Annotated in this window: 78 protein-coding genes and 1 pseudogene; 59 read left to right on the top strand and 20 right to left on the bottom strand. The window is 34.2% G+C overall.

The window, feature by feature from the left end:
• Positions 1-103: 103 nt before the first annotated feature.
• The 7 genes from EKG35_RS07030 (at position 104) to EKG35_RS07000 (ending at position 5,267) form a co-directional block, all read left to right on the top strand.
• Positions 104-1,672: an ICP22 family protein gene (locus EKG35_RS07030; protein ID WP_126293732.1), complete on the top strand. Its 1,569-nt coding sequence runs from the start codon at positions 104-106 to the stop codon at positions 1,670-1,672.
• A 52-nt stretch (positions 1,673-1,724) separates the two neighbouring features.
• Positions 1,725-2,096, top strand: a complete 372-nt coding sequence (locus EKG35_RS07025; protein ID WP_126293731.1) for a hypothetical protein — start codon at positions 1,725-1,727, stop codon at positions 2,094-2,096.
• Positions 2,096-2,758, top strand: a complete 663-nt coding sequence (locus EKG35_RS07020; RefSeq protein WP_126293730.1) for a hypothetical protein — start codon at positions 2,096-2,098, stop codon at positions 2,756-2,758. Before EKG35_RS07025 ends, EKG35_RS07020 begins: the two co-directional genes overlap by 1 nt.
• 77 nt (positions 2,759-2,835) lie before the next feature.
• Positions 2,836-3,423 (top strand): hypothetical protein, encoded by a 588-nt coding sequence (locus EKG35_RS07015; protein ID WP_126293729.1) that lies wholly within the window; start codon positions 2,836-2,838, stop codon positions 3,421-3,423.
• 187 nt (positions 3,424-3,610) lie between these two features.
• Positions 3,611-4,069, top strand: coding sequence for a DUF4234 domain-containing protein (locus tag EKG35_RS07010; protein ID WP_126293728.1), 459 nt, complete (start codon positions 3,611-3,613; stop codon positions 4,067-4,069).
• Between the two features lie 164 nt (positions 4,070-4,233).
• Positions 4,234-4,632, top strand: a complete 399-nt coding sequence (locus EKG35_RS07005; protein WP_126293727.1) for a TadE/TadG family type IV pilus assembly protein — start codon at positions 4,234-4,236, stop codon at positions 4,630-4,632.
• Positions 4,629-5,267, top strand: coding sequence for a pilus assembly protein TadG-related protein (locus EKG35_RS07000; protein WP_126293726.1), 639 nt, complete (start codon positions 4,629-4,631; stop codon positions 5,265-5,267). Before EKG35_RS07005 ends, EKG35_RS07000 begins: the two co-directional genes overlap by 4 nt.
• Positions 5,268-5,482: 215 nt before the next feature.
• Here the strand turns inward: EKG35_RS07000 and EKG35_RS06995 are convergent, their stop codons facing one another.
• Positions 5,483-7,141: a sensor histidine kinase gene (locus EKG35_RS06995; RefSeq protein WP_126293725.1), complete on the bottom strand. Its 1,659-nt coding sequence runs from the start codon at positions 7,139-7,141 to the stop codon at positions 5,483-5,485.
• A complete protein-coding gene (locus tag EKG35_RS06990) occupies positions 7,138-7,833 on the bottom strand; it encodes a response regulator transcription factor (RefSeq protein ID WP_126293724.1) in 696 nt (231 codons plus the stop codon). The genes EKG35_RS06995 and EKG35_RS06990 overlap by 4 nt, the downstream gene beginning before the upstream one ends.
• A gap of 104 nt (positions 7,834-7,937) precedes the next feature.
• Between EKG35_RS06990 and EKG35_RS06985 the strand changes: the two genes are divergently transcribed.
• Positions 7,938-9,110, top strand: a complete 1,173-nt coding sequence (locus EKG35_RS06985; protein WP_126293723.1) for a DUF418 domain-containing protein — start codon at positions 7,938-7,940, stop codon at positions 9,108-9,110.
• A gap of 174 nt (positions 9,111-9,284) precedes the next feature.
• Here the strand turns inward: EKG35_RS06985 and EKG35_RS06980 are convergent, their stop codons facing one another.
• The 3 genes from EKG35_RS06980 to EKG35_RS06970 all read right to left on the bottom strand — a co-directional run bounded on the left by EKG35_RS06980 (position 9,285) and on the right by EKG35_RS06970 (position 11,647).
• Entirely contained in the window at positions 9,285-10,190 is a 906-nt protein-coding gene (locus tag EKG35_RS06980) for a DMT family transporter (protein ID WP_126293722.1), read from the bottom strand.
• 133 nt (positions 10,191-10,323) lie between these two features.
• Positions 10,324-11,100 (bottom strand): hypothetical protein, encoded by a 777-nt coding sequence (locus tag EKG35_RS06975; RefSeq protein WP_126293721.1) that lies wholly within the window; start codon positions 11,098-11,100, stop codon positions 10,324-10,326.
• Positions 11,101-11,227: 127 nt separating this feature from the next.
• Entirely contained in the window at positions 11,228-11,647 is a 420-nt protein-coding gene (locus tag EKG35_RS06970) for a VOC family protein (protein WP_126293720.1), read from the bottom strand.
• 248 nt (positions 11,648-11,895) lie between these two features.
• Here EKG35_RS06970 and secA point away from each other — a divergent pair, with 248 nt between their 5' ends.
• The 3 genes from secA (at position 11,896) to EKG35_RS06955 (ending at position 16,839) form a co-directional block, all read left to right on the top strand.
• Complete coding sequence (gene secA / locus EKG35_RS06965) at positions 11,896-14,403, top strand: preprotein translocase subunit SecA (protein ID WP_126293719.1); 2,508 nt, start codon at positions 11,896-11,898, stop codon at positions 14,401-14,403.
• A gap of 132 nt (positions 14,404-14,535) precedes the next feature.
• Positions 14,536-15,640 (top strand): peptide chain release factor 2 gene (prfB, locus tag EKG35_RS06960; protein WP_410798868.1). Its coding sequence is split into 2 segments (ribosomal slippage): positions 14,536-14,610 and positions 14,612-15,640, totalling 1,104 coding nucleotides; the frame shifts between segments, so codons are not numbered across the junction.
• 791 nt (positions 15,641-16,431) lie between these two features.
• Positions 16,432-16,839 carry a YhjD family protein gene (locus tag EKG35_RS06955; protein ID WP_126293718.1) on the top strand — a complete coding sequence of 136 codons (408 nt, stop codon included), beginning with the start codon at positions 16,432-16,434 and terminating at the stop codon, positions 16,837-16,839.
• Between the two features lie 176 nt (positions 16,840-17,015).
• Here EKG35_RS06955 and EKG35_RS06950 read toward each other — a convergent pair whose 3' ends face one another.
• Positions 17,016-17,522 (bottom strand): competence protein ComK, encoded by a 507-nt coding sequence (locus EKG35_RS06950; RefSeq protein ID WP_185807667.1) that lies wholly within the window; start codon positions 17,520-17,522, stop codon positions 17,016-17,018.
• Positions 17,523-17,861: 339 nt separating this feature from the next.
• On the opposite strand from EKG35_RS06950, the gene EKG35_RS06945 reads away from it, so the two are divergent.
• From EKG35_RS06945 to EKG35_RS06880, 14 genes are all read left to right on the top strand, one after another.
• Positions 17,862-18,137, top strand: coding sequence for an IDEAL domain-containing protein (locus EKG35_RS06945; RefSeq protein ID WP_126293716.1), 276 nt, complete (start codon positions 17,862-17,864; stop codon positions 18,135-18,137).
• A gap of 183 nt (positions 18,138-18,320) precedes the next feature.
• On the top strand, positions 18,321-19,313 hold the full coding sequence (locus EKG35_RS06940; RefSeq protein WP_126293715.1) for a LacI family DNA-binding transcriptional regulator: 993 nt from the start codon (positions 18,321-18,323) through the stop codon (positions 19,311-19,313).
• Positions 19,314-19,612: 299 nt separating this feature from the next.
• Positions 19,613-21,043, top strand: coding sequence for a hypothetical protein (locus tag EKG35_RS21225; RefSeq protein ID WP_126293714.1), 1,431 nt, complete (start codon positions 19,613-19,615; stop codon positions 21,041-21,043).
• Positions 21,003-22,475 (top strand): aldehyde dehydrogenase family protein, encoded by a 1,473-nt coding sequence (locus tag EKG35_RS06930; RefSeq protein WP_410799041.1) that lies wholly within the window; start codon positions 21,003-21,005, stop codon positions 22,473-22,475. Before EKG35_RS21225 ends, EKG35_RS06930 begins: the two co-directional genes overlap by 41 nt.
• Before the next feature lie 6 nt (positions 22,476-22,481).
• Entirely contained in the window at positions 22,482-23,678 is a 1,197-nt protein-coding gene (locus EKG35_RS06925; RefSeq protein WP_126293713.1) for an iron-containing alcohol dehydrogenase, read from the top strand.
• A gap of 397 nt (positions 23,679-24,075) precedes the next feature.
• The gene (gene uvrB, locus EKG35_RS06920) at positions 24,076-26,058 is read left to right on the top strand and encodes an excinuclease ABC subunit UvrB (protein ID WP_126293712.1); all 1,983 of its coding nucleotides are present in this window, start codon (positions 24,076-24,078) and stop codon (positions 26,056-26,058) included.
• Between the two features lie 7 nt (positions 26,059-26,065).
• The gene (gene uvrA / locus EKG35_RS06915) at positions 26,066-28,933 is read left to right on the top strand and encodes an excinuclease ABC subunit UvrA (RefSeq protein WP_126293711.1); all 2,868 of its coding nucleotides are present in this window, start codon (positions 26,066-26,068) and stop codon (positions 28,931-28,933) included.
• Positions 28,934-29,037: 104 nt separating this feature from the next.
• Positions 29,038-30,258, top strand: coding sequence for a DUF4097 family beta strand repeat-containing protein (locus tag EKG35_RS06910; protein WP_126293710.1), 1,221 nt, complete (start codon positions 29,038-29,040; stop codon positions 30,256-30,258).
• A gap of 440 nt (positions 30,259-30,698) precedes the next feature.
• Positions 30,699-31,247, top strand: coding sequence for a GNAT family N-acetyltransferase (locus tag EKG35_RS06905; RefSeq protein ID WP_126293709.1), 549 nt, complete (start codon positions 30,699-30,701; stop codon positions 31,245-31,247).
• A 118-nt stretch (positions 31,248-31,365) separates the two neighbouring features.
• Complete coding sequence (locus tag EKG35_RS06900) at positions 31,366-32,241, top strand: aminoglycoside phosphotransferase family protein (RefSeq protein WP_246020240.1); 876 nt, start codon at positions 31,366-31,368, stop codon at positions 32,239-32,241.
• A gap of 562 nt (positions 32,242-32,803) precedes the next feature.
• The gene (locus EKG35_RS06895; RefSeq protein ID WP_126293707.1) at positions 32,804-33,124 is read left to right on the top strand and encodes a PadR family transcriptional regulator; all 321 of its coding nucleotides are present in this window, start codon (positions 32,804-32,806) and stop codon (positions 33,122-33,124) included.
• A 71-nt stretch (positions 33,125-33,195) separates the two neighbouring features.
• Positions 33,196-33,537, top strand: a complete 342-nt coding sequence (locus EKG35_RS06890; RefSeq protein WP_126293706.1) for a DUF1048 domain-containing protein — start codon at positions 33,196-33,198, stop codon at positions 33,535-33,537.
• Positions 33,538-33,710: 173 nt separating this feature from the next.
• Entirely contained in the window at positions 33,711-34,472 is a 762-nt protein-coding gene (locus EKG35_RS06885; protein ID WP_126293705.1) for an ABC transporter ATP-binding protein, read from the top strand.
• The gene (locus EKG35_RS06880; protein ID WP_126293704.1) at positions 34,473-35,222 is read left to right on the top strand and encodes an ABC transporter permease; all 750 of its coding nucleotides are present in this window, start codon (positions 34,473-34,475) and stop codon (positions 35,220-35,222) included. It begins immediately after the preceding gene.
• A 272-nt stretch (positions 35,223-35,494) separates the two neighbouring features.
• On the opposite strand, the gene EKG35_RS06875 is transcribed toward EKG35_RS06880, so the two are convergent.
• The 3 genes from EKG35_RS06875 to EKG35_RS06865 form a co-directional block, all read right to left on the bottom strand.
• Positions 35,495-35,947 carry an AraC family transcriptional regulator gene (locus tag EKG35_RS06875; protein WP_126293703.1) on the bottom strand — a complete coding sequence of 151 codons (453 nt, stop codon included), beginning with the start codon at positions 35,945-35,947 and terminating at the stop codon, positions 35,495-35,497.
• A gap of 1,076 nt (positions 35,948-37,023) precedes the next feature.
• Positions 37,024-37,935, bottom strand: coding sequence for a sigma factor regulator N-terminal domain-containing protein (locus tag EKG35_RS06870; protein ID WP_126293702.1), 912 nt, complete (start codon positions 37,933-37,935; stop codon positions 37,024-37,026).
• A complete protein-coding gene (locus tag EKG35_RS06865; RefSeq protein ID WP_126293701.1) occupies positions 37,908-38,426 on the bottom strand; it encodes an RNA polymerase sigma factor in 519 nt (172 codons plus the stop codon). The genes EKG35_RS06870 and EKG35_RS06865 overlap by 28 nt, the downstream gene beginning before the upstream one ends.
• Positions 38,427-38,794: 368 nt before the next feature.
• Between EKG35_RS06865 and EKG35_RS06860 the strand changes: the two genes are divergently transcribed.
• The 6 genes from EKG35_RS06860 to EKG35_RS06835 all read left to right on the top strand — a co-directional run bounded on the left by EKG35_RS06860 (position 38,795) and on the right by EKG35_RS06835 (position 43,766).
• Positions 38,795-39,322 carry a sigma-70 family RNA polymerase sigma factor gene (locus tag EKG35_RS06860; RefSeq protein ID WP_126293700.1) on the top strand — a complete coding sequence of 176 codons (528 nt, stop codon included), beginning with the start codon at positions 38,795-38,797 and terminating at the stop codon, positions 39,320-39,322.
• Positions 39,312-40,307 carry an LCP family protein gene (locus tag EKG35_RS06855; protein WP_126293699.1) on the top strand — a complete coding sequence of 332 codons (996 nt, stop codon included), beginning with the start codon at positions 39,312-39,314 and terminating at the stop codon, positions 40,305-40,307. Before EKG35_RS06860 ends, EKG35_RS06855 begins: the two co-directional genes overlap by 11 nt.
• A gap of 469 nt (positions 40,308-40,776) precedes the next feature.
• A complete protein-coding gene (locus EKG35_RS06850; RefSeq protein ID WP_126293698.1) occupies positions 40,777-41,091 on the top strand; it encodes a PadR family transcriptional regulator in 315 nt (104 codons plus the stop codon).
• A 12-nt stretch (positions 41,092-41,103) separates the two neighbouring features.
• Complete coding sequence (locus EKG35_RS06845; protein WP_246020242.1) at positions 41,104-41,718, top strand: DUF2812 domain-containing protein; 615 nt, start codon at positions 41,104-41,106, stop codon at positions 41,716-41,718.
• A gap of 104 nt (positions 41,719-41,822) precedes the next feature.
• Entirely contained in the window at positions 41,823-43,088 is a 1,266-nt protein-coding gene (locus EKG35_RS06840) for an erythromycin esterase family protein (protein WP_126293696.1), read from the top strand.
• A 108-nt stretch (positions 43,089-43,196) separates the two neighbouring features.
• Positions 43,197-43,766, top strand: a complete 570-nt coding sequence (locus EKG35_RS06835; RefSeq protein ID WP_126293695.1) for a DUF2812 domain-containing protein — start codon at positions 43,197-43,199, stop codon at positions 43,764-43,766.
• Positions 43,767-44,296: 530 nt separating this feature from the next.
• Here EKG35_RS06835 and EKG35_RS06830 read toward each other — a convergent pair.
• Positions 44,297-44,917: a flavin reductase family protein gene (locus EKG35_RS06830; RefSeq protein WP_126293694.1), complete on the bottom strand. Its 621-nt coding sequence runs from the start codon at positions 44,915-44,917 to the stop codon at positions 44,297-44,299.
• Between the two features lie 296 nt (positions 44,918-45,213).
• Here EKG35_RS06830 and EKG35_RS06825 point away from each other — a divergent pair, with 296 nt between their 5' ends.
• The 12 genes from EKG35_RS06825 (at position 45,214) to EKG35_RS06770 (ending at position 56,001) form a co-directional block, all read left to right on the top strand.
• Positions 45,214-45,519: a hypothetical protein gene (locus EKG35_RS06825; RefSeq protein ID WP_148103502.1), complete on the top strand. Its 306-nt coding sequence runs from the start codon at positions 45,214-45,216 to the stop codon at positions 45,517-45,519.
• 128 nt (positions 45,520-45,647) lie between these two features.
• Complete coding sequence (locus EKG35_RS06820; RefSeq protein ID WP_126293692.1) at positions 45,648-46,187, top strand: carbon monoxide dehydrogenase; 540 nt, start codon at positions 45,648-45,650, stop codon at positions 46,185-46,187.
• 174 nt (positions 46,188-46,361) lie between these two features.
• Positions 46,362-46,928: a hypothetical protein gene (locus tag EKG35_RS06815; RefSeq protein WP_126293691.1), complete on the top strand. Its 567-nt coding sequence runs from the start codon at positions 46,362-46,364 to the stop codon at positions 46,926-46,928.
• Positions 46,929-47,411: 483 nt separating this feature from the next.
• Positions 47,412-47,576, top strand: coding sequence for a DUF2197 domain-containing protein (locus tag EKG35_RS21220; protein ID WP_126293690.1), 165 nt, complete (start codon positions 47,412-47,414; stop codon positions 47,574-47,576).
• Between the two features lie 423 nt (positions 47,577-47,999).
• A complete protein-coding gene (locus tag EKG35_RS06805; protein WP_126293689.1) occupies positions 48,000-48,488 on the top strand; it encodes a DinB family protein in 489 nt (162 codons plus the stop codon).
• A 539-nt stretch (positions 48,489-49,027) separates the two neighbouring features.
• Positions 49,028-49,714 (top strand): cell division ATP-binding protein FtsE, encoded by a 687-nt coding sequence (ftsE, locus tag EKG35_RS06800; protein WP_126293688.1) that lies wholly within the window; start codon positions 49,028-49,030, stop codon positions 49,712-49,714.
• Entirely contained in the window at positions 49,704-50,600 is an 897-nt protein-coding gene (ftsX, locus tag EKG35_RS06795) for a permease-like cell division protein FtsX (protein ID WP_126293687.1), read from the top strand. The genes ftsE and ftsX overlap by 11 nt, the downstream gene beginning before the upstream one ends.
• 59 nt (positions 50,601-50,659) lie before the next feature.
• Positions 50,660-51,913: a murein hydrolase activator EnvC family protein gene (locus EKG35_RS06790; RefSeq protein ID WP_421663967.1), complete on the top strand. Its 1,254-nt coding sequence runs from the start codon at positions 50,660-50,662 to the stop codon at positions 51,911-51,913.
• Between the two features lie 260 nt (positions 51,914-52,173).
• The gene (locus EKG35_RS06785; RefSeq protein ID WP_126293686.1) at positions 52,174-52,746 is read left to right on the top strand and encodes a peroxiredoxin family protein; all 573 of its coding nucleotides are present in this window, start codon (positions 52,174-52,176) and stop codon (positions 52,744-52,746) included.
• Between the two features lie 238 nt (positions 52,747-52,984).
• The gene (locus EKG35_RS06780; RefSeq protein WP_126293685.1) at positions 52,985-54,430 is read left to right on the top strand and encodes a S41 family peptidase; all 1,446 of its coding nucleotides are present in this window, start codon (positions 52,985-52,987) and stop codon (positions 54,428-54,430) included.
• A gap of 125 nt (positions 54,431-54,555) precedes the next feature.
• Entirely contained in the window at positions 54,556-55,725 is a 1,170-nt protein-coding gene (locus EKG35_RS06775; RefSeq protein WP_126293684.1) for a PDZ domain-containing protein, read from the top strand.
• 33 nt (positions 55,726-55,758) lie between these two features.
• Positions 55,759-56,001, top strand: a complete 243-nt coding sequence (locus EKG35_RS06770) for a CsbA family protein (RefSeq protein WP_126293683.1) — start codon at positions 55,759-55,761, stop codon at positions 55,999-56,001.
• A 151-nt stretch (positions 56,002-56,152) separates the two neighbouring features.
• On the opposite strand, the gene hpaB is transcribed toward EKG35_RS06770, so the two are convergent.
• Positions 56,153-57,601, bottom strand: coding sequence for a 4-hydroxyphenylacetate 3-monooxygenase, oxygenase component (gene hpaB / locus EKG35_RS06765; protein ID WP_126293682.1), 1,449 nt, complete (start codon positions 57,599-57,601; stop codon positions 56,153-56,155).
• Positions 57,602-58,294: 693 nt separating this feature from the next.
• Here hpaB and EKG35_RS06760 point away from each other — a divergent pair.
• Positions 58,295-58,792 (top strand): YkvA family protein, encoded by a 498-nt coding sequence (locus tag EKG35_RS06760; RefSeq protein WP_126293681.1) that lies wholly within the window; start codon positions 58,295-58,297, stop codon positions 58,790-58,792.
• Positions 58,793-58,933: 141 nt separating this feature from the next.
• Here the strand turns inward: EKG35_RS06760 and EKG35_RS06755 are convergent, their stop codons facing one another.
• Positions 58,934-59,773 (bottom strand): MerR family transcriptional regulator, encoded by an 840-nt coding sequence (locus EKG35_RS06755; protein WP_126293680.1) that lies wholly within the window; start codon positions 59,771-59,773, stop codon positions 58,934-58,936.
• Between the two features lie 100 nt (positions 59,774-59,873).
• Here EKG35_RS06755 and norA point away from each other — a divergent pair, with 100 nt between their 5' ends.
• From norA to EKG35_RS06735, 4 genes and pseudogenes are all read left to right on the top strand, one after another.
• Positions 59,874-61,067: a multidrug efflux MFS transporter NorA gene (gene norA / locus EKG35_RS06750; protein WP_126293679.1), complete on the top strand. Its 1,194-nt coding sequence runs from the start codon at positions 59,874-59,876 to the stop codon at positions 61,065-61,067.
• A gap of 532 nt (positions 61,068-61,599) precedes the next feature.
• A complete protein-coding gene (locus tag EKG35_RS06745) occupies positions 61,600-61,908 on the top strand; it encodes a PadR family transcriptional regulator (protein WP_126293678.1) in 309 nt (102 codons plus the stop codon).
• A gap of 16 nt (positions 61,909-61,924) precedes the next feature.
• Positions 61,925-63,100 (top strand): chromate transporter, encoded by a 1,176-nt coding sequence (locus EKG35_RS06740; RefSeq protein ID WP_126293677.1) that lies wholly within the window; start codon positions 61,925-61,927, stop codon positions 63,098-63,100.
• A 270-nt stretch (positions 63,101-63,370) separates the two neighbouring features.
• Positions 63,371-63,888, top strand: a pseudogene (locus EKG35_RS06735) (YfiT family bacillithiol transferase).
• A gap of 306 nt (positions 63,889-64,194) precedes the next feature.
• Here the strand turns inward: EKG35_RS06735 and EKG35_RS06730 are convergent.
• Positions 64,195-65,088: a LysR family transcriptional regulator gene (locus tag EKG35_RS06730; RefSeq protein ID WP_126293676.1), complete on the bottom strand. Its 894-nt coding sequence runs from the start codon at positions 65,086-65,088 to the stop codon at positions 64,195-64,197.
• A gap of 140 nt (positions 65,089-65,228) precedes the next feature.
• Here EKG35_RS06730 and EKG35_RS06725 point away from each other — a divergent pair, with 140 nt between their 5' ends.
• The 3 genes from EKG35_RS06725 (at position 65,229) to panE (ending at position 69,130) form a co-directional block, all read left to right on the top strand.
• The gene (locus EKG35_RS06725; protein WP_126293675.1) at positions 65,229-66,626 is read left to right on the top strand and encodes a sodium:solute symporter family protein; all 1,398 of its coding nucleotides are present in this window, start codon (positions 65,229-65,231) and stop codon (positions 66,624-66,626) included.
• Between the two features lie 22 nt (positions 66,627-66,648).
• Positions 66,649-67,776 (top strand): M24 family metallopeptidase, encoded by a 1,128-nt coding sequence (locus EKG35_RS06720; RefSeq protein ID WP_246020237.1) that lies wholly within the window; start codon positions 66,649-66,651, stop codon positions 67,774-67,776.
• Positions 67,777-68,206: 430 nt separating this feature from the next.
• Complete coding sequence (gene panE / locus EKG35_RS06715) at positions 68,207-69,130, top strand: 2-dehydropantoate 2-reductase (protein WP_126293674.1); 924 nt, start codon at positions 68,207-68,209, stop codon at positions 69,128-69,130.
• A gap of 128 nt (positions 69,131-69,258) precedes the next feature.
• Here the strand turns inward: panE and EKG35_RS06710 are convergent, their stop codons facing one another.
• Both EKG35_RS06710 and EKG35_RS06705 read right to left on the bottom strand, forming a co-directional pair.
• Complete coding sequence (locus EKG35_RS06710; RefSeq protein ID WP_246020235.1) at positions 69,259-69,837, bottom strand: class D sortase; 579 nt, start codon at positions 69,835-69,837, stop codon at positions 69,259-69,261.
• A 55-nt stretch (positions 69,838-69,892) separates the two neighbouring features.
• A complete protein-coding gene (locus EKG35_RS06705; protein ID WP_126293672.1) occupies positions 69,893-71,290 on the bottom strand; it encodes a processed acidic surface protein in 1,398 nt (465 codons plus the stop codon).
• A 408-nt stretch (positions 71,291-71,698) separates the two neighbouring features.
• Here EKG35_RS06705 and EKG35_RS06700 point away from each other — a divergent pair, with 408 nt between their 5' ends.
• Together EKG35_RS06700 and EKG35_RS06695 are read left to right on the top strand one after the other, a co-directional pair.
• A complete protein-coding gene (locus EKG35_RS06700) occupies positions 71,699-72,313 on the top strand; it encodes a hypothetical protein (protein ID WP_126293671.1) in 615 nt (204 codons plus the stop codon).
• Positions 72,314-72,342: 29 nt separating this feature from the next.
• The gene (locus EKG35_RS06695) at positions 72,343-72,549 is read left to right on the top strand and encodes a hypothetical protein (protein ID WP_126293670.1); all 207 of its coding nucleotides are present in this window, start codon (positions 72,343-72,345) and stop codon (positions 72,547-72,549) included.
• A gap of 265 nt (positions 72,550-72,814) precedes the next feature.
• Here the strand turns inward: EKG35_RS06695 and EKG35_RS06690 are convergent, their stop codons facing one another.
• The 4 genes from EKG35_RS06690 to EKG35_RS06675 are packed head-to-tail and all read right to left on the bottom strand — an operon-like array spanning position 72,815 to position 76,540.
• On the bottom strand, positions 72,815-73,729 hold the full coding sequence (locus EKG35_RS06690; protein ID WP_126293669.1) for an ABC transporter substrate-binding protein: 915 nt from the start codon (positions 73,727-73,729) through the stop codon (positions 72,815-72,817).
• A 4-nt stretch (positions 73,730-73,733) separates the two neighbouring features.
• A complete protein-coding gene (locus tag EKG35_RS06685) occupies positions 73,734-74,750 on the bottom strand; it encodes a FecCD family ABC transporter permease (RefSeq protein ID WP_126293668.1) in 1,017 nt (338 codons plus the stop codon).
• A complete protein-coding gene (locus EKG35_RS06680) occupies positions 74,751-75,743 on the bottom strand; it encodes a FecCD family ABC transporter permease (protein ID WP_126293667.1) in 993 nt (330 codons plus the stop codon).
• 11 nt (positions 75,744-75,754) lie between these two features.
• Complete coding sequence (locus tag EKG35_RS06675; protein WP_126293666.1) at positions 75,755-76,540, bottom strand: ABC transporter ATP-binding protein; 786 nt, start codon at positions 76,538-76,540, stop codon at positions 75,755-75,757.
• Positions 76,541-76,788: 248 nt separating this feature from the next.
• Between EKG35_RS06675 and EKG35_RS06670 the strand changes: the two genes are divergently transcribed.
• The 4 genes from EKG35_RS06670 (at position 76,789) to EKG35_RS06655 (ending at position 81,503) form a co-directional block, all read left to right on the top strand.
• Positions 76,789-77,703, top strand: coding sequence for a tetratricopeptide repeat protein (locus EKG35_RS06670; RefSeq protein WP_126293665.1), 915 nt, complete (start codon positions 76,789-76,791; stop codon positions 77,701-77,703).
• A gap of 202 nt (positions 77,704-77,905) precedes the next feature.
• Entirely contained in the window at positions 77,906-79,294 is a 1,389-nt protein-coding gene (locus tag EKG35_RS06665) for a plasmid pRiA4b ORF-3 family protein (RefSeq protein WP_126293733.1), read from the top strand.
• 202 nt (positions 79,295-79,496) lie between these two features.
• Positions 79,497-80,204, top strand: coding sequence for a DNA alkylation repair protein (locus EKG35_RS06660; protein ID WP_126293664.1), 708 nt, complete (start codon positions 79,497-79,499; stop codon positions 80,202-80,204).
• A 234-nt stretch (positions 80,205-80,438) separates the two neighbouring features.
• The gene (locus EKG35_RS06655; protein ID WP_126293663.1) at positions 80,439-81,503 is read left to right on the top strand and encodes a site-2 protease family protein; all 1,065 of its coding nucleotides are present in this window, start codon (positions 80,439-80,441) and stop codon (positions 81,501-81,503) included.
• 253 nt (positions 81,504-81,756) lie between these two features.
• Here the strand turns inward: EKG35_RS06655 and EKG35_RS06650 are convergent, their stop codons facing one another.
• On the bottom strand, positions 81,757-82,704 hold the full coding sequence (locus EKG35_RS06650) for a helix-turn-helix transcriptional regulator (RefSeq protein WP_126293662.1): 948 nt from the start codon (positions 82,702-82,704) through the stop codon (positions 81,757-81,759).
• A gap of 110 nt (positions 82,705-82,814) precedes the next feature.
• Here EKG35_RS06650 and EKG35_RS06645 point away from each other — a divergent pair, with 110 nt between their 5' ends.
• Together EKG35_RS06645 and EKG35_RS06640 are read left to right on the top strand one after the other, a co-directional pair.
• On the top strand, positions 82,815-83,318 hold the full coding sequence (locus EKG35_RS06645; RefSeq protein ID WP_126293661.1) for a DinB family protein: 504 nt from the start codon (positions 82,815-82,817) through the stop codon (positions 83,316-83,318).
• Positions 83,319-83,580: 262 nt separating this feature from the next.
• Complete coding sequence (locus EKG35_RS06640; protein ID WP_126293660.1) at positions 83,581-83,940, top strand: cupin domain-containing protein; 360 nt, start codon at positions 83,581-83,583, stop codon at positions 83,938-83,940.
• Positions 83,941-84,200: the final 260 nt, after the last annotated feature.

The following is an 84,200-nucleotide window of genomic DNA, read 5'->3' as shown; positions in this document are numbered from 1 at the left end:
TTTTTATAATCATTATCGTTACACAAAAAAATTAAACGGCTTAAGCCCTTTAGAATTCCGAGCTCAAGCCGCTTAAAATCTTTTTATTATTTATACTGTCTACTTGACGGGGAGCAGTTCACTTTCAAGAGGAAATGGTCAGTTTATTATTCCTAATATTGCTGGCACTTTACCGATAAATCGATTAGTTACTGGGAGCCCGATTACTGCTGGCAGCAACGTGACAGGAGGTAATGCGACTGAAGGTGGCAAAGGCCCATCTGGTGGGAATGCTATAACAAATTCAACTGGAGAAGCGGTCACTGGTGGTAAAGCTACAGAAGGTGGAGAAGGTCCTTCAGGCGGCAAGGCAGCGGAAGGTGGAGAAGGTCCTTCAGGCGGCAAGGCAGCAGAAGGTGGAGAAAGTCCATCAGGCGGGAATGTCCCAACTGGCGATTCGCTAACAGGAGGCGATTCAACTAAAGGTGGAGAAGGACCAAATGGGGGCCAAAATCCAACAGGTGGAGAAGGACCAAATGAGGGCCAAAATCCAACAGGTGGAGAAGGACCAAATGGAGGTCAAAATCCATCAGGTGGAGAAGGATCAAATGGGGGTCAAAATCCAACAGGTGGAGACGGACCAAATGGGGGTCAAAATCCATCAGGTGGAGAAGGATCAAATGGGGGTCAAAATCCAACAGGTGGAGACGGACCAAATGGGGGCCAAAATCCATCAGGTGGAGAAGGATCAACCGGAGGCGAAAATCCAACTGGAGATACATCAAATGGAGAAGCTGGGGATTCAGGTGGAAATACAAAAACTCCATCGCTTTTAAACATTTTTTTAAACTCAACAACTGAAGAAAACGGAATATGGGGTACTATTTCACAAACATTAAAAGATGCCAAAACTTATGCAACCTCTTTTGTTAAACCGGTATTAGAAGGAGCTGCTGCCACTTATGCTGGATTTAAATTTGAAAAGCTGGAATCTGGTAATTATAAGGTGCGCGGGAAATCCAGCTTAAAAAATCCGGTGTTGAATCATTTTTATAACAATTATAAAAAATATAAAATTGATGGCAAAGAGCGTTATATGCCAGCAGGCAAGTCCAATCAAAAACCTTTTAAGGTATCTAGCTTTTTTGATAGTAAAAAATTAGCACAAACGAAAAAAGATATTCTAGGCACTACTTGGAAAAACTTAAAGTCCGGTTTGAACGATGGATACAATGTCTTCTCTAAAAAGTTTTGGGCGAAATCAAATTTATCTAAATTAAATGGTCCACTATCTATTGCAGCTACTTTATTTGGAAATGTCGACAAACATGGAGCTAATGCATTCAAGTCTTCTAAGTTCTACGCTGATGTTACAGTAGATCTTGCAATTGGGGCGGGAACAACCGTAGCTTCTAGTGTTATATCAAGTGCGGTTACTGGTGCAATGGCTGGTTCTGTTGTCCCAGGTGTCGGTACGATTGTAGGAGCGGGCGTAGGGTTAGCAGTAGGATTAGGATCTGCTTGGTTCATGAACGGAACCTCAACAGGTCGTAAAGCTAAAGAATGGATTAGTAACAAAGTTAGCGAAGGTTACTCTTTTGCTGCTGATTTGGTAAGTAAAGGGGCTTCTAAGCTTGCTGATAAAGCTCAAGGATTATTTAACGGTGCAAAAAAATTATTTGGATTTGGATAACGGATTGCTCTTTTTGGGGCAATCCAATCCTAAAATAGTAGGTGAGATACTGATGTTTAATATGATGAAATTTTTTCAGGCAGTTGGAGCAAGTATTTTGTTAACCGTTGCCATTTCTTTTCTATTAGGTTTTATTCCAATAGAAAGTTACGGACTTTTCTTGTTTATTCAAACAATCCTAACATATGGAAGTATGGGTTTTTTTGCTGCAAAATGGAATACAGAAACACCATATACAGCTGCATATTTAGGAGCGATTGTAATTACATTTTTTAGTTTTATCCTATCTCACTTTGTTTTTAATATTTTAGTCTTTTCCGACCCAGAGGGAATTGGAAGAAGCTTGTCATATGCAGTAATCGTGAGTCTTTTATTTGCAGTTAGTACTGTATTTATTCGTAAGAAAAGAGAAGGTGTTCTCTAATGGTTCGAGAAATTTTTGATATCTATAATCGGAATTGGAGTCAGATTCTGATTTGGTCCTTTTTCATTATCCTACCAGTAACTATCATTTCTTTTTTGAGCATGATTTATGTAAATATGTCTGAAGAAGCAATTGCACCAGAGTATTTTTCTGTTTTCTTAATAATATTAAATTTTATTATTTGTATTCCACCTTTTATGAAAATGGTCATTGCTTATAAACAAGATCACGATATTAATCCAATTGAAGGAATTATTTATTTTATTAAGCAATTTGGGATTCTCTTTATTTTTACAACAATTTTTTATTTTGTTGCGGTAATTGGGATCTATTTTTTATTTATACCTACCATCCTTGCTCTTGTTTTTTTATTAGTTTTTCCATTCTTTTCAGAAGGTCGAAATGTTAAAGAAGTGTGCATAAAAACGATTCATGCTATTGTAAGAGAAAATATTTCATTAATTGGAGAACTCGTTATTATCTTTAGTATAAATATAGGATGTTGGGTAGTTTTGACGCTCTTTCTATCCCAGTATGATAACAATATTTTGGCTTTTATTATTATCCGAGTTTTATTGAACGCTTTAGTATTTCCTTTTATTTATATTTATTTAACATTGCGGTTTCGAAAGGAATTATCAAATCCATTGATTGATAATTAATTTTGAGTTGTATGGTGGAAACACAAGAATTACAAATAACAGGAAGTTTTTGAAAAAGTATAAAGGAATGGTGATACATGAAAGCTGAAAAAGAATGGGTGCCATTTAAAGAAAACTATATTTTTATTACGTTATTTGTGCATGTAGTGATAGGGTTTCTTGTTAGCTTTATGCCGGAAGAAAATGTTGTTAAATGGCTAATTATTAATTTGAGTATTGCAATTTTGTCAGCAATTCTAAGTTATATAATTTGGATTTTCCAAAAGCATAACAGTAAACGTTATTTTTCTCTACATTCTTTCGTCATGTTGATGGTGATAGTATATTATGCAATGTCCCCAGCTTTTAAAGCACTCTACCCTACAATCTTTTTTTGGTTGTTACTTATTGTTACAATTGGACTCATTAGCTTTTTATTATTTAAACAGGATGCCATAACAAGAGCGTTAGTAAATCCTCGAGAAATGTGGTTTAAAAATTTACTGTTTATTTATATTGGGATTATTTTATTTATTGGTGGGATAATGTGGGCTTATATCATTGCTTTTGATGCAGGTCCTTTTATCGGGGTTGCAATTATTTTCTATTTTATTGGTTTGCTTATGATGATGATTGCACCAGCGATGTTATCAACTCCTGAGAGAGTAAAACAATTAGAACAATAAAAGATGTAAGGCAGTGCAGCGATTAATTTATTATGATTACTTTTCAATTATACTCGTCATTATCACAGATTTATAAATAGTATTGACTATTATGATTATTTGAGTAACGTTTGATATCCTTACTTTCTCATAAATTGCTCATCACTGTGTTAATATTATTTTTCTGTAATTTGAAGGGATGAAGTGGATGGAAAAATTAATAAGAAATGAAAATAGTTTTAGTATCGATTTTAAAAAATTAAACCTCCTTGTCATGATTGTTTTGTCATTTATTACATTAGGAGCATACATAGGAGTTTGGTTCTTAAGAAATCGACATAGTATTGAGAATTTTAATTATAAAACAGGTATTCATTTTGGATTGTGGAGATTGTTTACGATTATATCATTTATATTCTTGTTTATTCAAATCTTTGGAAATTTTGTACTGAGTGACTATGGTATTGCAAATCTTGAATCTTATGAAATAATTTTCAACTTTTTCTTTATTGGATTACTTTACTATTCTATTTTCAGATTGCGTGAAATATTAGAACAAGAAGTTGATGTACCACTTAAGAATTATTTACTTTTCATCTTCCATGTATTTTATATTCAATATAAAATGAATCAAATTCAAACTTTACAATTAAAAGTAAAGAGATGATGAAATGACTTTTTAAAATAAAGTGTTTCTAACATCCAAAATTGGATTATTAGTGGCAGTTACTATTATTATATATTTTTTGCCCTCTTTATTATCATGATACCACCAGCGATGTTTAATAATAGAGATAACATAAATAGGCAATCGCCAAGGAAGGTGAGAGGATGGAAACAAGAAAAATATTAAAAAATGAAAGAGGTTCGCTTTCAATTGAGTTTTTAGGAATTCTTCCACTATATTTCTTACTTTTTCTTCTTCTTTGGCAAGTGGTTGCATCAGGCTATGCAGTCATTAGCTTAAAAGCTGCAGCATCCGATGCGGCAAAAGTATATGCGGTATCAGAAGATTATTATGAGACTAAAGAAGTAATCGATGAATCTATCGGCGGGGCTTCTATATTACAAGATCATCAATTTGTCATTCGAAATGTACCTGGAAGCTCAGATTTGTTTGAAATTACGATAACTGCTAAGCACCCATTAGTATTTCTTCCTGATAGTATTGCAGATTCAGCACTTATTACTTTAGACTCAAAGGCGATTGGGAAGGTGCTTGTCCCATGAAGCTCCTCAAAAATGAAAAAGGAAGTGCTGCAATTTATCTTCTGTGGATGATGACAGTTATTATCGTACTTTCAATCATTATCGTTAATGTTGTTCGAGTCTATGCTGTGAAGCAACAAGCATCCACAGCCGCACAGCTAGGAGCAATTGCCGCTACGAGTGAAATTTTAATCGCAACAGAGGATGCTATTAAAGAGTTTGATGAGGCAATGATGGAAGCTCTTGAAGAAGAAGAAGATTATGAGCCGCTTTGGGATATCATTGTAGAGAAGAAAAATGATTATCTTTCACTTGGTTATGCGGAAGAGGAGGCTTTTATTAAAGCCTTAAATGAAATTTTACCAGGAAGACTAGGTGACCCTATTTTAAAAAACTTTTTTGAGGTAAAATTTCGTTTAAATCCTACATTGAGTACAAATATGTACCGTTCGGCTCAAGAAGTGATTAAAGAAAATGAAGGAAATGAAGAACATCTCGAAATTCTCATTTCTTCCGATAAATATCGTGTAGAAGTACGAACCGATGCTACATATGAAACGATAACAGATGGCACTTTAATTGATTCGTTTACAAAAGATATACCACAAGAAGGGTATGGACCACCATTGAGCTATTTAAAATATGTTCTTAATTAAGTAAAATACTTGCTATCGAATAATAGAAAAGTAGAATTAGGAGAAATGCTCCCCCTATGGCAAACAGGCATAGGGGGAGCTTTTTGTGGTTTATTCTCAAGAATTTAGTCTTGAATTTTGCGACACGAAGTTGGAAACTGTTTTCACTATGTCAGTTGTTTAACAATTTAGGCAATTGAATTAAATAATCTCAAAATTATTACCTAAATGCCGCCTTACATTTCCTTAAAGTTATTTGCTTTGCCAAATCGTATTTTAAACTCTGTTCCACCTTCATTTGATAACACATCAATTTCTGCATTGTGCATGTCTATTAACTGTTTTGTTATTGCAAGACCTAATCCAGTGCCGTTTAAATCATCAGTTGTATTGGTGCCACGATAATAACGTTCAAATAGATTATCTAAATCTTCTTGTGGTATACCTGAACCATAATCTTTAACACTTAATATGACACTAAAATTTTCTTCCCAAGCTGTAATCTTTATGGGGGTACCTGCAGGTGTATGCTTTTTGGCATTGCCAACTATGTTTTCAATTATTCGATAAAGCAGCAATTTATCTGCTTCAATTATTACATTTCCACTTGTTTGAACAGTTACTTGATCATCTTGAAACTGTGCCAGCCATTTAGCCAAATCAACTTTTTCAAGACTCAATTGGACCGCCTTATTTTTTAATTGATACGTATAAGTTAAATCTTGAATTAAGGCATCCATGTAATTTGCTTTTTCTCGCATTGTTGCGGCAAATTCGCGAGTTTCCTCGGGCGACCAGTTATAGTCGCTTGATGAAAGCATAGTAGAATATCCGTAAATTGAACTTAATGGGGTTTTTAGATCATGCGATAGCCCGGTAATCCATTCTTCCCGAAGTTGTTCTGCCCGTTTTATTTGACGTTCGTTATAAGCTAAACGATTTGTTAAATTATCAATGGAATCATCTATAGGTTGGAATAGTTTATATTTCCTTTTTAATTTACCTGTTTTCTTGTGATGAATCCGCTCATCTATTGATTTGTTGTAATCAAATTTTGCTAGTTTTCCTATTCGAGATAAAATGTAAACGATAGGTCTAACAAATCGATTAGAGATGCCAAATGATAAAAGGATAATCCCAATTAATAAAATGATATGGAACACTACAAAGAAGAAAATAAGCATTAGCATTCCTTTATTAAAGTGTTCTTCAAAAGGTTGATAATAATCATTAGGCATACGTGCTACAAGGGTTGAGCCATCCGATAGAGATTTAGCTGACAACCATTCCTTTTGCTCAAAAATATCGGAGTTGTTTTGTACGATATCAGGCAAGTGAACTAGCGGTTTGCTATCTCCAAAGAGTGTTTCGCGCTTCCATCTTTCATCGTAAAGTTCAACTGAAATATTATGCTTCTCTAACTCTTTTTGTAATGAAGATGAAAAGCTAGCTGTTGCAGTCCATTCCATATTAATTTTTTTAAATAAAGGCTCCAGTGGGGATTTCGGTACAAAAAGCAAATAGTGGTTTGAAAGTTTCCATGTATGCAACCCCTTTGTATCCAACGCCAAAATTTCTTCCTTTGTCATGTTACAAAGCTCGCAAGTTTCCCCAGTGTAATCTAATACTTTCATTGTGTTGTTTACAAGATATAGCTGACCACTATTGTCTTCCGCCTGTTCTATAAGATAATCTGATAATTTGTAACTATTCTTTTCTTTAATAATTTCATCTTCAAATTCAAATCCATCAAATAAATGAATATCGTTCCCCGTATTTCCACTAATATAAAAGAAAAATGCAACAATGCTTCCAATCGTTCCAATGATAATAAAGAGGTAAAATAAAATAAAATATAAAATAAATCGAATGGTTAATTTACTTGAAGACTTCATTTTCCATCACCGACAAGTTTATAGCCTACGCCTCGTACTGTTACGATGCATGTTGGTTTACTTGGATTCTTTTCAATTTTTTCGCGCAGTTTTCGAATATGGACCATGACAGTATTATCATCAAATAAAAAATCACCCCAGACGTGCTGGTAAATTTGTTCTTTAGATAATACCTGTCCGGCATTTTCACAAAGATATGATAGTAAATAAAAAAGTCTGCCATTGATAATTTCACGCTGACCATCCACCCACAGTTCTGCAGCCTCAGAGTCAAAGGTAAAGCGGTCAAATTGAAAGAGGGTTGGCGTTTGTTTCTTTTGTTTTAAATATCGACCTAATTGAGCTTTAATACGCGCAACCAACTCTAATGGATTAAAAGGTTTTGTAATATAATCATCTGCTCCATTCATAAATCCACGAAGTTTATCCGCATCACTGCATTTTGCCGTTAAAAAGAAAATAGGCGCATCGCTGTTTTGCCGAATTATTTCTGCAATATCCAAACCGCTCCCATCTGGAAGCATGATATCTAATAAATAAAAATCATATGTATGCCGTTCTACGAGTTCCCTGCATTTTTTAATATTTTCACAAATATGTATGTGTTGAAATCCTTCCTTTCTTAAGATAATTTCAACCATGTCTGAAATGGCTCGTTCGTCTTCCAACACTAAGATAGATGCACAATTCATAAGTTCCCACCTACTAATTTAAGGTTATTTTAAGATAGCTATTATGTTAGCATAAGATTCCAATATTACATTATATTTATAAATTATCATAAAGGAGTAAAAAGATGGAATCGAAAAGAGTTTCTTTTATAGATGGTTTAAGGGGATTTAGTCTTCTTGGCATCTTACTTGCGAATTTATTAATTTTCCAATATGGCATGTTTGGAAAAGAATATATAAATTCTTCATCTTTTTTGGATGAAGGAGCATTAAAGTTTGTGAAAATCGCAGTCGAAGGTTCTGCAATGCCAATCTTTACAGTAGTCTTTGGTTATTCTCTCATTAAATTAGTAGAGTCTATTAGGAAAAAGGGAAGAAAAAGTCGCTGGTCGATAGTTCGCCGAAGCATCGGATTAATTGTACTTGGGTTGCTACATGCCACTTATTTATGGGAGGGGGATATTTTATTATTTTACGGAGGCATTATGCTTTTGCTCATCCCGTTTATAAATAGAAAGCCGAAAACACTTTTTATCTGGGCTTTTGTACTATTTGCTTTAACAATAGCCACAGGTTATGGGCAAGTAGAAGAAACGGAAAAAGAACAGCAAGAAATGATGCAGTATGTTGAGAAATCAAATGTAATAATGGCAAATGGAAGCTACGATGAAATTTACGATTTCCGAAATAATGTTATGCCTCCTGGATTTGAAGATCCAATCCTTATCATTATGTTACTTTTCTTCGCGCCATTAATGTATGCACCAATGTTTTTATTTGGAATGGGACTTGCGAAGATTCACGCATTTGAAGATATGGATAAGGAACGAAAGTGGTATGTAATTGGCTCATTTTTCGTACCTATTGGACTAATCTTTAAGGCACTTAGTCAAATAGAAAATGATTGGTCAAGCATTTTCTTACTAGGAGGCTCAATTATACTATCAATAGGTTACATTAGCTTTTTTGCATTAATATATAGAACGGAGATTTTCACACGTGTTCGCAAGATTTTTGAAAATGTCGGGAAGTTATCGCTGTCAAACTACATTTTGCAAACGATAATCTGTACCCTTGTCTTTTATGGTTATGGGTTAGGTTTTTATGGTCAACTGGGTGTTGCTACGGGCGTTTTAATAGGACTTGTCGTGTATAGCCTCCAGTGTTTTGCAAGTACACTTTACTTAAAGAAATTAAAACGAGGCCCGCTAGAAGTAATTTTACGTATGTGGACGAATTTTTCATTGAGCGGTAAAACGAAAGTGAAGGAAGTGAAACCCATTCATGCGGGAGAATAAAGAAGAATTTACAGACACTTGGTGGTTTTATTTATTAATGATTTTCGTTGCAGGGATTATTGTGGCATTTGCTACTTATTTAAGTTAAGGTTTTATATTGAAAATTCATAGAGAAAATTAATGTACGATCAGCCCCAATTGTTATTAAGACAATTGGGGCGTTTTATACGTAGATTATTCCTTCCTAATTTCCTTCAACAAAAATTGCTTACGTTGAGCGTTTACTAAGTAAATACTGATACCTACTAATAACATTCCAAAAAATAAATTCATTGTAATACTTTCATTTAAGAACCATGCACTAATAAAAACGGAAAGAATCGGAACTAAGAATGTAAATGCCCCAACTTTACTCGCTTCACCTTCGTTCATCAACTTATAATAAATGACTTGAGCAACTGCCATTCCAGCAGTTGTTCCCCATATTAAACTTAAGATCAGCCCTTTATTCCAAACAATTTGATTTATATCTTCGGTTATCAAACCACCAATTAATAAGATGCCTCCACCAATTATAAGCTGCATGACTACTATCCAGAAGGAATTAACTTTGTCGCGATTTTTCTTTACATAAACGACACCAATTGCCCAACTTAATGCAGTTGCAAGAGCTAAAATAACCCCTATTGCAGACAGATGAATAATTAGTCCATCGACACTAACGAAGATAATTCCAATAAATCCTATAATGAGACCAACTATTTTCGAAATGGTCATCTCTTCTTTTAAAAAGTACCATGCGAGAATTCCAAGAAGCACTGGTTGAAAATAGACGAGAACGGAAAACAATCCACCAGGCAAATAAATAAGTCCAACTGTTTGTATTCCTAAATAAAAGACAATATTTAAAATGGCAGAAATAATATAGTAAACCCAATTTTTTTTGAAATTAAGTAAATGGCGATTTTTCCATGCTATCAAAAGTAGAATAATTCCCCCAAAAAAAGCTCGAACACTGGCAAATAAAAGTGGCGGCATTAAAGAGACTGCGAATTTATAGATTGGCCAGCTTGCCCCCCAAACAACAATTAATATCGCTAACAAAGAATAAGAAACAATTTTTCTGCTTTCATTCCCCATCAAACAGCCCTCCTGCCATTTATGACATATCCCCAATGTATGCGGTATATGCTTGGAATGGAACGTTTCATATAAAAGCTTTTTGCTTATATTAATAGCTGGGGGATTTTTGATAAATTTATAGGTAATGTCTTTATAGGGGTTTCTTTAGTGTGATGTTTCTTAAGTGATGGGAGTATTTACGCGGTTTTAGGTGATATTTACGTGCTTTGAAGAGATATTTACGTGCTTTTGAATAGTATTTACGCGGTTTCGTTGCTTTTTTACGCGTTTTGGAATATTTAGGCGGTTTTAGGTGATATTTACGTGTTTTGCAGAAATATTTACGTGCTTTTGAACAGTATTTACGCGGTTTCACAGCTTTTTTACGCGTTTTGGAATATTTACGCGGTTTTGGGTGATATTTACGTGTTTTGCAGAAATATTTACGTGCTTTCGAATAGTATTTACGCGGTTTCGTTGCTTTTTTACGCGTTTTGGAATATTTACGCGGTTTTGGATGATATTTAGGCGTTTTGCAGAAATATTTACGTGCTTTCGAATAGTATTTACGCGGTTTCGCAGCTTTTTTACGCGTTTTGGAATATTTACGTGGTTTTAGGTGATATTTACGTGCTTTGAAGAGATATTGTTTACGTGCTTTCGAATAGTATTTACTCGGTTTCGTTGCTTTTTTACGCGTTTTGGAATATTTACGCGGTTTCGCAGCTTTTTTACGCATTTTGGGATACTTACGCGATTTTGGATGATATTTACGTGTTTTGCAGAAATATTTACGTGCTTTTGAACAGTATTTACGCGGTTTTGCAGCTGTTTTACCCGTTTTGAAATATTTACGCGGTTTTGGATGATATTTAGGCGTTTTGCAGAAATATTTACGTGCTTTTGAACAGTATTTACGCGGTTTCACAGCTTTTTTACGCGTTTTGGAATATTTACGTCGTGATTTTAGATGCAATTCCAAAAAACCAGCCCTATATAAAAAAGCCTATAGCACCAAAAAAGTCTGCTGTAGGCTAATTTCATAATGTATTAAATTATTCTCCGCTTTCTAAACTAATTTGCCATTCAACACCAAATTTGTCCTTTACCATTCCAAAAGCTTTGCTCCAAAACGTCTCTTGAAGTTCCATTTTAACAGTGCCGCCTTCTTTTAATCCTTCAAAGGCAGAGCGAAGGAGTGCTTCATCTTCACTAACAAGAGCTACAGTTACATTGTTACCCACAACATACGGAGAGCCTGGCCAAGTATCAGAAAACATAACTCTGCTGCCTGCAATGTTTAAATTAGCATGCATAACTAAATTTTTTGCTTCTTCGGGCATTGTATAACTTGGATCTTGTGGTGAGTCTCCAAATGTCATAATGTTAGGTGCTTCAGTCTTAAATACTTTTGAATAAAACTCTACTGCCTCACGACAATTTCCATTGAAAACTAAATATACTTCAACTGCCACTTGTTCCAACACTCCTTATCCATATTATTTGCTTTTTAATATCCGGCATATTATCTTATACCCACTCTTAAACAATTTAATCTAGTAGTAAGAAATCCCTTTAAAATTTCAAAAAAAATTTTCAAAATTGTACCTGAATCGTTTTACTACTTGAAGAACGAGAATAAAAAGGGAGAAGGTCATTTGCACCTAGTATATAGGTAATGCTAAAATGAAAACTGAGACTATATGGGAAGTGAAAATAATTCATGGCAAACATATTAAATAAAATTTTTGACTTAAATAAAAAAGAAATTAAAAAATTAAATAAAATTGCTGATCAAGTTGAGGCGCTTGCTTCTCAAATGGAGCAGCTAAATGATGAAGATTTAAAAGAAAAAACGACGGAATTTAAAGAGCGTTATCAAAATGGGGAAACATTAGAGCAATTGCTTCCAGAAGCATTTGCAGTTTGTCGTGAGGCGTCGCGCCGTGTTCTAGGCATGTATCCGTTCCGTGTGCAAATTATGGGTGCTGCAACATTGAACGAAGGTAATATTGCGGAAATGAAAACAGGGGAAGGGAAAACATTAACTTCCACTATGGCGGTATACTTAAATGCCATAACAGGCAAAGGTGTACATGTTGTTACAGTAAACGAATACTTGGCAAGCCGTGATGCGAACGAAATGGGACAACTTTATAATTTCCTAGGCTTATCTGTTGGATTAAATTTAAATAGCCTTTCAAAAGAAGAAAAACGTGAAGCTTATGCTGCTGATATTACATATAGTACAAACAATGAATTAGGTTTCGACTATTTGCGTGATAACATGGTGCTTTACAAAGAAGAACGTGTTCAACGGCCTTTATACTATGCAGTTATTGACGAGGTTGACTCAATTTTAATTGACGAAGCACGTACACCACTTATTATTTCTGGGCAATCTGGAAAAACAGCGAAACTTTATGTTCAATCAAATGCGTTTGTTCGTATGTTAAAAGCAGAAGAAGATTACACATATGATGAAACAACTAAAGGTGTTACATTGACGGAAAACGGTATCGGAAAAGCAGAGAGAGCTTTCGGTATTGATAATCTTTTTGATTTAACACATGTTCGTCTGCTTCATGCAATTAATCAGTCGTTAAAAGCACATGTATCGATGCACCGAGATGTAGATTATGTTGTGCAAGATGGTGAAATTATTATCGTTGATGGCTTTACAGGTCGTTTAATGAAGGGGCGCCGTTATTCTGATGGTCTCCACCAAGCGATTGAAGCAAAAGAAGGCGTAGAAATTCAAAATGAATCGATGACAATGGCTACAATTACGTTCCAAAACTACTTCCGCATGTATGAAAAACTGTCTGGGATGACAGGTACAGCCAAAACAGAGGAAGAAGAGTTCCGTAACATTTACAATATGCAGGTTGTTGTTATTCCAACAAATAAACCAATCGCGCGTGATGATAAACCGGATTTAATTTTTGCCACAATGAACGGTAAATTTAACGCAGTTGCGGCGGATATTGCAGAGCGTCATAAGGCTGGGCAACCTGTATTAGTTGGAACAGTTGCCATTGAAACATCAGAAATTATTTCGAAATTACTTGATAAACATAAAATTCCTCACAATGTATTAAATGCGAAAAACCATGAGCGAGAAGCAGAAATTATCGCAAATGCAGGTAATAAAGGTGCTGTTACAATCGCGACAAACATGGCAGGTCGTGGTACTGATATTAAGCTTGGCGAAGGTGTATTAGAGCTTGGCGGTTTAGCCGTAATTGGTACAGAACGCCATGAATCTCGCCGTATTGATAATCAGCTGCGTGGTCGTTCTGGTCGTCAAGGGGATCCAGGGGTAACGCAATTTTATTTATCGCTTGAAGACGACTTAATGCGTCGTTTCGGTACTGATAGAATGAAAAATGCGATGACTAAACTTGGGATGGACGATTCACAACCAATTCAATCTGGTATGGTATCTAAAGCAGTTGAATCTGCACAAAAACGTGTAGAAGGAAATAACTTCGATGCACGTAAACGATTATTGCAATATGATGATGTTCTTCGTCAACAACGTGAGGTAATCTATAAAGAACGTCGCGATGTTCTTGAAACAGAAAATATGCGGGCTCTTGTTGAAAATATGATTCAAGAGTCAATCGAGACGATTGTAGGTATTCATACACAGGGCGATCAAAAAGAGTGGAACTTCAAAGCAATCGAGGACTACATTCAAGCGAATCTTTTAGAAGAGGGTGCTATTAAAGCAAGCGATCTTGAAGGAAAATCGCCAGAAGAAATGATTCAATTCATTTATTCAGAAGTCCAAAAACGCTATGATGAAAAAGAAGAGCAACTAACGCCAGAACGTATGCGTGAGTTTGAAAAGGTAATTTTACTGCGCTCTATTGATACGAAATGGATAGATCATATCGATGCAATGGATCAATTGCGCCAAGGAATTCACCTTCGAGCTTACGGTCAAACGGATCCTTTACGCGAGTATGAACAAGAAGGATTTGCGATGTTTGAAGAGATGATTGCATCGATTCGTGAAGATGTTACGAAATATGCAATGAAGGCTCAAATTCGTAATAACCTTGAACGTGAAGAAGTAGCGAAAGGTCAAGCTGTAAATCCGAAAGAAGAGGCAGCACCAAAGAAAAAACAACCTGTTCGAAAAGCCGAAGATATTGGCCGCAACGATCCATGTCCATGCGGAAGCGGCAAGAAGTATAAAAACTGTCATGGTGCAGAGCAATAAGATTTTCAAAAATAATGGCGAACTTATCAAGTTACCATAGACTATTTTTGTATAAAAACAGTTTGAACCGTAGTCATCTTTTTGATGGTGCGGTTCTCTCAATTTAATTTACAGTACGGAGGATTTATTTACATGATTGAATTAGCAGATGTAAGAAATACGTTGGAAACTACAGCCTCAAAATTGGCGGACTTCAGGGGGTCTCTTTGACTTAGAAAACAAGGAGGCACGTATTCAAGAGCTTGATGAAGTGATGTTAATGCCGGATTTTTGGAACGACCAAAATGCTGCGCAAACGGTAATTAATGAGGCAAATGGTTTAAAAGCAATTGTTAATGAATTTAACGACCTTGTAACTACACAAGAAAATTTAGAAATGACGCTTGAGCTTTTAAAGGAAGAACCAGATGACGAATTGCAAGAGGAGCTTAGCAATGAGTTGGAAGAATTTGAGCGGAAAATGGATGCTTTTGAGCTTCAAATGTTATTAAGTGAGCCTTATGATAAAAACAATGCGATTTTAGAGTTGCATCCAGGTGCTGGTGGAACGGAATCACAAGACTGGGGTTCGATGCTGCTGCGCATGTATACACGCTGGGCCGATAAACACGGTTTTAAAGTAGAAACAATGGATTACTTGCCTGGGGATGAAGCGGGGATAAAATCCGTAACATTGTTAATCCAAGGTCATAATGCTTACGGCTATTTAAAAGCGGAAAAGGGAGTACATCGTTTAGTGCGAATTTCTCCGTTCGATTCAGCTGGACGCCGTCATACTTCCTTTGTTTCATGTGAAGTTATGCCAGAGTTTAACAATGAAATCGAGATTGAAGTACGAACTGAAGATTTAAAAATTGATACGTATCGTGCAACTGGTGCTGGTGGTCAGCATATTAACACGACTGACTCTGCTGTTCGTATTACACATATTCCTACAGGTGTCGTTGTATCATGCCAGGCAGAGCGTTCACAAATTAAAAACCGTGAAAAAGCAATGAGCATGTTAAAAGCGAAATTGTATCAACTTGAAATAGAGAAGCAACAAGCAGAACTTGACGCGATTCGTGGAGAACAAAAGGAAATTGGTTGGGGTTCTCAAATTCGTTCTTATGTATTCCATCCATATTCAATGGTAAAGGATCATCGTACTAATTTTGAAACAGGCAATGTCCAAGGTGTAATGGATGGAGATTTGGATGATTTTATTAATGCCTACTTACGTTCACGCATTGGATAATATTTTTACAGACCTTTCTGGCGGGGATTTTCCCTTTGTCGGGAGGGTCTTTTATATTAATTTAATTAGATTGATAGTGTGTTACAACTTATGAAGTAAGAAGTGAACTTGAAGTTATAGGAATCGAAAAGGGCTTAATTGTGAGTCATCCTATGAAAACGATTGAGCTGGTCTATAAAGTGTCCATTTAAGATAACTTACTACTAAACTAAACTTCCCCTGAATAGCATACCTACTGCTCATTATCTTTATATTGGGTTATGTTGTTAACAAATTAGCAAAATTGTATAAAGTTTGGTTAGATTTTAAAAAAGCACCTCACCTATCGAGGTAGTTATATTGAAGAAGAGAATAGAAAGGGAGAGAACAATCTCGTTTTGCAACGTAGATTTCTTATAGTGAAGTATTTGTTTTTGGTTTAGCAATTAGTTATTTAGTATCATTATTAATAGACGGAGAAGTATCACATGAATTAACTTACGACTTTGGTATTTTCAATAAACCATTATCAGGCAATTAAAGGATAAAAGTTATTTTTTAATCTTTTAGAACGGTCCATACTAAGCTTAAAAAATTAAATTACTTCATTGTCATATTACATATTTAACGGTTTAATCCCCTAACACCCAGCCGCAGTAAGTAACCAAAACTTAATTATTATCTCATCATCATATGCCATCTTCAACTTATCCATTTCCCTTCCATAAAACACCATCATAACAAGATTGCATTTTTTCGAGTTTGATGTAATATAATAAAAGGAACAAATGTTCGATTAGGAGGGTTATTTGATGGCACATATCCCCATTGAAACTGTCCCATATTTAGAAGCGGCTATTTATTTACCAATGCTGCTAATCGTTTTAGAAAAAGATCATGCACAAATTGAGGCAGGGCAGTTTAAATTAAAGCGACCGTACATTTTTTTAATTGATGAAGCTAGAAGAAATGCTGAAGAAGACTTAAAAAAAACGAAGGCGTATTTAAAAAATCGTAGTTTAAAAGTAGTGAAAGGGCAACGTGATGAAATGTTTACAGAGTATCATTTTCATTACCATCAATTGATGGAAGTGAGAAGGTATTCAAATATACGCCTTCGAAATCATGTTGAACATTTGCTTAACTTCTACTTAAACAAAGCCTCAAACGTTATTCAAAAGGACATTCATTTTGAAAGCCAGTCCATTTTGAATCAATAAAGTGTTCGCATGGTGCTTCAAATAAATAGTTTTTTCATAAGCAAGCAAATATCTGTTTGCATAATTTACTTTGAAAACTGTTTCCATACTAAAGCAAGCTGTAAACTTTTGCGATTATCGGAACGCTTAGCTTAATAATACATTTCCTTCAACTTCAGTATGCTATATTAGTTTTTTCAAAAAGGCATTTCATTTTGGAAAATTAACCGCTCATTAGTGGCGTATTTTTGCAGCATAGATGCACTGACATATTGAGAGCAGAAGGAAGAGTAATTAACGTTAAGCAACAGTTCTTTTCCATCCTTTAATGTAATCTCTGTACAATCTTTGGAACGACGAATGTTTGTTACTGCATGCAGTCCTATCCAAACATTGCTTGGTGAAGCAGGTGAAAGCAATGGGAAGAATACACAAGGTATACCATAATCATGTGAAATAATGATTGGCAGTTTATGTTTTTCTTTACCGAAAAATCGTTTTGATACCGCACGAGCTGCTTTATAATTGTTACCCATCACCTGACAAGATTTACGAACGATGTAAATTGGTTTTCTTCCAACAATTACTTCTCCAGTTTTGTCATAAACACGCGAGAAAAGCTTGTCCTCATGTTTCACCGGTTCAATAAGGTAACTGTTAAACGAAAGATGATAATAATCGACAACATTTACGTTTTCCAACATAGGTATCCTCCTTTTCATTGTTATAAAATGGAAATAGTCGATATAAAAACATAATAGTATGTTTTTCGAGCAAATTCAACATTGATTTTACAAATTTTAGGGAACTGTCCAAATTTAAAATTTGGCCCATTATTTTGTAAGGTTAATTACTTCAAAATAATAATCGAATGCCTAAAACTTCTATTAAAAAATAAATAAAGTATAAAAGTATGAAACTTCAGCCGTAAATCTACAGCTAATAGAAAGCAAAGTAGTAAAAAATTCACCTATTTTTCAGAATATATTGCAAATTGAAATTTGATTTTTTATAATAGAAAAAAGGGAATCGGGGTGATATCGATGGATAAATATTATTCATATACAGATTTTATTAAGGCAGTAGGAAGCTACCAACATGTAAATGAATCTGAAAAATTATTGAATGACATTTATTTGGACTTGTTTTTAAACCGGATGCAAAGATTGCAAAGAATTGAACAGTTAAAAGATCTCATCGATAATGCATTAGATGAACGAAATAAAGATGCTTTTTATTCTTACACTAAAGAGTTAAATGAATTGCAGGAAACACAGGAAATGGAAGAAAGCCAAGAAACACAAGAGTCGATAAATTAAAATGAATATAAAATGAAAAATCAAAAAGTCGCTGAACAGAAGAATGTCTTGCTAGTAATTGGACAAATTCGGTTTTAGCGACTTTTTATTTGATTTTTTTACAAAAAATTGATGATAGTCACTTGATTAAATTCAATGTATAGTTACATTAGTAGAGAAAGTAGCAAAAGGAGGGTCCTGTCTTTGGTATCTTCAAAAGACGTTGCAAAACATGCAGGAGTATCTCAAACAACAGTTTCACGTGTTTTAAACACTCCAGAACTAGTTAAAAAGCCTACAATTGACAAAGTAATGAAGGCAATCCAGGAATTAAACTATATTCCAAATGCCCATGCTCGATCCCTCGTCCAAAATAAGACTTACACGATTGCTCTTTTATCAGGGCCATTACATAATCCGTTTTTCGTCGATACAACTACAGCCATTGTGAATTATGCAAATTCAAAGGGGTATCGTGTTAATGTACAGTTTGTAAACGATAAGAAGCTAACGGAAGCCTATGCAACAGCATTTGAGCAAAAGGTGGACGGGATTATTTTATCGTGTATTTTAATAGATGATCCAATTTTTGAGAAGTTAGAAAAAATGGACATTCCTTTCATTACATATAATCGCAAGCATAAAAATAATCGTCAGTTTGTAGAAATAGATAACTTTGAAGCAGGTTATTTGTCAGCAAAGCATCTAATTGAACTTGGTCATACAAATATTGCTTGGGTTGGCGGTCCATTAACAATGAGTACATTTAATAACCGATATCATGGGTTTTTAAAAGCGATAAAAGAGTACCAACATTCCGTTTCAGCAGAATATATAATTCATACAGATACTTCAAAAATGGATGTTTCAAGAGCGTTTCAAAAACTAATACATTCGAAAAATAGGCCAACAGGAATATGTGCAGGTTCGGATTCACTTGCATTATATTTAATGGATGATGCCATTTATGCTAATTTAAGCGTACCTGAAGACATTAGTATTATAGGTATAGACAATGTAGACATTAGTCAACATGCATCCATTCAATTAACAACTGTAGGGAGTATATCTAAAGAAAATTTAGGCTTTTTGGCTATTAATAAATTAATAGAATTGATTGAAAATAAAAAAAACTCTTGCGTTAAAATTACGGAGTCTGTTAGAATTTATTCTAGAAAAACGACTCGTAAAATATAAAACAAACTTTTTTAAAAGTTTGTTTTATATTCAAAAATGAATACGTAACCATTATAATCCTAATTTGATAATTGTTGATTTTAGTAAATAATGATTGCGGCAAAAGTTGAACATTATCTTAATCCAATAACAAAGTAGCTAAAAGCATATCTGCTATATCGAAAATCAATAGAGTAACAAATTTTTTTAAAACCAAAAATGGTTACGTATTCATTTTGTTAAGTCGACATCAATAAATATAGGAGGGAAACTTTTTTATTTAATGTAAGGGGTTACAAAAAGGGGAGGAGTAATACATTATGTTATGGAAAAATAGGAAATTTGGTGAAGAGTCACCACATATACCAGCAGGGCCTTTTAAAATTCGATTGCCATTTATTCATTATCGCTTTGAGTGGCCTGATTATGTTCAAGGTTTATTAATGTGTGCGGTGGATTTGTCGGCCATTCCAATATTAGTCGAATTGTTGGGAATGCCATTTGAAGTAGCTTTGGCTATTGTCGTCTTAAATGGACTTTTCTACTTACTGCATCATTTACTAGGAGATCCAACTGTGCCAGGGTGGATTACACCAGCCATACCGTTGATTACTTTATATTGTTCACAGTTTCCAGAAGGGCCAGAGCGAGTACACTCCTTAATTGCCTTTCAGATGACACTAGGGATTCTTTCATTAGTTTTGGGAGCAACAGGTTTAGCAGCGAAAGTAGTAGGATTAATTCCGTCTGCTATGAAGTCAGGGATTATTCTTGGTGCAGGGCTGGCAGCAGTAATTTCAGTGTTCCAGATTGGAGGAAGATTTGAATCTTTCCCATGGACTATTACTATTGCGATAGGAATTGCTTTTTATCTATTATTCTCTAAACATTTTTCAAAATTCCAGCACAAAAATCGCTTTTGGGGGCTTATAGGAAAGCTTGGGATTTTCCCAGTTATTCTTCTAGCGGTAATTATTGCACCTATATTTGGGGAAGCAGCATGGCCATCTATAGAGTGGGGCTTTTCTGCACCTGACTTTGTAACATTGTGGAATGAATATACGATTTTTGGCTTAGGTTTCCCACCAATTATGATGTTTATTACCGCATTACCAACAGTATTGGCAGCGTATATTGTGCTATTTGGTGATGTGTTACAAACAAAAGCATTGGTTGAGGACGGTGCTGCTGTACGAGTAGATGAAAAAGTAGATTACAGCCCAAGCCGTGCACATTTAATTTTTGGAATTCGTAACAGTGCCATGAGTATTTTAGGTCCTGACGTAACAATGTGTGGTCCAATTTGGTCTGCAATGCAAGTTGTTATGGTGGAACGATTCAAAAAAGGTAGAAAGGCGATGGATTCCTTCTTTGGGGGTATTGGATCATTCCGTTGGGGAACAAACACAGGGCTATTCTTGTTGCCAATTGTAAGCTTAGTAGAGCCAATTTTAGGGGTAGCACTTGCTTCAACGATGTTAATCCAAGGCTATGTAAGTGTGAAGGTTGGAATATTAGAAGCGCGAAGTCAAACTGATCTAGGGGTTGCTGGAATCATTGGTGCCATACTCTGTATTAAAGGCGCAGCATGGGCTTTCGCTGCAGGAATTATCCTTTGTTTATTAATTTACGGAAAGAATTTCTTTAAAGGAGAAGTCGATAATACATTTACAAAAGACCAACAAAATGGAAAAGGAGACTTAAACGTAGATGGAAAGAATGATGAAGAACGAGAGCTTCTTAATGTTTAATTCAAAGGAAAAAAAGTACTACGTTAACGGTGAATGGAAATCTTCTGAAAAATATGCAGAGCTTGTTTCACCATATACAAAAGAAACAATTGCTTTAATTCCACAAGCAACACGTGAAGAAGTAGAGGAAGTCATTGATGTTGCATACGAAACGAGACAGCAAATGGCGGAATTAACTGCTTATAAACGAGCTGCTATTTTAGAGCATATTGCCCAACTTTTTATTGAGAATAGACAACAAGCAGCTGAAATCATTTCTTTAGAATCAGCTAAGCCGATAAAGTTTGCATTAGCTGAAATCGACCGTACAATTGAAACTTACAAATTTGCGGCGGAGGAAGCAAAACGCTTAACTGGTGAAATGATTCCGATGGATGCCGCTAAAAATGGGGCAAATCGCTTCGGTTATACAATAGAAGAGCCTCTCGGGGTTATCGGTGCTATTACGCCGTTTAATTTCCCACAAAACTTAGTAGCACATAAAGTAGGGCCTGCTATTGCAGCGGGAAATACAATCGTATTAAAGCCAGCTTCGCAAACACCTTTATCAGCACTTTTTCTAGCAGAATTGATAGATCAAACGGAGTTGCCAAAAGGAGCTTATAATGTAGTAACAGGTAGTGGCGGCACGGTTGGAGATGCATTGGTAGAAAGCGATAAAGTAAAAATGATTACATTCACAGGTAGTCCAGCAGTAGGGATTAGTATTCGAAATAAAGCTGGATTAAAGAAGGTCGCACTAGAACTCGGTTCGAATGCAGGCGTTATTATCGACAAAGGTGTGGACTTATCTAAAATTGTATCGAAATGTGTAACAGGTGCTTTTTCAAACCAAGGACAAGTGTGTATTTCATTGCAGCGCACATATGTAATGGACGAGTTATTCGATGAATTTATTCAACAATTTGAGGCTGGAACAAAAAAGTTAGTTATTGGGAGTCCTTTAGAGGAATCAACTGATATTTCAGCTATGATTCATCCAAAAGAGCAAGAGAGAGCACTTTCTTGGATTCAAGAAGCAGTTCAAAATGGAGCAAAAATTATTACGGGCGGCACGATTGACAATGGTGTCTTGATGCCTACGATTTTAACTGATGTACCGTCCGATGCTAAAGTATCGTGCCAGGAAGTGTTTGCACCGATAGTTGTCGTTTCTCGAATTTCTAGTATTGAAGAAGGCATTGAAGCAATTAATGATTCCAACTACGGGTTACAAGCTGGGATCTTTACAAATAACATTCAAACAGCTTTTAAAGCTTCAAAATTATTTGAAGTTGGCGGCGTAATGATAAATGATATTCCAACATACCGTGTTGACCAGATGCCATATGGTGGTGTAAAGGAAAGTGGGACAGGTAAAGAAGGTTTAAAATATGCCATACATGAAATGACGGAAACAAAGCTAATTGTTTGGAACCAAAGTGAGGAGTGATTGGACATGTCTGAAAAAATTACATTTCCACCGGTCAGTTTTACAGGATGGGATTCGTTATCTCACTTAGTAGATGAAGTAAATCGTTTCGAAGTGAAAAAAATCCTTGTCATCACTGATCCATTTTTAAAAAATATTGGATTAACTAATAAAATCGTTGAACCATTGGAAAAAGTGGGCTATATAACTGAAGTTTATACAGAGGTCGTACCTGAACCACCGCTTGCGATTGGAGAAAAGTTAGTTGCTTACACACGAGAGCATCAATTCGATATGGTGATTGGCGTCGGAGGAGGTAGTGCGCTTGATTTAGCAAAGCTTGCAGGCGTTTTAGCTTCACATGAAGGCTCTGTTGCTGATTACCTAAACTTAACAGGAACAAAGGAAATTACACATAAAGGACTTCCTAAAATATTAATCCCTACTACTTCGGGAACAGGTTCGGAAGTTACGAATATTTCTGTATTATCGCTTGAAACAACAAAAGATGTCGTGACACATGATTATTTAATAGCGGATGTTGCGATTGTTGATCCTGCTTTAACTATTTCTTTACCACCTAAAGTGACGGCCGCAACGGGGGTAGATGCACTGACTCATGCAGTTGAAGCTTACATTTCTAAAAATGCAAGCCCCGTATCAGATGCACTTGCATTACAGGCGATTCGTTTAATCAGTAATTCTATTCGTACTGCTGTTTCTAATGGTGAAGACAAACAAGCTCGTACAGATATGAGCTACGGAAGTTATCTTGCTGGGCTGGCCTTCTTTAATGCAGGTGTAGCTGGTGTCCATGCCTTAGCTTATCCTATTGGAGGACAGTTCCATATTGCCCATGGAGATTCCAATGCCGTTTTACTTCCATATGTCATGGGGTACATCCGTCAAAGCTGTGAGAAACGAATGAAAGATATATATGAAGCGATGGGCTTTAGCGCAGTAAACTTATCCCAAGAAGAAGCATCTTACAAATGTGTAGACGAATTAAAAAGGTTAGTAGAGGATGTAAATATTCCATCTACTTTACAAGGATTCAATATTACTGAGGATGCGCTTGAAAGTTTAACAAAGGATGCTATTGAACAAAAGCGGATTTTAGCACGGAGCCCAATGCCATTATTACGAGAAGATATTTTGTCGATTTATAAAGCAGCGTTTGAAGGGAAAATTGCTGAAAAAAATAGTTTAGAAAAAATTCATTAAAAACAAGCTTGTGTTGTCCGAAAAACAAAAAAGTGCACTTCAGAACCAAAACTGAAGTGTACTTTTTTCTTTTAAGAAAATAAAAATTTAGATTTACAGATAACTTTATGTTGAAGCATATTTCTTTTTTAGCAGGGGACAAGTAGACTTTGTACACAAGTCATAGAGCTGTGGTGTAAGACTCTATAATCGTCTAAGTGCTTTGTATAATGCACTCTCAGATTTAGTAAATTACTTCTTATCTTTATATCTCACTGCTGGTTTGTAATAATAGGTTGTTTCCTTACAAATGGGGAGAAGTAAAAAGTTGAGGAATATATGTTCGCTTTTTGTTCGAAATTTCTAAATGGTTATGCTAAAATAAAATACAAGAATTGGGTGAAAGGACGATCTACGAATGGCCGAAACTTTTGAATTGTATTCTGCCTATGAACCAAGCGGCGATCAGCCGAATGCCATTGCGGAGCTTGTTAAAGGCATAAAGGATGGCAAAAGGCATCAAACTTTGCTTGGGGCAACAGGTACGGGGAAAACATTTACCATTTCCAATGTAATAAAAGAAGTAAAGAAGCCAACGCTGGTGATTGCACATAATAAAACACTGGCAGGACAGCTATACAGCGAATTTAAACAATTTTTCCCAAACAATGCGGTTGAATATTTTGTCAGCTACTACGATTATTATCAGCCGGAAGCTTATGTTCCACAAACGGATACCTATATCGAAAAAGATTCAAGCATTAATGATGAAATCGACAAGCTGCGACACTCCGCTACATCAGCATTGTTTGAACGACAAGATGTCATCATTATAGCTTCTGTGTCTTGTATATATGGTTTAGGGAATCCAGAGGAATATCGTGAAATGGTTGTATCTGTCCGAACTGGGATGGAAATTGAACGCAATCAATTGTTGAGAAAACTCGTAGACATACAATATGAACGGAACGATGTAAACTTTACACGGGGTACATTTAGAGTTCGAGGAGATGTAGTCGAAATTTTCCCAGCATCTAGAGATGAAAAATGTATTCGTGTTGAATTTTTTGGCGATGAAATTGATCGAATTCGGGAAGTGGATGCTTTAACTGGTGAAATTATGGGTGACCGCGATCATGTAGCTATTTTCCCAGCTTCCCACTTCGTTACACGAGAAGAGAAAATGTTAAAGGCTATTGAAAATATTGAGGCTGAGCTTGAAGAGCAGCTTGCAAAATTCCGAGCAGAAGATAAACTGCTTGAAGCGCAGCGTTTAGAGCAAAGAACAAACTATGATTTAGAAATGATGCGTGAGATGGGCTTCTGTTCAGGAATCGAAAACTATTCCCGTCATTTAACGTTGAGAGAAGCGGGAGTAACACCTTATACATTGCTAGATTATTTCCCCAAAGATTTTTTATTAGTTGTGGATGAAAGTCACGTAACTTTGCCGCAAATACGCGGAATGTATAATGGGGACCAAGCTCGTAAGAATGTATTAGTAGAACACGGTTTCCGCTTACCATCAGCACTTGATAATAGACCATTAAAATTCGAAGAGTTTGAACAGCATATACATCAAGCCATTTACGTTTCAGCAACTCCTGGCCCCTATGAAATCGAACATACACCAGAGATGGTTGAGCAAATTATACGTCCAACTGGACTGCTCGACCCAACAATTGATGTTCGTCCAATTGAAGGACAAATTGACGATTTAATCGATGAAATAAATGAACGGGTTCGACAAAATGAACGTGTTTTAATTACAACGTTAACGAAGAAAATGTCAGAAGATTTAACAGACTATCTGAAGGAAATCGGCATCAAAGTCGAGTATCTTCACTCTGAAGTTAAGACGTTGGAACGAATTGAAATCATACGCGAGCTTCGAAAAGGAACATATGATGTTCTCGTAGGAATCAATTTATTGCGTGAAGGACTAGATATTCCAGAAGTATCTCTTGTTGCAATCCTTGATGCTGATAAAGAAGGATTTTTACGTTCAGAACGTTCACTTATTCAAACGATTGGACGAGCTGCCCGAAATGCGAATGGACATGTAATTTTATACGCAGATAACATGACTGATTCAATGAAAAAAGCAATCGATGAAACAAAACGTCGTCGTACAATTCAAGAGGCATACAACAAGGAACACGGTATAACACCAAAAACAATTCAGAAGAAAATTCCAGATTTAATTCGCGCAACGCAGGCTGCAGAAGAAGAAGAGACATATGCAACAAAAGTGACGAAGGGCAAAAAGCTGTCAAAAGCAGAAATCGAGAAATTGATTGCATCGCTTGAAAATGAAATGAAGGAAGCCGCCAAAGCACTTGATTTTGAACGTGCAGCAGAATTAAGAGATACGATATTTGAACTGAAGGTAGAAGGGTGACCAAAACGTGAAAAATACAGAAATAGTTGTGCAAGGTGCACGTTCGAATAATTTGAAAAATATTAACGTAACAATACCACGAGATAAGCTTGTCGTATTAACAGGCTTATCTGGTTCTGGTAAATCATCACTAGCATTTGACACAATTTATGCGGAAGGACAACGACGATATGTCGAGTCTCTTTCTGCATATGCACGTCAATTTTTAGGACAAATGGATAAACCGGATGTTGATTCAATCGAAGGGCTATCGCCTGCGATTTCTATTGATCAAAAAACTACGAGCAGAAATCCACGTTCAACAGTCGGTACTGTAACAGAAATTTATGATTATTTACGTCTGTTATTTGCACGTATAGGGAAACCAATTTGCCCAAATCATGGCATTGAAATTACATCCCAAACGATTGAACAAATGGTGGACCGACTATTAGAATATCCTGAACGTACAAAAATGCAATTGTTGGCACCAATGGTTTCAGGACGAAAAGGAACACATGTGAAACTATTGGAAGATTTAAAGAAGCAAGGTTATGTCCGAGTAAGAATCGATGGAGAGATGCGTGATTTAGATGATTCAATTGAGCTGGACAAAAATAAAAAACATAATATTGAGGTTGTCATAGACCGTGTAGTTATAAAAGATGGTGTTGCAGCACGGCTGAGTGATTCTCTTGAAACGGCATGTAAATTGGCAGATGGCAGAGTATTAGTAGATGTAATGGAACATGAGGAATTGCTGTTTAGTGAACACCATGCATGCCCACTTTGTGGTTTTTCAATTGGAGAATTAGAACCACGTATGTTTTCTTTCAACAGTCCATTTGGTGCTTGTCCTTCCTGCGATGGGCTTGGGACTAAACAAGAAGTAGACCTAGATTTATTAATTCCTGATTGGGATAAAACTTTAGAAGAACACGCGATTGCTGCATGGGAGCCAACTAGCTCACAATACTATCCTCAGTTATTAAAGGCAGTATGCGAGCATTATGGCATCCCGATGGACGTACCCGTGTCACAAATTCCAAAAGGTCAAATGGATAAAATTTTGTATGGCTCAGGTAATGAACTCATCCATTTCCACTATGAAAATGAATATGGTAGCGTTCATGATAAAGATATTGAATTTGAAGGTGTAGTCCGTAACATTGAACGCCGTTTCCGAGATTCCACTTCGGATTGGGTACGTGAACAAATGGAAAAATATATGGCAGAGCAGCCTTGTCCAGCATGTAAAGGCTATCGATTAAAGCCGGAAACATTAGCGATAAAAGTAGAAGGTCTACACATTGCGGAAGCAACCCAGCATTCTATTGCTGAAATGTATGGATTTTTCTCTTCTTTATCTTTAACAGAAAAAGAGATGCAAATTGCAAGGTTGATTATCCGTGAAATTACTGAACGATTAAGCTTTTTAATAAATGTAGGATTAGACTATTTAACACTTTCTCGTTCAGCGGGAACATTATCAGGCGGGGAAGCACAACGTATCCGACTTGCCACTCAAATTGGATCTCGGCTGACAGGTGTTCTCTATATTTTGGATGAGCCATCGATTGGTTTGCATCAACGTGATAATGATCGACTTATTGCAACGCTAGAAAATATGCGTGATTTGGGCAATACGTTAATCGTCGTTGAACATGATGAGGATACAATGATGGCTGCCGATTATTTAATCGATGTTGGACCAGGTGCAGGTGTCCATGGCGGTGAAATAGTCGCTGTCGGTACACCAGAAGAAGTGATGCAAAATGATGCATCGATTACAGGCAAATATTTGAGCGGGAAAAAATTCATTCCTCTTCCAATTGAACGTCGACAATCGGATGGACGAAAACTAACAATTAAAGGTGCATCAGAAAACAATTTAAAAAATGTCAAAGTTGATATTCCTCTTGGACAATTTATTGCTGTAACAGGTGTTTCAGGTTCAGGAAAGTCAACGCTTATTAATGAGATTTTATATAAATCTCTAGCACAAAAATTAAATCGTGCACGTACAAAACCTGGTGCACATAAAGAAATAACAGGCATTGAGCATTTAGATAAAGTGATTGATATAGATCAATCACCAATCGGCCGTACGCCTCGTTCAAATCCAGCAACATATACTGGGGTTTTTGATGATATTCGTGATTTATTTTCTGCAACGAATGAAGCGAAAGTACGGGGATATAAAAAAGGACGATTTAGCTTTAATGTTAAAGGCGGCCGCTGTGAAGCTTGTCGTGGAGATGGCATAATCAAAATCGAAATGCACTTCTTACCTGATGTTTATGTTCCGTGCGAAGTATGTCATGGAAAACGATATAATCGTGAAACATTAGAAGTTCGCTACAAAGAAAAAAATATTGCAGAGCTATTAGATATGACGATTGAAGATGCAGTTGTTTTCTTTGAAAATGTCCCTAAAATTCAAAGGAAGCTTCAAACGATAGTAGATGTAGGATTAGGTTATATGAAGCTTGGTCAGCCTGCTACCACTTTATCAGGTGGAGAGGCACAACGTGTAAAACTTGCATCGGAACTGCATCGACGCTCAACAGGGAAATCCTTCTACATTTTAGATGAACCAACAACAGGACTTCATGCAGAAGATATTGCTCGACTGTTGAAAGTTTTACAAAGACTTGTCGATAATGGTGATACTGTCTTAGTTATCGAACATAATTTAGATGTTATTAAAACGGCAGACCATATTATTGATTTAGGTCCAGAAGGCGGCGATAAGGGCGGAACTATTATTGCAACAGGTACACCTGAAGAGGTTGCAGCAAATGAAAATTCTTATACTGGCCGTTACTTAAAACCAATTTTAGAACGTGACCGAAAACGAATGCAAGAGTTGCTAGCCGAAGCTTCTAATAAATGATATAAGAGCTAGTAGTAAAAATAAATAGTTAAAACCAATAAATGAAACTTTTCTGCCTTCCTCTGCGTATAATTGTATATACAATAGAGGGAGGCTTTTTATTTATGGAAAACGAGCGTAAACGAATTTTAAAATTAGTCGAGAACGGAACAATCTCAGCAGAAGAGGCCATTGTTTTACTTGAGGCGTTAACAAAAGAAAAAGAATCCACTCAATCGAGCAAAACTTCTCTATCATCAAAAGAAGAGGAACAACAAACATCACAAGAGAATAATGCATCTCAGCAAACAGAAAATGCAGAAGAAGAAACAACATCTAAAACATCCGGTTTTGAAGATATATTTGGTAAAACATTTAACAATAAAGAAGCAAATAAAAAAATGGATGAGTTTATGAATGACTTAAAAGAAGACTTATCTAATTTTAGTAATCGTGTTATGGGAGTAATGAACACAACCTTCTCAAAAATTAAAGATTTTGATTTAGAGTTTCCTTTTGGCGAAAAAGTTCAATTTACTAAAACCTATGCATTCGATGCAGAGGATATAAGAGGCCTTGAACTTGAAATTCCAAACGGCAAGGTAGAGGTAGCAAAAGCAGAAGATAATCAATTTTTAGTGGAAGCAAAAATAAAAGCACCTCTTAATGACCATGATGAAGAAAAAACAAAGGCTCAATTTGAGGAAGAGTTTTTACAATTACAAGATGGAAAATTAACTATTGCAGTTCCTTCGAAAATGTCACAAGTATCTGTTCAGTTCACTGTACCAGAGAAGCAGTATGATGTTTTTATCCTACGTTTATTAAATGGAGGGATAACAATACAAGAACTGAATACTAAGCTTTTAAAAGTGAAGACATATAATGGAGCTGTTAAATTGGATCAGTCTTCATTCCAAAATGCAAATATTGAAACAGGCAACGGAGCAATTGAAGTTCGAAATGTACATGGTGAAGACCTTGAAGTAGAAACAGTTAATGGTCGAATTTATATTGATGGACATATACAAGAAGTAGAGGCTGAATCAGTAAACGGTGCTGTCGTTGTCACAACGCATGCAGAAAATGCGCGGAAAATAAAAGCACATACCGTTGCTGGAGCAGTTGAATTATATATTCCGAAAACATTATCATTAGACGGACAAGTTACAACGAACTTTGGGAAGGCAGATGTTGGTTTAGCCGATGCTGTCACACGTATTGAAGGAGATCAGTTTTTACTTAAAACATTACATTTCGATAAAATAATAGAAAATGCAAATATGTTAAAATTAACTGGAGAATCCCGTACAGGAAGTATTATTGTAAGATATAATGCTGAATAATGGTTGGGAAAAACGAATCGTGGAATGCGATTCGTTTTTTTATTAGGAAACTATTGTCCTTAAATTTTTATCCCTTATTCAACTTCTGGGAAATTCACCAAATTCTAAATTTTAATAATCTGCTTGAATGTTTCATAACTAATTCAATAAGGGTATATAGCAAAATAACTAGGGAACTATTTTTACAGCTTTCGTGTTTTTCAAATTTCCACAATCATTCGCGATTCTTCAAAAGTGAAGGATCGCTTTTTTAATTCAGGCAAACGATAGTAATACCGCCACAGTAACTAATAAAAACTGAAATCCATCACGATGAATATGCAGTAAAATTTTAATTATCAATATTATAATAAAATTAATAGCAGTTATTTAGGAGGATAAAAAGGAGTATTTTAATTTATAAACTAATTCGTGTTAAGTGGAGAATTGGGAGGTTTGGGATGCTTAAAGTGGAGATAAGAAGGCCAAGAACTGGGGACATAAAAGAGTTAAATTCATTTTTTAAATTAGTGATTACTGATACTTTTATTAAAGAAGGTTTAGGTGAGAAGTTAGACGATATTTATGATGAAATTAAAGTTAAGGAAAAATACTTAAAAAGTGATTTTGAAAGCAATGGCGAAAAACGATATTTCTTGATTGCTTTAGATGGTGATAAAATTATCGGTTCAATTGAATATGGTCCAGCAAGTGATCTTATATGTAATTGTACAAACAACGCCTTCAAAGAGCTAATTGAAATAGGTACAGTATTCGTTCATCCTTATTACCAGAAAATGGGGATAGGGAATTTACTTTTGAATAAGATGTATTATACTTTGCAGAGTAGAGGCATAGAAGAATTTTGCTTAGATTGTGGATATATAAGCTCACAAAAAATTTGGAAAAAGAAATTTGGAGAGCCTAATTATTTATTACAGGACTATTGGGGCAAAGGATATGATCATATGATTTGGAGAATCAAGATTAGCGATTTGGTATTAGGTTGAGCTGTAAGAAAAACTAATGGTTGGAGTCTATTGGAAATGGCACTACCCATACTATTAAAGGAGACTGAGTAAAATGGATAGCAGTTTCAAAAATGCTAAGTTTGAGTGGGTTAAGGAAATGATTACAAGTAATTTTGAAAACATGAAAATTAATCACATTATGCAACTTGGTGAGGGTTGGATGAATACTGCCTATCTGATCAATCATGAGCTCGTATTTAGATTTCCAAAAGATAAAGACGGGGCCATTGATATAAAGAAAGAAATAAAGGCGTTACTTTACCTAAAAAAACATATTTCTTTAAACATACCGGAATTTATTTATTGTGGGAAACAAGATAATGGATACCCTTTTGTCGGCTACAGATTATTAACAGGAGAACCAATGAATGAACAACTATTTTGCTCATTGCCATCAGAAACTAAAGAAAAAATCTCCTATCAAATTGCTGAATTTATAGATCAAGTCTGTTCATTCAGTATTGAACAGGCAAAAAGCCTAAATATTCCTGAAAAGAACTTCTATCAATATTATTTAGATATTTTCAATGAGGTGAAGGAAAAAGCCTTTAATAAAATCAATCAAGATATGCAAACTTATATTTCTTTTCGATTTGAAAAATACCTCAAAAATAAAAACCATTTCAGATATTCACCTAAGGTTCTTTATGCTGATTTATCGATGGACCATTTACTATTTGATCAAAAGAGGCAAGAATTAACTGGAATCATTGATTTTGGTGACATGAAAATTGGTGACCCTGATTATGAATATTTATACTTGTTGGAGGAATTTGGAGAATTATTTACGAAAAATGTGATGGAACATAGAAAGGAAGAAAATATTCAACATAAGTTTGAAAAGCTCTATTTTTTCCTGACAGCTGACAATGTTGTACTGTTATTGGAAGGCATAAAAAGAAATAATAGAGAGATGTTAGAAGAAGCTGTAAATATCATTCAGTGTGAAATGAAGATAAATCATATTAAATGATAGCAAAAGAGGAATAGAGGTATAGGGTTTCTACACAAATGATGATACTGGAGATTTATGATGCCTATAGGGTTTGGCTCGAACACAGTAGTAAAGCTTAAAACTAATTGATTTTAGGATTCGAATTATGTTCTGGTTATTCCGTAAAAGTGCGCAATTTCAGAGGAGAAATTACAATCTTTCTTTATTTATCCGTTCAGTTACCTTTAATAAGAATTGTTGTAACTAAATTGGAACAAACTGAATTAAATATAATTAGGGTGATTAATTTAATAAAAGTGTTTCTCATCCAATGGGCATAGCTACTTAAAAATTTTTAGAAATCCAGTTGACAGTCTATCTACTACGTGTTACTATATACCTGTAGTAAGTAATACTGAATACAGATGATATATAATAACAGGTTGCAATTAAAATAAATGACACCTCTACTACTAAATGCAATATACTTGTAATAAGCAATACTTAATAGCATGTTTACCCAAATGCTATTAAGTTAAAATTTTCTTTGGTACTAAGTAATACTGAATATAAGTCAGACAGAATAGGGGAGGAACTGAACATGGAAAATTTAACTGAAATGCTAAAGGGTTCGCTTGAAGGCTGTGTGCTGGAAATCATCAGCCGCCATGAAACCTATGGCTACGAGATTACCCGGCGCCTAAACCAGCTCGGGTTTACCGAAGTCGTGGAAGGGACTGTCTACACCATCCTCGTTCGACTAGAAAAGAAAAAGCTGGTAAACGTAGAAAAGAAACCGTCAGATATGGGTCCACCACGTAAGTTTTACTCACTTAATGAGGCCGGTCGTCAAGAACTTGAATTGTTTTGGAAAAAATGGGATTTTGTATCTTCAAAAATCAACATTTTGAAATCAACGTAGCTGCATAAGATATTCCATCCAATATTTTTAGAAAATCTTGTTCAGCTTTATAAAAAAGGAGGATAAATAAAATGATGGAAATGTTCAAAAAAATGATAGGTGATAAAAAAGAGTACAAAATGATGATGGCGCGGGTTGAAGACTTGCCTGAGGAATACCAGTTTGTATTTAAGAAAATTCAAAACTACATGTGGAATTTCGCAGCGGGCAACGGTATGGATATGCTTAAAATTCAATATGAATTAATCGAGTTGTTCGAAGCCGGTGCTGCAGATGGCAGAAAAGTGCTGGAAATCACTGGTGACGACGTGGCATCCTTTGCCGATGAACTAGTAGCAAATGCTAAAACATATGTCGCTAAGTATCGTGAAGATTTGAACGAGAGTATCAAGAACCGATTAGGAAAAAAATAATTTCTATAGATCATACCGACTGAATAGATGTTACAAATGTGAATTGCCACCTTCTCTATTCAGTTACTTTTTTCAACCTGGTAGTAAGTAATACTAGTTATCAGTGATGCTAAGTAGATAGGTAGGGAATCTAGCTCCGCTAAGCAAGGCACTAATTATAAGGAGGAAAAAATATGAGAAATGCAGTGATTTCTGTAAAAGGGTTAAAAAAATCCTTTAAAGACAAGGAAGTCTTAAAGGGGGTGGAATTTGAAGTTCGACGTGGCGAAATTTTCGCACTGCTGGGCTCAAATGGAGCGGGTAAAACGACGATGGTCAATATCCTCTCGACGCTAATGAAGCTTGATGACGGTGAAATAAATATTTTCGACTTTGATGTCCAGCGTCAACCGGATTATGTTCGACAAAGCATCAGCCTGACAGGGCAGTTCGCAGCTTTAGACGGCATGCTAACCGGGCGAGAAAATCTGATAATGATCGCCAAGTTGCGAGGAGTTTCCAATCCTGCTCAAGTTGCCGATGATCTGCTAGCTAAATTCAGTCTGACCGATGCGGCCAACCGCCGAGCGGACCAGTATTCCGGTGGGATGAAGCGCCGGCTTGACATCACCATGAGCCTGATAGGGACACCAGCAGTCATTTTTCTCGATGAACCGACGACAGGGCTTGACCCCGAAGCACGGATTGAAGTCTGGGATACCGTCAAGGAGCTTGCCGGTGATGGTACGACCATTTTGCTGACGACCCAGTACCTGGAGGAAGTTGAACAACTTGCAGACCGTATCGCCATCCTACACGATGGAAAAATTATTACGAGCGGTACACTTACCGAACTTAAAAAGATGTTCCCACCAGCAAAAGTGGAATACATCGAGAAGCAGCCGACATTGGAGGATATTTTCCTTGCGATTATCTGCAAAAAGGAGGAAATATAAATGAAAAGCGAAACAGGGGTATTATTGGGGCGTTTAATACGTAACATAATGCGCAGCCCGGATACAATTATCACGGTGGCAATTACGCCGATTATGATGATGTTGTTGTTTGTTTATGTATTTGGAGGCGCCATAGATACAGGCACGGACAACTACGTCAATTATTTATTGCCAGGAATTTTGCTGATTACTATCGCATCCGGCGTCGCTTACACTTCCGTACGGCTGTTTACAGATGTAAATAGTGGGCTGATGGCACGATTGTTTACCATGCCAATCAAGCGCTCATCGGTATTATGGGCTCACGTATTGACATCGCTTGTCTCCAATGCGCTGACTCTCATGCTGGTGTTCCTGGTCGCGTTATTGATGGGCTTCCGTTCCAGCGCTAATCTCCTGGATTGGTTCGCGGTAGTTGGGATAATCGGTCTGTTTACACTGGCGCTGACATGGTTAGCGGTCATTCCAGGATTGACAGCGAAGTCTATGGAAGGAGCGACAGCCTACTCGTACCCGCTGATTTTCCTACCATTTATCAGTTCGGCTTTTGTCCCTACTGAAACCATGCCTAAAATTGTCCGTCTGTTTGCTGAGAACCAGCCCGTAACTTCAATCGTGAATGCTATTCGTGCCCTATTATATGAAGGGGCTATTGGTAAAGATATCTGGATCGCGCTCTCCTGGTGCGTCGGCATCATGATTATCGTTTACTTTTTCGCCAGTAAAGCATTTAAACGCCAGTTTGGGTAAGGAAACTATCGGTTGTCTCGTGGCAACTAAACCTTACAAATAAAAATATGTTTGGGAAAGCATGGGGAAATTTCAGTTCTTTAATTAATTTCTTAAATTCTAAGGTAAACTATTGTTAATATAATAATTTTTTGTTATTCAACAAAACAGCTAATAGTTCTCAACCGTCTAAAGAGGAAAGTTTATAAGAGAAGAACAAGAAGTTAAATATAATAATAACTAACTTTTCTTCTCTTATTTTTCCAATGTTATATAAAACAATATTATTATTATTATTGTTTTATAGGTATACATATTTCGCAATAATGATTATTACTCATATCACCAATGTATCTTTCGAAAATTGGTTTATTTTCTATTTGATATCCGCTTTTTTGTATAGATGGAAAAATACTAGAATATGCATTTTGAATATCTTCTCTTGTATGTTTTACTTCATATATCATGTATTTTCCACCAGGAAGTTCATTCTCGCTGATTGAATCATCTATTTGATAATCCTCAGATATCACAATACATGCGTCAAATCTACAATTTTCAGGTAGTGTTGTTTCAGGGTTATCCTGCTGAACTGCAAGTAGTATAGTATTTGATTTAAGAAGGTTTTTCTCCTTAGCCCATTTTTTAAAATTCTCCCACACTTCAATGTTTCCATTCCCATACGGGCCGACTCGTCGCATATAAGCAACACGATAGTTCGGAATTGTTTCAATTTTAAAATTCATAATTTCTTCTTCCTTTCTTGATTCATATTTGTATGATACAGGTTGAATGTAACATGCTTTAAAATCAAATTCAGTGTAATTTTTAAACTTTTTTAAATATTTTTATTTTGATTGTTTTTAGCAACGGGAGTTTAGTTAAAGTAAAGGGAGAATTTTCTCAAACGCTTATTTTTTTTGTTGAGAAGGAGGTATGTAGGTAAGTAATATAGAGAAATGCATTTATAGATTAATATCTAGCGGCACTAATTACCATTATCATCTTAAAACATGTTAGGTAAAATAAGGATAAATATCTTCTCAAGATGAGTTAACCTTACTATGGAAAAATTCATTAAGTATTTTATTCTTATATCTATAATCTGTATTATTTCAATAGGATATATCGTGTTTGAACAACATCAATTGATTGAAAAATAGCAGAGAGAAATATATAAAGAGTAAATTGCAACTTATTATCGAGCTGCAATGACTTTGGATAATCGAAACTTAAATGATATTAAACCTCAAACTCTTTATAGTTTGGCATTAGAGTTTGAAAAGAACCGTTCATACTAATCAATGTCAATAGTCGAATTTCCAAGGAATTTTACGGAATTTAATTGGAATTCTATGAACTTATTGTATAGGCTGGGGCAGGAATCGTATAAAGGAAATTTAAGTGACAAAGAGAGAATAGAACTAAGAAAACTCATCATTGATTTGCAGTTAATTGTTAATACATTTGGGAAAGACTTTTTTGGAAAAATATCAATGGGGAGATCCTCAGAGATATTTAGAGAAAGAATTAGAGATTGCTTCTAAAAAGTTGGATGAATAATGTAATCAAAAATATTTAATGATACGATACTATTTTTTACGCGGTTTCACTCACTTTTCACTCACTTTTTAGTGGTTTTTATGTGATTTCATATAATATTTACGAACTTTTACCGCTTTTTTAAGCACTTTCTTCCAAGTGCGCTGCGAATAAGAAATAGTTTAGTGCCAATCCTAATCTGGGTTGGCACTATTACTATAACTATCATACCTAGATTGAGATATTTAACAAATTACAATTTGCAATATATATCAAATTACTATTTTATAGGTTGAATATACGGAACAATTGGTGCAGTTACTCCTACTGAAGCTCCTCGAATAAAGTCTTTCCCTACCAGTTCTTTAAAGTTTTCAGTACGGCCTGTTACCATAACACCTAGTACTGTAACTTCGTTAAACGGTTTGTTTTCGTTTTCTTCAATATATTTTTGGATTTCCTCGATTGATTGATTATTGTCATATTGTTTTAGATTATTGATAAATTCAGCGAATGCCTCTTTTGAAAGGTCAGGATCTGAATAACCGTAAACCGGTAAACTCGATGGCCCAGAATCTTCATCTACAATTTCTGACGTCATATAAAGCCAAGCTATATTTAAATTTTCAGGTATGTTTTGTCGAATTTGTTTGATTGTTAACGGCTCTTTGAATGAGATAGCCACCTCAGCGACGTAATTATTCATTTGAATAACTTCCTCGAGTTCATTTTGAACCCCGTCATAATATTGTTCGATTGCCGGATGATAAAAGGTTGCAACTTTTTGCTTCGTTTGTTTATCGTATTCATAACTATTGGTGCCATTTAATTGAATTCCAGGGATTAATTCGTTGTGGTCAATATCAACTCCAAACCACGAATAAGAGCTAGTTAAAGTACTCCAAGGAACTAGATAACCATTTATATTTTTTGATCGGTTTGTAATAATATTGCCGCCAAACATTGATGAATTAGCCGTTACTTGGGAGTCAATGGTTACATTAGGTTGAGAAATAGCGTGTTGTAAAAAGAGACTGTCATGTAATCGAGCTGTATTTTGGGCAGACAAATAGTTTCCGAGTCGATTAAATGTAAATAATAAGATAACACAAACGACCATCGAAATTAGCGTAATTATAATCCATTGTTTTCTTTTTGCTTTTTTTAATGCATTTTGAATCGATGGATCCATGCTTTAATCCCTCCAACTTCTGTACGAATTGTTTTTCTTGCGCGGTATAGCTTTTGCTTAACATTATCCATATGTAAATGAAGTAATTGTGAGATTTCCTCGTAAGAAAATTCGTAATAATATTTCAAAACAAAAATCTCCCTATATTCTTTTTTTACATTTTTCAACAAATACATTATTTCATCTTGATTAAAAAGTTGTTCAAAGTCGGCATTCCCACTTGCTAATTTTGATTGGATTTCATCAGAAAGTGGAGCATTATGCTGAAACTTTTTCCTCTTTAAATCAATAAACTCATTGAGAGCTACCCGATAAAACCATTGACGAATTATTTTTTCGTCTAGGTCAGTTAACATTGAATAGATTTTATAAAATGTATTTTGAATAATGTCTTCTGCATCTTCTTTTGATGCTCCTTTTGAGCGTAAAAGTAGAAACACTTCCTCTCCAATTTGAATTAGATAGGAGGTGAACGTGTCTTTTTGATTCATATTTTTCCTCCTCATTTATACAACGATTGAAGAATAGAAAAAGTAGACAAATAAAAAATAATTTATTCTCAATATTTAGCGATTATATACTAACTGCGAAAGGATGTTTTCTGAAAAAAGGTTATTTATAGAGTGAAATTTCCCACATCGAGCAGATTGGTGGCTCTGTACATATTTTTTTATGAAGAATTGGAAAGTGAAGTAATTTTATGTAAATCCGTATAAATAACTTGGCATATTTGGTTCGAGTTGTGTTTATCTACTATATAAAAGAAGTCTTATTAATTTTTTTATAAAATTGAACCGAATATTATTTGGTAATCGTCTAATAGCAGAATTTGAAATAGGTTGAAAGGGAGGGTAGTAGATTGGACAAAGAAGAAAAAGATTTCATATTAGAAAAGATAATGATTGAATATGGCGACGAGTTGGTAAGATTGGCATTTTCATATGTGAAAGATATAGGGATTGCTAAGGATATGGTTCAAAATACTTTTATCAAATGCTATAAAAACTTGGATTCGTTTCGATTTGATGCACAAATAAAAACATGGCTTTATCGTATAACAATTAACGAATGTAAAGATTATTTAAAAAGTTGGAATTACAAAAAGGTACAAGTAAGAAGTATTTTAAGTGAAACGACAAGGTCAATACTACCATCAACAGAAAAAGCAGTTATCGATAAATATACTAACGAAGAAATCAAAGATAATATCTTTTCTCTTCCGAAAATGTATAGGGAAGTAATTTATCTGTACTACTATGATTCATTAAAAACAGAGGAGATTGCGGACGTTTTAGATATTCCAGTTAATACAGTGAAAACTCGATTAAGAAGAGCGAAGCAAAAATTAGAATCGATGATAAAGGAGGCTGAATTTAATGGAAGATAAACGAATAAAATATAACTTTAATAATGTGTCTGATCAAGAATTAAGATTTACGAAAGAAGACCGTAATAAAGTGTTTGAACAAATTAAAATGGATAATGAACATACACAAAAGAAATCTCTTATATCTATTTCAAAAAAATTCGCTCCACTGACTGTATCTTTGTTAGCGGTAGGTTTGTGTATATTTTTCTTTATTCCTTCAATCCTTCAAGGAAATATTAATAACGAAAATAACGGAACGGATTCAATTGGAGTAGTAGCTCCAGAAGACAAAGATTTTACTGCATTATTTACGGTGAAAGATGAGAATAATAGAATACCTATTAACCTTTTATTTACTTATAGTAAAGATAAAAAAATGATGAAAGTTGTATCTATCCCTCGAGATGCTTATGCTCCTATATTAGATAATGATGGAACTACTTTATATGATAAATTGACCCATGCTTATGTTTACGGTTCAGGAGGGGCTGAAAATGTAAGAACAACAGTGTCTAAGCTATTTAATTTAACAATTGATTATTATGCGGTTATGGATTTAGAAACCTTTTCATCAATGATAGATTTAATGAATGGTATAGAGTACGACTTGCAAGAAGATATTCAAGTAAGAGCTATATCTCAAGTGGCATTTGAATTCGAAAAGGGGACGCATCATTTAAATGGAGAAGAGGTTGTGGCATTAATGGTAGATGCTACAACGGAAAGAAGCTTGGGTGAAGAAGACCTAGTCAACCTCATTAGTGCTGTTATTCATAAAACAAAAAACGAACTTCCAAAATCACAATTAAAAGAACTAACTACTACGATAGAAGGTAATATGCCATTTGATCATTTGGTAGAGAATAAAATGGAACTTCCATCGATTCAATTAGTATCATTAATCGATGGAATGAAAGATACGCAGATAAATGGGGCTTACTATATTAAATTTGAAAAAGATTTTTTAAATTCGGTTTCAGAAGAATTAACAACATTTAATTAAGCGGTTATATTAAACATTAAACTGATAGGTTTTAATTATCTTACTAATAAATGTAATAGCTACAGATTGATAAATGAGTAAATGAATAGCACAAGAATGTGAAATAACTTCTTTAAATGGAAACCATCAACATTTCACAACTTTAGCACGCTAAGTGCGTTAAACCGAAAAAGTCGATTCCTCCTGTACATTGAGGAATCGGCTATTTTATTTAGTTCTCAGAACGTTACCATAGCTTCTGCTAGGTTCGTATACAAACAAAGGGTCTGGTATTGAGTCAGTATCTAATTTTGCTAAGTAATCATCCTCTACAAAGTAAGTAGGCGCTCCCATTCGGAAACTGAATGACGGTGAAAATTTTAAAGTAATTTTTGTTGAAATATACAGTTTGACTGTATATAATCAAACTATACAGTTCAACTGTATATTTAAGCTGTATAGTTGAACTTAATCGATGCTGGAGGAAATTATGAATAGAAATAAACATTTACCATTAACAGAGACCACATACTATGTACTTTTATCCTTGTTAGAGCCTGCTCATGGGTACGTTATCATGCAAAAGGTTGAAGAATTAAGTAACCAGCAAGTAAGAATAGCTGCTGGAACCCTTTATGGAGCTATTGAAAATTTACTAAAACATGATTTAATCCAATCTGTTAAAGGTGAAGATAAACGTCGAAAAACTTATGTAATTACGGAAAAAGGGTTAGAAGTTTTGAAATTGGATTTTGAAAGAATGCAGCATTTAATTCGTGTGACAGAAAGATTATTGAACAAATAATTTGGAGGGGAAATTATGAGAAAGTTTAAATACTTTATTGATTATGATAAAGAAGAAAAATGGTTAAAAGAAATGGCGAATAAGGGATATCAATTAGAAAGTGTCTCTTTCGGGTATAAATTTCGTCAGGCAGAACCTAAGGATACAGTAATTAAGATCGATTATAGAATATTTAAAAAGCAAGAGGATTTCATCGAATATTGTACTTTATTTGAAGATAGTGGCTGGCAGCATATCATAGGAACGAAAAGCTCAGGCGCACAGTATTTCAAAAAAATGGATCACAATAGTGATGATGATATTTTCTCAGATAAAAAATCAAGAGCTGGGAAATATAAAAGATTATCTAATATGTTCATGCAGATGGCGATATGCTATTTACCAATTTTCGTTGCATTGCAAACTACAGGAGCTATTGATATAGAAGCAATAGTTGATCCTAAATCATTGTATTATACACAGGGATTGTGGGAAATGCACGGATTATCATTTTGGAGAGCCTTTTTGTTTGAAACACCCTTTGCATTTTTCAGAGGTTTAGTATGGCTAGTTATTCCAATTTCGTTAATTTCATTTTTATTCTTTAGTTACAAAGCAAATAGATTGTATGAAAAGACTTTGAATTAGTCTTAATGCGTTAGTTTTAATGGAAAAAGATGTTGGTAACAACCTGAACTTTTAATAACTAGCGCTAGGAGTATCGAAAAATATGAGAATAAGAGGGACATAAAATGAATTTTAATAAAAAGATCTCTTTATTAGTAGTAGTTATCTATCTTTCAGTTTTATTATCCGGCTGCGGGAGCGCTGCGGCAGTAAATAATGCAGATCAATACATTACAACCATTAATCAAATTGATATTCCAGATGATGTCAAGGTGATTGGTTTGGGGGAGGCTACACATGGAAATGTTGAATTTCAAGAGTTGAAAAAAGACGTTTTTGAAGTGTTAGTAAAAAATGAAAATGTGAGTGTTTTTGTCTTAGAAGGTGATTTTGGTGGCGGACAGACAATTAATCAATTTATTTTAAATGGAAAAGGTACAGCAGAAGAGGTAGTCAATAACCTTGATTATAGTATTTATAAAACGGAACAAATGGTTAATCTTGTTCAATGGATGCATGATTATAATTTAACGGCAAGCCAGGACGAGAAAGTTTATTTTTATGGAAATGATATGCAACGCTATGACTTAAGTAAAAAAGGTGTACTTGATTTTTATAAAGTTATAAACGCAGATGCAGCAAAAAAATATGCAACACAGCTAGAACACGTTTCAAATGATACAATGCGTGATTTAACGACGGAGCAGTTGAAAGAAATAGATGAAATAATAAACAATATCATTCTAGATTTGCAATCAAATAAAGCGACTTACGTGGAAAAATCCTCCGTTGAATCTTATGCATTTGCTTTACAATATGCACAAATAATGAAACAGCGTACACAGTTGTTTTTAAATGAAGAAGATTATATGAAACTACGTGATCAATATTTGGCAGACAATTTACAATGGATTGCTGAATTTGAAGCAGCGAAAGGTCACGATAAAGTATTTGTAACCGGACATAATGGGCATATTGAAAAAACGTCTGCCTCATTAGCTGGCTACAAATCAATGGGAAATTATTTAGACGAGCTATATGGAGAAGGATATTTTGCAATTGGTACTGATTTTATTAGCAGCGAGTTTCAGGCGAAAAATGGCAGCTCTGGTGAACGACAAATTCATACAGTGGAAAATCACAATGATTTAGTTGATGCATTCAGTGAAGTGGAGTTAAATGAATTCTTTGTTGATTTTGAAAAAGCGAGTGAGTCAGAAGAGTTATTGGATATCATTTCGAGAGAGCAAAAGATGTCAAATATTGGAGATGATTTCCGTTCTTGGTACAAGTTTTTAAAGACATTTTACACGATTGAAATGACACCCAACGAAGCATATAACGGGATTATTATCGTAAAGAAAGCAACACCAACAAATGTAGTAGAATAGTAAGGTTTTATTAGATTAGCCTTTGAATAACACAATCTTCTTAATTTCTTAGGTTTCCAACAAAACTTTTGTTTAATATTTTATCCCTGTACGAAGGAAGTGAATCAAATGAAGAAATTTAAGATGTTTTTTGATATTGAAAAAGAGGAGCAATGGCTGAACGAGCTATTGCAAAAAGGTTATTGTTGTACAAATATTAGTGGATTAGGAATATACACCTTCAAAAAAACTGACAAGAGATATGTGATACGACTGGATTATCAAGACTATTTATCAAAGAAAAAGTTTGAAGATTACAAAGGGATATATGAAGATTTTGGTTGGAATTATATAAATAGCTCATGGCTTGGAGGGATTCGATATTGGCAAAAAGAAGATGATAATCAAAATGAAATCTTTTCGGATCGCCAATCAACGAGTAATTATTATAGAAGATTAATGGGCTATTCATCTGGATTAGGTATACTGTTTTTGTTATTTTCTTATATGCTGTACAAGGATTCAGGTTTATATTTAGCTGAAGGCCTTTGGAGCATGGAAGGTGCATTATTTTGGAAAGCTTTTTTATTTGAAACTCCATTTGCTCTTTTGAGGTCGCTTCCCGCCCTTATGGTTGTTTTCTATTGCAGCAGTTTCTATAAAGCTTATCGAAAGTATTCAATGTTAAAAGAAAACTAAGATGCTAGCAAGTTAAGTATTTTTTAATCCAAAGAAGAAGTAATTGAAGATAATGTATTTGTTAATCGGGAGACTCTAACGGAAAAAAGAAGCGCCCTAAAAGTCATTAAAGGGACAGAATGTGGAATAACACTTTCATGGATCTACATAGCATAAGGACTAGACTAGACATAAACAAATGACGAAGTTAGTTGAAGATGAAATGTTAAGATATATAGATGATAAACTAAGGAATGATTAGGTTGGTACATTCAAAAGTTGCAGATATTTTAAGATAGCAACATAAAATGGGTTACTTTTTTTCAAGCGCTTTTCCAAAGTATCGGAACTGCGCTTTTTTAAATAAAACTTATAAAAGTTTCCGAAATAGTATAAAAATAAGAATTCCTTATTGTTTGATAAAAGGGTGTAGTATAAAAGAATCTGTAACGAATGTGAATGACAGAAGATTATTACTCTGTCATTCACTATGGCAACGATAAATAGTTTAATAGATAAGAAAGAGAAAGGTATTATAAAAACATTAATCATTAAGTTTCAGAACGGAATGTTTTTCCTAACTCTCTTCCCAATTCAAAATAATGTCTAAAGTTATATATTAAAGGACTCCATTTTGATGGATCGATATAATTTTCATTTTGAACTATACTTTCTTCAGCATGGAAATGTAATACTTGTGTTTCAACAATCGCAAACGATGAATAATTAGGGATGCGAATATTTTTAACTACCGCTTCAATTTGTATAGGACATTCTTTAATTCGTGTAGGTAAAACCGATTTTGAATTTAAAGGTGTTAACTCTGCTGCCTCGTACTTTTCTTTTTTATAAGTGAATCCAATCGCTTTCTTCAAAGGTGGTATATTCTCTTTACCAGTTAATGATGATATTTTTTCTACGTTTTCCCAAAGGTTTGGACTGGGTAAATTTAAGACACACTCTTTATGCCTTTCTAAGTTTTCTATAGCTTTCCCTCCTAGCCCTATTCCGAGAACAATGCAGTCACCTAAAGCCCATGACGAAGAGATTGGGCTAATATTAGTTGTGCCATCTTCATTTAAAGTGTTAAGAAGTAGTATCGGTGTCCCATAATACAAAATTTTTGGTTTAATTTCTACAAAGCTATTAGTATCCTTTTTATCAATAAGCAATTGTTTCTTCCTCCTTTAAAAACCAAAGTACATTTATATTATAATAGGATAACATTTCCACTCCCATCGAAATATGGATGTAAGGAGGGAAAGGTGAATCTAGATACTTCCTCCATAAATTTCTAATTCACTCGATCTTCTATGCTACTTAGATCTATGGATAGCCGAATAGGTTTATACTGAAAATTCGATGTGCAAAGGTATGCAGAGTTTGTATTCCAACAATGCAAGATAGTGGAAGGGGAATTTGTAACTTTATCCCACTTAATTCGTTTTATTTATGTGGGGTGAGAGTGATGAGAAAAATGAATGCTATAATATTTGGAAGTTTAATTTTAGCAACTATATTTGGAATATTTGGTCAAGGAATGGCTTATTCTTTGAATGAAAATTTAGCTAAAATACCTCCAATATACTATTTAACTGTCCTAACGATAATTAGCGTTTTATTATATTTAATTTCTTTTGTTATGACTTTTCTTCAATATAAGAAACACGGAAGTGAAGAAGTTAATTTGGTGTTATATTTTTCTATAATTGGTTGCATCGGTCTACTAACTACTTGTTGGTCTTTGTTTGTTTTAGCTATGTGGTGGGGTTAAAATGGATATTATTTTTCAATTATAGGGCGCAATTCATTGCGTTCTTTTTTTATAAATTGGTCCATTTATTTGAATAAGGATTTATATAACTGAATTGGACAAACTATACCCAAATATAATTTAGGGTGATGAATTTGAAGAAAAGTGTTTCTTTTTTATTACTTTTACTAGGCTTTTTTATATTAAAGGGGAATAGTGGAACAGTCTATGCAAACCCTAACGATACTCCTCCTTCTTTTGAGGAACAATTTAGGGAAATGGGATATAAAACTGTATCCGAGGCAGTAAAGGAATTTGAAAAGCATTGCAACTGTAGTGTAAAGCTACCTACAATGATACCTTCGATTCCATTTACACATGAATTTGGTAAATTCTATGAAGATAAAGAATATGAAATCAATGATTCTCTACAAATTAGATTTGTTCATAGTAAAATAGGACATAATATATTTAAAATTGATATATGTCCACTAAAAAATAAGTTGGATTTTGAAGGTAGGAAATATACACTTCAAGATGGTACAAAGGGGATACATTTTGAATCGGATTTATTTAACTTTTTTGTCTTTGAAAAAAATAATTTGCAATATTTAATTGGAATTCATAACAAAGCTACCAACATTGAAATACCTGAAGTATTAGTTGATATTGCAAATTCAATCAATTAACTAATGAAAGTATTTAATAAAATAAGTGTCTTTGCTTTAATAAGGCCTATGAAATGATCCTTCAAATCGGCGTATTTATTCAGAAATACGTCTTTTTCTTTTAAAGGGATATATTTTTAATATGGTTGAACTGTCTTGGGAAAAATATTTCTAAATATAAATTAGGGTGATTGGATGAAAAAAAGTGTATCGCTTATATTATTATTACTAATTTTTAGTAGTTATTTTATTTTAAGATTGGATACTAAAGGTGATAACAGTTTTGCCAGTGAAATAGAAACATCGGAACCTTATGAAAAAATTTATTCCGATATTGGATATAAGACAGTTGAAGAAGCTGCAAGGGAATTTGAGCAGCATTTTAATCAAGAACTTAAACTACCCCTAAGAGTTCCACCGATTAGCTTTACTCACCATTTTGGCAGGTTTAGCAATTTAGAAGGTGATATGAATGATACTTTTGAAATTACACTTATAAGTGAGCAAGAACCACAAAACCATTTCAAAATTGATGTCCGACCAATTAAGCATAAAATTCAATTTAGTGACAAGAACGTTTCGGAAGTTTTTAAACTAAATAACGGAAGTAATGCGAAGTATATGGAAAAATTAAGCCAAGGGTTTAATCATTTATTATTTGAAAAGGATAATTGGCAATATATGTTGAGTATTGATAAAGATGTTTCGAATATAGTAACACCCGAAATCCTAGTTCAGATAGCCAATTCTATTGATTACTAAAGATATACTTTTCAACATTCGGACGCTTTCCTTAAGGATTGCGTCTATTTTTACGTTGTTGAGTAAAATTAGCAATATTCATATCTAAATGTGATTCTGGTTGTGTAGAATTACACTTAAACTAAAGGGACAGTTAAATTGTATAAAGTGATTCAAGAACTATTTAGTACTCTTTAATTAAACGTTTTTTGATTTTTTTGTACCACTATCCTAAAATAAAAAAGAGTGAAAAGTAAACCAAATAATTAATAAACAAATGTCATTTATCGAGAAACCATTTGTAAATTAAAATCTGCAGCATTTTTTCCCTGTTGTAGAAAGTTTTAAGAGAATTAACCAAATTGTCAGCAAGGTGATGGCGTTAATATTAAGAAATTTCATTGACTGGTTTAATTAATAAGAAATCCCCAGTTAGATGTTCGGAATATACTAAATAACTGGGCATAGATCAACAAAAAGTAATATGTCACTAGGAGGAGAACAATGTATTACTATGAGGTACTTTGTTATAGTTGTAGACAAAAATTTAGAGTATATGAAGGTTCACTAAAATATAAGCTATTAAAGGAAAGAACTAATAAGATTTTTCGCTGCGAAGAATGTGACCATAAAGTACGCATAGATGCGATAAAAAACTTCTTTAAATAGTTTTTGGAAGAGTTCTACTAATGGATTGTAAAATTAACATGTGCTTTTATTCAGAAATGATACTTTGTAGTCGAACTTATTGGTACTTAATCAGTTAATAATTTCCCCTCTGTTACTCAAAAAACGGGCTCGATGTGGAACAATAAATTAGAAATAAGAATCCATTTTGATTAATCATTTTTCAAAATGGATTTTTTAATTAAAACTAACACTAGATAATGCTTCAATTATTCCCTCTGAATTTTTCCAACTTTATTTTAATTTATAGCTAAATTGAACCCGCTATTAATAAGAATTGTATTTCCAACATCTTTTGTAGTAAAAAGACTATTCATTAATACTAAGTTAAATTTGGCCTTTAAAAGTTAGTGTACATTCACGTATAATGAAAAGAATATTCTGGCAATTAGGAAGTGATTAGTTATGGATAGACACGAATATGAGTGGGTTAAACAAACAAGACAGATTTTACTAGATCAATGTAAAGAACTAAGTGATAATGATTTTACAAAAGAATTAGGATTTGGATTTCAAAGTATTAGAGAGTCATTAATTCATGTTGCAGGTTGTTATCATGCATGGCTGGGGTCTTTTGTGCTTTCACAAACAACAACCCATCTTTTAACAAGGGAAGTAATCAATGATATGCAAATAGAGGATATTCACAGTTATTTTCAACAAGCTGATATATATGTAGAAACTGTATTTGAACAATTCGCAGATAAGTTTGATGAAGTTATCGAAAAAGAACTTTCATGGAAGGAAGATAGTTTAGTTGTAAGAAAAACCCCACATCAGTTGCTGATTCATTCGATTACGCATGAATTTCATCATAAAGGGCAAATTGTAGCAATGCTACGCCTACTTGGGTACATACCAAAAAATACAGATATATTGGGGCTAGCTGAATAGTGGACGAATGGAATTTCTCTAGTGTTATTAACTAAGGGGCTAAAATCGGTATATGATGCAGGATTCTTGATGCAAAAATACATAAAAACAAAAAAGAAGAAATAATCATATTCGACTTAAGGGCGCGTTTCTTTTGGAAATGCGTCTATTTTCATTTAAGGACAAATTGTTGTTCAGGCACTTAGATATCTAGGTTAAGCTTTTAAGTCATCTGAGGCTTGGTGCATGACATTTAGAAGTACATTTATTTTTAATTTAATATATGCTATTTTTGTATTTTTTTAGAAATTAATGAAAAATAGAAGGGATTCTTGCCCCTTTATGGAATAATTTACAATGCAACTGTTAAATTTTATAGAAAAAAATAGAATAACAAAATATTAATAGTGCATATTTCACAAGTAATATGACAGCTTCCATAAATCTTTGAGTAATACCCATAATAATGAAAAGAAAATGTAATAAAAATAGATTAAATGAGTGCTATAATGGTTGGTGAGTGAAAAAATTTATTTAATAGAACTTAGGTGGTTTAGTTAATGATCCAAATGAATAATGTGGTCAAAAAGTACCCTAACGGAGTAGTAGCAGTAAACGGTATTACCGTTGATATAAAAAAAGGTGAATTTGTTTACGTAGTAGGTCCAAGCGGTGCTGGGAAATCTACTTTTATTAAATTAATGTATCGCGAAGAAAAACCGTCTTCAGGTGATGTAATTATCGCTGGAACGAATATATCGACGCTTAAGAATAATCGTGTACCATATTTTAGACGTCAGCTGGGAGTTGTATTCCAAGACTTTAAATTACTTCCTCGTCTAAATGTTTACGAAAATGTAGCATATGCTCTAGAAGTTATAGAAGAGCAGCCGAAAGCAATTCGCAAACGTGTAATGGAAGTTTTAGAATTAGTTGGCTTAAAGCATAAAGTCCGGATGTTGCCAAGTGAGCTTTCTGGTGGAGAGCAGCAACGGGTATCAATAGCGCGTTCAATTGTGAACATGCCTAAAGTTGTTATTGCGGACGAGCCTACAGGAAACCTTGATCCTGAAACTTCATGGGAAATTATGAACATATTTGAAGAAATAAATGCACGTGGCACGACAATTGTAATGGCGACACATAATCGCGAAATTGTTAATACAATCCGTAAACGCGTTATCGCCATTGAGGGTGGCATGATTGTCCGTGATGTATACGGAGGTGACTATGGCTATGAAGGGTAGAACAATACGTCGTCATTTCCGAGAAAGTCTTAAATCGTTAAATCGTAATGGGTGGATGACATTCGCTTCCATAAGTGCTGTAACAGTTACCCTTTTATTAGTTGGTGTTTTTACAGTAATTATGATGAATTTAAACAAATTAGCAGACGATATTGAAAATGATGTAGAAATTCGTGTGCTTATTGAAATTATTGAAGACCCTACCGAAGCGAAAGCAGCTGAAGAAAAGCTGATGAAAGAAATTAAAAGCTTGCCTGATGTTGAAGAAGTTGTTTACTCATCTAAAGAACAGGAGCTAAACAATTTAATTGAAGACTTCGGTGATGATTTAAGTCTTTTTGAACAAAGCAACCCTTTACGGAACGTTCTTTATGTTAAAGCAGCAGATCCTCAACAAACTGCGGCTGTCGCGAAAAAAATAGAGAAATTCGATAATACATATGACGTTGTATACGGAGAAGGTAAAGTAGAAAAATTATTTAGTGTTTTAAACACAAGTAGAAATGTCGGCTTAGTGTTAATTTTAGGTCTGCTTTTTACAGCAATATTCTTAATCTCAAATACGATTCGTATTACGATTATTGCTCGTAAGGATGAAATTGAAATTATGAAATTAGTAGGGGCAACAAATTCATTTGTTCGCATCCCATTTGTGCTGGAAGGAATGTGGTTGGGAGTTTTAGGTGCAATCATACCAATGGTTGTGGTATCCATTGTTTACTACAATGTGTACAACATTTTAGAACCGAGACTACACGGAGAACTGCTGCAAATGCTTAATGTGACACCATTACTATATCAAGTTAACGCATTGTTGCTAATACTTGGGATATTGATTGGTATTTGGGGAAGTTTTATGTCTGTTCGAAAGTTTTTAAAAATTTAACAGTATTTCATCGCGAAAAAGTAGAATTGTAGATTAAAAATGGAAAGGAGTCTTTAATGTTGAAACTCATGAAAAAAAAGCCATTCCAAATTTTCATGGCAGCTTTAGCAATGTTGCTTTTTATACAAATGCCTATTACATATGCTGCAAGTTTGTCAGATTTAAAGGATCAAAAATCACAAGTTGAACAGAAAAAAGATGAACTTAATAGTCAAATTAAAAATAAAACGAATCAACTTAAAATAGTTGAAAATAAACAAGACCAACTGCTTGCTCAAATTAAGAAGCTTGGCGAAAAAATCACTAAAACAAATGAAGACATCGCGGAAGTATCTAAGGAAATCAAAACTGCAGAGGCAGAGATTGAAGCATTACAGGAAGAAATTGCAAAGCTTCAGGAAAAAATTGAACAACGTGATGAACTTCTTCAAGAGCGAGCAAGAGCGATTCAAGCTAATGGTTCTGTTAGTTATTTAGACGTATTATTAGGAGCTAATAGCTTTGTAGATTTTATTGACCGATTCTCAGCGGTTAATACATTAATGGAAGCGGATCGCCAAATTATGCGCGATCAAAAAAATGACAAAGAAAAATTAGAAGAACAAAAGCTTGAATTAGAGAATACGAAGAAAAAGCTTGAATCTGACAAGGCCAAGCTAGAAGAATTAAAGTCTTCACTTAATTCACAGAAAGAAGAAAAGAATAAATTAATTGATGAGCTAGAGGCAGAGCAAGAAAAACTTGCAAGCGAGAAAAAATTATTAGAAGAAGAATATTCAGAAGCATTAGAAGTAAGTGATGAACTTCAAGAGCAAATTATGAAAGAACAGCAGCGTCAAATTGAATTGGCGCGCCAACGTGAACAACAACAAAGTGGTGGCGGTTCTTTACCAGCTGTTTCGGATGGTTCTTGGACAAAACCTACAAATGGTCGCCTAACAAGCGGTTATGGCTGGCGAAATTTAGGTTATGGACCTGAATTCCACTACGGAATTGACCTAGCGAACTCTATCGGTACACCAATTGTAGCTGCTGCAGGCGGTTCCGTAGTTTATGCAGGACCACTTTCTACTTACGGTAATGTCGTTATTATTACCCATTCGATGGGTGGGGAAATCTATACGACAGTTTATGCACACTTAAGCTCGTATAATGTGGGTGTTGGAGATGTTGTTGACAAAGGTCAACAAATTGCACAAATGGGTAATACGGGACGATCTACAGGGTCTCATTTACATTTCGAGGTTCATATCGGTCCTTGGAAAGGTCAAAAAGCAGGCAATGTAAACCCATTACGCTATATCCCATTATAAAAAAGAAAACAACAGGCTAAGTTGTGATTATCACAACTTAGCCTGTTTTTATTTTGTGAAGGAAATTTTAAAAAAGTTAGAGATTATAATTTTCTTGAGGTAAACGGCCTAACCATACACCACAGAGCTATACTTTGCCATTTTTGACTAAACCAGATTTAAGAATACACTAGCGTTTTGTACTTTTGATGGCCAATTATGATATTCTTGTTATTAGAAAATCACCAATGATGAAAAATTTTTCTATCGGAGAGTGGAAAATGAAGAAGAAAACAATTGGTCTATTGATTGTAATGCTGCTAGTTGTCATTATGCTTGGTACTTATATAAAGAAACAAATTGAAGCGAGTGAGGCAATAAATGATAGTACGCTCGGCTATGAAATGGAACTTGGAGAAGAAGGATTAGAAAGGGGACAAATCGCCCCTGATTTTACATTAAAGACACTATCGGGAGAAAGCTACACTTTATCAGATCTAAAAGGCAAGAAGGTAATTTTAAATTTCTGGGCAACGTGGTGTCCTCCATGCAAAGAAGAAATGCCTCATTTACAGGAGTATTATGAAAAATATGCTGAAGAAGAGAATGTCGAAATTATAGGAGTTAATCTAACATATACAGATGGCTCAAGAGAGACCATCCAGCATTTTATAGATAGCTATGAGCTAACATTCCCAATTCTTTTAATGGAAGAAGATAAATTAAGTTCGACCTATCAAGTGCTGACAATTCCTTCTACCTTTATGATTGATAGTAAAGGACGGATTCAGCATCATATCGTTGGACCATTAAACCAAAAAGCTTTAAAAAAATATGCATCAAGTTTAGATTAATGACCATAGATGCGATTTCAAAAGCTAAGGTTAGGATTATACTTTATTGCTTTTCCTGCAAAGTAAATGAACCAATTGTAGCAGTAATGCTTTAAGCAAATAATCCAACAATAAGCAAGGGGGATGCTAGAATATTTAATTATCTAGGCATCCTCAATTTAAAATTATAAAATTCGGCTCTTAGTAATGTGTTATCCCCTATTGTTTTTTCATAGATTGAACGAGAGGAGGAAAAGAAATGCGAAAGAGTCGAATTTTTTTATGTGTTGCTGTAGTAACTTTAGTTATCGCTTGCTTTTTTCTATGGCAGAAGTGGTCAATGAGTAAGGGGAATGAGACAACAACTGTAAGCGATGTTACAGTAATTGATCAAGCATTTTCACTTATTAAAGAAAAATCTGTGTATGGTACAAGCGAAGATGTGATTGTAGAAGGGGCTTTGCGAGGGATGGCAAACGCCATAAAAGATCCTTATAGTACGTACTATACAGCGAAGGAAGCAGCTATTCAAAAGCAGACATTAGCTGGACAAAGAGTTGGTATAGGAATTGAAATTACAGAGAAGAATGGAAAATTTATAGTTGTGTCTCCTGTGAAATCGTCGCCAGCAGAAAAAGCTGGTATTCGTCCTTTTGACGAAATCGTTCAAGTAGATAACGAACGCCTTGAAGGAAAAACAATTGGTGAAGTAATGCAGCTTATTCAAGGAGAGAAAGGTGAAAAAGTCACGCTCGTCTTATATCGTCCAAGCACTGAACGTCATATAAAAGTAAGTGTCGTGCGTGCTGAAATTGATAATAAAACAGTTGAATCTAAAGTTTTAACAGTTGGAGAGACAGATATTGGCTACATATCTATTTCAATGTTTGGAGAAAAAACTGCTGAAGAGTGGATTAGAGAAACAAAAAAATTAATTGGCAAAGATGTAGAAGGGTTAATCGTTGATTTGCGGGATAATCCAGGTGGATATTTACATAGCGTAGCTGCTGTCGTAAGTAGTATAGAAGATAAGAATACAGTATTTGCTTATATGCAAAATGGTCAAGGTGCTATGGAAGAATTAAAAACTGAACAGATTGATGAAGAAAAACAATATTTAGATAAAATGAAAAAGCTCCCAATTATCCTAATGCAAAATGAAGGAAGTGCTTCGGCAAGTGAAGTTATGGCTGGTGCATTACAAAGCTGGGAGCGAGCATTGATAGTAGGTGTTAAGAGCTTTGGAAAAGGCACTGTTCAAGAAACTTGGGATTTAAAAAATGGAGGCGAATTAAAGCTATCTACAAATAAATGGTTAACGCCAAATAGAGAATGGATTCATGGAAAAGGAATTAAGGCTGACATTGAGGTAGAACAACACCCTTTATACTCAATGGAAATTATTCCATTAAGTGGGGAATTTGGAGAGGGCGATTTTAGTGAAGAAATTGCGTATACACAAAAAATATTAAATGGGTTAGGTTATACAATTGAAAGAACAGATGGTTTCTATGATGAAGATACTGCTCAAGCAGTGGCGTTATTCCGTGAACAAAATGATTTAAGAAAAGGACGACATATGGATGATGCCTTCTTCTCCACTATCCGTGAGCAGGTAACAGCTTATAAAGAAAATGAAGATAATGATGTTCAATTAAATATGGGCTTAAGTGTTATGTTGCATCGTTTACAAGGTGATATTTGATTTTATCTTATACCTAAATTTAATTATATTCAGAAGCTTAATAGAAAAATAGTAAGTTTTTATCTACGCAACTGTATTCTCGTTTGATACAATGACAGTATTAGTAGTAAACAGGCGGTGGAAAAATGATAACTGATATATTAAGAGAGGTTGCTATATCAATTGGTCGGATGTTTATAAATCCATTATTTTATATAGTAATTTTAATGGCAATTTTTTTAGGCTATCGTCGTGTCAAACGAGAGAGAAAATTTTTCCATATCCGTATTTTATGGGGTTGGTCTGAGGCAATTGGATTACTAAAGGAAGGGTTGCTCATCTCCCTTATTATTTCGATTGTTTCTGTTGTTTTCGGGCTAACATTGCCAACACAATTTTTATACGTAGTGACGATTGCTAGTTTCATAGCTCTTGTAGTTTATGTCTTTCATTTACTTTCGCCGATTATATTATTTGCAGCTAGCATAATCATTTTAATGGTTATGAATATGCAGAATTGGTCATTTACTTTATTTGGTCTGACAGTTAATGGAATAGAGGTAAATGAGGGGGCTTCTGTTACAGCAGCTATCCTAGCTGGACTTTTACTTGTAGCAGAGGGCTTGTTAATTCGTAAAAACGGTGCAAAATATGCTTCGCCAATAATCGAAAATTCGAAGCGCGGTTTAAAGGCTGTTGCTTTTCTAAGTAAAAAAGTTTGGCTATTACCAATCTTTTTTGTTGTACCAGGTGATGCACTCGCAGCATATTTTCCATGGTGGCCTCAATTTTCTTTAGGTGCTGACCGTTTTTCACTCGTATTATTTCCTGTAATACTAGGCTTCCAACAAGTGACACGCCATACGTTGCCTGTCTATTTATATCCGAAGTTAGGTCGTACAGTACTTATTTTAGGTGAGCTAATCATAATCGGTGGTCTTGCAGCTTACTTTGAACCGTTAATTGGCTTGGCTGTATTAATAGTTGGAGCAATCGCTCGCATCATTATTTCGATTCGGTTTACAATACGTGAACAGAAGGATGTTTACGCAGTATCTGCAAAATCAAATGGTGTAATGATTGCTGGGGTATTGCCAAACTCTCCGGCTGAAAAAATGGGCTTAGGAATAGGCGAAGTAATCCGAAAAGTGAATGGAGTAGAAGTACATTCAGAGCGTCAATTGTATGAAGCACTGCAAATCAATGCTGCACATTGTCGTTTAGAAGTATTAAATCATCAAAATGAAGTTCGATTAACACAACATGTAGTTCATAGTGGTGATCATCACCGTATTGGACTTTTAATTGCAGAATAATAGTAATTTTGTTCGTGACAAGAGGGGCTTGTTATGGAATCAATTATTTTAAAAATAATACTAGCATTATTTTTACCAGGCATGATCGTTATTCTGTTAACAAGAATTACGTATAATCATTACGTTGCTTTACTATTATCAATTGCTTTAATCGCTGCTTCAGTATACGCAGGGTACACATCACCGCCCCTTATTTTTGTAGTTGATGCACTGTCATTAACGGCTGGTTTTTGGTTTGCTACACAGATGGTACAGCGCGGGATAAATAAAGATTAAAAAGTTAAAGGATAGATGAAAAAGGTATGAACTCTTTTTACATCTATCCTTTTTTGTATGTTTCTATAGCTTCTGTTAGCAGAACTATTAAGAAAACTTAAATAGGAATATATTTTATTTTTTGGGGAAGCCCCTTTAAAATTGTAAACAACTACGATTCTTTTAAATTTAAAAATTGACTAACATTTTTTACATATTCTTCTTTAGGAAAACTCTTATATAAATCACTAGATATCCTAATAGGATCACCGAAAAAGTATCGCTCATATTGAGTTTGCCTTGTTCCAAATGAACTCATCGTTAAATCCCAAGCTAAACGAAATATTTTTACTCGATCTTCAGCTGATTTCGTAGCTCCTTGAAGATACTGATTTAAGTCTGGACGTATACTTGACTGAAAAGCTTTTTCTGTTGGTAAAGTAATCATTCCACTAGCACCAATTAACTGAATAATTTCAGTAAAGCGAGGATAAATTTTAGGGAAAATATAACCAGCTACTTTTAGTGGGAAAATATCAGGACGCATAAACCCAAATTCATCTAAAGAAGCATTATTTTCTGCTCTTTCCAGCAATGCCTTCATAGTCTCAAGACCAGCAATGATTTCTGATACTTTATCATGTATGTGCTGATATTCACCAATATTAATTGTCTCGATAAGCAGCTGCGCAATCCCTAATAAAAATTCAGTTTTTACAATTTGTCTAGTTACTACTTGATGTTTAGCAAAAGCATGAAAGGAACTTTTAATGATGAAGTCTTCTGCTACCTCGCCATTATCATAATAAAATACTCTTTCCCAAGGGACTAAAACATTGTCAAAGACAACAATTGAGTCCATTTCTTCGAATCGAGAGCTTAAAGGATGGTCAAAATGAGAAGTCCCTCCAGCAAATATGTCCCGACATATAAATTTTAATCCTTTTGTATTAGATGGGATTGAGAAAGCAAAGGCTTCATCTTCATTAAAAATAAATCTGCCTACACTAAAAACTAATACTTCATCTGTTATACCGCCTTGAGTAGCAAGTAAGCGCGCCCCTTTAATGACAATCCCATCTTCGCTTACATCCACAACTTTTGCAGCGATCGGTTCATCGCTATTCTCTAAATAAAGATGAGATCGATTCACTTGTGGGCTAATAAATGTATGTGTGAATGATAAGTCTTTCTCTCTAGCATATTTAAAAAATTTTATAAGATTTTCTGGATAGCAATTCTCTTTTCCTTCTAAAAAGCCGGCCGAAGAAGCAAAACTCATTAAAACAGTATTCAAGTAATCAGGGCTTCTCCCCATTATTCCATAAGTTTGCTTTGCCCAATGTTCAATCATTTTCCGCCTTTTTATTAAATCTTCTTTAGATTTTGGCTGCAAAAAAGAAAGTCCAATTGAGTCACCTGTTTCAGGTGAGAGAAAAGTCATTTCATTTTTAAATTTAGGATTTAGTTGTAAATCATAAAGGGCGGCTTTTTCTTGAATAATTCCTTTAAAGGCAGAATGCTCGGAGATTAAACCTTCAATCTTTTGGCCGTCAAACCAAATTTCATTTTTTAGTTGGTTTACTCGGTTAATGAACTCATTTCCGTTAATAGCTCCCATAGTGCCACTCCTATTTATGAAAATTTTTACAATAATACTCTGTATAATATTTTATTAAACTATTGAAAAATGGTGAAATACCTATTTTTTTAAGTAAATTCAAAAATGTATGTTCTGTGCAGCTCTTAACGGTTGGAATTCCATGGGGTATAAATGTGAGGGGAAATTATTTTTTTATTTGAGTTATTGTTTTATTAATCCAAGATAGTTCAGTAAATCGTTTCAAAAATTTAGGGAATAATTTACAATGTTTAAAAGGAAATAAATTTAATAAATATTAATCTTATCTGTTAAAGGTAAAATGTGCAGTAGCCACTCGTATAAATATAAAAGTTAGGAGAAGAATTATATGAAACTAATAATTTTAACCTTAATTACAGTTTCAATAATCTTAAGTTGGCTAGACTTTAAAAAAGATATGAAAAATGCGGCACATATAGAGGATATAAGGAGTGGATTTGTACGCTTTCTTCTATCAATTATTTTATTTATTTTATGTATTATAGTGTTTATTTTTTAATAAAAGGGGTTTATCCAGCGGCAATGCTTTTATGTTGACTGAAACAAATATATTTTGAATGTTTAAAGTACACCAATTTAGCAAGTTCAATTATAATTTGATAAATGGGAATGTAGTATACGTATATAAATACTTTATAATTTTATAATAACTTACACCTAGGGGGGATATATATGTTTGAAAGATTTCGAAAGAAAAAACAGGAAGAGCTGCCAATATTATTAGAAGAAGAGATTAATCTTAGCAAGGAAGAAATTGCAGTATTAAAAGAGAAAGCTGAAACTATGGATGAAAGTACACTTCAAAAGCATAGTAAGCATTATTCTGATGATGGGCTTTGGAATAAGATAAAGAAATTTTCTAAAAAAGCTGGTTCATCTGCTGTGTATGCAGTGCTTCTCCTTTATTATGTATTACAAAAAGACGAGGTGCCTGCGAAAAATAAAGCCATTATCATTGGAGCATTAGGTTATTTTATTTTACCTCTCGACTTAATTCCGGATTTAGCAGCAGTAGTTGGATATTCTGATGATATAGGAGCACTTCTTGCAGCTTTATGGCAAGTATCAATGTATATTGATGCGGATGTTAAAAATCAAGCTAAAGAGAAACTAAAAGATTGGTTTGGCGATAATGTAGATACTTCAGAGATTGATAATAAATTGGCTTAGATTGTAAAAGAGGAGCAATGATTCATAAAATTCATGCTCCTTTTTTGTTGAAGTTATAATACCCAAAAAATCCAAAATGCATATTTCTAGACGTAAAAATAGTTGAGTAAATTTATCCCAAACCTATGTAATAAGAAAGCCTTATTTTTTATTTTCTGTTCGACAGACTTGCATCATAATTTTAGTGACGTAATGTTCTTTATGATTCTTTACAACAGTATCATAAATATACTCTTCAAAAGCATAATCTCCTAAAGTTAAATTTAAACGTTCCATCTCAGAGAAGAGACGCTTATATGTGTTTTGTATTGTTTTTTCATCACCAATATGATAACCGATAAGATGATCACCTGCAATTGCTTGAAAATAAGGGGAATCTTTCTTTGGACTTGATTGTTCAATATATAAATGGCTATAATTGTTGAATTCCCCCTTCAATAATTGCTCGCGTTTTGTAATAGCACCTATTGGATAACCTGTATCAAGTTGTAATACGTACAATTCATCAATAAAATCAGAAAAGACTTCTACAAATTCTTCATCAGATATATTTTCAATATTTCTGCTTAAATAAAGTGTTGCTTCGGGTAAGTGTTCTAGTGTAATTTTATCAAAATCTAGATGTGATGCTTCTTCCATTAATTTTATTTTTGTATCAATAATTTTTTCCTTAGCTTCTATTTCCTTGCGCATTTTTACGATTTCTTCTTTTTTTTGATACATTAAAGTCAAAAAGCTATCAGGTGATTTATTTTGCATATACTGTTGAATGTCGTTCAGTGACATACCAAGGTCCTTTAATAAATCAATAACAATGAATAAATCAAATTGTGAAATTGAGTAATATCGATAGCCTTTTTCATTTTTCATTATTGGTGATAAAAGACCAATTTGATCATAATAAAAAAGTGTCTGTTTGTTTACCTTACAAAGCTTAGCAAATTCACCTGTTGTTAAATATTTTCCCCTTTTATTATTCATTTTTTAAAACACCGTCCTTGACTATATAGTTACTATATACACTAGGATGGGAAATGTAAATAAATGATAACTGTACAAAACAGTTAAAGGAGTAATAAAGATGAAGAATAATAAAGTCACCTTAGGATTACTATTAATGAATCTATTTATAGCCTTTTTGGGTATTGGCCTTGTAATTCCAGTGTTGCCTACACTGATGAATGAATTAGGTATTACTGGAACAACAGTTGGTTATTTAACAGCTGCTTTTGCAATTGCTCAGTTGATTGTTTCACCATTTGCAGGGAAAGCAGCAGATAAATTTGGCAGAAAAATTATGATTGTCATTGGGTTATTTATTTTCGGGATCTCAGAATTGCTGTTTGGGATTGGCAGAGAAATCGAAGTGTTATTTATTTCTCGTATTTTAGGTGGAATTAGTGCTGCGTTTATTATGCCAGCTGTTACAGCTTTTATTGCTGATATTACGAATCTTGATAATCGACCTAAAGCCCTCGGTTATATGTCAGCTGCAATTAGTACAGGATTTATTATTGGACCAGGTATTGGTGGGTTTTTAGCGGAATTCGGAACTCGTATACCGTTTTTCTTTGCAGGAGGACTGGGTACAGTTGCGGCAATACTTTCTATCATTTTATTATCGGAGCCACATCGTACTGAAGAAAATGAGGAACAAATCTCAGATGGCAAAGTGGGCTTGAATCGTATTTTTGCACCAAAATATTTCCTAGCGTTCATTTTAATTTTTATTGCTTCATTTGGCTTAGCGGCTTTTGAATCGTTCTTTAGTCTATTTGTGGACCACAAATTCCAATTTAAACCATCAGATATAGCTATAGTTATCACAGGCGGGGCGATTTTTGGTGCAGTTGCACAGGTTATATTATTTGATAAGCTTACGCGAATTTGGGGTGAAATTAAACTTATTCGATATAGTTTAATATTATCAGCCGTACTTGTCTTTTTAATGACAGTAGTTCATTCATATTTATCTATTTTACTTGTAACATTTATTGTTTTTGTAGGATTTGATTTATTCCGACCAGCAGTTACTTCATATCTTTCAAATATAGCCGGGAACGAACAAGGCTTTGTTGGGGGAATGAACTCGATGTTTACAAGTTTAGCGAACATTAGTGGACCAATTCTAGGAGGAATATTATTTGATTTAGATATTAACTATCCTTACTATTTTGCAACTGTGATATTAGCCTTGGGAGTTGTTATTACATTATTCTGGAAGAAGCAAGCCAATAATTCTTCTAACAAGGTAAAGGCAAGTGTAGCTAATTAATCAAAATTATAAAATAAAACATTTTTAAATAAAGTGTGTTTCCTTATTGTTATATAATATGTAAGACTAATATTTTTTAAGAGAGCGTTAATCTATATGAATTGCCCAGTAGAAGATGAAAAACCTAGAGCAGTTCAAAAAGGGTTGACGCTTTTTTATTTGACTTACATTGCAACTAGTTGCTACTGTTCCAAATTCAACTTGCAATATAGTCAGCCTTTCCAACCTACTGAATATATGGATATTATTTTAAGTTATAGCATAGAAAAGTTACTATTTTAAACTCTTTATAAATAAAAGATCAAGTTGAAAATGGTATTTTTTATTTTTACAGAGAGCATTCGAACAGATTAAAACGGTATATTTGAATTTAAAGAGCAATGGCTGCCCACCTTATTGTAAAGATCGTGTAAATTAATTAACAATTCCATTATTCTGATTGAAGCGAAATAGTGGATATGGTAATTTGTAATTGGCATTATGATATCGAATTTCGATATCGGTTTTCGAGAATGAAAAGAGGTTTTAAAATTTGGAGGACAAGATACTACGAAAGCTTTTCTTGGGCTTTATACAAATTCATATTCTTCATCATGCAAAGGAACATCCTGTTTATGGTGCTTGGATGCTGGAAGAACTCCGTGAACATGGGTATGAAATAAGTTCTGGAACACTTTACCCTATTCTACACAGTATGGAAGCGGATGGTCTTTTACAAAAAGAAGAAAGAAATGTAGAAGGGAAAATTAGAAAGTACTATAAAGCTACAAGTAAAGGGGAAGAAGTGCTTATTCAAGCTCGTGCAAAAGCATACGAGTTATTTAAAGAAATAAAAAATTAAAGAAGTAGGTGATGAAATGACTAAATTGAAAATTTGGCTAGAAATATTAATGGTATCTACCAGACTTGGACTTACTTCATTTGGCGGTCCTACTGCACATCTGGGATACTTTCATGAAGAATATATTCGAAGAAGGAAATGGATGGATGAAAAAAGTTATGCTGATTTAGTTGCACTATGCCAATTTCTACCTGGCCCCGCCAGCAGCCAGGTTGGAATTGGATTAGGAGTTATGCGCGGTGGTATAATTGGGGGAATTATTTCATTTCTAGGATTTACACTTCCATCAGTTATCGCTCTCATTATTTTTGCAACTGCTCTCCAAACATTTGGCATTGAGGATGCTGGTTGGATAGATGGGTTAAAAATTGTTGCAGTTGTGGTTGTTGCCCATGCGATTTTAGGAATGGCGAAGAATTTAACTCCTGATATTAAAAGAAAAACAATCGCATTATTTGCCTTAGTTGTTACATTGCTTTGGCAAACTGCATATACTCAGATAGCTGTGATTTTAATAGCAGGTTTTATCGGTTATCTTTTATATCGTGAAAAAGCAAGTAAAGATGAAAAATTAAATGTTTCACTTTTCCCAATATCTAAAAAGTTAGGGTATTTTTGTTTGGCTTTATTCTTTGGATTATTAATTTTCTTGCCGATTTTAAGTAATTTTTCTTCATCTCAGTGGATTACAATGTTTGATAGTTTCTATCGTTCAGGGTCCCTTGTTTTCGGCGGAGGGCATGTAGTATTGCCATTATTGGAACAGGAATTTGTTCCAACTGGTTGGTTAAGTGAGCAAGAATTTCTTGCAGGATATGGTGCTGCGCAGGCCGTACCTGGTCCATTATTTACGTTCGCTACGTATATTGGAGCTGTTGTTGCTGGATGGCAAGGCGGATTATTTGCTACATTTGCGATCTTTCTACCTGCGTTTTTATTAATTTTAGGCACTTTGCCATTTTGGGATGACTTGCGCAGTAATCCTAAAATTAAAGGGGCGCTAATGGGAGTTAATGCTTCTGTAGTAGGTATCTTATTTTCCGCACTATACCATCCAATTTGGACTAGCTCTATTCAGGAATCGATTGATTTCGCCATTGCAGCAATCCTTTTTTGTATGCTTGTGTATTGGAAATTACCTCCTTGGGTTGTCGTATTAGTTGGGGCTATTGCAGGATTTCTTTTCCTATAACATATAGATTGTGAAATTATAATTATTGGAGTGCCAAGCAGGTGTTGATTCAGAAAGGGTCAACACTTTATTTATTGAAGCAACAAATAACAGAAGTTGAGGTAAAGGGAATAAAAAAATATTAATGATTTAGAAAAAATGAACTCAAGATTTTAATTAGAAATAAAGATTAATAGAAAAAGATAATTCAGGTGTAAAAGATTTGGAAAAATGATAAAACTAATAAAGATGTCTTAAAATACTATAAGGATTTTAAAGGGGGCAATTTTAATGGAAGAGAAATATCCAATTGGTAAATTTGAATTTGATGGTGAGATTACTGATAGTGTAATTAAAGAATGGATAAATGAAATTGAACAGTTGCCTAAATTATTACGAGAGGCTGTAAGTGACTTGACTAATGAACAGCTTGATACCCCTTACCGTTCAGGGGGTGGACTGTTCGACAAGTAGTCCATCATCTTTCAGATAGTCATATGAATGCATATGTTCGCTTTAAATTGGCTCTTACTGAAAAAAATCCTATTATTAAACCGTATGAAGAAGGGGAGTGGGCGAAGCTTCCTGATTACAAATTGCCAATTGATGTCTCATTATCACTGCTTGAATCATTGCACATACGCTGGACAAAACTTCTCCATAGTCTAAATCCTGCTGATATGGAAAGGATATTTATACATCCAGACTCAGGTGAAGTTTCAGTAGGTAAAAATATTGGTATCTACGCTTGGCATGGCCGACATCATCTTGCGCACATTACTGCTTTATGTAGTCGAAAAGGCTGGTAAATAAATCGGTTAGATAGTAAATTTTATTGACTATTTGCTTTAATTTTAAGATTGCTGGCATTGCAGCGGGACTACAATATTTCTCTAGCGACTTGTCCTTTGAATGCGAATTAGTTTTCGACGATTGGATTACATGTGTAATTTGTTGTTTGCTAGATTGTTTTAAGATAGAAGTTTTAGTTAAGGAATGGAATTATCAACAGGCATGCCTATATAAACATGCTCATGGTAATTCCTTTTTATTGTACTGCTTTTAGCTGGGTATATGATGTATATAAAGAGAGCCTTAATTACAGTATGGTTGATTTAACTTAAATAAAGATTTTGCTGGTCAACATGTTCAATGAATAATTTTAATGTTGCTGATTCATTATCCTTTTTCCAGGCCATTGAAGAAGTACAGGAAGTATTGTTTTCAGTCAATTTTAGATAGGTTACTTTATTATTAATATAGTTCATTATGGAAGCAGGTAAGACAGCATTTCCTACACCAGATGCTACTAAAGAAACAATTGTTTGAAGTTCGTTCGCCTGTTGAGATTGTATAGGGCTAAATCCAACTTCATAAAATAGATTTATAATGGCGTCGTAATAACCGTGACCTACATCTCGGTCAGTAAATATAAATGGTTCATTTTTAAAATTTAATAAACTAACAGGTTCTTTCATAGCTGCTAATGGGTGGGTACTTGGGATAGCTATAACAAAAGGTTCACTTCTTAAAGTTTTTAACTTTAATGAAGTAGATTCCACAGGGGGGACCAACATTCCAATATCGATTTCATTATTTTCTAATGCTTGTACCTGTCTTGCAGAAGACATCTGCGTTAAAATGATTTTTATTTTTGGATTAGCTTGTTGGTATGTTTGAATAAGTGTAGGTAGTAGGTCGTATGTAACGGAGCCTGTAAAACCTATAGATAGTTTCCCAAATTCACCTCTTTCAATCTGTTTAGTTTCTTCATAGACTGATTCCAGTTTAAGAACTATTTCTTTAGCTTTTTCTAAAAAATATTTACCAGCATCAGTTAATTCTACTACTCTTTTATTGCGATTAAATAATTTTACACCGATTTCATTTTCTAAAATTTTAATTTGTTGGCTTAAAGGAGGTTGAGATATCTTCAATTTTTCTGCAGCCTTCGTAAAATTTAATTCTTCTGCAACTGCTATAAAATACTGAATTCTGCGAAATTCCACTATGGTTTACCTCCTCACTTATATTTTAAACGTCTTACTAGTATTCAATATATATATTATACAGAGAGTAAAAAATGCTGTAAATTTAATTTTAAGATTATTTTAAATAGTCAATAGATTGCGTTTGGAGGAGGCTTTAAATGAATACTATATTGCTAATTACTATTATTGGCTACATTTTGTTAATGATTGTAGCTGGAACACTTTTAGGTAGGAAAAAAATAAAAAATACTGAAGATTATATGTTAGCAGGCCGTTCATTACCAAACGTAGTGTTGGTCGGTACATTATTAGCTACTTTTGTAGGATCGGGAACGGTAATTGGGGGAGCTAGCTTCATTTATCAACAAGGGCCATTAGCTGGCATACTCTATTTTGCTGGAGTACCTATAGGAATTATTATTTTGTATTTTATTGCTGGAAAAACGTGGTTGATTTCTAAATATACAATTCCACAAATTCTTGAATTAAAATATGGAAAATTAACAAGGACAAATTCCTCAATATTTATCATTCTTGCTTATATTGGAATTGCTTCATACCAATTTACTGGCGGGGGCTACATATTAAATTTGACAACAGGTATTTCTGTTGAAGCTGGTACGATTATTACTGCAGTGGTTGTAATTTTCCTAGCAACTATTGGCGGTATGTTTTCAGTTGCCTATACAGACTTTTTAAGTTCATTACTTATTTTAATAGGATTTATTCTAGGATTATTTTACTTAACTACTAACGTTATTAGCTTTGATAGTATAGTAAGTTCATTACCAGAGTCACATTTTAATTGGACTGGAAACTTAACCATTCCACAAATGTTAGGATACTTTTTCCCGTTATTTTTACTAGTTTTAGCAGATCAAAATATGTATCAGCGACTTGCATCAGCAAAAGATACAAAAACTGCAAGACGTTCTACAATAGGTTTCTTCATTTCAGCAATTGTTGTATTTGGTCTTGTTATTTTATTAACAATAGGTTCCTATGCTTTATTTAATGATATAGAACCAGATACAGCTATTCTGCAGCTTGCCTATAACGGAGGACTGCCGGTTATTGTAGGAGCGTTAATTTTAACAGCTGCAGTTTCATTTTTAATAACAACAGGTAATTCTTACTTATTATCAGCAGCTGGAAATATTGCCTATGATATTGTTCAAAGGTTAAAACCCGGAATATCAGATAAGAGTTTACTAAAAATTAATAGATTTTCTGTACTAGGTCTTGGAGTAATCGCCTATGTACTAGGAGCATTCTTCCCGGATGTCCTATCAATTCAAATGTATTCTTATACGATGTATGGTGCTGCTTTAACACCTGCTATATTAGCTAGTTTTCTTTGGAAACGCGCAAACGGACCTGGTGCTTTAGCATCGATTATCACTGGAGGTGTGGCAACTCTTGTTTGGGAGTTAGTTTTAAATAAGCCAATGGGCTGGAATAGTGTTCTAATCGCATTGCCATTGTCTATCATTACACTTGTTGTAGTTAGTTTATTAACACCAAAATATACAGTTCAAATTGAACAAGACAAATAAATCAATTAAAAGGAGAGGTATAATGACTAATCAAAGAGTAAAAAAGCTTCGAGAATTTATGACAGAGAATAATCTTCAAGTTGCAATTGTAATGAGTCCTGACTATCAATTTTATTTAACGGGCTTTCGTGCTTTAATCTATTCAAGACCTATTATATGCTTAATTACTCTTGAACAATGTAGTTTAATAGTACCAGGACTAGAAGAATCTCATGCCAAAGGACATGCTAATGTTGATAGAATTCTGCCATATTATGAACACCCTGAGAAAGCAAACATAGCGAAAACATATTTAGAAGTATTGGAAAAGGAGTTAAAAGCTCAAGAAGTTAGTGCAGTTGGAGTTGACATGAATTTTACACCTGGGAAAATAATTAATGAAATTAAAAATGTTAAGTCAACGGTAATAGATATAAGTGGACAGATAGAAAAAATGAGATCAATAAAAGATAATGAGGAAATAGCAGCAATGATTGAGGCAGGAAAGCTTGTTAATTTAGGTGTTAGTGAAACACTGAAGGCCTGCAAGGTTGGTACCACAGAATTGGAAATAGACGCCATTGGGAATCAAGTTATTTATCGTATAGCATCAGAGAATTATCCAAATGCTACTTTAGATTTACTCGTAATGACTCCTTCTGGACCTGAGCGCAGTATTTTACCACATGTTTATTCTAATACGCGTAAAATTAAGCAAGGTGATGTCATTATTCACACAAGACAAGTCTCGTTAAATGGCTATCGGGCTGAATTAGAACGGACTGTCATTATGGGAGAGCCTACGAAACAACAAGCACATGCATTTTTAGCTATGCAAAAAGCACAGCAAGCTGCATTGGATTTTATTAAACCGGGTATAAAAGCATCAGAAGTTGATGCTGTTGCAAGGGACATTTTAAGGGAAGAAGGCTACGCAGAATATGCAATACATCGTACGGGGCATGCGATTGGTGTTTCACTTCATGAACCGCCATATCTTTCTTACGATAATGACCTTGTTCTTGAAGAAGGTATGGCATATACAATTGAACCAGGAATTTATATCCCGGGATTGGGTGGATTTAGACACTCTGACACCGTTATCTTGAAAAAGGATGGAAATTTACTAATCACTGATTATCCACGAGACTTAAATGATTTAATTTTTTAAAATATCAACTTGTTAAATATTAAAAATTAGTTTTAATTAATCAAAGTATAAGAAGAAGACCCAAAAGTTTAGCTTCAGAGAATTAATAAGTGAGTAAAAATCTGCACATTTTTTTAAAATGTGCAGATTTTTTATCTTTAGTCTAAACTTGTTGACTGGAATGGAAGAGGTGAGTTCAGCTGATACGCTTTAATGCAGAGTAAAACTTGAACTTCTTGATAATGCTATAAAGGTTAAAAATACCATATCTTATGGCAACCCCTTTGTAATCAGTATCCGGTTGATCCGATTTAGCGAAGAAGGAGGCTCAAACTACTCCTACATTCTGTCATAGAAAACTATAGTAAACTTGTGGAAGGTATTGTAAATAGTAATATCAAATAAGATATAATGAAAATAATCAATTGATTAGGATGAAGGAGAGTTGTAGATGCGTATTTTAGTGTTAGGGGCTGGAGGAATTGGTGGTTATTTTGGCGGACGATTAGTAGAAAAAGGGGAAGATGTTACGTTTCTCGTACGTAGTAGACGCAAAACACAAATCGAGGAAAATGGGTTAAATATCCATAGTATAAATGGAGATTTCTCATGTACCCCTAAATTAATAACAAAAACAGATAATGCAGATTCATTTGATGTCGTGTTATTTTCAACAAAAGCATATCATTTAGAAGAAGCCATCAATGATTTGAAACCATTTGTAGGTGAAAAAACGGTCATTATCCCATTATTAAATGGTGTAGCCCATCTTTCTCCATTACAACAGGAATTCGGTCAGGATAGAGTGATTGGAGGGTTATGCTTTATAGAAACAACACTAAATGAAGGTGGGGACATTGTTCAAACAAGTAAAGCTCATCGACTTCTATTTGGTGAATTTAATCAGACGAAGACGGACCGAGTTGAGAGAATTGCAGAAACATTCAGTGGCACAAAAGCAAGCTTTGTTCTAAGTGACCATATTGTGCAAGATATGTGGCATAAATACTTATTTATTGCGGCTATGTCAGGTGTAACGACACTGATGCGTGCTCCAATCGGACCAATTCGTGAAACCGATGGGGGGCAAGAGTTTATCAAATCATTGCTTGAAGAAATCGCACAGATAATGCGGGCATATGGGGCGCCAGTTGTGGACCATATCGTGGAAGAACATATGAAAACGATGGATAGTCTTTCCTATGATATGAAATCTTCAATGCAACGGGATATGGAAAAAGGTTTACAAATCGAAGGGGAGCATCTACAAGGGTACCTACTAAAATTAGCTACAGAATATAGTGTTGAAACACCATTGTTAAAATCGATATACCAAAATTTAAAGGTATATGAAACGATGCTATCAAAGGGATAAGGGATCTTCGACTTTCTATAAATTAAAGTGGGGGCCGTCAGAGTGGAGACGGCCCCTATGTTACTGTGACCACCGTTTCGTGCCATATATAGTTGCGACATGTAAGGTAGGCAAAAAATATTTATTTGTTAACCTACTTTTTCAGAAGCTAAATAAGCAACTAAAATATAACGTTCAGTGGCGGATGCGAAATCATCAAATGGATAACACGTTGTGACGGTTAGTGTTGCTCTTGGCTTTGGAACGATGACAGTTCGATCATTTTCATCTACAATTCGTACTTTGTAGACAATATATTTAAACTCACCAGCCGAAGTTCGAACAATTAACTCATCTCCTTCACCTATTTCACCAAGTTTTCGAAAAACTGTATCTCGGTGCCCTGAAAGAACGGAATTGTCATTTTCACCAGGCAGTACACTTTCAGCAAAATGCCCAACTCCTCTTGCTAATTCATCTTCATTTGTTCCGTGGTAAATCGGGAGTTTTGCATCTAATTTCGGAATATATAGCTCGCCAATTTCCTCTCCAATTTCTGGACGTGTAGGATATAACGCTTGTCCGGGTTCATTGTTTTTGGACTGTTTCTTATCTATTACTTGCTCACTAAGAGAACCAGTTTTAACAACAATGTTCCCGTTGACAAACTTATAAATATTGACTGTAGAAAAACACGTGCCAAATATAATAACACCTATTGAAAACAAAACAAATACTAATCGTTTTTTATGGTTCTTTTGCCTATTATTGAAGGCTTCCAACTTAAGAAGTCCGAACCTTTCCATACATGAAAATTCCGAGCATTACAATGAATAGACCAAATAGTGCATTCGGTATATAATCAGAAGCTGTTTTAGGAAGCTTTCCACCTTTAACGGTGTGATACTCTTCCGCTAATGTTTGAGTAGTATTAATTTGTTTTTTAGGTTGTACTACAGGTGGTTGTTCAACGGCACTGTCCACAATTTGTTCCCCTAAGTCAGTAACCAGTCCAGAATTAATAAATTCTTCCGTAATTATAAGGTCTCCCAAGAATTGTCCTTCTGAACTGTAAAATGCTACTTTCAAATCAGTACCTTCTAATACTTCCATTTTCATTAAGTCCATTAAAGAGATAGGAGTCTCAATAGCATCATTTACTAAACTATAGGAAGCCTTTAATTGAAGAATTGAAAAGATTTTTTCAAGAATGGACAAACTCATTTCCATTTGCTCTACAGTTGGCTGGCTATTCATATCGCTTTCAAGAGCTATTAGTTCATAGTTTAATTGTTCAAGAAGTTCGAGTGTTTCTGGATTAGAAAAATGATCTTCTAAGGATATTAGATGATTCTCAAATCGTTTCAGCTCTTCATCCGTCAAATCGATTTCTTGAAATAGTGGAAGTAGATCTTCAGTTAGATATTCAAACATGACAGACAGGTCATTCCCAACATATTTCCAAACAGTATTGTCGAGGTCATCAATATATATATAATCGTTGATGTTTTCATCATTTGATTCTAATAAGTTGAATAATTCTTGTTGACTTAAACCATAATTTTCCACAAAGTAATCTAAATTACTATAGTCAGCTTGGATGACTTCGCCTAAGAAATCACTTAGCTGTTCCACAGATTCAAAATCTTCTAGGTTACTCTCATAAATAGCAAGACTATTTACTACATTATCCCTTGTCACATTATATCCTCTTTGATCACTAACATCGGCTAAATAATCAATAAGATTTTGTTCAAAATTCGGATCACGTTCAAACGTGCCATCTTCTGTATAAAAGTAAACCGCTGTATCGAGATCATCTAAGAAAATATAATCACTTAGTTGTTCACCATTTTCTTTTAACAATTGAACGAGACTTTCTTCAGTTAGTTCATATTGCTCGTAAATGGAATCTACGTTACTATAATCAGCTTTAATTATTTCACCAAGAAATTGAGACAACTCTTCAACAGTATTATAGTTTTCAAGACTGTCTTCATAATAGGACAGTGACAATGCTATATCCTCTTTTGTTACTTCAAATCCTCTTTCATTGCTTACTTGTTCTAAGTAGTTTATTAAATCTTGTTCAAAATTAGTGTCTTGTGCAGCCATTGTTATTTGCGGAAATAAGGCAATTAGCAATGAAAATGATAATAAAAATGTACCCAGTTTTTTCATATAATTCTCCAGTTCTATTAATTTTATATTACTAGAGTATTATAATTTGACAACAAAAACTTAACAATATAGAGATAAATTTACCATTTTTGGTTATTTAGATAGAGAGTTTTGGCAGAGTACATTTAACGTTAATCCTCTTTTCATTGAATCATTTAGTGAGCTTTCACTTTTTTGAATAATTATCTTTTAAGATTATTCAATTATAAGAAATTAAATAAGTTCCAATTGTAGTCCATTTTAAGAATGGCAAAATAGTGCAGGTAATTATACGGACATAAAGATTATAAGAGTAACTTGCATCATCGAGTTAATGTATAGGAAATGTTTTACAATTTGTGGTTTTAATTGATAAAATTACTATAGCATTAAATATACATAGAACCTTTAGGACCGGGGGAAGTCTTTTTGAAAAAACACTATTTTTCTTATAGTTTAATATTCATTTTATTAGTAACTATGGTTTCGGGTTGCTCTAATTCCAGTATCGCTACTATTCAAGTTAATTCCAATTCAGAACATATGGAAACGCTTGAAGACTTAAATCTAGGAGTGCTGTTTGATTTTGATTTCAAGCTAAATGAAGCAGACAAAACATGGGTCAATATTTGGATAGAAAAGTACGAGGATGGAAAAAAAGTAGATGAGCCACTTGAACAATTATCATATGGGTTAAGCATAAATAAAGTAGATGAAGGAAATCTTTTATTTGGCATGATAAATCCTGATAAAGAAGTAAGATCTATATTTCTTTCTGCACCAAATGTAAGCACAGGTCCAAAAATAATCGAAAATTTAAAATCTCCTGATTCATTTGAAGCATGGGATTATGCAATTGGAGACGAAAAACTAGAATTAAAATATGGCAAAACTTACTTATTAGCAGTGTATCGACAATCAAAAGGCAGTGAAGTTCGCACAGGATATGATTATCAAAACGAACAAGAACTACAGGATCTAATCAATGAACATAACATTGTTTGTTTATTAAAAATTAAACTAGAAGAGGATAAACAGTACTAGGTTGTAACATTCATTTGGAGGAAAGATAAATGACCATTGCAGTATTAGGAAGTATTTTTTTGTGGATTATTAGTTTGCTAATTTTGTATTTCGTCATTTCTTCAGCAGTAAAGGATGGAATTGATAAATCTGAGGTTGGTCAAATAATAATAAATAAGTATGGTGATAAAGAAAAAATAGTTCCAATTAGTGATGAAGAAATTGAAAAGGAATTGGAAGACGAATTTAAAAAATAGACATTCCCCTAATAATTGAAAAATGAGTAAGAAATAAATCTATTGATCAATTTATATGAAATATTTTTAAGCATTTAATAGATGTTTTTTTAGTTCAACTTCGATTAAAAACTAAAGGGCAAGTATAGTGGATAAAGTGAGGTGTTAAAAGTAGTGTAAATGATATGAAAATCCAATAAACATTACTGTATCAATGTTTATTGGATTTTTAAAAGATAGGTTATGACCCTTCATTGTCGAATTGAGATAATAGAAGATGACATTTTTATTCTTTTAATTGATTAGATAATTCATCTATTGCCATTGAATTTCCAAGAGCTGAATAATCTAACCAAGGTTGGTCTGAAACAACAAAAATTTGGTCTTTTTGCACAGCTTCTAGGGATTGCCATACTGATGACGCCGTTAGTTGATCATATACTTTTTGGGCTTCTTCATCGTTATTTACTACAACAAAAATTATATCAGCATCAAAATCACCAATAACTTCTTTTGAAATTACTTGATAGGGTTCTTCTGTACCCAATTCAACGATACCATTAGCCGGTTCAAGATCTAAGTCTTCAAAAAGAATCGGTCCCATTGGACGAGCAGTTGAAAATACTCGTAATTCTTTATTAGTTACACGGATCGCCATGGCTGTAGCATTTTCACCAAACTGTTCATCAAGTTTTGCTTTTATTTCTTCTGTTTTCTTCTCATAATCTGAAATAAATTGTTCTGCCTTTTGTTCTTTATTGAAATTTTGACCGAGTAATGTTAAATGATCACGCCAAGTACCTTCATCTAAATCAAATAATTGAACGGGTGCGATATCTTCATAGTCAGCTAAATTTGCTGTTGCAAATTCTTCATCTGCTACAATTACATCTGGCTTAGAAACAAGTAATGCTTCCATATCCACTTCTTTTGCAGGGCCATATTTTACAGCATCTTTTAAGTAAGGTGCGGATTGTGGCAGGAAATCGCCTAATGAGCCACCAACTACGGAGCCGACTGGAATAATATCCAATGCAATTAAATCATTTGTTAAATGAATTGATAAGGAAGCTATACGTTGTTCAGTAGCTGCTTCTGTTGTACTGTCAGATGTCACTTCATTTGTTGTTGTTTCATTTCCACAAGCACCTAAAAATACTGCTAATAGAGTAAAAGATGCAGGCAAGAACCATTTTTTCATATTGTTATACACTCCTATTGTTTTTTAATAATAAAAAAATAAAATAAGGACCTCCAATGAAGGCTACAAATATACCAGCTGGAATTGGATTTGCTTCAAATAACGAACGCCCAATTGTATCGGATAGCAATAAAATAATTGATCCTAGTATGGCAGATAAAGGGAGAGTGAGGCGATAATCACTACCAACTAATTGTCTTGCCAAATGGGGAGCTAGTAGACCTAAAAAACTAATATTACCAACCATGGCAACCGAACCGCTTGAAAGCAAAACGGCTAATAGCAAAGCGTTATTTTTTATGTACTTTACGCTAATTCCAGTTGTTTGGGCAAATTCATCCCCAACCTGTAAAAGGTTTAATGGGTGCGCTAAACGGTATGCAAGCAAACTAAATATAGCAACCCATGGAAGTATAATGGATACATGAATCCAGTCGCGAGCCCAAATGTTTCCAAGTAACCAACTAGCTGCGAAAGAATAAGTTTCATCGCTTAAACGTAATGATAAAAACAATGTAATTGCATTAAACAGTGCTGATACTGCAATACCAATTAAAATCAATTTATTAGTATTAATGGTGCGATTTTTAGACTTTGCTAAGTAAACAATCAAAATAGCAGCCAAAATACCACCGATAAAAGCAAAGAATGGTATTAACATTTCAGCATATAAAAAGGATTGACTAAAAAAGCTCATAAATATAATTAGCCCAAATGAAGCACCTGCATGGAGACCTAATAAGCCAGTATCCGCTAAATGATTGCCAGTATAAGATTGTAGTAATGATCCAGCCACTGCTATACCAGCACCACCAACTAAGGCTATTAAAATACGTGGCAATCGATACTCAAACAATACGAGTATACTATTATCGCTGCCATGACCAACTAAAGTATTGGCCACTTCTAATAAAGAAAGATGGTAGCTTCCTAAGTTGATTGAAAAGAGAAATGTTAGAAAAACCAATAATAAAGTGACTAATATGTATAAAAGTAATGAGTTTCTTCTCTTTGGTGCCACTTAAATTCCCTCCATTTTCTTTGCAACAATTAGAAAGAATGGCACACCTATAAAGGCAATTAAAATTCCTAATGCAAGTTCTTTCGGTGCAAAAATTATACGGGCTAATAAATCAGCCATTACTACAAGTGTACTCCCCAATAAAGCACTTGCAGGGATAATCCAGCGATAATCATGTCCAACAAATTTACGTGCAACATGAGGAATAATTAGACCAACAAAACTAATTGATCCTGCAACTGCAACTCCGGCACCACCAAGCAAAACTACAAGTCCCATACTTGAAAATAATAAAAACCTAATATTAATACCTAAACTTGATGCCATTTCTTGCCCTGCACCAATAATGGTTAATTGCTTACCCAGTAAGATTGCAACAAAAACTGCTATTATAACAATAGTAATAAATATTGGAAGCTGTCCCCATGTAACTCCTGCAACACCCCCTGCATACCAAAATGCCAAATCTCGATTTAAATCAAAAAAAATGGCAATACCAGAACTAATTGCATGCAAAAATGCAGCAATTACTGCTCCGGCTATTGTAAAAGTCAATGGGGATAAATTGCCACGAGCTACGAGACCGATTGAAAAAACAAGGATAGTTGATAGAGTTGCTCCAACGAAAGAAAAGAACGTAAGCCATCCGTATGAAATTGCAGGATAGAACGCAAAACAGATTGTCACAAACAGTACAGCACCACCATTGATTCCTAAGATACCAATATCAGCTAGTGAATTACGTGTTACAGCCTGAATAATTGATCCAGCCACTGCAAATGCCATCCCGACAAATGCTGCACCTAAAACCCTAGGTAAACGAATTTCATAAATAATTTGGTGCAGATTATTATTAGCATCAAAATGAAAAATCGATGTCCACATTGTCATAAAGGATATATCTTTAGCTCCTAAACTAATTGCTAATATTATAGAAGCTAAGCTTCCGAGAAAAAGTAGAATTATCGTACGCCATTTGTGCCAAGTTGTCATATATTCACCTCTTATAGACTAGTGTTATAGGATAGACAAATTGGCTTTCCTGTGTACGGGTCTTTACTGATGACGGCATCAATTTGAAAGACGTGCTTTAAATTAGTTGTCGTCATGACTTCTTCAACCGTTCCAGCTTTTATGATTTGCCCAGAATTCATCGAAATCATGTAATCTGAAAAACGCGCTGCCAAATTTAGATCATGTAACACCATAACAATTGTACGATTTTCTTCTTCATTCAATTGTTTAAGAAATTTCATTAGCTCAAGTTGGTGTGCCAAGTCTAAATAGGTTGTTGGTTCATCTAAATAAATAATATCTGTTTGTTGGGCTAATGCTAAGGCAATCCAAACACGTTGGCGCTGTCCACCCGAGAGAGAATCAACAGTAGCGTTTTCTACGTCGTTTAACTTTGTTTTTGAAATAGCCCAGTCTATAATTTCTCGGTCTTGAGAACTTAATATCCCAAAGTTTCCCTGATGAGGATATCGACCGTAAGCAACAAGTTCACGTACAGTTATTTGAGCAGGTGTAATTTGTGACTGAGGAAGTAAAGCCATTTTTTTCGCCAATTCCTTTGTCTTATATGAGTTCAACGCTTGACCATCTAATAAAATTTGCCCCTTTGAATACGGTAATATTTTTGTTAAAGCTTTTAGCAAAGTTGATTTGCCACAACCATTTGGTCCGATAATGGTTGATATACTTTTATCTGGGATATGTAACAATAGGTCTTTAAGAATGATTTTTTTATCATACTTCACCTCTATTGTATTTGCAGAAACTCGGAACATTTGCTTATCTCCTCTATATGATAATAATTATCATTATCAATTAGTGATTCTATTCTACTTTAATTCAAAAGTCAACGCAACTTCTAAATAAAGATTATAAAATATAGCCCGTTTAATATTTGGAATGGATATTTATGTTAAAAAGTGAGCGGGATTATGAAATAATATTAATTAAAAGCGCTGTACAAAGAGTTGCGCGGGAGAGAATATTAGAAGTCTAATAATATGATGAAAATGGAGGACTAGTATTGAATACGAACGAAAAGGCACTGGAACTATTTGAAAAAAATGAATATGAGGCAGCCATTAAGCTATTTCACGAGGCGGTCGAAGAATCAAGAAATATTCAGTCTCTTAATAATCTTGCTTGGATTTATTTCTATGAAGAAGAAAATGATGAAAAAGCCCTTGAATTAATTAAAGAAGTTATTAACATGAATCCAGCCTCGTATTTCCCTTATAACTTATTAGGAGAGATTTACATTGGACAAGAAAAATGGAACTTAGCTTCAAGTGCCTTAATGAAATCCCTTTCAATCCAACCATCTAATGAAGCATATCATAATTTAGCTGTAGTAAAGTATAAGCTAGGTGACGTAAAGGAAGCTTCAGACCTTTTCCTGCGTGTTGCAGGAGATTCAGATGTTGTAATGTATGCTCATGTTAAATGTCTGATTGACCTTGGTTTGAAAACAGAGGCGAGAAAGAAGCTAAATGCGTTTAATGTAGAAGCAGATGATTATGTAGGAGACATCGAGGTTGCGGATTTATATGTGGAATTAGAGTGTTTTACAGAAGCCACCTATTGGTTTGAAAAAGGCTATAATGATTACGCCAAAATGCCTGATTGGATCAGTAGGTTTATTTATGCACTGTATAAAACAAACAATATTCAACGAATTCATGAAGTAATAGATAATGTTATTCATCAAAAAGACAAAGAAATCAAAGAAACTTATGAAGAAGAATGTGATGAAGATTGGACGGAAAAAGATAAAGAGGAATATCTTGAACGGTTATTTGCGGAGAAAAGCAACTATGAAAATATGGCTGAGCGAATATTAACTGGATATATCCCCGAGATAGATTTTGAGCCTATAACAACTGGAGCCTGTTATTTGTTTGGATGTAAACGGCATAATCATCCTGAATACAAAGAGTAAACAGAGTAATTGATGATTTAGGAATTATAATGTCAAAAGTGGATTGATTGTGAAGGAAGACTATACAGTTATGTGAGAAGAGCTAGGACAGAAAATGTTCTAGCTCTTTATAAACAGTTGAATTGTCAGGGGGGATGTTTAATGCCAAAATTAATAGGTTATAATATTAATAGTTATATTAAAAAAGAAACTAGGTGACCTATTGAAAGCATATATTCTAAAATTTTCATTCCAGCACATTCAGCCAGAAGTTTGGCGTCGAGTGATTATACCTGCAGGTGCTACATTTAATCGATTACACGAAACGATTCAGTATGTAACAAACTTTCAGAGTGAATTAGAGCCCTATCATAGCTTCGGAATTGAAATTGAAGACATTTTTATTACTAACAATGAAGAGTTTCTAAAAGAATATAAAACACAATTGTTTAAAGGTTTAAAGGTAAAACAGCCAGCTCGAATTAAAATCGATCAATATATAGAAAAGCATGGTGAATTCTTATATAACTATGATTTTGGGGATGGCTGGTATATTCAAATAGTACTGGAAGATATAGTAGATGACTATTATTTTGGATATCCAACACTTATTGCAGGGGAAGGTATAGCACCACCTGAGGATGTTGGTGGTCCACGAGGATATGAAGAGTTTCTAAAAATTTATCATAATCCTTTCCATCCAGAGTATTTATCGACATATGCATGGGCGGAATCCATGCATTATTTCCTACTTGATATTGATAATGCTAACGAACTATTGAAGCATGTAAAATTTAAGAAAACAGAATGGGAGCATATTGATCATGAAAATTATTATGTGCTCTTAGATAAATACCGCGGCTCAGATTTTGTAGATGTAGAAGCTCTCCATAATAAAGACTTAATTATTCAATATGCAGTCGCATGTACAAATTTATATGGGGTAATAGAATACCCAATGTTTCTAAAAATATATAATTCACAAAATAAATCATCCTTATCGAGTAAGGAACTGCGGGCATTAATTACAACTTCGGAGTATAAAAAACAATTAGAAAAACAATTTGTGTTTGTGCAACAACAAGCATTTGTCCACGAGGCGATAGAATATCTTGGGGGTTACAAAGCCTTTTTAAGAGGAGTGAGTGGGAAGCCATGCTACGTACCTGCAAAAGAGGAATTATTACGTTATACAGATGAACTATACTACGAAAAGACAATCCATCAAGAAAAATTAAAAAAGATGTTAGCGAAAGACTTTTTTGGCGGCAGTACATTAATGGCTCAAGAAGAGATTGATGAGCTAGTTGATGAATTACAATCAACAGACGCAGATTTTAATGGCATTGTAAAACGATTTTTAGTACGCTATGAATTTAATGATGTAAAGCAAGCAAACGAATATCTTCAAGTCATCATGAAAATTGCAAACACAACACGTATTTGGGAAAACCGTGGCCATACACCAGAAGAACTCTCAAGAAGACCTAAACCAATTGTAGACGCATCACCATCAATACCACTTCAAGTAATCAACGGTGGAAAAGTAGGCCGAAACGAACCATGCCCATGCGGCAGCGGGAAAAAATACAAGAAATGCTGCGGAAAATAAGTGCTTAGGCACCCAAACAATTGAAAATATTCGTATCGTTTGAAATTACCTATAATAATTTCCTAAGAACGCCCTTTCAAATGAAGGGGGACGCTTTGGGAAGTGGGATGAATGTTTTTTTGAATATACAATGGTTGTTGGAGTTAAATGGTTACAATACCAATTTGGGTAACAGACTCTATTAATGAAAGAAGGGTGAAACATGGATTTGCAGATGGTAATGCAGGAGCTTGAAGCTCTTGGCAAAGAACGAACGAAAAAAATATACATGTCCAATGGTGCTAGAGAGCCACTTTTTGGTGTAGCAACGGGTGCGATGAAACCACTCGCTAAGAAAATAAAAATCAATCAACCGCTCGCAGAACAGCTTTATGCTACTGGCAACTATGATGCCATGTACTTTGCAGGTATTATTGCAGACCCAAAAGCGATGACAGGGTCGGATTATAATCGTTGGATGGATGGGGCTTATTTTTATATGCTGTCAGATTATGTCGTGGCGGTGACTTTAGCAGAAGCAGATATTGCGCAGGACGTTGCTGACAAATGGATTGCAAGTGGTGAGGAACTAAGAATGTCAGGTGGGTGGAGCTGCTATTGTTGGCTTCTAGGGAATCGACCTGATATTGAATTCTCTGAGAGTAAATTAAACAATATGCTTGAAACGGTGGAAAAAACAATACACAATTCACCAGAACGTACAAAGTCTGCTATGAATAATTTTATCCAAACAGTGGGAATCTCCTATGTACCACTCCATGAAAGAGCAGTCGAGATTGCAAAGGCAATAGGTCCAGTAGAAATCAAACGGGAAAATAAAAAAAGCAGTATTCTAAATGCTTTCGAAAGTATTCAAAAAGAAGTCGATCGAGGTAAAATCGGTTTTAAGCGGAAATATGTTCGTTGTTAAAAAACTATCGTCATTTAATATATCAACAGTAAGTATTTTTAGAGTTCTTAAAAAACCAATAGCGGACCTCTTCTTCTCGTACCAATTACTATTACCATTAATTATGCATATAAAGATTGAAAAATTAAAAGAAAAGCATATGAAGTAAAGTTAGTTGAATTGTGGAGGTTGCTTTTGTATGAAACATCTCCAAGTATATTTGTTTAAAAAGTATCAAAAAGGAGGAAAGAAATTGTGAATTTTATTAGAAAACCATTAGGTATAACAGTTATTACAGCTTTACTTATTTGTTTATTTAACTTTACGAACTATGCTTCAATCGCCAATTTTATAGGTGTAGCATTAGTCCTTCTATTCCTTACACTGTTTTTCCATGAATTAGGTCATGTGTTGTTCGGAATAGGAGTTGGCTACCGATTTAACTATTTAACAGTTGGGCCAATAACAATTGAAAATACAGATCGTATACATATTAAACCTAATAATAGTTGGTTTTTATTTGGTGGTGTAGCAAGTTGTACCCCCTTTTCAAAGGATTTAACTTCTATTGCAAAGCAACATAAATGGTTTGCGGCAGGAGGACCGATTTTTTCTCTCGTGGCTGCTATCATTAGTTTGATTATAGGGCGGGCAATGGATGTGCAGTTCGTTACATACTTTGGAATCTTTAATTTAATTATTTTTATCGTCACAATTTTACCTTATAAAGGGGCGTTAAAGTCGGATGGGCGTGTAATATTGGAATTATCTAAAGGGGGAAAAGAAAAGGAGGAATTTTTACTTTCCCTTTTATTACTCAAAGAAATGAATTCGCCAAAACACCCATCAGAATGGTCTGAAGAGCTAATAGAAAGAGCAAAAACTTTACCACCAGCAGATGAAAATGTAGTAGTTGCTTTAATTACTTTTTATTACACTCTTGTAAAAGAAAGTTACGAAAAAGCTTCTGAATTAATTGAACCTTATAAGCAATTACCAGTCACGAAGAAAAATAAGTTTTCATTACAGTTTATAAATCACATACAACAAATTGATTTGATTGTTAAAGGAACTAATAATGGGGAGAAGCTAAAGGAATACCATCAACTTATGAACCCAATGGAGCCAATAAGCTTTAAAAGAAGTGAAGCTATTCTCGCAAAATTAAAAGGAGATAATGAGAAGGCAACTTTAAAATTATCTGAAGTAATGAAAGAAATTCATAAAAGCAAAAAACTATTTGGGTTTTTTTATGCTGAAGAACAGTTAACAAATTTTTTAATAAAAGAGATTAGAGTAGAAGAGTTTGTAGAGCATTGATTTTTGTGATTGATATTTAACAATTAAGTAAATTAACGAGGCGATGCTAAAAAAATGTATCGCCTTTGTTATTCAATTAATAATTGAGTTTAATTTTAATTCCAATGGAACTTTTTAAACTTTATTCAATGGATATTTTTGGGGGTGTAGCAGGATTAACATTCGTTATTAGTTTATTTAGCTCCGTTCTAGAAAAAAACGAGAAAATTAGTAAATAGATATCGTATTTTTACTTCGTTGTAATACTTAAAATTTAATCAGTATACTGTGTTAAAATGTCATTTAACTTTTGTTTCATACAATCTATTAATTTGGCCGGACTTTTAACTAAAGCCTCTTTTCCATAATTGATAAAATAATCGGCAAAAAACTGAATTTCATTTTCTGAGATTTCGTCCTTTATAAAACCAGAGCCATCTTCTCTTATATTTAATTCATCACTTGTCCAGCTTGCCATTTTATATTTTTCAACTCCGTTTTTCGTTAACTCTACATTTAATTGATACGTTATTTTATTTTTATTAAAAATAGTAAAACGGTTATTTAAATTAATACCTGACAAATTAATAGGTGAAGTTTTTTCATCATGTTTGACATATTTTATCCGGTCACATCTAAAGACACGATAATCATTTCTTAAAAAGTCATAAGCTGGACAATACCATTTTCCATTGCTTGCGTAAATTCCAATTGGTTGGATGCTTCTATTTGTTGTTTTTTCGTTAGCTTCATAATCTATGTTAATTACTTTCGGTGCGATTGCAGCCTCTAATAATTGTTTTAAAAATGGGATTTTCTCTTGTTGAACAATAGAGTAAAAATCGACTCGATCCTTCATCTTGTCTATCATATCCCTTATATCTCCAGAAAGATTTAAGTAAAATTTCCTTTTTATTGATTCATATTCAGTATCAAATGGTAGGGAAATGTAGTGTCTTAATGCATGAATCGCAAAAAAGATTGAAATCGCTTCATTTTCACTAAATGCTATTGGAGGCAGAATTCTTTCGTTTAAAACTTGATAACCACCATGAGGACCAGTCTCAGAATATAAAGGAACACCCATCGCACTTAATTCTTGCATATCTCTTAAAATTGTTCTTTTGGAAACACCAAACTCTTGCGCTAATTCCCCAACAGTAAATCTTTTCTTTCGATTCACCATCATAATTAGTTCATTTAATCTTTTAGCTTTAGTCATGAATACCTCCAAAAAAAATTTAATAACAGTGACATTAGTTGTCACTATTATAATATATACTCTTCATTAGAAACAGAAAGAACTAGTACAAAGAATAGGAGGAGTTAGTAATGTATGTGACGATTGCAGACTTTTTAAATGAATGGAATAAGGAAGCATTTTTAACTGAAAAGGTTTTAGAGGGTTTAACGGATGAATCATTAAACCAAAAAGTTTATTCTGAAGGTCGTTCTTTAGGAAGAATTGCGTGGCATTTAACGACGAGTATTCCAGAATATTTAGCACAATTCGGGTTGGAATTTGATGAAGTAGAAAATAAAGAAAGCGTTCCAACATCTGCTAAGGATATTGCTAACATATTTAAAAATACAAGTGCTGTTGCAGCAAAAGCCATCAAAGAACAATGGACAGACGAAGAGTTGAAGCATGTGCAAATAGCATTTGGAAGAGAAGAATCAAATGCGCAAATTTTAATGGGGCTAATAAAGCATATTGTTCACCATCGTGGACAAATAACGGTTTTGATTCGTCAAGCAGGCCTTAAACCTTTTGGAGTTTATGGCCCACCAAAAGAAGATTGGATAGAGTATGGTGAAGAAAATCCACCACTTTAATAAAATGATTTAGACGTGAAATTCAGAGTAATTGATGTCAAATTGAGAAACTAGGAAAGTAAAAGTACTTGCTGCACATAATAAACCATTTCTTTTGAAGAAATGGTTTATTATGATGCTTTTTTATTTGCCAACTTTTGTAGGTATGAAGTTCATCCTGAAAAGAAATTATTATTCAAATCGCAATTTCCCTTTTTTCAAATCTTTATTACATTTTTGTTTACGATATAATATATCTTAAAGTAATTGAGGGGGGAGTAAAATGGCAAGTGTAAATCAAGTAACTTGTGAGATAAGGTCCTATTCTAGGGAATTTAAATCACATCAACATGACTTCGGGCAATTTCTTTTTCCATTACAAGGTTCTTTGGATCTACAAATGAAATGGCAGGAGATAAAGCTTAACTCAGATTATTGCTTTTATCTGCCTCCCAAATGTGATCATAACTACCGATCAATAGATAGGAATGAATTTTTAATTTTAGACATTCCTACACATTATTTGCCAGAAGATACAAGCAGCATGTACTTACGGATGGATAAACAATGGGCTTCTATTCGGTACTTGCTTTTAGAAGAGGCGAAGAATGAGGATAGTAATTCCTCCCTCTATAAATGTTGATATATCAACGGTTTGACCCGTTTTATCTAATAGAAAAAATATTTTTTAAAGAATAATATTTTAGTATTTTACAATACTTCAATTCATTTACAGTTTGAGGATACGCTTCGCTAAAGTTAATTGGTAGTAATTAACTTTCCGTTCCAATATGTGATGCACAATTGGATCTCTGCAATGCTTATGATGACGTACCCTCCCATGTCTCTTGGCGTCTAGCGCATACATTCCTTCGTTCGGTCTATTCATAAGGCAGAGGCTGG

The sequence above is a fragment of the Lysinibacillus telephonicus genome, from assembly GCF_003966145.1.
GTDB classification, from domain to species: domain Bacteria; phylum Bacillota; class Bacilli; order Bacillales_A; family Planococcaceae; genus Ureibacillus; species Ureibacillus telephonicus.
This window is presented reverse-complemented; position numbering and strand designations above follow the sequence as displayed.

Coding starts and splice junctions, on each gene's coding strand:
- EKG35_RS07025 (WP_126293731.1), top strand. CDS start 1,725: ATGTTTAATATGATGAAATTTTTTCAGGCAGTTGGAGCAAGTATTTTG.
- EKG35_RS07020 (WP_126293730.1), top strand. CDS start 2,096: ATGGTTCGAGAAATTTTTGATATCTATAATCGGAATTGGAGTCAGATT.
- EKG35_RS07015 (WP_126293729.1), top strand. CDS start 2,836: ATGAAAGCTGAAAAAGAATGGGTGCCATTTAAAGAAAACTATATTTTT.
- EKG35_RS07010 (WP_126293728.1), top strand. CDS start 3,611: ATGGAAAAATTAATAAGAAATGAAAATAGTTTTAGTATCGATTTTAAA.
- EKG35_RS07005 (WP_126293727.1), top strand. CDS start 4,234: ATGGAAACAAGAAAAATATTAAAAAATGAAAGAGGTTCGCTTTCAATT.
- EKG35_RS07000 (WP_126293726.1), top strand. CDS start 4,629: ATGAAGCTCCTCAAAAATGAAAAAGGAAGTGCTGCAATTTATCTTCTG.
- EKG35_RS06995 (WP_126293725.1), bottom strand. CDS start 7,141: ATGAAGTCTTCAAGTAAATTAACCATTCGATTTATTTTATATTTTATT.
- EKG35_RS06990 (WP_126293724.1), bottom strand. CDS start 7,833: ATGAATTGTGCATCTATCTTAGTGTTGGAAGACGAACGAGCCATTTCA.
- EKG35_RS06985 (WP_126293723.1), top strand. CDS start 7,938: ATGGAATCGAAAAGAGTTTCTTTTATAGATGGTTTAAGGGGATTTAGT.
- EKG35_RS06980 (WP_126293722.1), bottom strand. CDS start 10,190: ATGGGGAATGAAAGCAGAAAAATTGTTTCTTATTCTTTGTTAGCGATA.
- secA (WP_126293719.1), top strand. CDS start 11,896: ATGGCAAACATATTAAATAAAATTTTTGACTTAAATAAAAAAGAAATT.
- EKG35_RS06955 (WP_126293718.1), top strand. CDS start 16,432: ATGGCACATATCCCCATTGAAACTGTCCCATATTTAGAAGCGGCTATT.
- EKG35_RS06950 (WP_185807667.1), bottom strand. CDS start 17,522: ATGTTGGAAAACGTAAATGTTGTCGATTATTATCATCTTTCGTTTAAC.
- EKG35_RS06945 (WP_126293716.1), top strand. CDS start 17,862: ATGGATAAATATTATTCATATACAGATTTTATTAAGGCAGTAGGAAGC.
- EKG35_RS21225 (WP_126293714.1), top strand. CDS start 19,613: ATGTTATGGAAAAATAGGAAATTTGGTGAAGAGTCACCACATATACCA.
- EKG35_RS06930 (WP_410799041.1), top strand. CDS start 21,003: ATGGAAAGAATGATGAAGAACGAGAGCTTCTTAATGTTTAATTCAAAG.
- EKG35_RS06925 (WP_126293713.1), top strand. CDS start 22,482: ATGTCTGAAAAAATTACATTTCCACCGGTCAGTTTTACAGGATGGGAT.
- uvrB (WP_126293712.1), top strand. CDS start 24,076: ATGGCCGAAACTTTTGAATTGTATTCTGCCTATGAACCAAGCGGCGAT.
- EKG35_RS06910 (WP_126293710.1), top strand. CDS start 29,038: ATGGAAAACGAGCGTAAACGAATTTTAAAATTAGTCGAGAACGGAACA.
- EKG35_RS06905 (WP_126293709.1), top strand. CDS start 30,699: ATGCTTAAAGTGGAGATAAGAAGGCCAAGAACTGGGGACATAAAAGAG.
- EKG35_RS06900 (WP_246020240.1), top strand. CDS start 31,366: ATGATTACAAGTAATTTTGAAAACATGAAAATTAATCACATTATGCAA.
- EKG35_RS06895 (WP_126293707.1), top strand. CDS start 32,804: ATGGAAAATTTAACTGAAATGCTAAAGGGTTCGCTTGAAGGCTGTGTG.
- EKG35_RS06890 (WP_126293706.1), top strand. CDS start 33,196: ATGATGGAAATGTTCAAAAAAATGATAGGTGATAAAAAAGAGTACAAA.
- EKG35_RS06885 (WP_126293705.1), top strand. CDS start 33,711: ATGAGAAATGCAGTGATTTCTGTAAAAGGGTTAAAAAAATCCTTTAAA.
- EKG35_RS06880 (WP_126293704.1), top strand. CDS start 34,473: ATGAAAAGCGAAACAGGGGTATTATTGGGGCGTTTAATACGTAACATA.
- EKG35_RS06875 (WP_126293703.1), bottom strand. CDS start 35,947: ATGAATTTTAAAATTGAAACAATTCCGAACTATCGTGTTGCTTATATG.
- EKG35_RS06870 (WP_126293702.1), bottom strand. CDS start 37,935: ATGGATCCATCGATTCAAAATGCATTAAAAAAAGCAAAAAGAAAACAA.
- EKG35_RS06865 (WP_126293701.1), bottom strand. CDS start 38,426: ATGAATCAAAAAGACACGTTCACCTCCTATCTAATTCAAATTGGAGAG.
- EKG35_RS06855 (WP_126293699.1), top strand. CDS start 39,312: ATGGAAGATAAACGAATAAAATATAACTTTAATAATGTGTCTGATCAA.
- EKG35_RS06850 (WP_126293698.1), top strand. CDS start 40,777: ATGAATAGAAATAAACATTTACCATTAACAGAGACCACATACTATGTA.
- EKG35_RS06840 (WP_126293696.1), top strand. CDS start 41,823: ATGAATTTTAATAAAAAGATCTCTTTATTAGTAGTAGTTATCTATCTT.
- EKG35_RS06835 (WP_126293695.1), top strand. CDS start 43,197: ATGAAGAAATTTAAGATGTTTTTTGATATTGAAAAAGAGGAGCAATGG.
- EKG35_RS06825 (WP_148103502.1), top strand. CDS start 45,214: ATGAGAAAAATGAATGCTATAATATTTGGAAGTTTAATTTTAGCAACT.
- EKG35_RS06820 (WP_126293692.1), top strand. CDS start 45,648: ATGAATTTGAAGAAAAGTGTTTCTTTTTTATTACTTTTACTAGGCTTT.
- EKG35_RS06815 (WP_126293691.1), top strand. CDS start 46,362: ATGAAAAAAAGTGTATCGCTTATATTATTATTACTAATTTTTAGTAGT.
- EKG35_RS21220 (WP_126293690.1), top strand. CDS start 47,412: ATGTATTACTATGAGGTACTTTGTTATAGTTGTAGACAAAAATTTAGA.
- EKG35_RS06805 (WP_126293689.1), top strand. CDS start 48,000: ATGGATAGACACGAATATGAGTGGGTTAAACAAACAAGACAGATTTTA.
- ftsE (WP_126293688.1), top strand. CDS start 49,028: ATGATCCAAATGAATAATGTGGTCAAAAAGTACCCTAACGGAGTAGTA.
- ftsX (WP_126293687.1), top strand. CDS start 49,704: ATGAAGGGTAGAACAATACGTCGTCATTTCCGAGAAAGTCTTAAATCG.
- EKG35_RS06785 (WP_126293686.1), top strand. CDS start 52,174: ATGAAGAAGAAAACAATTGGTCTATTGATTGTAATGCTGCTAGTTGTC.
- EKG35_RS06780 (WP_126293685.1), top strand. CDS start 52,985: ATGCGAAAGAGTCGAATTTTTTTATGTGTTGCTGTAGTAACTTTAGTT.
- EKG35_RS06775 (WP_126293684.1), top strand. CDS start 54,556: ATGATAACTGATATATTAAGAGAGGTTGCTATATCAATTGGTCGGATG.
- EKG35_RS06770 (WP_126293683.1), top strand. CDS start 55,759: ATGGAATCAATTATTTTAAAAATAATACTAGCATTATTTTTACCAGGC.
- hpaB (WP_126293682.1), bottom strand. CDS start 57,601: ATGGGAGCTATTAACGGAAATGAGTTCATTAACCGAGTAAACCAACTA.
- EKG35_RS06760 (WP_126293681.1), top strand. CDS start 58,295: ATGTTTGAAAGATTTCGAAAGAAAAAACAGGAAGAGCTGCCAATATTA.
- EKG35_RS06755 (WP_126293680.1), bottom strand. CDS start 59,773: ATGAATAATAAAAGGGGAAAATATTTAACAACAGGTGAATTTGCTAAG.
- norA (WP_126293679.1), top strand. CDS start 59,874: ATGAAGAATAATAAAGTCACCTTAGGATTACTATTAATGAATCTATTT.
- EKG35_RS06740 (WP_126293677.1), top strand. CDS start 61,925: ATGACTAAATTGAAAATTTGGCTAGAAATATTAATGGTATCTACCAGA.
- EKG35_RS06725 (WP_126293675.1), top strand. CDS start 65,229: ATGAATACTATATTGCTAATTACTATTATTGGCTACATTTTGTTAATG.
- EKG35_RS06720 (WP_246020237.1), top strand. CDS start 66,649: ATGACTAATCAAAGAGTAAAAAAGCTTCGAGAATTTATGACAGAGAAT.
- panE (WP_126293674.1), top strand. CDS start 68,207: ATGCGTATTTTAGTGTTAGGGGCTGGAGGAATTGGTGGTTATTTTGGC.
- EKG35_RS06705 (WP_126293672.1), bottom strand. CDS start 71,290: ATGAAAAAACTGGGTACATTTTTATTATCATTTTCATTGCTAATTGCC.
- EKG35_RS06695 (WP_126293670.1), top strand. CDS start 72,343: ATGACCATTGCAGTATTAGGAAGTATTTTTTTGTGGATTATTAGTTTG.
- EKG35_RS06690 (WP_126293669.1), bottom strand. CDS start 73,729: ATGAAAAAATGGTTCTTGCCTGCATCTTTTACTCTATTAGCAGTATTT.
- EKG35_RS06680 (WP_126293667.1), bottom strand. CDS start 75,743: ATGACAACTTGGCACAAATGGCGTACGATAATTCTACTTTTTCTCGGA.
- EKG35_RS06675 (WP_126293666.1), bottom strand. CDS start 76,540: ATGTTCCGAGTTTCTGCAAATACAATAGAGGTGAAGTATGATAAAAAA.
- EKG35_RS06660 (WP_126293664.1), top strand. CDS start 79,497: ATGGATTTGCAGATGGTAATGCAGGAGCTTGAAGCTCTTGGCAAAGAA.
- EKG35_RS06650 (WP_126293662.1), bottom strand. CDS start 82,704: ATGACTAAAGCTAAAAGATTAAATGAACTAATTATGATGGTGAATCGA.
- EKG35_RS06645 (WP_126293661.1), top strand. CDS start 82,815: ATGTATGTGACGATTGCAGACTTTTTAAATGAATGGAATAAGGAAGCA.
- EKG35_RS06640 (WP_126293660.1), top strand. CDS start 83,581: ATGGCAAGTGTAAATCAAGTAACTTGTGAGATAAGGTCCTATTCTAGG.